The organism is Methylorubrum populi (assembly GCA_036946625.1).
Classification (GTDB): Bacteria; Pseudomonadota; Alphaproteobacteria; order Rhizobiales; family Beijerinckiaceae; genus Methylobacterium; species Methylobacterium populi_C.
In genome coordinates, this window is the sequence record JAQIIU010000003.1 from 225,501 (window position 1) to 339,911 (window position 114,411).

Annotated in this window: 98 protein-coding genes and 1 pseudogene (2 of these 99 running past the window's edge); 59 read left to right on the top strand and 40 right to left on the bottom strand. The window is 71.2% G+C overall.

Annotation, left to right across the window (positions count from 1 at the left end):
* The 5 genes in view from PGN25_12505 to PGN25_12525 are tightly spaced (at most 40 nt apart) and all read right to left on the bottom strand, a layout consistent with a single transcriptional unit that may run on beyond the window.
* A protein-coding gene (locus tag PGN25_12505) for a shikimate dehydrogenase (GenBank protein ID MEH3118374.1) crosses the window boundary here: on the bottom strand, positions 1-462 show its 5' portion. The gene continues 375 nt to the left of window position 1, outside the view; the window shows 462 of its 837 coding nt (coding positions 1-462); its start codon is at positions 460-462; its stop codon lies beyond the left edge, outside the window.
* Between the two features lie 40 nt (positions 463-502).
* Entirely contained in the window at positions 503-1,453 is a 951-nt protein-coding gene (locus PGN25_12510) for a cation diffusion facilitator family transporter (GenBank protein ID MEH3118375.1), read from the bottom strand.
* Positions 1,454-1,465: 12 nt separating this feature from the next.
* On the bottom strand, positions 1,466-2,080 hold the full coding sequence (locus tag PGN25_12515; GenBank protein ID MEH3118376.1) for a Maf family protein: 615 nt from the start codon (positions 2,078-2,080) through the stop codon (positions 1,466-1,468).
* Positions 2,081-2,095: 15 nt separating this feature from the next.
* On the bottom strand, positions 2,096-3,232 hold the full coding sequence (locus PGN25_12520) for a glycosyltransferase 61 family protein (protein MEH3118377.1): 1,137 nt from the start codon (positions 3,230-3,232) through the stop codon (positions 2,096-2,098).
* 11 nt (positions 3,233-3,243) lie between these two features.
* Positions 3,244-4,074 (bottom strand): kinase/pyrophosphorylase, encoded by an 831-nt coding sequence (locus tag PGN25_12525; protein ID MEH3118378.1) that lies wholly within the window; start codon positions 4,072-4,074, stop codon positions 3,244-3,246.
* 763 nt (positions 4,075-4,837) lie between these two features.
* Between PGN25_12525 and hemE the strand changes: the two genes are divergently transcribed.
* The 3 genes from hemE to PGN25_12540 all read left to right on the top strand — a co-directional run bounded on the left by hemE (position 4,838) and on the right by PGN25_12540 (position 6,816).
* Positions 4,838-5,908 (top strand): uroporphyrinogen decarboxylase, encoded by a 1,071-nt coding sequence (gene hemE, locus PGN25_12530; GenBank protein ID MEH3118379.1) that lies wholly within the window; start codon positions 4,838-4,840, stop codon positions 5,906-5,908.
* Positions 5,909-5,947: 39 nt separating this feature from the next.
* The gene (gene hemJ, locus PGN25_12535) at positions 5,948-6,388 is read left to right on the top strand and encodes a protoporphyrinogen oxidase HemJ (GenBank protein ID MEH3118380.1); all 441 of its coding nucleotides are present in this window, start codon (positions 5,948-5,950) and stop codon (positions 6,386-6,388) included.
* 86 nt (positions 6,389-6,474) lie between these two features.
* Positions 6,475-6,816 (top strand): hypothetical protein, encoded by a 342-nt coding sequence (locus PGN25_12540; GenBank protein MEH3118381.1) that lies wholly within the window; start codon positions 6,475-6,477, stop codon positions 6,814-6,816.
* 27 nt (positions 6,817-6,843) lie between these two features.
* Here the strand turns inward: PGN25_12540 and hisG are convergent, their stop codons facing one another.
* The 3 genes from hisG to PGN25_12555 all read right to left on the bottom strand — a co-directional run bounded on the left by hisG (position 6,844) and on the right by PGN25_12555 (position 9,734).
* Positions 6,844-7,821, bottom strand: coding sequence for an ATP phosphoribosyltransferase (gene hisG, locus PGN25_12545; GenBank protein ID MEH3118382.1), 978 nt, complete (start codon positions 7,819-7,821; stop codon positions 6,844-6,846).
* The gene (locus PGN25_12550; GenBank protein ID MEH3118383.1) at positions 7,818-8,996 is read right to left on the bottom strand and encodes an ATP phosphoribosyltransferase regulatory subunit; all 1,179 of its coding nucleotides are present in this window, start codon (positions 8,994-8,996) and stop codon (positions 7,818-7,820) included. The genes hisG and PGN25_12550 overlap by 4 nt, the downstream gene beginning before the upstream one ends.
* 486 nt (positions 8,997-9,482) lie before the next feature.
* Positions 9,483-9,734, bottom strand: a complete 252-nt coding sequence (locus PGN25_12555) for a hypothetical protein (protein MEH3118384.1) — start codon at positions 9,732-9,734, stop codon at positions 9,483-9,485.
* A 707-nt stretch (positions 9,735-10,441) separates the two neighbouring features.
* Between PGN25_12555 and PGN25_12560 the strand changes: the two genes are divergently transcribed.
* From PGN25_12560 to PGN25_12585, 6 genes are all read left to right on the top strand, one after another.
* A complete protein-coding gene (locus PGN25_12560; protein MEH3118385.1) occupies positions 10,442-11,821 on the top strand; it encodes an O-antigen ligase family protein in 1,380 nt (459 codons plus the stop codon).
* On the top strand, positions 11,818-15,174 hold the full coding sequence (locus PGN25_12565; GenBank protein ID MEH3118386.1) for a PAS domain-containing protein: 3,357 nt from the start codon (positions 11,818-11,820) through the stop codon (positions 15,172-15,174). Before PGN25_12560 ends, PGN25_12565 begins: the two co-directional genes overlap by 4 nt.
* A 96-nt stretch (positions 15,175-15,270) precedes the next feature.
* On the top strand, positions 15,271-15,771 hold the full coding sequence (locus tag PGN25_12570) for a DUF2384 domain-containing protein (protein MEH3118387.1): 501 nt from the start codon (positions 15,271-15,273) through the stop codon (positions 15,769-15,771).
* Entirely contained in the window at positions 15,768-16,265 is a 498-nt protein-coding gene (locus PGN25_12575) for an RES family NAD+ phosphorylase (protein MEH3118388.1), read from the top strand. The genes PGN25_12570 and PGN25_12575 overlap by 4 nt, the downstream gene beginning before the upstream one ends.
* A 100-nt stretch (positions 16,266-16,365) precedes the next feature.
* On the top strand, positions 16,366-17,814 hold the full coding sequence (locus PGN25_12580) for a YcjX family protein (protein MEH3118389.1): 1,449 nt from the start codon (positions 16,366-16,368) through the stop codon (positions 17,812-17,814).
* A complete protein-coding gene (locus tag PGN25_12585; protein ID MEH3118390.1) occupies positions 17,811-18,830 on the top strand; it encodes a TIGR01620 family protein in 1,020 nt (339 codons plus the stop codon). The genes PGN25_12580 and PGN25_12585 overlap by 4 nt, the downstream gene beginning before the upstream one ends.
* A gap of 117 nt (positions 18,831-18,947) precedes the next feature.
* Here the strand turns inward: PGN25_12585 and PGN25_12590 are convergent, their stop codons facing one another.
* The 7 genes from PGN25_12590 to PGN25_12620 form a co-directional block, all read right to left on the bottom strand.
* Positions 18,948-19,499 (bottom strand): alpha/beta fold hydrolase, encoded by a 552-nt coding sequence (locus PGN25_12590; protein ID MEH3118391.1) that lies wholly within the window; start codon positions 19,497-19,499, stop codon positions 18,948-18,950.
* Between the two features lie 137 nt (positions 19,500-19,636).
* Positions 19,637-20,905, bottom strand: coding sequence for a diaminopimelate decarboxylase (gene lysA, locus PGN25_12595; protein ID MEH3118392.1), 1,269 nt, complete (start codon positions 20,903-20,905; stop codon positions 19,637-19,639).
* 88 nt (positions 20,906-20,993) lie between these two features.
* Positions 20,994-21,335 (bottom strand): hypothetical protein, encoded by a 342-nt coding sequence (locus tag PGN25_12600; protein ID MEH3118393.1) that lies wholly within the window; start codon positions 21,333-21,335, stop codon positions 20,994-20,996.
* A 65-nt stretch (positions 21,336-21,400) separates the two neighbouring features.
* Entirely contained in the window at positions 21,401-21,679 is a 279-nt protein-coding gene (locus PGN25_12605) for a 3',5'-cyclic-nucleotide phosphodiesterase (GenBank protein MEH3118394.1), read from the bottom strand.
* A gap of 251 nt (positions 21,680-21,930) precedes the next feature.
* Positions 21,931-22,629, bottom strand: a complete 699-nt coding sequence (locus PGN25_12610) for a hypothetical protein (GenBank protein MEH3118395.1) — start codon at positions 22,627-22,629, stop codon at positions 21,931-21,933.
* Between the two features lie 382 nt (positions 22,630-23,011).
* A complete protein-coding gene (locus tag PGN25_12615; GenBank protein ID MEH3118396.1) occupies positions 23,012-23,617 on the bottom strand; it encodes a DUF1134 domain-containing protein in 606 nt (201 codons plus the stop codon).
* A 531-nt stretch (positions 23,618-24,148) separates the two neighbouring features.
* Positions 24,149-25,081 (bottom strand): 3'(2'),5'-bisphosphate nucleotidase CysQ, encoded by a 933-nt coding sequence (locus PGN25_12620; protein ID MEH3118397.1) that lies wholly within the window; start codon positions 25,079-25,081, stop codon positions 24,149-24,151.
* A gap of 320 nt (positions 25,082-25,401) precedes the next feature.
* Here PGN25_12620 and PGN25_12625 point away from each other — a divergent pair, with 320 nt between their 5' ends.
* From PGN25_12625 to PGN25_12675, 11 genes and pseudogenes are all read left to right on the top strand, one after another.
* Entirely contained in the window at positions 25,402-26,142 is a 741-nt protein-coding gene (locus PGN25_12625) for a histidine phosphotransferase family protein (protein ID MEH3118398.1), read from the top strand.
* A 193-nt stretch (positions 26,143-26,335) separates the two neighbouring features.
* The gene (locus tag PGN25_12630; protein ID MEH3118399.1) at positions 26,336-29,050 is read left to right on the top strand and encodes a hybrid sensor histidine kinase/response regulator; all 2,715 of its coding nucleotides are present in this window, start codon (positions 26,336-26,338) and stop codon (positions 29,048-29,050) included.
* A gap of 27 nt (positions 29,051-29,077) precedes the next feature.
* Positions 29,078-29,557 carry a chemotaxis protein CheW gene (locus PGN25_12635; protein ID MEH3118400.1) on the top strand — a complete coding sequence of 160 codons (480 nt, stop codon included), beginning with the start codon at positions 29,078-29,080 and terminating at the stop codon, positions 29,555-29,557.
* Between the two features lie 17 nt (positions 29,558-29,574).
* Positions 29,575-29,976: a response regulator gene (locus PGN25_12640; GenBank protein ID MEH3118401.1), complete on the top strand. Its 402-nt coding sequence runs from the start codon at positions 29,575-29,577 to the stop codon at positions 29,974-29,976.
* Between the two features lie 172 nt (positions 29,977-30,148).
* Positions 30,149-31,300: a chemotaxis response regulator protein-glutamate methylesterase gene (locus PGN25_12645; GenBank protein ID MEH3118402.1), complete on the top strand. Its 1,152-nt coding sequence runs from the start codon at positions 30,149-30,151 to the stop codon at positions 31,298-31,300.
* Positions 31,300-32,157 (top strand): protein-glutamate O-methyltransferase CheR, encoded by an 858-nt coding sequence (locus tag PGN25_12650; protein MEH3118403.1) that lies wholly within the window; start codon positions 31,300-31,302, stop codon positions 32,155-32,157. Before PGN25_12645 ends, PGN25_12650 begins: the two co-directional genes overlap by 1 nt.
* Before the next feature lie 435 nt (positions 32,158-32,592).
* Positions 32,593-33,324 carry a 5-oxoprolinase subunit PxpB gene (gene pxpB, locus PGN25_12655; GenBank protein ID MEH3118404.1) on the top strand — a complete coding sequence of 244 codons (732 nt, stop codon included), beginning with the start codon at positions 32,593-32,595 and terminating at the stop codon, positions 33,322-33,324.
* Positions 33,321-34,343: a biotin-dependent carboxyltransferase family protein gene (locus PGN25_12660; GenBank protein MEH3118405.1), complete on the top strand. Its 1,023-nt coding sequence runs from the start codon at positions 33,321-33,323 to the stop codon at positions 34,341-34,343. Before pxpB ends, PGN25_12660 begins: the two co-directional genes overlap by 4 nt.
* 45 nt (positions 34,344-34,388) lie before the next feature.
* Positions 34,389-35,469 (top strand): annotated as a pseudogene (locus PGN25_12665) (UV damage endonuclease UvsE).
* A gap of 365 nt (positions 35,470-35,834) precedes the next feature.
* Positions 35,835-38,495, top strand: a complete 2,661-nt coding sequence (locus PGN25_12670) for a TIGR02302 family protein (GenBank protein MEH3118406.1) — start codon at positions 35,835-35,837, stop codon at positions 38,493-38,495.
* 28 nt (positions 38,496-38,523) lie between these two features.
* Positions 38,524-38,709 (top strand): twin transmembrane helix small protein, encoded by a 186-nt coding sequence (locus PGN25_12675; protein MEH3118407.1) that lies wholly within the window; start codon positions 38,524-38,526, stop codon positions 38,707-38,709.
* A gap of 302 nt (positions 38,710-39,011) precedes the next feature.
* Here PGN25_12675 and PGN25_12680 read toward each other — a convergent pair whose 3' ends face one another.
* A complete protein-coding gene (locus PGN25_12680; protein ID MEH3118408.1) occupies positions 39,012-39,509 on the bottom strand; it encodes a lipocalin-like domain-containing protein in 498 nt (165 codons plus the stop codon).
* A 282-nt stretch (positions 39,510-39,791) separates the two neighbouring features.
* Between PGN25_12680 and PGN25_12685 the strand changes: the two genes are divergently transcribed.
* From PGN25_12685 to PGN25_12705, 5 genes are all read left to right on the top strand, one after another.
* Positions 39,792-40,430, top strand: a complete 639-nt coding sequence (locus PGN25_12685; protein ID MEH3118409.1) for an acyloxyacyl hydrolase — start codon at positions 39,792-39,794, stop codon at positions 40,428-40,430.
* Between the two features lie 210 nt (positions 40,431-40,640).
* Positions 40,641-41,213: a cob(I)yrinic acid a,c-diamide adenosyltransferase gene (locus PGN25_12690; protein MEH3118410.1), complete on the top strand. Its 573-nt coding sequence runs from the start codon at positions 40,641-40,643 to the stop codon at positions 41,211-41,213.
* Positions 41,214-41,387: 174 nt separating this feature from the next.
* Entirely contained in the window at positions 41,388-42,137 is a 750-nt protein-coding gene (locus PGN25_12695) for an electron transfer flavoprotein subunit beta/FixA family protein (GenBank protein MEH3118411.1), read from the top strand.
* Between the two features lie 71 nt (positions 42,138-42,208).
* Entirely contained in the window at positions 42,209-43,162 is a 954-nt protein-coding gene (locus PGN25_12700; GenBank protein ID MEH3118412.1) for an FAD-binding protein, read from the top strand.
* A 134-nt stretch (positions 43,163-43,296) separates the two neighbouring features.
* Positions 43,297-44,178: a 3-hydroxybutyryl-CoA dehydrogenase gene (locus PGN25_12705; protein ID MEH3118413.1), complete on the top strand. Its 882-nt coding sequence runs from the start codon at positions 43,297-43,299 to the stop codon at positions 44,176-44,178.
* Positions 44,179-44,281: 103 nt separating this feature from the next.
* On the opposite strand, the gene PGN25_12710 is transcribed toward PGN25_12705, so the two are convergent.
* Positions 44,282-44,560, bottom strand: a complete 279-nt coding sequence (locus tag PGN25_12710) for a hypothetical protein (protein ID MEH3118414.1) — start codon at positions 44,558-44,560, stop codon at positions 44,282-44,284.
* Positions 44,561-44,661: 101 nt separating this feature from the next.
* Positions 44,662-45,672 (bottom strand): NAD(P)H-quinone oxidoreductase, encoded by a 1,011-nt coding sequence (locus PGN25_12715; GenBank protein MEH3118415.1) that lies wholly within the window; start codon positions 45,670-45,672, stop codon positions 44,662-44,664.
* Positions 45,673-45,867: 195 nt separating this feature from the next.
* On the opposite strand from PGN25_12715, the gene PGN25_12720 reads away from it, so the two are divergent.
* Entirely contained in the window at positions 45,868-46,092 is a 225-nt protein-coding gene (locus PGN25_12720) for a hypothetical protein (GenBank protein MEH3118416.1), read from the top strand.
* A complete protein-coding gene (locus PGN25_12725; protein ID MEH3118417.1) occupies positions 46,089-46,313 on the top strand; it encodes a type II toxin-antitoxin system RelE/ParE family toxin in 225 nt (74 codons plus the stop codon). The genes PGN25_12720 and PGN25_12725 overlap by 4 nt, the downstream gene beginning before the upstream one ends.
* 236 nt (positions 46,314-46,549) lie before the next feature.
* Here PGN25_12725 and upp read toward each other — a convergent pair whose 3' ends face one another.
* The 3 genes from upp to PGN25_12740 all read right to left on the bottom strand — a co-directional run bounded on the left by upp (position 46,550) and on the right by PGN25_12740 (position 50,959).
* Positions 46,550-47,200 (bottom strand): uracil phosphoribosyltransferase, encoded by a 651-nt coding sequence (gene upp, locus PGN25_12730; protein MEH3118418.1) that lies wholly within the window; start codon positions 47,198-47,200, stop codon positions 46,550-46,552.
* Positions 47,201-47,296: 96 nt separating this feature from the next.
* Positions 47,297-49,390: a glycogen debranching protein GlgX gene (gene glgX, locus PGN25_12735; GenBank protein ID MEH3118419.1), complete on the bottom strand. Its 2,094-nt coding sequence runs from the start codon at positions 49,388-49,390 to the stop codon at positions 47,297-47,299.
* A gap of 147 nt (positions 49,391-49,537) precedes the next feature.
* Positions 49,538-50,959, bottom strand: coding sequence for a trehalose-6-phosphate synthase (locus tag PGN25_12740; GenBank protein ID MEH3118420.1), 1,422 nt, complete (start codon positions 50,957-50,959; stop codon positions 49,538-49,540).
* Positions 50,960-51,440: 481 nt separating this feature from the next.
* Here PGN25_12740 and PGN25_12745 point away from each other — a divergent pair, with 481 nt between their 5' ends.
* The 4 genes from PGN25_12745 to PGN25_12760 all read left to right on the top strand — a co-directional run bounded on the left by PGN25_12745 (position 51,441) and on the right by PGN25_12760 (position 53,587).
* Positions 51,441-51,920, top strand: a complete 480-nt coding sequence (locus tag PGN25_12745; protein MEH3118421.1) for a hypothetical protein — start codon at positions 51,441-51,443, stop codon at positions 51,918-51,920.
* 11 nt (positions 51,921-51,931) lie between these two features.
* Positions 51,932-52,351 (top strand): phage holin family protein, encoded by a 420-nt coding sequence (locus tag PGN25_12750; protein MEH3118422.1) that lies wholly within the window; start codon positions 51,932-51,934, stop codon positions 52,349-52,351.
* Positions 52,348-52,746, top strand: a complete 399-nt coding sequence (locus tag PGN25_12755; GenBank protein MEH3118423.1) for a DUF3618 domain-containing protein — start codon at positions 52,348-52,350, stop codon at positions 52,744-52,746. The genes PGN25_12750 and PGN25_12755 overlap by 4 nt, the downstream gene beginning before the upstream one ends.
* A 64-nt stretch (positions 52,747-52,810) precedes the next feature.
* Positions 52,811-53,587 (top strand): hypothetical protein, encoded by a 777-nt coding sequence (locus tag PGN25_12760; protein ID MEH3118424.1) that lies wholly within the window; start codon positions 52,811-52,813, stop codon positions 53,585-53,587.
* A gap of 221 nt (positions 53,588-53,808) precedes the next feature.
* Here the strand turns inward: PGN25_12760 and PGN25_12765 are convergent, their stop codons facing one another.
* The 3 genes from PGN25_12765 to PGN25_12775 form a co-directional block, all read right to left on the bottom strand.
* Entirely contained in the window at positions 53,809-54,459 is a 651-nt protein-coding gene (locus PGN25_12765) for a ribonuclease HII (GenBank protein ID MEH3118425.1), read from the bottom strand.
* 80 nt (positions 54,460-54,539) lie between these two features.
* Positions 54,540-55,604 carry a glycosyltransferase family 1 protein gene (locus PGN25_12770; protein ID MEH3118426.1) on the bottom strand — a complete coding sequence of 355 codons (1,065 nt, stop codon included), beginning with the start codon at positions 55,602-55,604 and terminating at the stop codon, positions 54,540-54,542.
* Positions 55,605-55,641: 37 nt separating this feature from the next.
* Positions 55,642-56,454, bottom strand: coding sequence for a UDP-2,3-diacylglucosamine diphosphatase (locus PGN25_12775; protein ID MEH3118427.1), 813 nt, complete (start codon positions 56,452-56,454; stop codon positions 55,642-55,644).
* Between the two features lie 640 nt (positions 56,455-57,094).
* On the opposite strand from PGN25_12775, the gene PGN25_12780 reads away from it, so the two are divergent.
* The 9 genes from PGN25_12780 to poxB all read left to right on the top strand — a co-directional run bounded on the left by PGN25_12780 (position 57,095) and on the right by poxB (position 70,153).
* On the top strand, positions 57,095-58,303 hold the full coding sequence (locus PGN25_12780; protein MEH3118428.1) for an aminotransferase class V-fold PLP-dependent enzyme: 1,209 nt from the start codon (positions 57,095-57,097) through the stop codon (positions 58,301-58,303).
* 235 nt (positions 58,304-58,538) lie between these two features.
* Positions 58,539-59,483: a D-2-hydroxyacid dehydrogenase gene (locus tag PGN25_12785; GenBank protein ID MEH3118429.1), complete on the top strand. Its 945-nt coding sequence runs from the start codon at positions 58,539-58,541 to the stop codon at positions 59,481-59,483.
* A gap of 269 nt (positions 59,484-59,752) precedes the next feature.
* Positions 59,753-60,619: an NADP-dependent methylenetetrahydromethanopterin/methylenetetrahydrofolate dehydrogenase gene (locus PGN25_12790; GenBank protein MEH3118430.1), complete on the top strand. Its 867-nt coding sequence runs from the start codon at positions 59,753-59,755 to the stop codon at positions 60,617-60,619.
* A gap of 45 nt (positions 60,620-60,664) precedes the next feature.
* A complete protein-coding gene (locus PGN25_12795) occupies positions 60,665-61,291 on the top strand; it encodes a cyclodeaminase/cyclohydrolase family protein (GenBank protein MEH3118431.1) in 627 nt (208 codons plus the stop codon).
* A gap of 456 nt (positions 61,292-61,747) precedes the next feature.
* Complete coding sequence (locus PGN25_12800) at positions 61,748-62,920, top strand: malate--CoA ligase subunit beta (GenBank protein ID MEH3118432.1); 1,173 nt, start codon at positions 61,748-61,750, stop codon at positions 62,918-62,920.
* Positions 62,921-62,941: 21 nt separating this feature from the next.
* A complete protein-coding gene (sucD, locus tag PGN25_12805) occupies positions 62,942-63,832 on the top strand; it encodes a succinate--CoA ligase subunit alpha (protein ID MEH3118433.1) in 891 nt (296 codons plus the stop codon).
* Between the two features lie 283 nt (positions 63,833-64,115).
* On the top strand, positions 64,116-66,884 hold the full coding sequence (locus PGN25_12810) for a phosphoenolpyruvate carboxylase (protein ID MEH3118434.1): 2,769 nt from the start codon (positions 64,116-64,118) through the stop codon (positions 66,882-66,884).
* 137 nt (positions 66,885-67,021) lie between these two features.
* Entirely contained in the window at positions 67,022-67,996 is a 975-nt protein-coding gene (locus PGN25_12815) for a CoA ester lyase (protein MEH3118435.1), read from the top strand.
* Positions 67,997-68,419: 423 nt separating this feature from the next.
* A complete protein-coding gene (poxB, locus tag PGN25_12820) occupies positions 68,420-70,153 on the top strand; it encodes a ubiquinone-dependent pyruvate dehydrogenase (protein MEH3118436.1) in 1,734 nt (577 codons plus the stop codon).
* A 385-nt stretch (positions 70,154-70,538) separates the two neighbouring features.
* Here poxB and PGN25_12825 read toward each other — a convergent pair whose 3' ends face one another.
* Positions 70,539-71,465, bottom strand: coding sequence for a lipid kinase (locus PGN25_12825; protein MEH3118437.1), 927 nt, complete (start codon positions 71,463-71,465; stop codon positions 70,539-70,541).
* 616 nt (positions 71,466-72,081) lie between these two features.
* Here PGN25_12825 and PGN25_12830 point away from each other — a divergent pair.
* Together PGN25_12830 and PGN25_12835 are read left to right on the top strand one after the other, a co-directional pair.
* On the top strand, positions 72,082-72,846 hold the full coding sequence (locus PGN25_12830) for a hypothetical protein (protein ID MEH3118438.1): 765 nt from the start codon (positions 72,082-72,084) through the stop codon (positions 72,844-72,846).
* A 139-nt stretch (positions 72,847-72,985) separates the two neighbouring features.
* Entirely contained in the window at positions 72,986-74,278 is a 1,293-nt protein-coding gene (locus tag PGN25_12835) for a hypothetical protein (GenBank protein MEH3118439.1), read from the top strand.
* Positions 74,279-74,313: 35 nt separating this feature from the next.
* Here the strand turns inward: PGN25_12835 and PGN25_12840 are convergent, their stop codons facing one another.
* From PGN25_12840 to PGN25_12860, 5 genes are all read right to left on the bottom strand, one after another.
* Positions 74,314-75,195: a phosphatase PAP2 family protein gene (locus PGN25_12840; protein ID MEH3118440.1), complete on the bottom strand. Its 882-nt coding sequence runs from the start codon at positions 75,193-75,195 to the stop codon at positions 74,314-74,316.
* Positions 75,196-75,641: 446 nt separating this feature from the next.
* Complete coding sequence (locus PGN25_12845; protein ID MEH3118441.1) at positions 75,642-76,499, bottom strand: alpha/beta hydrolase; 858 nt, start codon at positions 76,497-76,499, stop codon at positions 75,642-75,644.
* A gap of 20 nt (positions 76,500-76,519) precedes the next feature.
* On the bottom strand, positions 76,520-77,362 hold the full coding sequence (gene dapD, locus PGN25_12850; protein ID MEH3118442.1) for a 2,3,4,5-tetrahydropyridine-2,6-dicarboxylate N-succinyltransferase: 843 nt from the start codon (positions 77,360-77,362) through the stop codon (positions 76,520-76,522).
* A 63-nt stretch (positions 77,363-77,425) separates the two neighbouring features.
* The gene (locus PGN25_12855) at positions 77,426-77,893 is read right to left on the bottom strand and encodes a Crp/Fnr family transcriptional regulator (protein MEH3118443.1); all 468 of its coding nucleotides are present in this window, start codon (positions 77,891-77,893) and stop codon (positions 77,426-77,428) included.
* Between the two features lie 348 nt (positions 77,894-78,241).
* Complete coding sequence (locus PGN25_12860; GenBank protein MEH3118444.1) at positions 78,242-78,928, bottom strand: response regulator transcription factor; 687 nt, start codon at positions 78,926-78,928, stop codon at positions 78,242-78,244.
* A gap of 281 nt (positions 78,929-79,209) precedes the next feature.
* Here PGN25_12860 and PGN25_12865 point away from each other — a divergent pair, with 281 nt between their 5' ends.
* Positions 79,210-79,851, top strand: a complete 642-nt coding sequence (locus PGN25_12865; GenBank protein MEH3118445.1) for a L,D-transpeptidase family protein — start codon at positions 79,210-79,212, stop codon at positions 79,849-79,851.
* Positions 79,852-80,075: 224 nt separating this feature from the next.
* On the opposite strand, the gene PGN25_12870 is transcribed toward PGN25_12865, so the two are convergent.
* Positions 80,076-80,810 carry a YggS family pyridoxal phosphate-dependent enzyme gene (locus PGN25_12870; GenBank protein ID MEH3118446.1) on the bottom strand — a complete coding sequence of 245 codons (735 nt, stop codon included), beginning with the start codon at positions 80,808-80,810 and terminating at the stop codon, positions 80,076-80,078.
* Between the two features lie 111 nt (positions 80,811-80,921).
* Here PGN25_12870 and PGN25_12875 point away from each other — a divergent pair, with 111 nt between their 5' ends.
* The 7 genes from PGN25_12875 (at position 80,922) to PGN25_12905 (ending at position 91,167) form a co-directional block, all read left to right on the top strand.
* Entirely contained in the window at positions 80,922-81,989 is a 1,068-nt protein-coding gene (locus PGN25_12875) for a DUF1963 domain-containing protein (GenBank protein ID MEH3118447.1), read from the top strand.
* Positions 81,990-82,103: 114 nt separating this feature from the next.
* Positions 82,104-84,743 carry a leucine--tRNA ligase gene (gene leuS / locus PGN25_12880; GenBank protein ID MEH3118448.1) on the top strand — a complete coding sequence of 880 codons (2,640 nt, stop codon included), beginning with the start codon at positions 82,104-82,106 and terminating at the stop codon, positions 84,741-84,743.
* Between the two features lie 157 nt (positions 84,744-84,900).
* The gene (gene mnmE, locus PGN25_12885) at positions 84,901-86,235 is read left to right on the top strand and encodes a tRNA uridine-5-carboxymethylaminomethyl(34) synthesis GTPase MnmE (GenBank protein MEH3118449.1); all 1,335 of its coding nucleotides are present in this window, start codon (positions 84,901-84,903) and stop codon (positions 86,233-86,235) included.
* A gap of 327 nt (positions 86,236-86,562) precedes the next feature.
* Positions 86,563-88,437 carry a tRNA uridine-5-carboxymethylaminomethyl(34) synthesis enzyme MnmG gene (gene mnmG, locus PGN25_12890; protein ID MEH3118450.1) on the top strand — a complete coding sequence of 625 codons (1,875 nt, stop codon included), beginning with the start codon at positions 86,563-86,565 and terminating at the stop codon, positions 88,435-88,437.
* A gap of 292 nt (positions 88,438-88,729) precedes the next feature.
* Positions 88,730-89,365 carry a 16S rRNA (guanine(527)-N(7))-methyltransferase RsmG gene (rsmG, locus tag PGN25_12895; GenBank protein ID MEH3118451.1) on the top strand — a complete coding sequence of 212 codons (636 nt, stop codon included), beginning with the start codon at positions 88,730-88,732 and terminating at the stop codon, positions 89,363-89,365.
* Positions 89,362-90,237 carry a ParA family protein gene (locus PGN25_12900; protein ID MEH3118452.1) on the top strand — a complete coding sequence of 292 codons (876 nt, stop codon included), beginning with the start codon at positions 89,362-89,364 and terminating at the stop codon, positions 90,235-90,237. Before rsmG ends, PGN25_12900 begins: the two co-directional genes overlap by 4 nt.
* 33 nt (positions 90,238-90,270) lie before the next feature.
* Positions 90,271-91,167 (top strand): ParB/RepB/Spo0J family partition protein, encoded by an 897-nt coding sequence (locus PGN25_12905; protein ID MEH3118453.1) that lies wholly within the window; start codon positions 90,271-90,273, stop codon positions 91,165-91,167.
* Positions 91,168-91,205: 38 nt separating this feature from the next.
* On the opposite strand, the gene PGN25_12910 is transcribed toward PGN25_12905, so the two are convergent.
* From PGN25_12910 to lptE, 3 genes are all read right to left on the bottom strand, one after another.
* Positions 91,206-92,075 (bottom strand): intradiol ring-cleavage dioxygenase, encoded by an 870-nt coding sequence (locus PGN25_12910; GenBank protein MEH3118454.1) that lies wholly within the window; start codon positions 92,073-92,075, stop codon positions 91,206-91,208.
* Positions 92,076-92,321: 246 nt separating this feature from the next.
* Positions 92,322-93,353, bottom strand: coding sequence for a DNA polymerase III subunit delta (gene holA, locus PGN25_12915; GenBank protein ID MEH3118455.1), 1,032 nt, complete (start codon positions 93,351-93,353; stop codon positions 92,322-92,324).
* A 7-nt stretch (positions 93,354-93,360) separates the two neighbouring features.
* Complete coding sequence (gene lptE, locus PGN25_12920) at positions 93,361-93,915, bottom strand: LPS assembly lipoprotein LptE (GenBank protein ID MEH3118456.1); 555 nt, start codon at positions 93,913-93,915, stop codon at positions 93,361-93,363.
* 309 nt (positions 93,916-94,224) lie between these two features.
* Between lptE and PGN25_12925 the strand changes: the two genes are divergently transcribed.
* From PGN25_12925 to PGN25_12940, 4 genes are all read left to right on the top strand, one after another.
* On the top strand, positions 94,225-94,668 hold the full coding sequence (locus tag PGN25_12925) for a hypothetical protein (protein ID MEH3118457.1): 444 nt from the start codon (positions 94,225-94,227) through the stop codon (positions 94,666-94,668).
* A gap of 148 nt (positions 94,669-94,816) precedes the next feature.
* Complete coding sequence (locus tag PGN25_12930) at positions 94,817-95,929, top strand: DUF2125 domain-containing protein (protein MEH3118458.1); 1,113 nt, start codon at positions 94,817-94,819, stop codon at positions 95,927-95,929.
* 51 nt (positions 95,930-95,980) lie between these two features.
* Complete coding sequence (locus PGN25_12935) at positions 95,981-96,277, top strand: DUF6516 family protein (protein MEH3118459.1); 297 nt, start codon at positions 95,981-95,983, stop codon at positions 96,275-96,277.
* On the top strand, positions 96,264-96,623 hold the full coding sequence (locus PGN25_12940) for a hypothetical protein (protein MEH3118460.1): 360 nt from the start codon (positions 96,264-96,266) through the stop codon (positions 96,621-96,623). Before PGN25_12935 ends, PGN25_12940 begins: the two co-directional genes overlap by 14 nt.
* Positions 96,624-96,773: 150 nt before the next feature.
* Here PGN25_12940 and PGN25_12945 read toward each other — a convergent pair whose 3' ends face one another.
* The 6 genes from PGN25_12945 to ispG all read right to left on the bottom strand — a co-directional run bounded on the left by PGN25_12945 (position 96,774) and on the right by ispG (position 106,391).
* Positions 96,774-97,703 (bottom strand): glycosyltransferase family 2 protein, encoded by a 930-nt coding sequence (locus tag PGN25_12945; protein MEH3118461.1) that lies wholly within the window; start codon positions 97,701-97,703, stop codon positions 96,774-96,776.
* A 180-nt stretch (positions 97,704-97,883) separates the two neighbouring features.
* The gene (locus PGN25_12950) at positions 97,884-98,822 is read right to left on the bottom strand and encodes a prephenate/arogenate dehydrogenase family protein (GenBank protein MEH3118462.1); all 939 of its coding nucleotides are present in this window, start codon (positions 98,820-98,822) and stop codon (positions 97,884-97,886) included.
* A complete protein-coding gene (locus PGN25_12955) occupies positions 98,819-99,961 on the bottom strand; it encodes a histidinol-phosphate transaminase (protein MEH3118463.1) in 1,143 nt (380 codons plus the stop codon). The genes PGN25_12950 and PGN25_12955 overlap by 4 nt, the downstream gene beginning before the upstream one ends.
* Positions 99,962-100,413: 452 nt before the next feature.
* Positions 100,414-102,651: a TonB-dependent siderophore receptor gene (locus PGN25_12960; protein MEH3118464.1), complete on the bottom strand. Its 2,238-nt coding sequence runs from the start codon at positions 102,649-102,651 to the stop codon at positions 100,414-100,416.
* Between the two features lie 268 nt (positions 102,652-102,919).
* Complete coding sequence (locus PGN25_12965; protein ID MEH3118465.1) at positions 102,920-104,911, bottom strand: potassium transporter Kup; 1,992 nt, start codon at positions 104,909-104,911, stop codon at positions 102,920-102,922.
* A 160-nt stretch (positions 104,912-105,071) separates the two neighbouring features.
* Complete coding sequence (ispG, locus tag PGN25_12970; GenBank protein ID MEH3118466.1) at positions 105,072-106,391, bottom strand: flavodoxin-dependent (E)-4-hydroxy-3-methylbut-2-enyl-diphosphate synthase; 1,320 nt, start codon at positions 106,389-106,391, stop codon at positions 105,072-105,074.
* Between the two features lie 340 nt (positions 106,392-106,731).
* Here ispG and PGN25_12975 point away from each other — a divergent pair, with 340 nt between their 5' ends.
* The 5 genes from PGN25_12975 to PGN25_12995 all read left to right on the top strand — a co-directional run.
* Complete coding sequence (locus PGN25_12975; protein MEH3118467.1) at positions 106,732-107,895, top strand: patatin-like phospholipase family protein; 1,164 nt, start codon at positions 106,732-106,734, stop codon at positions 107,893-107,895.
* Between the two features lie 78 nt (positions 107,896-107,973).
* On the top strand, positions 107,974-109,002 hold the full coding sequence (locus tag PGN25_12980; GenBank protein ID MEH3118468.1) for a metalloregulator ArsR/SmtB family transcription factor: 1,029 nt from the start codon (positions 107,974-107,976) through the stop codon (positions 109,000-109,002).
* A gap of 44 nt (positions 109,003-109,046) precedes the next feature.
* Positions 109,047-109,967, top strand: a complete 921-nt coding sequence (gene metF / locus PGN25_12985) for a methylenetetrahydrofolate reductase [NAD(P)H] (protein MEH3118469.1) — start codon at positions 109,047-109,049, stop codon at positions 109,965-109,967.
* A gap of 429 nt (positions 109,968-110,396) precedes the next feature.
* Positions 110,397-114,149: a methionine synthase gene (gene metH / locus PGN25_12990; protein ID MEH3118470.1), complete on the top strand. Its 3,753-nt coding sequence runs from the start codon at positions 110,397-110,399 to the stop codon at positions 114,147-114,149.
* A gap of 129 nt (positions 114,150-114,278) precedes the next feature.
* Positions 114,279-114,411, top strand: partial view of a hypothetical protein gene (locus PGN25_12995; protein ID MEH3118471.1) — the 5' portion only. 80 nt of this gene lie beyond the right edge of the window; 133 of the gene's 213 nt are visible here — the first part of the coding sequence; it begins with the start codon at positions 114,279-114,281; its stop codon lies beyond the right edge, outside the window.

The following is a 114,411-nucleotide window of genomic DNA, read 5'->3' on the forward strand; positions in this document are numbered from 1 at the left end:
GCGGTTGGCGACGCGGACCCTCAGGCCCCGCTCCACCAGCCCGACGACGACGGCGCGGGCCGCCCCTCCCGCCCCGAGCACGAGCGCGGTCCCGCCGGTCCGCTCCGGCCAGCCGTGGCCGAGGCTCTGGTCGAGATGGGCGATGAAGCCCGGCGCGTCGGTGTTGTCGCCGCGCACCCGGGCGCCCTCGACGATCAGGGTGTTCACCGCCCCGATCCTCTTCGCCCGCTCCGTCAGGGTATCGGCCAGCCGGAAGGCGGCCTCCTTGTGCGGGATGGTGACGTTGCCTCCGGCAAAGCCCGAGGCGGGCAGCCCGCGGACGAACGCTTCGAAGGCGTCCGGCGCCACGTCGAGGCGCTCGTAAACGCCGGCGATGCCGTGCTCGGCGAGCCAGTGGCCGTGGATCAGCGGCGAGCGGGAATGCCGGATCGGATGGCCGACGACGAAGGCCTTGGCTGTCATGGAATCCTGCCGGCGGATGCGTCTGGGACGTCGAACGGGCTCACGCGACGCACCCCTTCGGCAGCGTGCAGACGGTCTGCCCCTCGATCTCGATCTGGAGGGTGGCGTGACCGATGCCGAAGCGCGCGCGCAACTCGTCCGCCGTCTCCTTCAGGAAGTGGCGGTCCGGGGCCTCGCCCGCCACGATCAGGTGGGCGGTGAGCGCCGGCTCGGTGGTGCTCATCGGCCAGATGTGCAGGTCGTGCAGGCCGCGCACGCCGGGGCGGGCGGCCAGACAGGCGCGCACCGCCTCCGGATCGATGCCCGGCGGCACCGCGGCGAGCGACATCGCCACGCTGTCGCGCAGCAGGCCCCAGGTCGCGGCGAGGATGAGCGCGGCGATGACGAGGCTGACCAGCGGGTCGATCCAGTCGAGGCCGGTGGCGAGGATGACGAGGCCGGCGAGCACGACGCCGGCCGAGACCGCCGTGTCGGCCAGCATGTGCAGGTAGGCGCCGCGGATGTTGATGTCGCCCCTCGCGCCCGAGGCGAACAGCCACGCGGTGAAGCCGTTGATGAGGATGCCGATGCCGGCCACCACCATCACCGTCGTGACGGCGACCGGGGCCGGTTCGAGGAACCGCTGGACCGCCTCGACGATGATGCCGCCGGTGGCGACCAGGAGCACCACCGCGTTGAACAGGGCGGCCAGGATCGAGGAGCCGCGCAGGCCGTAGGTGAAGCGGGCCGAGGGCGCCCGCTTGACCAGCACCGCGGCGATCCAGGCGGCGACGAGCCCGAGCACGTCGGAGAGGTTGTGGCCGGCATCGGCCACCAGCGCCATGGAGTTCGACAGCCAGCCGTAGAGCGCCTCGACGCCGACGAAGCCGAGGTTCAGCGCGATGCCGAGCGCGAAGGCCGGTCCGAAATCTTTCGGAGCGTGGACATGGCCGTGCGCATGGGAATGCCCGTGCCCCGCATGCTCGTGATCGTGGTGCCGGTCGTCTTGCATCGTCGCCCCGCCTCAGAAGGCCAGCAGGCCCATGCCCCGCAGCCGGGCGAGAAGCGGCGTCAGCGGCAGGCCGAGGATCGCGCTGTGGTCGCCCTCGATCCGCTCGAACAGGTGGATGCCCAGTCCTTCGAGCTGGTAGGCGCCGACCGAGCCCGTGACCGCCGCGCCCGCCAGCCGCAGATAGGCGCCGATCGCCGCCGCATCGAGGGGCCGCATCGTCAGCCGCGCGGACTCGACGAAAGTCTCGGCGATACCGCCGCGCAGGATCGCGACCGCCGAATGGAGCCGGTGGGTCCGGCCCTGGAGCCCGGCGAGGTGGGTCCGCGCGGCTTCGCTGTCGGCGGGCTTGTGGAACACGCGGCCCTCGCATGCGAGCACTTGGTCGGCGCCGATCACGACACGGCCGGGATGGCGGGCGGCCACCGCCTCTGCCTTGGCGCGGGCGAGGCGCAGCGCCAGTTCCGGGGGCGTCAGGCCACCGCTCCCGGCTTCGAGCGCGCGCTCGTCGATCCGCGCCGGCGCCGTCTCCACGGGAAGCCCCGCGCTCGCCAGGAGGTCGCGCCGGGTGGCACTCGCCGAGGCGAGGAGGAGCGGTTCGGGGGCGAGCCAGAGGGTGGAAGCGTTCACGCGAAAGAATGTCCTTCAGCGCAGGCCGCGCCAGTCGAGCCAGTCGAACAGGAAGTCGATATCCCGAGGCGCCACCGAGAAGAACCCCTCCTCCGAGCGGGCCGAGCCGACGACGTAGCCGCTCGCATGACCCAGGGCGTGGTCGAGGGAACCCTGCAGGAAGCCGAGTTCGAGCCCGTTGTCGCGCAGGGCGATCACGCTCGTGCCGTGGGCCGCGAACAGCGAGCCGTGCAGTCCCGAGCCGTACTCGCCGACGATCGTGCCGGCGGCGCGGAACAGGGCGACCTGTTCGAGGATGTCCAGCCGCTCGGGCCGGACACGCTCGAAGCCGCGGGCGAGCGCCCGCGCCTCGAACGCCGCCCGCTCGACCAGCGTGCGGCGGTTCCTGGTATCGGCATTGTCCGAGCGCGCGATCAGGATCTTTGCCGTCCCCCGCGCCTCGCTGCGGCGGCCGAACCGCCAGCGCGGGCGCGGCGCGGTGCGTTCGAGGACGCGCTCCAGGAGGAAACGGCGCGCCTGCCGCATCAGCGGCGAGGCACGGCTGACGAAGCGCAGGGCCGTCGGCACCAGCAGCCAGCGGCAGGCGACGCGATCCCGTGTTCGGTCGTAGACGACGAGGCGGTCCTCACCGACGCCGAGGAGGCCGAGCCAGACGCGCACGAAGCCCGGCGTGTCGGCGGGCAGGAGGTAGCGCAACCGCGCGATGTCGTGGCCGGCCCGGTCGAGCAGGAACAGCTTGGGCAGGAAATCGACCAGCCAGTGGCCGTACATCTGGTGGCCCATGCCGGTCAGCAGCACGACCGGATCCTCCACCGTCACCCGGCGCAGGCCCGGAAGGCGGGCGGCGACGGCGCGAAAATGCCCTTCGAAATTCGCGGGGAAGACGTTGAGCTGGGCGGCGTACTGGAACACGCCGTCGAGGAGGACGACGCCCTCTTCCGTCACCTCCGCCCCCGGCAGCTCATAGAGGCTCGTCCCGAGCACGGTGGTCTGCTCGTGATACGAGCGCAGCAGGTCGGGCGTGACCTGCCCGATCATCAGGTCGGGCGGGGGCACCCAGTCGCGATACGACAGGCTGAGATCGGTGCAGCGCCCGCGCCCGGCCTGGACCGTCTCGCGCAGGTCGGCCGCGGCGAAGTCCGCCTCGTTCATGGCGTGAGCCCTCAGGTCGCGATGAACTTGAGGCGGTGCTCGCGGTAGAGGTCGAGGATCGCGGCGGCCGTCTCCTCGATCGAGCGGCGGGTCACGTCGATGATCGGCCAGCGGTACTTGGCGCAGAGCCGGCGCGAGGCGGCGATCTCGTCGGCCACCGATTCCCGGTCGACGTAAGCAGAGTTGTCGTCGGCCTTGAGGCTGAGCAGCCGGTTCTGGCGGATCTGCACGATCCGCTCGGGGCTGGCGATCAGCCCGACGATCAGCGCCTTCCGCGCCCGGTCGAAGCTCGGCGGCAGCGGCATCGACGGCACCAGGGGCAGATTCGCGGTCTTGAGGCCGCGATTGGCGAGATAGATCGAGGTCGGCGTCTTCGAGGTGCGGCTGACGCCGACCAGCACCACGTCGGCCTCGTCGAGGTCGTCGGGCAGGTTGCCGTCGTCGTGGGCCAGCGTGAAGTTCATCGCGTCGATGCGCTTGAAGTACTCGGCGTTGAGCATGTGCTGGGCGCCCGGCCGTTCGGTCGAGGTCGCGCCGAGATAGGAGCGCAGCAGCGCGTGCACCGGCTGCAGCACGTTGAGCGTCGGCGAGCCGGTCTCGCGGCAGGCCTCCTCCAGGCGCTCGATCAGCTCGTGGCCGACGAGGGTGTAGAGCACGAGGCCCGGCGCCGCCCTGATCTCGGAGATCACCCGTTCGAGCTGCGCGCCCGAGCGCACCAGCGGGTAGACGTGCTCGATCGCCGAGATGCCCTCGTACTGCACCGCCGCCGCGCGCCCGACATTGATCAGGGTCTCGCCGGTGGAATCCGAGACGAGATGGAGATGGAAGTAGCTGCGGCTCATCGTCGGCCCGTCTCTGCCGTGACGCATCGATCCCGGGGGCGGCGTGGCCGCCCCGCCCGCGATGCATAGAGCATTTTCCTGCGCGAGGGGGATGCCGAATTGCCGTTCTTTCGGAGGCCGGTAATCGGGATCGCGTGAGGCGGGCTCGGCCACCGTCGCGCCACTGGATTGCTTCGCCTGACGGCTCGCAATGACGATGTGGGCCTTACTCCTCCGTCATTGCGAGGCGAAGCCGAAGCAATCCAGCAGCGCGACGTCGCTGGGAGAGGCGCGATCAATCCGCAAATTCGGTCGTATTTTCAGTTGGTTGCCGTGCGAGCGGCCCGCCTGTCCGCCGCTTTGTCCCCAACCCGCGCCCGGGGAGTCGACAAGTGGGGAAAAGCCGGCTCGGTCGGAGCGCGGTCGCGGGTTGTCCCGAAAACCGTCGACTCCTCCCTCAACACGGCGATCCTGCATGCAGGGCGGAGTCCCCGGAATGGGAGAATCCGGGACCGCGGCGGCGATCGGGGCACAGGGGCCCACGCAAGCCTCTGCCAAGCTTGGCCTATCGTGGAGATTAGAGCCAATCCGTTAAGAGGCGATTAACGCCGCGGCTGTGGGGAGGGCCTGTGGACGCGCTTGCGGCATCACGATCCAACGTCCAAGAGAAAAAACAGAGATTCTAGAATCCCTTTTTCCTTGAAGAGGGCCGGAGTGGGGATGGCGCGGTCGCGACCTCCTCGGCTCCCGGGCAAGGCGAGCGGGCAGGAAGCGGGTCGAGGGCATGGCGGAGGCAACGAAGGCGGACAGGCCGGTGCTGCGGGTGCTGTCGGGCGAGGCGATCGCGCCGCCCCCGGCCTGGATGATGCGCCAGGCCGGCCGCTACCTCCCGGAATACCGGGCGACCCGGGCGGAGGCCGGCTCCTTCCTCGACCTGTGCTACAATCCGGCCTTCGCCACCGAGGTGACGCTCCAGCCGATCCGCCGCTTCGGCTTCGAGGCCTCGATCCTGTTCTCCGACATCCTCGTGGTGCCGCACGCGCTCGGCCAGGACGTGCGCTTCGTCGAGGGCGAAGGCCCGCGCCTCGACGCGCTCGAAGGCAGGGCGCAGTTCGAGCGTCTTCGCGAGGCCGGCGACCCGGCCATCTTCTCGCATCTGGCGCCGGTCTTCGAGGCGGTGGAGCGCATCCGGGGCGCCCTGCCCCGTGAGACCACGCTCCTCGGCTTCTGCGGCGCGCCCTGGACCGTGGCGAGCTACATGATCGGCGGGCGCGGCACGCCGGGCCTCGCCCCGGCCCGGGCGCTCGCGGCCCGCGATCCGGCGTTCCTCGACGTGCTGCTCGACCGGCTGGTCACGGTCCAGACCGAGTACCTCGTGCGCCAGTTCCGCGCCGGTGCCGACGCGGTGCAGATCTTCGAGTCCCATGCCGGCGTGCTGCCGGATTCCGCCGACGGCGACGCGCTCGGGCGCTTCTCGCTCGGGCCGATCGCGCGGATGATCGAGGGCATCCGCGCGCAGGTGCCGGGCGCCAGGATCATCGTCTTCGCCCGCGGCTCCGGGCTCGAGGGACACGCCCGCGTCGTTCCCGAGACCGGCGCGGACGTTGTGGGCGTCGATTGGGGCGTCGATCTCGCGGCCCTGCGCGCCCGTGTGCCGGCGGGAACCGTCACCCAGGGCAATCTGCACCCCGAGACGCTGATCGAGGGCGGGCGGGCCCTGGACGCGGCCGTGGACGCCATCCTGGCGGCGACGGAAGGGCATCCGCACATCTTCAACCTCGGCCACGGCATCACGCCGCAGACGCCGGTCGCCCATGTCGAGCGGATGCTGGCCCGGCTCAGGGCCGGCCGCTGATCCTTCTCCCGCGTTGCGTCATCAGGAGTTCCTCAGCCGGTGCTCGACAGCCTGTACCCCTGGATCAAGGCCTTCCACGTCATCGCGGTGATCGCCTGGATGGCGGCGATGCTCTACCTGCCGCGCCTGTTCGTCTATCACGCCGCCCTGCCCGCCGGCTCGCGGGTGCAGTCCGAGACCTTCAAGGTCATGGAGCGGCGCCTGCTCAAGGCGATCATGACCCCGGCCATGATCGTCACCTGGCTTCTCGGGCTCTGGCTGGCGTGGCAGAGCGGGTTCTACGCGTCGCCCTGGCTCCAGGCGAAGTTCGCCCTGGTGGTGGCGATGAGCGGCGTGCACGGCTTCCTGGCCCGCACGGTCAAGGACTTCGCCGCCGACCGCAACACCCGCGGCCACCGCTTCTACCGGATCGTCAACGAGGTGCCGACGCTCTTGATGATCGGCGTCGTCATCCTCGCGATCGTGAAGCCCTGGAGCTGATTTTTTCGGCGGGTTCCCGGCACCGGGGCGGAGACGATCCGTTGGAAGGGCAAAGCGTGGCCGTTGCCCGCCAAGGAGCCTTGCCCATGCGTGTCCCGTTTCTCGCCCTCGCACTGAGCCTCGCCGCGGCGTCCCCGGCGGCGGCGGCGAGCTTTTCCTGCGCCAAGGCCGAGACGCCGGACGAGAGGACGGTCTGCGACACCCGCGCCCTCAACGACCTCGACGTCGAGATGGCGGTGCGCTTCGACATCCTCAAGGACCTGCTGCCGATGGGCAACCGCACCAAGATGCAGGAGGATCAGGAGGCCTGGCTCAAGGACCGCCGTGCCTGCGGCACCGACGTGGCCTGCCTGACGGCGGCCTACGAGGGCCGGCTCAAGGTGCTGCGGGGCGTGCTGTCGGAATTCGCCAAGCAGGGCGGGCAATAGCGCTGTCCGTCATCGCGATGACGTTGGCTACAACCGCGCCAGCAGCCGCTCCGCCAGCGGGTTTTCCGCCGCGAAGGCGTAGTCGACGCGCCGTACCGTCACCGCCCGCGCTCCGGCCCGCACCAGGGCGTCGGAGAGCTCGAACACCGCGTCCGCCGGACAGCGCATCACGATCTCGCCGTCGGTGCCGCGCGGGGCGCCGTAGGGCAGCTCGGCCTCGTGCAGGCCGGCGAGGGTGGCCAGATCGATCGCGCCGGATTCGGGCAGCCCCGCACGCACCTCGCGGGTGATGCGGGCGTGCTCCTCCGCCGCGATCCGGCCGAGCACGGTGCGCAGGGCCGCCCGCGCCGTCTCGCCCCAGGAGGCTTTCAGCGAGGCGACGAGGTTGGCCTCCGAGCGCAGCATCACCCCGTCGTCGAGCACCTTCAGCGCATTGGCCGCGAGCGTGGTGCCGGTGGTGGTGATGTCGACGACGATCTCGGCCGAGCCCGCCGCCGGTGCGCCCTCGGTCGCGCCCAGGCTCTCGACGATGCGGTAATCGGCGATGCCGGCCGCGGCGAAGAAGCGGCGGGTCAGGTTCACGTACTTGGTGGCGATGCGCATCCGCCGGCCCCGGCGCAGGCGCATCTCGCTCGCCACCTCGTCGAGATCGCTCATGGCGCGCACGTCGATCCAGGCCTGGGGCACGGCCACCACCACGCTGGCATGGCCGAAGCCCAGCGGCGTCAGCAATTCGACGCTGGAGCTTGGGTCGGGCAGCATCTCGCGGATCAGATCCTCGCCGGTCACGCCGAGATGGGCGGCGCCGCTGGCGAGCTGGCCGGCGATCTCGGAGGCCGAGAGGTAGCGTACCTCGACGCCGGGCAGGCCGGCCAGCGTGCCGCGATACTCGCGCCCGCCCGCCTTCTGCACGAACCTGAGGCCCGCCCGGGAGAAGAAGGCGCTCGCATTCTCCTGAAGCCGGCCCTTGGAGGGAACGGCGAGAACCAGGGGCGAATCGCTCACGCCGAAACTCCTTCCACGCTTCCTCGCACGCTTCCTTCCGCGCAGCGCGACAGCCAGAACGCGCAGCCGACCGCCGGCAGCGGCACCGGGCTGCCGAGCTGCTGCAGCAGGCCGTCGTAGCGCCCGCCGCCGACGAGGGTCGGCCCCCCAAGGGGACTTGTCCCGGCGCCCGTCACCTCGAAGATGAAGCCGGTATAGTAGTCGAGATTGCGCGCGAACCCGCCGCTGAAGCGGAAGCGCTCCACGGGCAGGCCGCGTGCGGCCATGAAGCCGGTGCGCTCCTCGAACAGGCCGAGTGCCGCCTCCAGCCCTTCGTGGTTCAGGCCGGCCTCCCGGGCGAGCGCCCGCACCGCGGCCGCCGCGGCATCGGGATCTCCGGCGACCGCGCAGTAGCGCTCGATCAGGTCGCGGTTCGTCGGGTTGAGGCCGGCGCCGCCTTGCGCCTGGGCCGAGGCCTTGGCGAGGAAGCGCTCGGCGATGGCCCCGGCGCTGCGCCCGCCGACCTGCGAGATGCCGGCGATCGACAGCACGTCCTCGACGAAGGCGCGCACGGCGCCCGCGTCCTGTCCCTGGATCGCGGCGAGCAGGCCGGCATGGCGATCCTCGGTCTGCGCGCCGTTGGCGACCTCGTCGAGGGAGCGCCCGGCGGCGATGGCCCGCAGGGTCCGGCGCTTGGCGACCGGCGGCACGTGCAGCGCGTCGAGGAAGGCGTGGGTCAGGCCCATATCGCCCAGCCGCACCGCGACGTCGCTGCGCCCGAGCAGATCGAGTCCTTCGAGGGCGAGCCCCAGCACCTCGGCATCCGCCGCCGGGGTGTCGGTGCGCCCGATCGATTCGATGCCGCCCTGGACGAATTCGTCGGGCTCGCCGGCCGCGACGCGGAAGACCGGCCCGAGATAGCTGTAATCGGCCGCCTCGCCGGGGCGCGTCGCCTGGTGCAGCCGGCAGACGGGGATGGTGAATTCCGGCCGCAGGCACAGTTCGGCCCCGGCCGCGTCCTGCGTCACGAAGATGCGCCGCCTGATGTCCTCGCCCGAGAGTTCGAGGAACGGCTCGACCGGCTGCAGCACGGGGGGCGAGGCGGGCACGTATCCGCAGGCGGAAAAATGCGCCGCCAGCCGCACATGGCGCACCGCCTCCGCCCCGCTCGGGCCGCCTGCCTCCGGTCTCGTCATCGGTGTCGGATCCAGCTTGATTTCGGCCCCCATAGCAATCGCCTGACTCGTTGGCGACCGTGCACGGGAATTTCCGGGAGGATCGGACTGCGTAAGGGCCCGCGGGGCGGGGCGATCGACGCCACACCGTCATCGCGAGCGGGATGCGAAGCGATCCGGTCGCGCGACCTTTCCGGAATAGGGGGCGCCCTGGATCGCTTCGCAGGACGGCTCGCAAGGACGGCCTGGGGCGAAACCCCGAAGCGATCAATCGGAAACGGTTTGAGCCGCCGCATCGGGAAGCCCGCACGAAAAAAGGGCCGCCCACCCGGGCGGCCCTTTCTCATGGTTCGCATGCGGTCGAGCGAAACGTCCCTGCCGTCACGGACCGAGCAGCAGGCTGGCCGTGCCGACCGCGGTGGTGGCGAGACCGGCGGCGAGCGCGCCGATCATCGCGTAGGAGAACACCTTCATCATCCGGATTCCTTAACCCTCCGCGCGGCCCGCTCAGCAGCGGGTGCCGCCGGCGGTCTGGCCGTACTGCTTGACCGGGAAGTTCTGCTGGTTGGCGTTGCCCTCGGCGGCCGAGTTCATCGGGCAGGCGTCGTGGAACGGGCCGTCGTGGACGCCGAGCGGAACGACCGAGCCGGTGACGACGGGCGCCGGATGGTGATAGGCTCCGCCGAAGGCGAGAGCGGAGGTGATCGGAGCAACGCCCAGGGCGAGAGCGGCAACGGCGGCGGCAATACGAGTCTTCAAGATGATCTCCATTCGTCCGATCCGGAAGACCCGGCATATCCGAGCCCCTTTCGTCTTCGATGAATTTGATATGGGAAGTCCTTGTCCGTCGTGACGTGTCGTTGCGCACGCAGCGTCGTGGCATGAAAGTGGACCCCGGCGCGAAAGACCCCGCGCTCCGATGTCGAGGGCGCTCGGTCCGGAGTAAAACGCGGCTGCCGCGTCGGACTTCGTCGGAAGACGGCACTCCAGGGCCACGGCTGCCGAGGATGCCAGGGCAGAGGCAGGACATGCGCCGCCTCGGATCGCTCTCAGAGCCTGTTTGACTGCGGTGATCCCATCTCGCCCCTCATCCTGAGGTGCCGCGTGAGCGGCCTCGAAGGGGGCTCCAGATCCCACGTGATTCCCGGAGCCCCCTTCGAGGCCTCCGCTGCGCTCCGGCACCTCAGGATGAGGGTTCAGGATGGGAGTAGGATCTTCCTCTCGCCTTGCCGTTGCCTGACGAAGACACGGCGGCCGGTCAAACAGGCTCTCTCACGTTTACTGATCGCGAGCGATCACGATCCGGGATTGCATCGATGACGGTGGTGTTCCGACCATTGGTCAAAACGAAACCTTTCGGTGGTTCGATGATGCCGATCAGGGACCGCAATCCCGCCCGAGGCCGCCCCGAGCGGTCTCGGCGGATGGCGTGCGCGGTCCCGGCGCGCGAGAGTTCGAGTTCGCCGATGCCCCCAATGACGGGCGCCCTCACCGGCGCGATCCCCGCCTCGTCGCGGTGGGAGGCGGGGGCCTGGGGCCGCGTGCCCGCCATCCGCGCCGTCCGCGGGCTGGCGAGCCTGCTGCACGCGGCCTTCATCTTCTTCGCCTGCTTCGCCTTCTCGGACACGTCGCCCTACGACCTCGTCGCCATCCCGACGATCCTGCTGTGGCTCGCGCTCGGCATCCGCCTGCATCGGGGGGCGGTGCCGCTCGTCGTCCTGCTCCTCGTCTATCTCGCCGCGATCGGGATCGCGCTGCTGCCCTATCTCGACGAGCCGCTGCCGGTGACCTGGACCGTGCAGCTCGCCTATCTCGTCGTGACGTGCGTCTTCTTCGCGATGCTCTACGCCGACGACACGAGGGCGCGCATGGAGATCGCGCTCAAGGCCTACACGGCGAGCTGCGTGCTCTCCGCCGCCCTCGGCGTCGTCGGCTACCTGCAACTGCTCGGCATCGAGGACCTGTTCTACCGCTACGGCCGCGCCTCCGGCACCTTCCAGGACCCGAACGTGTTCGGCTCCTTCCTGACGCTCGGCGCGCTCTACCTGATGCACGGCCTCCTGTCCGGCACGACCCGGCACCCGCTCCTGTCGCTCGCGAGCCTCGTCGTCGTCATGGCGGGCATCTTCCTGTCCTTCTCCCGCGGCTCGTGGGGCGGAACGGTGGTGGCGGGCGCGGTGATGGTCGCGGCGCTCCACACGTCGAGCCGCTCGCACGCCCTGCGGCGGCGGATCGTGGTCATCGGCCTCGTCACCGCCGGGCTCGGCGCCGTGGCGCTCGCCGGGCTGCTCTCCATCGACAGCGTCGCCGAGACCTTCCGGACCCGCGCCGCGGTCACGCAGGACTACGACGAGGGCGAGACCGGGCGCTTCGGCAACCAGATCCGCGGCATCGGCCTGCTGCTGGAGCGGCCCCTCGGCATGGGGCCCCTGCACTGGCGCCTGATCTTCAGGCTGGAGCCGCACAATTCCTACATCGGCAGCTTCGCCAACGGCGGCTGGCTCGCGGGGGCCACCTTCATCGCCCTCGTGGCCGCGACCTCCTTCGTCGGCTTCCGGCTGATGGCCCGGCCCTCGCCCTGCCGGGCGCATGCGCAGATCGTCTTCCCGGCGCTGCTGATGTTCTTCCTCCAGGCGATGCAGATCGACGTGGAGAAGTGGCGCCACGTCTACATGATGCTCGGGATGGTCTGGGCGCTGGAGGCGGCGCGCCTGCGCTGGACGGCGCGTTTGCCGCACCGCATCATAAAGGACTCGATCGTTGCGCCGGCGGCCGCGACGGGCGGGGCGGACAGAGGTATGGTCGGGGGCGGGCGCGAACCGTCCGGAGCGAAGGTGAGGCCGTGACCACGGGATCGGCGGGCGAGGCGGAACGCCTCGCGGCCCTGCGCGCCTTGCGGATTCTGGACAGCGATCCGGAGGGGCCGTTCGATGCCGTGTGCCGGACGGCGCAGCGCCTGTTCGGCGTCGCGACGGCCTACATCGCCCTGGTCGATGCCGAGCGGCAATGGCTGAAGGCCCGTGCCGGCGGCATGCCGGGGCAGACGCCGCGGGAGGGCTCGTTCTGCAACCTGACGATCGGGCAGGACGCGGTGCTCGTCGTCCCCGATGCCCGCCGCGACCCGCATTTCTCCGGGCTCGGGATCGTCGCCGGGCCGCCCCACGTCGCCTTCTACGCCGGCGCCCCCCTGATCCTGCGGCCGGGCCTGCGGCTCGGCTGCCTCTGCCTCGCCGATCCGCAGCCGCGCGCCTTCACCGACGCCGACGCGGCCGCCCTGCGCGACCTCGCCGAGATCGTCACGGCCCAGTTGCGCCTGCGCCGCGACAACCTCGCCCATGCCAGCGAGCGCGCGCTGCGGCAGATCCACGAGAGCACCATCCGGGCGCAGGGCGCCGAGATCGAGCGGCGCGCGGGCGCCAACTCGCTCCTCAGCATGGCCGAGCAGATCGCCGAGGCCGGCCATTGGCGCGTCAACCTCACCGACGACCATCCGATCTATTCCGAGAGCCTGCTGCGCATCGCCGGCCTCGATCCCGGGGCGCCGGTCGCGCGCCATCCGGCCTTCGCGCAGCTCTGCCACCCCGAGGATCGCGGGCGGGTCGAGGCGGTCATCGCCGCCGCGGTCGCGGACGGATGCGACTTCGACTTCGAGGCGAGGCTCGCGCGTCCCGACGGAACGCTGCGGGACGTCATCGTGCGCGGCACCTGCAAGAAGGACGAGGCGGGCCGGACGACCGGCCTGTTCGGCATCCTCATGGACGTGACCGACCGGCTGCGGATCCAGGCGGAGATGCACCGCGGCGAGCTGCGCTACCGCGGCCTCGCCGATGCCCTGCCGCTGCTGGTCTGGACCGTCGATCCGGGCAGCGGCAAGGCGACCTACGTCAACGCGCGCTTCGCGGATTACTACGGCCCGATCGGCGCCGCGCGGGTGCAGCGGCTCGCCCGCAACCATCCCGACGACGCCCCGGCGATGGAGGCGGCGTGGCAGGCGGCCCGGGCCAGCGGCCGGGGCTACGACGGCCAGTGGCGCCTGAAGGCGCGGGACGGTTCCTACCGCTGGCACAAGCTGTCGCTCACCCCGATCCCGGACGGCGCGGCCGCGGCGGACGTGACCGAGTGGATCGGCACCGCCCTCGACATCGACGAGATCGTCTCCGCGCGGCTCGCCGTGGAGGATGCGAGCCGCCTGCTCGGCATCGCCCTGGAGGGCGCGGAGGCCGGCACCTTCGACTGGAACCTGCGCACCGGCATCACCGTGCTCTCGCCGGAGAGCGTGCGCCTCTATGGGCTGGCCGAAACCGGCGGCCCGCGCGCCCTGTCCCCGACGGAATGGACCGCGACCATCCACCCCGACGACGTCGTCGAAACCTGGAACCGGATCCATCACGCGGTCGACACCCAGACCCGCTTCACCGCGGAGTACCGGGTCGGTCCGCGCTGGCTCTACACCAGCGGCCGCACCCTCTACGACCGCGACGGCCGGCCCTATCGCCTGCTCGGCCTGCATCTCGACGTCACCGAGCGCAAGGCGGCCGAGGCGGCCCTGCGCGCCGTCACCGCGGAGGCCCAGGCCGCCACGGCGGAAGCCGAGCGGGCGAGCGCGGCCAAGAGCGAGTTCCTCGCGGCCATGAGCCACGAGATCCGCACGCCCTTGAACGGCATCCTCGGCTACGCCGACCTGCTCCTCGACCGGCCCGACCACGATCCGGAGGACCGGCGCCGGCTGGAACTGATCCGCGTCTCGGGCGAGGCCCTGCTCACCGTCGTCAACGACGTCCTCGACGTCTCGAAGATCGAGGCCGGCCAGTTCGCCCTCGACCCCCTGCCCTTCGCGCTGGGCAAGCTGATCGACGACACGGTCGCGATCATGCGCGGCAGCGCCCTCAAGAGCGCGCTGAGCGTCGAGGCGCGGATCGACCCGCGCCTGCCCGCGACCGTGGTCGGCGACGCCAACCGCCTGCGGCAGGTGCTGTTCAACCTGCTCAACAACGCGGTCAAGTTCACCCCCGCCGGCTCCGTCACCCTGACCGTCCGCTGCGAGGGGCCCGTCCGGCTGGCCTCGGGCGAGGCGGCGGAGGCCCTGCGCTTCGAGGTCGCGGACACCGGCATCGGCATCGCGCCCTCGCAGCGGCACCGGCTGTTCAAGCCGTTCAGCCAGGTCGACGGCTCGATCAGCCGGCGCTTCGGCGGGTCGGGCCTGGGCCTCGCGATCTGCCACCACCTCGTCACCATGATGGACGGCGCCATCGGCGTGGAGAGCACCGAGGGGGCCGGCTCGACCTTCTGGGTCACCCTCGCCCTGCCGCGGGCCGCCGCCCCGCCCGCCGCCGAGGCGACCCTCGGGCCCCGTCGCCGGGCGGCGGAGACGGCACCGGCGCGAATCCTCCTCGTCGAGGACGTGCCGATCAACCAGACCCTGGCCCGCGCCGTGCTGGAGGCGCAGGGCTACCGGGTCGACGTGGCCGGCGACGGGGCCGAGGCGATCGCGGCCGTGGAGGCGGCCTACGGGCCGGCGGGCGGAGCCGACCCCTACGCCGTGGTGCTGATGGACGTGCAGATGCCGGGCATGGACGGCCTCGCCGCGACCCGCCGCATCCGGGCCATGGCGGGGCCGCCCGCCCGCCTGCCGATCGTGGCGATGACCGCCAACGTCCTCGACGGGCAGGTGCGGGAGCTGATCGCGGCGGGCATGGACGACCATGTCGGCAAGCCCTTCAAGCGCACCCAGCTCGGTGCCGTGATCGAGCGCTGGCGGGCCGTCGGCGCGGTGCGGGCGCGGGAGTTCGACGGTGCGGCCCCGGTGCCGCCGCCCTCCGCCAGGGCCGACGGGAGGATCGACGGGCGTTCCGCCGGAATGCCGTTGCTCGACCACGGCACCTTCTCCGCCGCGCAGGACACGATGGGCCGCGAGCACGTCCTGTCGCTGCTGTCTCTGCTGGAAGGGGAACTCGAAGCGCGCTTCCTCCCGGACGGGGCCGTTCCGGACCACGACGCGTTCGACGGAGAGCAGCTCGCCTACGACGCCCACGCCGTGGTCGCGGCCGCGGGCGCCCTCGGCTTCACCGGCCTCTCCGACCTGTGCCGGGAGATCGAGGCCGCCTGTCGCGACGGCGGCGACCTCGCGCCCCTGATCGACCGCCTCGCCGCCCTGCGCCGGGAGACGCTCGGGATGATCCGGGCGCTGCGGGTGGCGTGAGGCAAGTCCCCGATCGGAGCAAGTCCCCGATCGGTCGCGGAGGCCCTTGAAGCGTTGCTCGAACGAGCTATCATAACGCTACAAGGAGCAACCACGATGCCGAGCATGCAGTCCAGGGCGGTTCTCGAAACCTCGGCCGTACGGCGGAAGCGTCCGGCCGGCGCGCATCCATTCGCCTATCTCGATCTCTATCGCGCCTCGCCCTTCGACCGTATCGCGGTGATCAAGGCCGGCGTCCCGGCCCGGACGGTGAAGGGCTTCATCACCGAATTGCGCCTCGACCAGCAGGTGATGTTCGACGCCCTCAACCTGAAGACCGCCACGGTGAACAAGAAGGCGGCCCGGGACGAGCCCCTCTCGACCGAGGACAGCGAGCGGGTCGTGGGTCTCGCCAAGCTCGTCGGGCAACTCGAGGCGATGATCGAGGAGGCCGGCGAGGCGCAGGACTTCGACGCGCCGGGATGGCTGTCCCGGTGGCTGCGCGAGCCCCTGCCCGCCCTCGGCGGCGGTCGACCGCTCGACCTCCTCGACACGATGGAAGGCCAAGCTCTGGTCTCGCGCGCCCTCGCGCAGATCCAGAGCGGAGCCTATGCGTGAGCCGGCTGCTCTGGCGGATCGGAACCGACGCGAAGACTCACGCCGCCGACGACATGTCCGGTACGGGAGCCAAGCTCTCCGGCGGCCGGTGGAACGCGATCGGGGTCGCCCTGGTCTATGCGGCGGGCAGCCGCGCCCTCGCTTGTCTCGAAACCTTCGTCCACCTCAATGCCGGCGGCCTGCCGCTGAACCGCTATCTCGTCGAGATCGAGGTGCCGGACGATGTCTGGGCCGCGGCCGAGGCCGCGACGCCGGACACGCTGCCCGTCGGCTGGGACGCCGAGCCGGCGGGTCTCGTCAGCCTCGCCTTCGGCACGGACTGGGCGAACGGCAACCGCTCCGCGCTCCTGCTGGTCCCGTCCGTCATCGTGCCGGAGGAGCGGAACGCCCTCGTCAATCCCGGCCATCCCGACGCGGCGCGGATCAAGGCCCGGAAGGTCCGCACATGGCTGTACGATCCGCGCCTCGACCGCGATCGGATTCCATTCGCGTGAGAGAAGCCCTCCGCCCGCCATCGCCCGGCGCGTCTTGAGATCGCCGCCTCGCCGCGCCACCTGAAGCCCGCCCTCCTCCGACGCCGCGCCAGAGCCCGCCTTGCCGCCTCTCCTCGACTACGCCGCGCAAGCGGGTTCCGCGATCAAGGCCTTCGCGGAAGCCTCCAGCGACCTCCTGATCCAGCCGTCGCTGCGGCTGGGCGTCACCGGGCTCGCCCGCTCGGGCAAGACGGTGTTCACCACCGCGCTGATCCACCACCTCGTGGAGGGCCATGCGCTGCCCGCCTTCGAGCCGGCGCAAGGAGGGCGCCTGCGCCGGGCCCGGCTCGTGCCGCAGCCCGACGACGACGTGCCGCGCTTCCCCTTCGAGGAGAATCTTTCCGTGTTGACCGAGGCGCGGCGCTGGCCGGGCTCGACCGACCGGATCAGCCAGTTCCGCCTGGAGATCGCGTACGAGCGCGCCGGCGGCTGGCGCACGGGACCGGCCACGCTGATGCTCGACGTGGTGGACTATCCCGGCGAGTGGCTGCTCGACCTCGCCCTGGTCGATCAGAGCTACGTGGCGTGGTCGCGCGCGACCATCGCCGGCACCCGCCGGGCGGGGCGGGGCGAGATCGCCGCGCCCTGGCTCGCGCTGATGCAGGACCTCGATCCCGCCGCCCCCCTCGACGAGGTGGTGGCCGAGCGCGCCGCCAACGCCTTCAAGGCCTATCTCGGCGCGTTGCGCGCCGGCGCGGAATCGGTGGCGACCACGCCGCCGGGGCGCTTTCTGATGCCCGGCGACCTCGCCGGCTCGCCGATGCTGACCTTCGCCCCCCTCGACCGCCTGGAGGAGGGCCAGGTCCCCGGCAGCCTCGGCGCCCTGATGGAGCGGCGGTTCGAGGCCTACAAGTCCAAGGTGGTGGAGCCGTTCTTCCGCGAGCATTTCCAGCGGGTCGACCGGCAGATCGTGCTGGTCGACGTGCTCTCGGCGGTCGATTCCGGCCCGGCGGCGCTGGCCGAACTGGAGGAGGCGCTCGACGCGGTGCTGCTCGCTTTCCGGATCGGCCGCAACAGCCTGCTCTCGCGCTTCTTCGCGCCGCGGGCCGACCGGATCCTGTTCGCGGCCACCAAGGCCGACCACCTCCACCAGTCGAGCCACGACCGGCTCGACGCGCTGCTGCGCCTGCTGGTCTCGCGGGCGATGCGCCGCACCGAGGCGGCGGGCGCCCGGGTCGGCACCGTGGCGCTGGCCTCGGTGCGCGCCACCCGCGAGACCACGGTGCACGACGGCGGCGCGATCCTGCGCGCCGTGTCCGGCACGCCGGAGGCGGGCGAGCGGGTCGGCGAGGAGACCTTCGACGGCCTCTCCGAGGCCGCGGTGTTTCCCGGCGAACTGCCCGCCGATCCGCAGGCGGTGCTCGACGGTGCGATCCCGCCGGGCTCCTTCCGCTTTCCCCGCTTCCGCCCGCCGCCGGTGAAGCCCGACGCGCTGGGCCGGCCGGGCCACCTGCCGCAGATCCGGCTCGACCGGGCCATGCAGTTCCTGATCGGGGATCGGCTGACGTGACCAACCCGCAGCGCCCGCGCGCCTTCCGCATTCCCGCCGCCGACGCCCCCCCCGCGCCGGAGACCGCCGAGGCCCCGCCGCGGCCCGAGGTACGCCTCGTCGACGAGCCCTACGCGATCGTGGACGCCGCCGACGGCGTGGCGGTGCCGGTGGCGTCCAGGCGCCGGGCACCGTGGCTGTCGATCCTGCTCGGCGCGCTGGGCGGCCTCGTCGGCATCGCCGTCGGCCTCTCGATCGAGCGCCTGATCGCCGACCTGTTCGCCACCGCCCCCTGGCTCGGCTGGGTCGCGCTGGCGCTCCTCATCGTCGCGGGCGTCGCGCTCGCGGCCATCGTCGCCCGCGAGGCGCTCGGCGTCTGGCGCGAGCGCAGGATCGAGGCCCTGCGCGCGCGCGCGCTCGGCGCCCTCTCGACCCGCGACCACACCGCCGCGCAAGGCGTGGTGCGGGACTTGCGCGGCTTCTACGCCGACCGGCCGGCGCTCGCGGCCGCCATCCGCCGCCTCGACGCGGTGGGCGACGCGATCCTCGACGTGGACGACCGGCTGGCGCTGGCCGAGGGGTCGTTGCTCGCGCCCCTCGACCGGCAGGCCAGGGCGGCGATCGCCCAGGCCGCGAGCCAGGTCTCGGCGGTCACCGCGCTCAGCCCGCGGGCCATCGTCGACGTCGCCTTCGTGGTGTTCTCCGCCGCCCGGCTGCTGCGCCGGATCGCGGCGATCTACGGCGGACGCCCCGGCCTGCTCGGCTTCCTCCGGCTCGCCCGGGCGGCGCTCGCCCACCTCACCGTCACCGGCGGCATGGCGGTCGGCGAGGGCATGCTGCATCAGGTGCTCGGCCTCGGCCTCGCCGCCCGCGTCTCGGCCAAGCTGGGGGAAGGCGTGCTCAACGGCCTGATGACCGCCCGCTTCGGCCTCGCTGCGCTCGCCGTCTGCCGCCCCCTCCCCTTCGTCCGCGTGAGCCCGCCCACGGTCAACGACGTGGCGGGCCAGCTTTTTCGCAGCGGCGAGGACAAGGCGTAGCAGGCCCCGTCATTGCGAGGCTTCAGCCGAGGCGATCCGGTGCGCCGGCCACATCCGGAAAGGTCGCGCCGCCGGATCGCTTCGCTCACGCCCGCGACGACGGATGGCCGGAAACCGTCAGAGAGGCGCCAGGAAGCCCGCCAGCCGCATCAGACCCTCCGGCCAGGGCCCATGCCCGCTCGCGACGTTGATGTGTCCGGATTCGCCCGCATCCACCAGCGCCGCGCCCCAGGCATGGGCGTAGTCCTCCGCCCGCTCGTAGGTGCAGTGCGGGTCGGTGCGGCTCGCCACCAGCAGGGAGGGGAAGGGCAGCGGATCGCGCGGCACCGGCGCGAAGGCGCGGACGCTCTCGGGCAGGTCCGCCCCCGCCTCGATGTCGGGAAAGGCCACGAGCAGGGCGCCGCGCACGACGCCTTCGGGAAAGCGCGGCGCCGCCTCCACCGCCGCGACGACGCCGAGGCTGTGGGCGATGAGCACCACCGGCCGGCGCGCCGCCGCCACCGCCTCCACGACGCGGGCGCGCCACGCCTCCGGGTCGGGTCGGTGCCAATCGTCCTGCGCGACGATCCGCGCGGTCTTGAGCCGGGCCGCCCAGCGCGCCTGCCAATGCTCCTCCTCGGAGCCGGCGTAACCGGGCAGGATCAGGATGTCGCAATCGGCAGTCTTCATCGGATCAGTCGCTATCGAGCGGTCGGTATCGAGTGGGGGGGCCGCGTTCACGCAACGGGCGAGGCGCTCGCCGGCTCCGTCCGCCCCGCGCCCCCGTCGCCGGAAACGAGCCTTCCACGAGGGGACGGTGCCGATCCTCAGCCGAGCCAGTCCGGCAGGCGGTCGAGGCGGATCAGGTCGTCGTAGCTCGGGCGGGGCCGCACGACGGCTGAGCGGTCGCCGCTCACCAGCACCTCGGGCACGAGGCGGCGGCTGTTGTAGGTGCCGGCCTGGACCGCGCCGTAGGCGCCCGCGCTCATCACCGCGATCAGGTCGCCGGGGACGACCTCCGGCATCTCGCGCCCGAGGGCGAAGTAATCGCCGCTCTCGCAGACCGGGCCGACCACGTCCGCCGTCAGCCGGGGGGCATCGGGGGCGGGCTCGCGCAAGGGGCGCAGGGCGTGGAAGGCGTCGTAGAGCGTCGGGCGGATCAGATCGTTCATCGCCCCGTCGACGATGACGAAGGTCTTCTCCGCGGTCGGCTTCACGTAGATCACGCGGGTGACGAGGATGCCGGCATTGCCGGCGATCATCCGCCCGATCTCGAAGACGGGGCGCAGGCCCAGCGGCTTGAAATGCGGGCGCAGGATCCGCGCCAGCGCCGCCGGGTCGGGCGGGGGGGCGTCGTCGTCGCGGTAGGGGATGCCGAGCCCGCCGCCGAAATCGACGTGGTGCAGCCGGTGCCCGTCGGCGAGCAGGTCGCGGGCGAGTTCGCAGAGCAGGCGCGCGGCGGCGTCGAACGGGGTCAGGTCGGTGATCTGGCTGCCGATATGCGCGTCGACGCCGACGATCTCCAGGCCCGGCAGCCGGGCGGCCCCGGCATAGACCGCGCGGGCGCGGGAGATCGGGATGCCGAACTTGTTCCCGGACCGGCCGGTCGAGATCTTGGCATGCGTCAGCGCGTCGACGTCCGGGTTGACCCGGATCGAGACCGGCGCCCGCTGCCCGCGCGAGGCGGCGACCTCGGACAGGGCGGCGAGTTCGGGCTCGCTCTCGACGTTGAAGCAGAGGATGTTCGCGTCGAGCGCGGCGGCCATCTCCTCACGGGTCTTGCCGACGCCGGAGAACACGATGCGGCGGCCCGGCACGCCCGCCGCGAGCGCCCGGCGCAACTCGCCCTCGGAGACGATGTCCATACCCGCGCCCTGCCGGGCCAGGGTGGCGAGCACCGCCTGGTTCGCGTTCGCCTTCATGGCGAAGCACACCAGCGCCGCGTCCTCCGCGAAGGCCTGCGCGAAGACGCGGTAGTGCCGTTCCAGGGTGGCGGTGCTGTAGCAGTAGAACGGCGTGCCGACCGCCTCCGCCAGCGCCGCCAGATCGACGTCCTCGGCGTGGAGACGCCCGTCCCGGTAGTGGAAGTGGTGCATGTCGCAGAAAATCCGCTGGCCTCGCGCCGCGCCCGAATGGCCCGACGCGCGGTGCGCTGTCTACACCCGAGCGCGTCGGCGCGTGCCGCTACAGGATCGGGTCGAGGATGAAGGGTTCCTTCGGAACCTTGTAGCCGCGCCTGGCTCCGCGGGAGGTCGTGACCGGAACGCCGTCGCCGCCCGCGGGGATCGCCGAGGCGCTGAGTTCGTCGCCGGCCTGCACGGCGTCCGGATCGGGCGCCGCGCCGTGATCGACCGCCGAGACGGTGCTGCCCGGCAGGCTCCGCGCCGAGGCCGGGGCGCCGGGGCGCGTGCCGGGTGCGGTCTCGGACACGGCCGCGCCCGGCGGCTCCAGGCTGCCGCGCCGGCCGCAGCCCGTGCAGGCGAGGGCGAGGCCGAGCGAGATCAGGATCGAGAGGCGGGCGGGCATCGGTCTTTCCGGCATGGCGGCGGCGCGAGCTTAGCCGTTCCCGGCGGCCGGCGCGAGCGGCGGCCTCAGCCCTTCTTGTTGCCCCGCGAAGAATCCTTCGGCGGCGTGTAGGCGTCGATCGCCCGGCGGCAGTTCTCGGACAGCTTCGCCCAGTTGGTCTTGAAGCACTGGTCGGTGGCCGGATCGTCCGGATCGAGGTTGCCGCAATAGCTCAGGTAGTCGCCGGTGCAGTACTTCTTGAGCGTCTCGTTGCCGCGCTTCGTTTGCTGGGCCTGTGCCGGGGCGGCCAGCAGGGCGGTCGCGCCCGCGAGGGCCACGACGATGGGCGTCAGCTTCAAGGCCATGATGTTCGCTCGATCGCAATGCGTGGGAAATTGATCCGGGCGCGATGATGCCCCCGCATGTCCGAAACAAGGCCGGCCCGGGGCAAACGCAAGGTGGTTCGGTGCTTACGGGCTCGCGGGAGACGCCGCAAGGGACCGGGGCCGGACGGGCCGCGGCGGCGGGGCTGCCGGGTGCGTTTCGGCTCTTGCCGCGCCCCTTGCCGCGCCCTTTCCCGCGACCCTGGCCGCCGCCCTCGCCGTCCCTTGCGCCGTCAGCCTTCGGCGAGCGCGGGCGAACCGGTGGGGAAGGCGTCCGTGTGAGGCAGACGGTCGCGCCGGGCCAGGGCGTCGGCCACCTCGGCGATGCGGCGGCGCAGCTCGGCCGTGTCCGCGTCGCCGCGCGCGGCGAGGGAAGCCTGGGCTGCCGCCAGCTCCGCGCGCAAGCCGTCGCGTTCGATGCGCAGGGCCGCGGGCTCGCCCGCCTCACCCTCGGCGGCGGGGGCCGCCTCCCGGGCCTCGCCTTGCGCCCGGCGGGCGGCCTTGAGGTCGTCGAGGATCGCGCGGTGGGCCTCCTCCAGGGTCCGCAGGGTGGCGAGCCCCATCGCGCCCTCGGCCCGGGCCTGCGCCAGATCGCGGTCGAGCCCGGCGATCCGTTCCAGGGCGCGCGCCACCTCGGCCTCGCTCAGGAGCCGGGCGGCGACCGCCGCCTCGGCCTCCATGGTGCGGGTGCCGATGGCGGCCATGTCGGCGTGGCACCGGGCGGAGACGGCTTCCACCCTCCGCTCCAGCCGGCGCTGCGCGACGGCGAACTCCGCCCGCAGGTGGTCGCGCTCGGCCATGACCTCGGAGACGCTGACCGGAAGGGTCGCCTCGATCCGCCGCCGGGCGAGGCGGGCGGCGCGGGCGTTCACGGTCGGCAGGATCGTCAGGGCGCACAGGCTCGCCAGCAGGAAGCCGAGCCCGAAGATCATCACGGTCTCGATCACGCAGGGGCCCTCACGCCGCCTCGGCCGGCAGGTCCGGCCGCTGCGTCTTTTGCCCGTCTTGCCGGCGCCGAGGCAAGCGCTCCGTCTCGTCCCTGGCCTCAAGCGCCGGCGGCCGCCTCCGCGGCCTTGGAGCATCGTCCTGGATACCGGATCCAGGACGATGCTCCAGACTCTTGTTTTTGCATCGTCTTTTTCCGAAAGCCGGAGGCCGCCTTTCGGGACGACGCTCCAGGCTTTCGCTCCGCTCGACGCCTCGGCAAAAGCCGGGGCCCGCGCCGCGGGCGCTCTTCGCGCCTGACATCCGGCCCGATCGCTCTTCCGAGCGATGGCACCGGATCGCACCGTGCAGCGGCAGTCGGAAACGGAATCAGAACGGGTTCCAGGTCGGGCGGCCGGTGAACTTCAGATAGCCGACATTGATGCCGAGCCGGGCGCCGACGCCGGAGCGGATCGGCACCACGACGATGCCGCCGTCGGTCACCGCGGTCATGCCGAAGCCGCCGATGAAGTAGGCCGAGCCGTCCACGCCGCCGAAGCGGCGGTAGAGGTCGCGCACGGCGGGCAGGTTGTAGACGAGCATCATGGTGCGGGCGCCGTCGCCGCCGACGTCGAAGCCGAGCGTCGGGCCCTGCCAGTAGATCCGGCGCTGCCCGGCATTGCGGGTGTAGAGCGTGCCCTCGCCGTAGCGCAGGCCGCCGACGATGGCGCCCGAGGCCTCCTGGCCGAGGATGTAGCCGTTGGGCTCGCCCCAGCGCCGGGTCGCCTCCTCGACGGTGAGCGCGAGGCCGCGCGACACGCTGCCGAAGAAGCGGTGCCCGTTCTCGACCACCTCGGAGGCGCGGAACGAATCCGGACGGACGCCGTCGTTCTCGTAGGCCGGGGCGGGAACGGCGGCGGCCATCAGGCCCGCGGAGAGGCCGAGCAGGGCGGCGCGGCGGGTCGTGGCCCCGGTTCGGATGGGATCGTGCGGCATGTCGGTCTCCCTACCGGCGCCCCTGCCCGCCTCTTTCGCCCGGCCTGTGCGGGCGCTTCCCTCACCGGACGCGACAACGGAGCGAGGCCCGCAGGGAGCGCGCAGTCTCGCGACCGATCAAGTCAAGATTGGGTTAACGGGCGGTTAAGCGCGCCCCGCCCCGTGCCTCATACCAAGCGGTCCACGCTCCTCGGGTGGACTGCACATCTTCGGTCGGTCGGCCAAGCAGGTCCTCATACCGTTTCCGATCGATCGCTTCGGGTTTCGCCCCCCCTCCGTCCTCGCGAGCGGCCGCGAAGCGATCCAGGGCGCAGGCAGGTCCGGAAAGGGCGCGCCCTGGATCGCCACGGCTTCGCCTCGCGATGACGCAGGAGAGGCCGAACTCATCAACCGGATAGCGTATCATACCAAGCGGCGCCGATCCCGACCGATGGTCGGGATCGGCGCGTCCGGCGGATGACCGCCGCCCCCAAGCCGCATCCCTTGGCGCGGGGGCGACCGACGATGAGTGATCCTCATCGCCGGCTGGTATCAGGCGCCCGCCGCCGCATCCGGCGGGCAGGCGGCGTCCCCCGCGCGGCGCCGGTCGAAATACGATACGGCGCTCTGCTGCGGCAGGTCGAGCGCGTCGCGGTAGGCCGCCGAGGCGAGCGCCGCGAAGGGGCCGTTGCGGTAGAAGCGGGTATGGTGGCCGTAGGTGACGGTGTCGCCGCCGGGGCCGACGACGCGTCCGCCGGCCATGGTCAGCACGTGGTCGCCGGCCGCGGTGTCCCATTCCATGGTGGGGGCGCAGCGCACGTAGATGTCGGCCTCGCCCGCGGCGATCAGGCAGAACTTCAGCGCCGAGGAGGCGACCCGCCGCTCGCCGACCGGCAGGCGCTCCAGGCAGGCATCGGTGTCGCTGTCGCCGTGCAGGCGGCTGACCAGGGCGACGAGGCCGGCCGCCGGCGCCTTGCGCACCTCCACCGGATGGAAGCCGCCGGGCCGGCCCTCGCGGATCGGCGCCTCGCGGGCGCTCGTGCCCGCGGCCCAGACCCGGCCGAGGCTCGGCGCCGCCAGCGCCGCGGCGATCGGGCGCTCGCCCTCGACGAGGCAGATGTTGACGCAGTACTGCGCGTTGCCCGCCAGGAAGTCGCGGGTGCCGTCGAGGGGATCGACCAGGAAGAACAGGGGGGCCGGCCGCACGGTGCAGGAGGTCTCCTCCGCGATCACCGGAACGCCGGGGAAGGCGCGGGCCAGCGCGGCGACGATCAGTTCCTCGGAGCGCGTGTCGGCGAGGCTCGCGGGCGAGCCGTCCGGCTTGATCACGTGCGGGCAGTCGCCGCCGTGATAGCCCCGCAGGATGCGCCCGGCCTCGCAGGCGATTCCCGCAAGCTGCTCCGCGATGGCGTCGCGCATCGCTTCGGACACGGGGGCCGTGAGGAACGCCGGCGGGAGGGCCGGGGATGGGGCGGGGGCGGTCATCGGACTGTCATTCAATGATCGAGAGGGGCCTGTCGATCCAGGGGCCAAGCAAATCCGGTGCACGGGCCCCGCATCCGGCTGCGACGCCCGCTCCTCTGCGCGCCGGTTGCGGCGAATTCGGGACACCTGTGCCGTCGGCGGCGCGACCGACACCGAAGCGGAACGGACGCCGCGGCTTTCCAAAGCGGCCGCCGGTGACTATGCGCTAACCGCATCCGGTGTCCGCCGCGTCCGAGGAGGCGGGTCGACCCGTCCTCGACGCCTCGCGTCACCTCATCGATCGACATCATCCGGGAACGGAGCGCGCCATGAGCGGTAGTATGAGCGGTACCGGCAGCCTCACCCTCGACGCCCTCGATCTCTCGGCGCTGCTGTGCTCGCGCGTGTGCCACGACGTGATCAGCCCGATCGGCGCGATCGTGAACGGGCTCGAAGTGCTGGAGGACGACAACGATCCCTCCATGCGCGACTTCGCCCTCGAGCTGATCCGCAAGAGCGCGCGCACCGCCTCGGCCCGGGTGCAGTTCGCCCGCATCGCCTTCGGCGCGGCGGGCTCGGCCGGCGCCTCGATCGATCTGGCCGACGCCGAGAAGGTGTCGCGGGCGATGTTCGCCGACGAGAAGACCCAGATCGCTTGGAGCGCGCCGCAGGCCCTGTTCCCGAAGAACAAGGTCAAGCTCCTGCTCAACCTCGTGGTGATCGCCTCCGGCGCGATCCCCCGCGGCGGCGTGATCGACGTGGCGGTGACCGGCGGCGGCGACGCGCCGCGCTTCGTCCTGCGGGCCAAGGGCAGCCACGCGCGCATCCCGCCCCATGTCGAGGCGCTGATCGCCGGCACGCCCGAGGGCGGCAGCGTGGACGCCCACGGCATCCTGCCCTTCTATGCCGGCCTCGTCGCCCGCGCGGCGGCGATGGACGTGGCCTTCGCGATCGCGGGCGACGAGGTGACGGTCACCGCCGCCCCGACCGAGGCCGGCACCGGCCTGCCCGGCGCGCCCGCTCCCAGCGTCGAGGACGAGCGCCCCTCCGACAGCGCGCCGCCGGACACCCATCTCGCCTGAAACGCCGGCGGCAGCGCGCGATCGGGGCCGGGGAGAGATGAAAACCAGGTTCCGCGCCCTCTCCATCGAGCCGAACCGGCGGCGATCTCGCCGGACAATTGTGAATTTCGTCCCGCCCGCAACGCTTCACTAACTTTCCAGGGCGAGAGTGCTCGTCGCACGTCTCTTTCGTGCGCGTAGACGAGTACCTCCCATGGACGATCTGCTTCGCGAGTTTCTGGTCGAGAGCGCCGAGCATCTGGACACGGTCGATGCGGAGCTGGTCCGTTTCGAGCAGGATCCCAACAACCAGCCGATTCTGCGCAACATCTTCCGGCTCGTCCACACCATCAAGGGGACCTGCGGCTTCCTCGGGCTGCCGCGGCTGGAGGCTCTGGCGCACGCCGCCGAGACCCTGATGGGCCGCTTCCGCGACGGCTATCCCGTCAGCGGCGCCTCGGTGACCCTGATCCTGGCCACCCTCGACCGGCTCAAGGCGATCCTGGCCGATCTGGAGGCGACCGGCTCCGAACCCGCGGGCAGCGATTCCGACCTGATCGACGCGCTGGAGCGGATGGCCTCGGAGGAGGCACCCGCCGCGTCCGCCGCTCCCCCGCCCGCTCCGGCCGCGCCGCCGCCGGTGGAGCGGGAGCCGAAGCCCGGCGAGGTCTCGCTGGAGGAACTGGAGCGCGCCTTCCTGGAAGCGCCCGGCCCCGACGATGTTCCGGGCGCGCCCGAGTCCACCCCCATGAGCGCGCCCGTGACCGCGCCCGCCGCCCTCGCCGAGGCGCCCGAACCCGCCGAGCCCCGCGCCGCGGCTCCCTCCGCGCCCGCCGAGGGCGGCGAAGGGGCGGTCGCCAAGGTGCAGACGATCCGCGTGAACGTCGACACCATCGAGCACCTGATGACGATGGTCTCGGAACTGGTGCTGACCCGCAACCAGCTCCTCGAGATCGCCCGCCGTCACGAGGATTCCGGCTACAAGGTCCCGCTCCAGCGCCTCAGCCACGTCACCGCCGAGCTGCAGGAAGGCGTCATGAAGACGCGCATGCAGCCGATCGGCAACGCGTGGCAGAAGCTGCCCCGCGTGGTGCGCGACCTCTCGGCCGAACTCGGCAAGGGCATCGACCTCGTGATGTCGGGCGCCGAGACCGAGCTCGACCGCCAGGTGCTCGACGTCATCAAGGACCCGCTCACCCACATGGTGCGCAACTCGGCCGACCACGGCATCGAGGCCACCAACGAGCGCCTGAAGGCCGGCAAGCCGGCCCGCGGCTCGATCCGCCTGTCCGCCTATCACGAGGGCGGCACGATCACGATCGAGATCGCCGACGACGGCAAGGGCCTCGACCTCGCCGCGATCCGCAAGAAGGCGATCGAGCGCAACCTCGCCCCGGCGGCGGACGTCGAGCGGATGACCGACGCGCAGGTCGCGAAGTTCATCTTCCACGCCGGCTTCTCCACCGCCAAGGCGGTGACCTCGGTCTCCGGCCGCGGCGTCGGCATGGATGTCGTCAAGACCAACATCGAGACCATCGGCGGCGTGGTCGACATCGCGACCGAGCTCGGCCGCGGCACCACCTTCACCATCAAGATCCCGCTGACGCTGGCCATCGTCTCGGCGCTGATCGTCAAGGCGGGCGAGCAGCGCTACGCGGTGCCGCAGATCGCGGTGCTGGAACTGGTCCGGGTCGATCCGAAGAACGACAACAAGAGCACCAATTCGATCGAGCGCATCCACGGCGCGCCGGTGCTGCGCCTGCGCGAGCGGCTCCTGCCGATCGTCACCCTCGACGGGCTGATGCGCGGGCAGGCGACGATCGAGGCGGGCGAGATCGTCGAGTCGGGCTTCGTGGTGGTGGCCCAGGTCGGCCGGCAGCGCTTCGGCGTGCTCGTGGACGAGGTCTTCCACACGGAGGAGATCGTCGTGAAGCCGATGTCGTCGAAGCTGCGGCACATCCCGCTCTTTGCCGGCAACACGATCCTCGGCGACGGCGCCGTGGTGCTGATCGTCGATCCCAACGGCGTGGCCAAGCTGGTCGGCCAGAGCGCGCAGTCCGGCGCGGCGGCGGAGAGCGAGGCCGAGGAGGCGGAGGTCGGCGACGCCAAGGCGACGCTCCTGGTGTTCAAGGGCGGCGCGGGCGGCTTCAAGGCGGTGCCGCTCTCCCTCGTCACCCGGCTCGAAGAGATCGACGCCTCCAAGATCGAGCATCTCGGCGGGCGCCCGCTGATCCAGTACCGCGGCCGCCTGATGCCGCTGGTGCCGGCCGATCCCGGAATCGCGATCCGCTCCGAGGGCAGTCAGGCGCTGGTGGTGTTCTCCGACGGCGACCGGGCGATGGGCCTCGTCGTGGACGAGATCGTCGACATCGTCGAGGAGCGCCTCGACATCGAGATCAGCACCGACCGCTCCGACCTGATCGGCTCGGCGGTGCTGCGGGGTCGCGCCACCGACATCATCAACATCGCCCACTTCCTGCCGCTCGCCTACGACGACTGGGCGCGCGGTCCGCGCAAGACGACGGTCAAGGCGCCCTCGCTGCTGCTCGTGGACGACTCGGCCTTCTTCCGCGACATGCTCACCCCGGTGCTCAAGGCGGCGGGCTACGCCGTCACGGTCGCGGCCTCCGCCGACGAGGCGCTGGCTGCCCTGAAGGGCCATGCGGGCATCGACCTCGTGGTCAGCGACCTCGACATGCCCGGCCGCAGCGGCTTCGACCTCGTCGCCGCCATGCGCGGCGCGGGGGGGCGGCTGGCCGAGATGCCGGTGATCGCGCTCACCGGCACGGTCGCGGCCGACGCCATCGAGCAGGCGCGGCGCCTCGCGATCAGCGACCTCGTCGCCAAGTTCGACCGCAGCGGCCTGCTCGCCGCGCTGGCCGAGGTCGGCGAGGCCGGCGAGGCCGCCCTCGCCCGCGCCGCCGCCTGAGACCCGAACGGACAAGGAGACGCCGCCATGCAGGCCGCCAACGGCAACGCCGTTCCCACCGACACCACCGACTACGTCACCGTCTTCGTCGGCGAGACCATGTTCGGGCTCACCATCGACCGGGTGCACGACGTGTTCGTGCCCGCCGGCATCACCCCGGTGCCGCTGGCGCCCAGGGAGATCGTCGGCCTCCTGAACCTGCGCGGACGGGTCGTCACCGCCCTGTGCCTGCGCCGCCGGCTCGGCATGCCCGGCCGCGAGACGGGAGCGGCCGAGATGGCCATCGGCCTGGAACAGGCGGGCGAGACCTTCGCGCTCATCGTCGACGGCGTCGGCGAGGTCCTGAAGCTCGGCGCCGACACGCAGGAGCCGGTGCCGATCAACCTCGACGCCCGCTGGCGCGACATCTCGCTCGGCGTCCACCGCCTCGACGGGCGCCTGCTGGTCATCCTCGACGTCGATGCGCTGCTCGCCTTCGGCGACATCCGCGAGGCCAAGGTGGCCTGACCGTGAGGGACGCGCCCATGAACACCGGTTCGGCCAAGACCGCCCTGATCGTCGACGACTCGGCGGTGATCCGCAAGGTCGCCCGCCGCATCCTGGAGACCCTCGACTTCGGCGTCCGCGACGCCGAGGACGGGCGGACGGCCCTGGCGATATGCGCGGAGGCGATGCCCTCGGTGATCCTGCTCGACTGGAACATGCCCAACATGGACGGCTACGAGGTGCTGCGGCAGGTGCGGCAGTCCCCTCTCGGCGACCGGCCCAAGATTCTGTTCTGCACCACCGAGAACGACATCGGCGCCATCGCCCGGGCCCTGCGCGCGGGCGCCGACGAGTACATCATGAAGCCCTTCGACCGGGAGATCATGATGGCCAAGCTCGATCAGGTCGGCTTCCCGGTCCGGTCCTCCGAGGTGGCCTGAACCGATCCCGGCGGCCGGAGCGTCGTCCCGAAGGGGGGCTGCCGGCTTTCGGAAAGAAAGACGATGCAAGATCGAAAACCCGGAGCATGGCCCTGGATCCGGTATCCGGGACGAGGCTCTGGGGGCCTGCGGGATCCGAACCCCTCATTCTCTCCCTGGTAGCGAGTCCCCCATGTCGGCATTCCCGGCCGTCGCCCACGCCCCGGCGGCGCGCAGCCCCGTCAAGGTGCTGGTCGCCGACGATTCGGCGGTGGTGCGCGGGCTCGTCTCGCGCTGGCTCGGCGAGGCCGGCCACGAGGTGGTCGCCACCGCCCCCAACGGCCGCGCCGCCGTGGAGGCGCTCGCCCGCTGCGCCCCCGACGTGGTGCTGCTCGACATCGAGATGCCGGAACTCGACGGCATCCAGGCCCTGCCGCTGATGCTGGCGCGCCAGCCGGGGCTTCAGGTCGTGATGATGTCGACGCTGACCCAGCGCAACGCCGACGTCTCGCTGCGCTGCCTCTCGCTCGGCGCGGTCGACTACATCCCGAAGCCCGAGAGCAACCGCGGCGTCACCACCTCCGACGGGTTCCGCAACGACCTGATCGAGCGCATCCGGGTGTTCGGCGCGGCCCGCGCCCGGCGCCGGCCGGCGCCGAGTCCGGTCGGAGCCCCCTCCTCCGCGCCCCCCGCCGCGGCGCCGGCCGTCTCGCGCCTGTCGGGCGCGGTGACGCTGCGGCCGAAGCCCCGCACCGTGGCCGCGCCGCGCGCCCTGCTGATCGGCTCCTCCACCGGCGGGCCGCGGGCGGTCGGCGAGGTGCTGGAGAAGATCGGCGCGGCCACGCTCCGGCGCCTGCCGGTGCTGATCGTACAGCACATGCCGCCGGTCTTCACCGCGGTGTTCGCCGAGCATCTCGGCGCCCGGGTCGGCCTGCCGGCGGCCGAGGGCAAGGCCGACGAGCGGGTGCTGCCGGGCCGCATCTACGTCGCCCCGGGCGGGCGCCACATGCGGCTCGCGGGTTCCCCCGTCGATCCGGTGATCCGCCTCGACGACGGCCCGCCGGTGAATTTCTGCCGCCCGGCGGTGGACGTGATGTTCCTCGACGCCGCCGCCCTCTACGGCGGGGCGACGCTCAGCGTCATCCTCACCGGCATGGGCGCGGACGGCACCGCCGGCGCCCGGGCCCTGGTCGAGGCCGGAGGCACCCTGCTCGCCCAGGACGAGGCGACGAGCACGGTCTGGGGCATGCCCGGAAGCGTGGCCAAGGCGGGCCTGTGCCACGCCGTCCTGCCGCTGCCCGAGATCGGCCCGGCCCTGCGCAGCGCGATCGCGGAGCGGGCCTGATGACCGAGGCGGATTTCGCGTTCCTGCGCGACTACCTCAGGAAGCGCTCGGGGCTCAGCCTCGGCGCGGAGAAGCGCTACCTCATCGACAGCCGGCTCACCCCCGTCTGCCGCCGCTTCGGAGTCGGCACCCTGGCCGACCTCGTCGGCGCCCTGCGGCTGTCGCGGGAAGGCCCGCTGGAGCGGGCGGTGGTCGAGGCGATGACCACCAACGAGACGTTCTTCTTCCGCGACCGGGTGCCCTTCGACCTGTTCCGCGACGTGCTGCTGCCGAAGGCCATCGCCGCCCGCGCCGCGCAGCGGCGCCTGCGGATCTGGTCGGCGGCGGCCTCGACCGGCCAGGAACCCTACTCGCTCGCCATGATGCTCCACGAGGCCGCGGCGCAGCTCGCCGGCTGGCAGGTGGAGATCGTCGGCACCGACCTCTCGACCGAGGTGCTGGAGAAGGCCCGCCTCGGCCTCTACAGCCATTTCGAGGTGCAGCGCGGCCTGCCCGTCCAGCTCCTCGTCAAGCACTTCACCCAGGTCGGCGAGCAGTGGCGGATCAAGCCGGCGCTGGCGGACATGGTGAGCTACAGGCCGCTCAACCTGCTCAACCCGTTCGAGCATCTCGGCCAGTTCGACATCATCTACTGCCGCAACGTGCTGATCTACTTCGACGCGCCGACCAAGACCGACGTGCTGGAGCGGATCGCCAAGGCGCTCGCCCCCGACGGGGCCGTTCTGCTCGGCGCCGCCGAGACGGTGATCGGCCTCACCGAGGCGCTGGTGCCCGATCCCCAGCACCGCGGCCTCTACCGGCAGGCCGCCGCCGCCGGGCGCGCGGCCGTGCCCCACCGTCTCGCCGCGGGGTTCTAAATAGAAACTCGCCATCTGAGCGAGCACAGGGTCACGCATATGCCCGCCGTGGTTTCATTCGCCAGGAGCCGCGCAGCCGGTGGCAACTGATACCGTTTCCGGTTGATGACTTCGGCCTGTCCTGCGTCATTGCGAGGCGAAGCCGTGGCGATCCAGGGCGCGTCCTTTCCGGACCTGTCGCGCCCTGGATCGCTTCGCTGCCGCTCGCGATGACGGAGGATGGCCGAACCCGAGGCGATCAAGCGGAAACGGTATGATACCAGTCGGCGATGAGGATCACGCATCGTCGGTCGCCCCCGCGCCAAGGGATGCGGCTTGGGGGCGGCGGCCATCCGCCGGATGCGCCGATCCCGATTATCGGTCGAGATCGGCGCCGCTTGGTATGAAGCGCGAGCCGCCTCGCGGCCGGTCGCCGGATCGGCTAGCCTACGGCTCATGACGCACGACGCGCCGCGGCTGCTGCCCTGCGGGGACACGGCCTTCACCATCGAGTTCGGCGCGGGGATCGACGCCGACGCCGACGTCGGCGCCCGCGTCCTGGCCCTCGACGCGGCGCTGGCGCAACGCGCCCTGCCCGGCCTGCGCGAGACGGTGCCGACCTACCGCTCGCTCACCGTGCATCTCGATCCCGTCCGCGTCGACCCGGCCGAGCTCGGCCGCCTCGTGCTGGCGCTGGCGGGGGAACCGCGCGACGCCGTCCCGTCCGAGCGCCTGTGGCGGATTCCCGTGGTGTATGGCGGTGAATTCGGCCTCGACCTGGAGGCGGTCGCCGCCCACCACGGCCTCGCGCCGCAGGCGGTGATCGAGCGCCACAGCGCGCCCGAGTACCGGGTGGCGATGATCGGCTTCCTGCCGGGCTACGCCTATCTCGAAGGCCTCGATCCCGGGCTCGCCCTGTCGCGGCGCCCGAGCCCGCGCCCGGTGACGCCGGCCGGCACGATCTCCATCGGCGGCGCCCAGGCGCTGGTGGCGAGCCTCGCCGCCCCGAGCGGCTGGCACCTCCTCGGACGCACGCCCGAACGGACGTTCGTGCCGGAGCGCGAGCCCGTCTTCCTGCTCCGGCCCGGCGACCGGGTGCGCTTCGTGCCGACCCCGGCCGAGCGCTGGGAGGCGCTCGCCGCCGCGGCGGAGGCCGGCGAGCGGATCGCGGAGTTGAGCGAGGGATGAGCGCCCGCCTCCTCCTCACGCGCCTGACCGGCGCGGCCTCGCTTCAGGACGGCGGCCGGCACGGCTACCTGCGCTTCGGCCTCTCGGCCTCGGGGCCGATGGACCCGCTCGCCTTCACGGCTGCCAACCGGCTCGTCGGCAACGCCCCCGATGCGGCGGCGATCGAACTGGGGCTCGCCGGGGCGTGCCTGCGGGCCGAGGGCGGCGCGGTGCGCCTCGCCCTCGCCGGCGCGCCGAGCGGGCTGCACCGCGACGGCGAGCCGATCGCCTCCCACCGCTCCTTCGTCCTGCGGGAGGGCTCGGAGCTGACGGTCGAGCGGCCCCGCGCGGGTGTGTTCGCCTATCTCGCCGCCGCCGGCGGCTTCCCCGTCCGCCCCGTGATGGGCAGCCGCGCCCTGCACCAGCGCGCCGGGCTCGGCGGCCTCGACGGCCGCCCCCTGTCCGAGGGCGACCGCCTGCCCCTCGGTCCGGTCCCGCCCGCGGGCGAGGCGGAACGCGGCCTCGACGCGATCCCCCTGGAGCGCGACGCCCCGATCCGCGTCGTCCTCGGCCCCCAGGACGACCTGTTTTCGGAGGCCGGCCGCGCGACCTTCCTCTCGCGGGAATTCACCGTCTCGAACCGGGCCGACCGGATGGGCTACCAGCTCGACGGGCCGGAGATCGTCCACGGCCCGGGCGGCTTCAACATCGTCTCCGACGCCACCGTGGCCGGCTCGGTGCAGGTGCCGGGCTCGGGGCGGCCGATCGTCCTGCTCGCCGACCGGCAGACCACCGGCGGCTACCCGAAGATCGCCACCGTGATCTCCGCCGACCTGCGGCGGCTCGCGCAGCGCCGCCCCGGCGAGGGCCTGCGCTTCGCGGCGGTCGATCTCGCCGCCGCCACCCGCCTCGCCCGCGAGCGCGCGGCGGCGCTCGCGGGCCTCGCCTCCGGCCTGAGGCCGGTCGAGAGCGAGGCCGAGCGGCTGATGGCCGCCAACCTCGCGGGCGCGGCGGTGGACGCGCTGAGGGCGGAGGATTGATCCGTTTCGGTGGGGCCGAAACCGGCCCCGACGCGTTGTCGGCCCATGCCTCGCGTCCCAGACCGATCCGAACCGCCCCGTCTCGGCTTCTGCTGCACCTTCATCCCCGACCCGGACCCGGCGCACAGAACCCTGAAGGCGGCCAAGGACGCGGCCAAGCCGATGAATCTCGGCACGGTCACCATGGCGCATCTGGAGCGCCTCGGGCCGGCCGCGCGCGTCGGGAAGCTCGAAGGGGTCGTGCGCCACAACCTCGCGGCCCTGGAGCGCCAGATCGCCTGGGTCTCGGCCCGGACGCCGCTGGAGCGGCTCCTGCGCATGGCGAGTTCGGTGCTGCCCGGCTACACCCACCCGGTGGCGCGGCCGCTCTACGCCGAGCCCGCGATGCGCGACCTGATCGCGGCCGGGCTCGCGCGCATCGGCGAGCGGGCGCGGGCGGGGGCCGTGCGGCTCAGCATGCATCCCGGTCCGTTCTGCATCATCGCCTCGCGCAACCCGAACGCGCAGAAGAACGGCATCGCCGAACTCGAGTACCATGCCGAGGTGATGGCGATGCTGGGCTACGGCTCCGGCTGGCACCCGCACGGCGCCCACGTGAACATCCATGTCGGCGGGCGCGAACCCGGCATCGAGGGTTTTTTCCGCGAACCTGCCGCTGATCTCGGAGACGGCGCGCAACCTGCTCACCGTCGAGAACGACGAGTCGCTGTTCGGCCTCGATGCGGTGCTGCGGCTCGGCGACCGGGTGCCGGTGGTGCTCGACCTGCACCACCACTGGGTCGAGAGCCGCGGCGAATACATCGAGCCCGACGATCCGCGCGTCCGGGCGGTGATCGCCTCCTGGCGCGGGGTGCGGCCGGTGAGCCATGTCAGCGTCTCGCGCGAGAGCCTCCTGCCCGGCCACGACACGACCGCCCTGCCGGACTACGCCGCACTCTCGGGCGAGGGGCATTCCTGGCGCGATCTCGCCGCGCATTCCGACCTGATGTGGAACGAGGCGGTCAACGCCCTGGTCGCCCGCCACCTCGCCTGGAGCGACTTCGAGATCGAGGCCAAGGGCAAGAACCAGGCGAGCGTGCCGCTGGCCGCCCGGATCGGGCGCGACATCGCCCTGGCCGCCGCCTGACCCCGCTTCGGCTCCCCCGTCATCGCGAGGCTCGGCGCAAGCGATCCAGGGCGGAAGTCCTGTCCGGAGAGGCCGCACCGCCGGATGGCTTCGCCTGACGGCTCGCAACGACGGTGTGGATCATCCTCTCCGTCATTGCGAGGCTCGACGCAAGCAATCCAGCACCGCGACGCAAAGCCGGTCGAGACGTTCGAGCGCTCCGACACCATGGGCCGGCAGGATCGCGCCGCGGGCGATGACGGCGCCCGCCCACCCTCGGCTGGGCGGATTTGACCCGGCGGACGGCGCCCGGCACCATGCTAGCTTCCTCATTCGTGCGCGGGGCGCCTTTCGCCCGGCGCCCGCGGGAGCCGCGACCGGACACGATGAGCGAGGCCGAACGGACGAACGCCGCCAGCGGGGATCGACAGGGCGAGGCGCGCCGCCGCCTCGACCGGCTGGTGGAGCGGGCGCGGGCCGCGGGCCTGTGGGAGCGGGCCTGGCCGGTGCTGTGGCGGGGCCTCGGCGTCGGGCTCGCCTTCCTCGCCGCCTCCTGGCTCGGGCTGTGGCTCGACCTCCCGCCGCTCTGGCGCATGGCCGGGCTCGGCCTGTTCGCCGCTCTCCTCGTCCTCGCCCTGTGGCCGGCTCTGCGCCTGCGTGCGTTGAGCCGCCGCGAGGCCCTGATCCGGATCGACCGCGAGGCCGCCCGCGGCGGCGGACCCGCCCACGATCCGGCCTCGGCGGTCGAGGACACCCTCGCCGTCGGCCAGACCGACCCGGCCACCCGTGCCCTGTGGGCCCTGCACCAGTCCCGCGCCGCCGCCGCCGTCGCGCGGCTGAAGGCCGGGCGCCCGCGGCCGGACATGCCCGGCCACGATCCGCTGGCCCTGCGCGCCGGCCTCCTCGTCGCGGCTCTGGCGGCGCTGTTCGTGGCCGGACCGGAATGGCGCGGGCGGATCGCCGCCGCCTTCGACGGGCGCGAGCCGCCGGCCGCCGCCCCGAGCTTCCGCGTCGACGGCTGGATCGACCCGCCGATCTACACCCGCGTCCCGCCGCTGATCGTGACGATGTCCGGCAGCGCCAGGGACGCGGTGCAGCGCCTGCGCGCGCCGGTCAACTCGACGCTGATCGTGCGCATCGCCGGCCAGGGCGAGGCGGAATTGACTCCGAACGCCGCCCTGGTGCCGGTGACCCGGGACGAGAAGACCGTCTCGCCGCGGCCCACCCTTCCGGGGGCGGAGGCCCGCGCCGGCCTGCGGGAGGAGCGCTTCCGGCTCGCGGGCGGCACCGCCGAACTCGGCATCGCCGCCTCCGCTTCCGAGCCGCAGCGCCTCGTGATCGAGACGATCCCCGACCGGCCGCCGGAGGTGCGCCGGGTCGGCGCGCTGGAGGTCAACGGACGCGGCACCTTCAACCTGACCTACCGCGCCAAGGACGATTACGGCATCGCCTCCGCCGAGGGGCTGGTCGAACCGGTCAAGCCCGGCCGTTCGCTCGTGCCGGTGCCGAAGATCGGGCTCGCGCTGCCTGCCGACGCCACCGGCGACACCGACACCAGGACGCTGGTCGATCTCACCGACAATCCCTGGTCCGGCGCGCAGGTGAGGCTGACGCTCGTGGTGCGCGACGAGGCCGGGCAGGAGGGCCGCACCGAGCCCGCCGGGATCGTGCTGCCGGCCCGGCCCTTCAGCCAGCCGCTCGCCCGGGCCCTGGCCGAGGAGCGCCGCCGCCTCGTGACCGCGCCGGACGAGGACCGCGCCCGGGTCCAGACGGCGCTCGACGCCCTGCGGATCGCGCCGGAGCGCTTCACGCCGCAGCCCGCGGTCTTCCTCGGGCTCACCACCGCGGCCAACCGCCTGCGCGCGGCCCAATCGGACGAGGATCTGATCGGCGTCGCCGACCTCCTGTGGGAGATGGCCCTCAAGATCGAGGACGGCGACCTGTCGGATGCCGAGAAGGCCCTGCGCGCCGCCCAGGACCGCCTCAAGGAGGCGATCGAGCGCAACGCGCCGGACGAGGAGATCAGGCAACTCACCCAGGACCTGAAACAGGCCCTCGACACGTTCATGAAGGAGTTCGCCCAGCGCGCGAAGCCGCAGAACCGCCAGCAGCCATCCGAGCGGCGGCAGGGCAGCCGGACCGTCACGCCCGACGATCTGGAGAAGATGATCAAGGACATGCAGGAGGCGATGCAGCGCGGCGACACGGCGGAGGCCCAGCGCCTGCTCGACCAGCTCCGCAACGTGCTGGAAAACCTCCAGAGCGCCGAGAACGGCCGGAAGTCCGACGACGGCATGGCCGAGATGAACCGGCAGCTCGACGCGCTCGACAAGATGTCCCGCGAGCAGCAGGACCTGCGCGACGAGACCTACAAGGAGGGTCAGCAGGGCCAGCGCCCCGGCCCGCGCCAGCGCCCGCAGAACGGCCAGCAGCAGGGCCAGCAGGGCCAGCAGGGACAGCGACAGCAGGGCCAGGATGGGGAAGGACGGCAGGGCCAGGGAATCCAGGGCCAGGGAATCCAGGGGCAGGGCGGGGAACAGGGCCGGAGCATGGGCCAGCGCCAGCAGGGCCTGCGCGAGCAGTTGCAGGACCTGAAGGACCGGATGAAGCAGCAGGGCCTTCAGGGCGAGGAAGGCCTGGCCGATGCCGAGGACGCCATGCGCGAGGCCGAGGAGGCGCTCGGCCGCGGCCGCAACGGCGACGCCGTGGACGCGCAGGGGCGCGCCCTGGAGGGGCTGAAGCGCGGCGCCGAGGGCATGCAGAGGCAGATGCAGCAGATGGCCGAAGGCGAGGGCCGGCAGGAGGGCCAGCAGGAGGGCCGGTCCCCCGGCCGTCAGGGCCGCTCGGGCTCCTCCGACGACGACCCGCTCGGCCGCCCGACCCGGGGGCGCGACCTCTCGAACGGCAACGTGCGGGTGCCCAGCGCCGACGAATCCGCCGTGCAGCGCGCCCGCCGGATCATGGAGGAGCTGCGGCGCAAGCTCGGCGACCCCTCGCGCCCGCAGGAGGAACTCGACTATTTCGAGCGCCTGCTGCGCCGGAACTGACGCCGCCCTTCCACGGGATCACCGATCCATGTCCGCCGACCACCTCGTCCTCCTCGCCTGCGTCGCCGTGGCCGGCGTTCTGCTCTTCGGCCTCGTCAACATGATGCGGGGCGGCAGCGCCAACCTCTCGCAGACGCTGATGCGGCTGCGCGTGCTGCTGCAGTTCATCGCGATCCTGATCATCATGGGCGTGGTGTGGTGGCGGGCGGCCTGACGGCCGCCGCCCCTTCTCATACCAAGCTGCAGGGAAGCCGACCGATGGTCGGCTTCCCTGCGTCCGGCGGACGCCCGCCGCCGCGCCTTCGCGCGGGTAACAAGCGATGAGGCGGGATCATCGCCGGTTGGTATCATACGGTTTTTCGCTTGATCGCTTCGGGTTTGGCCCCCCACCGTCCTCGCGAGCGGCCGCGAAGCGATCCAGGGCGCGGGCATGTCCGGAAAGGTCGCGCCCTGGATTGCTTGCGCCGAGCCTCGCAAGGACGCAGGACAGGCCGAAGTCATCGACCGGAGGGCGTATCACTCCTTCGCCCGCTCGAAGGTGACGATGCTGCGGGTCTCGCCCCGGTCGGCCCAGTTCGGCATCACCCGCCAGGGGGTCAGCACCCGCAGGCGCTCGCCGTCGAGCCGGAACGTCCGGGTCTGCTTCGAGCCGACCCATTTCGGATCCCAGGCCACGTCGAGGTCGGCGATCCACTTGTCGCCGTCGAGGCGGAACGTGCCGGTATAGGAGACGAGGGTCTCGAGGAGATGGGCGCGCTGGGCGTCGTCCCTGGCGGGGGTGCGGCCCTCGCCGGTGAGCACGAAGAACACGCGCTTTTCCGGGGTGAAGTAGGCGTAGCCGGTCGGGTTCTCGCCCATCACCGGCAGCTTCTCGCCGTCCTTGCGGACTTCGACCTCGTACGAGACCAGCTTCCACAGGCCGCTCAGCCGGGCGTCGTCCTCCGCCCGGGCCGCCGCCGGCGCCAGTCCGGCCGCCATGGTCACGGCCGCCATCATCCCCATCGTCGCCCGCATGTCGCATCCCTGGTCCGACAGGCTCCGTCCGAGAGCCTTTGACCGAACGCCGGGCGGCGGCGTCCGATGCATCGTTCCTTGCATCGCTGGCATGGCATCGCTGGCATGACGGCGCCGCCCGATGGCCGTTCCGCAACCGACGCAGCGGAGGCGGGCCGTGCGTCAGGTGTGGCGTCGGCGCCCCACCGGAGCGGCAAAAGCGCGGGCGCCGGATGAATCCGCGGGCTGCGCCCGGGGCGGCGTGATATTCGAGGCGGGTTGAAACGGACGGATCGACCGCCGATGAAGTCACCCCTTGCCCGGATTCTCGTCGGCGCCCTCGCCGCCTCGGCCGTCACGGCCGGGCAGGCCGCCGATCTCGGCGGCGCCCGGACTCCCGCGCCGCTGCCCTACGCCGCCCCCGTCCAGCCCTACTCCATCGTCTCCGAGGTCCGCATCGGCGGCTCGGTGCAGGATCCCGGCAGCGCCGAGGGCAAGCTGCCCGGCTTCAGCACCGCGAACGTCAACGGCGAGATCCTGTTCGCCAAGCCGCTCGTCAGCGCCGACCCGTTCTGGCAGGCCTTCGTGCCGCGTCCCACGGTCGGCGGCAGCTACAACACCGGCGGCCGCACCAGCTACGCCTATATCGGCGCCACCTGGACCGTCGACCTGTTCCCCGAAACCCTCGACCGCCGCGTGTTCCTCGAAGGCTTCTTCGGCGGCGCCGCGCATAACGGCTATACCGGCCTGAAGGCGAACGCGCCCTACGGCTTCAACGCCCTCGGCTGCTCGCCGCTGTTCCGCGAGGCGGCCGCCCTCGGCTTCCGCCTCACCGAGCACTGGAGCGTCATGGCGACCGTCGAGCACATGTCGAATGCCGGCCTGTGCGGCGACAACCGCGGCCTGACCAATTTCGGCGGCAAGATCGGCTACACGTTCTGACCTGACCCGCCGACCTTTTTACGGCTTGCAAAGACCCGCCGCGCGCGAAACATCGCCGGGCGGGTTTTCGTTTGCGGATTTATCCTTTGCCTTCGCGGCATCGGCCCGAGACACGGAGCCTCGTCCCGAAAGCCGGCAACCCCCGTTCGGGACGAGGCTCATGGATGCCGGCTTGCGCGAAAGGCCGGCCGCGAGAGGGAGGCGTTCGCCGTGGTCAAGCTCAACCGCATCTATACCCGCACCGGAGACCGGGGCACGACCGGGCTCGCCAACGGCGAGCGCCGCTCCAAGGCCGACCTGCGGGTCGAGGCCTACGGCACGGTCGACGAGACCAATGCCTGCATCGGGCTCGCCCGCCTCCACGCCGAGCCCGCCCTCGACGCGATGCTGGCGCGCATCCAGAACGACCTGTTCGATCTCGGCGCCGATCTCGCCACGCCGCCGAGCGACACGCCGCTCGGCTACGAGCCCCTGCGGATCGTCGCCGCCCAGGTGCAGCGCCTGGAGGCGGAAATCGACGCGCTCAACGCGGACATCCCGCCGCTCAGGTCCTTCGTGCTGCCCGGCGGCTCGGCCGCGGCCGCCGCGCTCCATCTCGCCCGCACCGTCTGCCGCCGCGCCGAACGCTCGGTGGTGTCGCTGTCGGGCATCGAGAGCGAGGCGATCTCGGGCGAGGCGCTGCAATACCTCAACCGCCTGTCGGACTTCCTGTTCGTGGCCTCCCGCGCGGCCAACCGGAACGGCGCCGACGACGTGCTCTGGGTGCCGGGCCAGAACCGCTGAGCGGGATGGGGCGGCCTCCCGATCCGTTGTCGATCGAGTTGCGTTGACAAGCGGGAAATCGCCTCGTTACGGTCCCGCCGCCCTGACAATCCCATCGAGTGCCGTCGAGCGGGTTCCGAAGCCGTCCCTCAAGTGACGCCGGGAGCTTCGCAGGCGCGGAGGAAAGCGACTGCCATGAAGGTTTTGGTGCCGGTGAAGCGGGTCGTCGACTACAACGTGAAGATCCGGGTCAAGGCGGACGGTTCGGGCGTGGAACTGGCCAACGTCAAGATGTCGATGAACCCGTTCGACGAGATCGCCGTCGAGGAGGCGATCCGGCTGAAGGAGAAGGGCCGGGTCTCCGAGATCGTCGCGGTCTCGATCGGCCCGCAAGCCGCGCAGGAGACGCTGCGCACCGCCCTCGCCATGGGGGCCGACCGGGCCGTGCTGATCAAGACCGACGTCGCGTGCGAGCCGCTGGCCGTGGCCAAGCTGCTCAAGGCCGTGGTCGAACGGGAAGGCCCCGGCCTCGTCATCCTCGGCAAGCAGGCCATCGACGACGATTCGAACCAGACCGGCCAGATGCTGGCCGCGCTGCTGGGCTGGCCGCAGGGCACCTTCGCCTTCAGGCTCGCATTCGGCGAGGGCGGCATCGACGTGACCCGCGAGGTCGACGGCGGCCTCCAGACCGTCGCGCTCAGGCTGCCGGCCATCGTCACCACGGACCTGCGCCTCAACGAGCCGCGCTACGCCTCGCTGCCCAACATCATGAAGGCCAAGAAGAAGCCGCTGGAGGAGCTGAGCCCCGAGACCCTCGGCATCGACGTCACGCCGAAGCTGACCGTGCTCAGGGTCGCCGAGCCGCCGGGCCGGCAGGCGGGCGTGAAGGTCGCCTCCGCCGCCGCGCTCGTGCAGAAGCTCAAGGTCGAAGCCGGCGTGCTCTGATCCTCGGGCCGCGCCGCTCCCGGCCCCGGTCGAGCGGCGTCCCTCCCCCCTCGTTCCCGAAGGTTTCGCCGATGACCACGCTCCTCTACGCCGAGCACGCCCACGGGCAGATCAAGGACGGCACGCTGAAGGCGCTGACCGCGGCCCGGGCCCTGGGCCAGCCGGTCCACGCCCTGGTGCTCGGCTCCGGTTCGAAGGCGGCGGCCGAGGCCGCGGCCGCGCTCGACGGCGTCGAGACGGTTCTGAACGCCGAGGACGCGGCCTACGACCACGACCTCGCCGAACCCGCCGCCGCGCTGATCGCGGCGATCGCGGACGGCTACGACGCGATCGTGGCCGCGGCCACGACCACGGGCAAGAACACGCTGCCGCGGGTGGCCGCCTTGCTCGACGTGGCGCAGATCTCCGACATCATCAAGGTGGTGGCGCCCGACACCTTCGAGCGGCCGATCTACGCCGGCAACGCGATCCAGACGGTGCGGGCGGGCGCGGGCAAGCGGGTGATCACCGTGCGCACCGCCGCCTTCACGGCGGCGCAGGCGGGCGGCGCGGCCGCCCCGGTCGAGGCGGTCTCGGCCGCGGCGCCCGACGCGCTCGGCGCCGCCTACAAGTCGGAAGACATCGCCCGGTCCGACCGGCCGGAGCTGGCCTCGGCCAAGTTCGTCGTCTCCGGCGGCCGCTCGCTCGGCTCGGCGGAGCAGTTCAAGGCGCTGATCGAGCCGCTGGCGGACGCCCTCGGCGCGGCGGTGGGCGCCTCGCGCGCCGCGGTGGACGCGGGCTACGCCCCGAACGACTGGCAGGTCGGCCAGACCGGCAAGGTGGTGGCGCCCGACCTCTACGTGGCGGTGGGCATCTCCGGGGCGATCCAGCACCTGGCCGGCATGAAGGACGCCAAGGTGATCGTGGCGATCAACAAGGACGAGGACGCCCCGATCTTCCAGGTCGCCGATTACGGCCTCGTCGGCGACCTGTTCCAGGTCGTGCCGGAGCTGCAGGCCGAGATCGCCAAGGTCAAGGACCGGTAGGAGTCCGGCGGCGACGCGTCGAACCGGCCCGGCCGGCCTGCGGCTGGGAACCGGTTTGACGCATTTGTTGCAGTGCCGCATTCTAGGGGTGCGGTTTTGAGGACGATGCCGCAACAGTGGGACGCGATACGGTTATGGGCATCGAGATCAAGACGGTCGGCATCATCGGTGCCGGCCAGATGGGGAACGGCATCGCGCATGTCTGCGCGGCGTCGGGCCTCGCCGTCCGTCTGAACGACCGCGATCCGGCGCGGATCGAGGCCGGCCTCGCGCAGATCGACGCGAACCTCGCGCGGCAGGTCCAGAAGGGCGCCTTGAGCGAGGAGCAGCGCCGCGACGCCTTCGAGCGCATCGCGGTCGCGCGCAGCTTCGACGATCTCGGCCCCTGCGACCTCGTGATCGAGGCGGCCACCGAGGACGAGGCGACCAAGCGCAAGATCTTCCAGACGCTCTGCGCCTCGCTCAAGCCCGACGCCCTGCTGGCGACCAACACCTCGTCGATCTCGATCACCCGGCTCGCGGCCGCGACCGACCGGCCGGACCGGTTCATCGGCATCCACTTCATGAACCCGGTGCCGGTGATGCAGCTCGTCGAGCTGATCCGCGGCATCGCCACCGAGGATCCGACCTACGAGTCGGCCAAGGCCTTCATCGGCAAGCTCGGCAAGACCTCGACCATGTCGGAGGATTTTCCGGCCTTCATCGTCAACCGCATCCTGCTGCCGATGATCAACGAGGCGATCTACACGCTCTACGAGGGCGTGGGTTCGGTCGAGTCGATCGACACGGCGATGCGGCTGGGCGCGAACCACCCGATGGGCCCGCTGCAGCTCGCCGACTTCATCGGCCTCGATACCTGCCTGTCGGTGATGCAGGTGCTGTACGAGGGGCTGGCCGATTCGAAGTACCGGCCCTGCCCGCTGCTGGTGAAGTACGTCGAGGCCGGCTGGCTCGGCCGCAAGTCCAAGCGCGGCTTCTACGACTACCGCGGCGAGACGCCGATCCCGACCCGCTGAGACCGGCGCCGCGCGATGGCGGCGCGTTTCCTCGGTCAACCGACGACATGAAAAGGCCTTCCGGGCGTTCATCCCGGAAGGCCTTTTTCGCGCTCCGTGAACCTTACTGCGCCGACTTCTGCGCCGGCTGCGGATAGGCCGGGTTCTCGGTCGGCACGCCGGCGCTGTTGGAGGACGGGGCCTTGTTGACGGAACCCGTCGTCATCTCGCGGGCCGATTCCTGGCTCTTGCCGGCGTAGTCCGAGGTCGTCTCCGCCCGGTTCCAGCTCAGGAGGCCGACCGTGGCGACGGCCAGAAGGACGAGGCTCGCCACCAGCACGTAGAGGACCGGCTTGCCCTTGGCGCCCTGGCGGGCATCGGTCTGGTTCTCGATCTGGGCCATGAATCCCTCTCTTCCGCCCGGTCGGGGGCGGCGTCGTCAGCCTCGGATATGGTTCGCCAACGCCGGTCAGGCTTGGAGAGTTCCTGGGGCGAGCCGCACCGTCAGCGGCCGGTGACGAGCAGGATCTTGCCGGCGTGGCTGCTCGTCTCCATCAGCTCGTGCGCCCTGCGCGCCTCCTCCAGGGGGAAGGTGGCGTGGACGACGGGGCGGATCCGGCCCGCCTCCACGAGCGGCCAGACATCGCGCCTCAACCCCTCGGCGATGGCCGCCTTCGCCTCCTTGGCCTGGGCCCGGAGCGTCGCCCCGGTGACCGTCAGGCGCTTGAGCATGATCGGCGTGAGCGTGAGGTTCTCGGTCTTGTAGCCCTGCATGAAGGCGATCTGGACGAGGCGGCCCTCCACCGCCAGCGAGGCGATGTTCCTCGGGAGGTAGGGGGCGCCCACCATGTCGAGGATCACGTCGACGCCCCGGCCGTCGGTGAGCCGCTTCACCTCTTCGGCGAAATCGGCCTCGCGGTAGTTGATGGCGGCATCCGCCCCCAGCGCCTCGCAGAACCGGCACTTCTCGGCCGAGCCGGCGGTGGTGAGGACGCGGGCGCCGTGCTGCTTGGCGATCTGGATCGCGGTGGTGCCGATGCCGCTCGACCCGCCGTGGACGAGGAAGGTCTCGCCCTTCTGCAGGCGCCCCCGCTGGATCACCGTGGAATAGACGGTGAAGGCGGTCTCGGGCAGGCCGGCGGCCTCCACCAGCGAGAGCGGTCCCGGCTTCCTCAGCACCTGCCCGACCTCGGCCGCCGCGAACTCGGCATAGCCGCCGCTGATGACCAGCGCGCAGACCTCGTCGCCGACGGACAGACCCGTCACGCCCTCGCCGAGGGCGGCGATGCGGCCGGCGATCTCGAGACCCGGAATCTCGGTCGCGCCCTTGGGCGGCGGGTAGCTGCCCTGGCGCTGCATGATGTCGGGCCGGTTGACGCCCGCCGCGACCACCTCGACCAGCACCTGACCGGCTCCGGGCTCGGGCAGCGGCACGGTCTCGACCGCGATCACCTCCGGGCCGCCCGCGCCGGCGAAGCGGATCTGGCGCATGGTCTCGGGCAGGGTCTGGGACATCGGGCCTCCTCGGGGCTCGCGCGGCGGGGTTGGTCGCTCGCATGCTCGGGTCAGATGGCGCACGGGACGGGGCGCGTCGAGCCGTGTTAGTGTCTCTCACAAAACTCCCGCTGCGCTGTCGCGCCCGGAGTGAGCGCGGACGGTGATCGGGAGTTTTGTGAGGCACTCTTACGCTCGGACGCTGAAGGTGACCTCATGACGAAGCTGCTCGAACAGGCCGTCGAAGCCGTCCGCCGGCTCCCCGCTGCCGATCAGGACACGATTGCCGAGGCCATGCTCGGCCTCGCACGGGTCGGCTCGGCGGAGGACATCGATCCCGAGCATCTTGAAGATGTGCTGGCCGGGCTTGCCGAGATCGAGAGAGGTGAACTGGCTTCTCCCGAACAGATCGAGGCCGCCTTCCGCAGCTTCGAGCGATGAAGCTCGAAGTCTCCCGGCGTGCAACCCGGCGCCTGCGCGAGATCGCCGACTCCATTCATCGAGAAAACCCCTCGGCTGCCCTCCATGTGCAGAGGACGATCCGGGACGCATTTGCGCTCCTGGCGACGTATCCGGACGCGGGGCGCATCGTGCGGCCGAAGGTGCGCCGCTTCGTCGTGCCGAGGCTTCCGTATCTGATCTATTACACCGTTTCCGATTGATCGCTTCGGGTTTGGCTACCCTCCGTCATCGCGAGCGGCCGCGAAGCGATCCAGGGCGCGACCTGTCCGGACAGGTCGCGCCCTGGATCGCCACGGCTTCGCCTCGCGATGACGCAGGAGAGGCCGAGGTCATCAACCGGATGTCGTATTATACCGTCGATGAGACGGCCGGCGCCGTCATCATCGTCACGATCCGTCACGCTGCCCAGCGCCGGCAGGACTGAAGTGCGGAAGAGTCAGCGCGTGCCGTACATCCGGTCGCCGGCATCGCCGAGGCCCGGGACGATGTAGCCGTGGTCGTTGAGGTGGCTGTCGATCGCCGCGGTCCAGACCGGCACGTCCGGGTGCGCCGCCTGGAAGCGGGCGATGCCCTCGGGCGCGGCGAGCAGGCAGACGAAGCGGAGATCCTTCGCGCCCCGGCTCTTGAGCCGCTCCACCGCCGCGACCGCGGAATTGGCGGTGGCGAGCATGGGGTCGAGCACCAGCACCGTGCGGTCGGCGAGATCCGACGGGCTCTTGAAGTAGTACTCGACCGCCTGGAGCGTGTCGGGGTCGCGGTAGAGCCCGACATGGGCGACGCGGGCCGAGGGCATCAGCGAGAGCATGCCGTCGAGGAAGCCGACGCCGGCCCGCAGGATCGGGGCGAGCACGAGCTTCTTGCCGGCGATCCGGCGCCCCTCCATGGGCTGAAGCGGCGTCTCGATGGTGACCGGTTCGAGCGGCAGGTCGCGGGTCACCTCGTAGGCGAGCAGCATGCCGATCTCGTTGAGGAGTTCGCGGAACCCCTTCGTCGAGCGCTCGCCGTCGCGCATCATCGTCAGCTTGTGCTGGACGAGGGGATGATCGACCACCGTCACCCGCGCCGCGCCGCCGCTCCCCGCCTGCATCGATCCCGTTCCCATGCCTGTCGCGATCCGGGGCGCACGATGCCACGGGGGGCGGAGGAAGCCGAGACGCGCGGGACGTTTTCCCGGGCGAACCGCTCAATCGAGAACGGGGGCCGCCTTCAGCACCAGAACCGCCCGCTCGGGCAGCTCGACGGTGCCGCCGGCCCGGACCGGGGGGCGCGTTCCGTCGGGGACGGCGCCGGTGTCCAGGGTGGTGTCGAAGACCGGGCGCCAGGGGCCGCCGAGTTCGGGCGGCAGGGCGAAGGGGCAGGGCTCGGGCGCCGCGTTCATGAGGATCAGGACGCGCTCCGAACCCTCGATGTCGTTGCCCATCTGCATGCCGAAGGCGCGGCGCTCGCCGTCGGCCCAGGCGGCGCCGTCCATCTCGGTGCCGTCGGGGGAGAGCCAGTGCACGTCCTTCAGGGCGGTCTCGCCGACCCGGCTGCCGATCAGGAAGTGGCGCCGCCGCAGGGAGCGGCAGGCGCGGCGCAGGGCGGCGAGGTTTCCCACGAACGCGCTCAAGGCCGGGTCGGGATCGGTCTCCCAATCCATCCAGCTCAGGGCGTTGTCCTGGCAGTAGGCGTTGTTGTTGCCGCCCTGCGTGCGCGAGCGCTCGTCGCCCATCAGCAGCATCGGCACGCCCTGGGCGAAGAACACGCAGGCCAGCATGTTGCGCTTCTGGCGGGCGCGTACGCCCAGGATCTCCGGATCGTCGGTCGGGCCCTCGACGCCGTAATGGGCCGAGAGGTTGTGGCCGTGGCCGTCGCGGTTCTCCTCGCCGTTGGCCGCGTTGTGCCTCTCTTCGTAGGCCACCACGTCGGCCAGGGTGAAGCCGTCGTGGGAGGCGACGAAGTTGACGCTCGCCAAGGGCGAGCGGCCGGATGGAACAAAGATCTCGCGCGAGCCCGAGAGGCCCTGCGTGAGCTTGGCGAGCGTGCCCGCGTCGCCGCGCCAGAAGCCGCGGAGATGGTCGCGGAACCGGTCGTTCCACTCGCTCCAGCCGGTGGGATAGCCGCCGAGCTGGTAGCCGCCCATGCCGATGTCCCAGGGCTCGGCGATGAGTTTGACGCGGGAGAGGACCGGATCCTGCTGCACCGCCTGGAAGAAGGCGGCCCGGGGGGTGAAGTCGTGGGGGGCGCGGCCGAGGCTCGTGGCGAGGTCGAAGCGGAAGCCCGCCACGCCGTAGACGGCGACCCAGTGGCGCAAGGAGTCGAGCACCATGCGCATCACCCGCGGATGGGCGACGTTCAGGGTGTTGCCGCAGCCGGTGCAGTCGATGTTGCGGCGCAGGTTGTCGGGTTCGAGCTTGTAGTAGCTCGCGTTGTCGATGCCGCGGAAGGAGAGCGTCGGCCCGAGATGGTCGCCCTCGGCGGTATGGTTGTAGACCACGTCGAGCAGGGTCTCGATGCCGGCCGCCGCGAGTTCGCGGATGGCGAAGCGCAGGCCGCTGGCGTCGCCCTCGCCGAAGTAGCGCGGCTCGGGGGCGAAGTGGTTGTAGGGCTGGTAGCCCCAGAAATTGACGAGCCCCCGCTCCACGAGGAAGCGGTCGTCGGCAAACGCCTGGATCGGCAGGAGTTCGAGGGCGGTGACGCCGAGCTTCAGGAGGTGCTCGATGATCGCCGGATGGGCGAGTCCGAGATAGGTGCCGCGTTCGGGCGGCGAGAGGGCCGGATGCGTCCGGGTCAGCGCCTTGACGTGGGCCTCGTAGATCACCGTCTCGTGCAGCGGCCGGGGCGTGGGCAGGGCGATCGCGTCGGGCGTGTCGGGCCGCGTCACCACGCCGCGGGGCAGGAACGGCGCGCTGTCGCGGCGGTCGATCTGGTCCTCGCGGACGCCGCCGCGGCGGTGGCTGTAGAGCGCGTCGTGCCAGCGGATGCGCCCCGCGATCTCCCGCGCGTAGGGGTCGAGAACGAGCTTGGCCGGGTTGAACCGGTGTCCCGCTGCCGGGTCCCAGGGGCCGAACACGCGGTAGCCGTATTGCTGGCCCGGCAGCAGGCCGTGCAGGTAGCCGTGGAAGACGTCGTCGGTCCGGCAGGGCAGGCGGATCGTGCGCGATTCGTGGCGCGCGCCGGGCTCGAACAGGCAGAGGTCGACCCGGGTCGCGTGCTGCGAGAAGAGGGCGAAGTTGACGCCGCGGCCGTCGAAATGCGCGCCGAGCGGCGTCGGCAGGCCCTCCTCGATGACGATCATTCCGGTCCTTCGTGAAGCGGGACCCGTTCCGTTCAGGGCCCCGTCGAAGGCATTCTCCCACCCACGACCCCATCCTGAGGTCGTGGGTGGGAGAATGCCGCGATCGATTCCGAGACACGCGACCGATTCGCCGCCCGGGCGAAAAAACTACTCCGCCGCCGCCGCCGCGGTCGGCGGCTCGCGCTCGACGGTGCGGAAGGTCTCCAGCTCCGCCATGTAGTTGCGCGCCCACCAATCCACGTCCTCGCGCAGCATGCGCTCGGCCATCGGCTTCCAGCGCTCCAGGCGCTCGCCCCGGGGCATGTAGAGCGCCTGCCGGATCGCCTCGGCGACCTCGAAGCGGTCGTAGGGATTGACGAGGAGCGCCTCGGGCAACTGCCGGGCGGCGCCCGCGAACTTCGAGAGCACGAGGACGCCGGGATCCTCCTCGCTCTGCGCGACGACGTATTCCTTGGCCACCAGGTTCATGCCGTCGCGCATCGGCGTGACGAGGCCGACCCGGGCCGCCCGGTAGAGGCCGGCCAGCACGGGGCGGGGATAGGCCTTGGTGACGTACTGGATCGGCGTCCAGGCCGGCTCGCCGAGCATGCCGTTGATGTCGCCGACCTTCTCGTTCACCGCGCGGGCGAGCTGCTCGTATTCCGGCACCTCGCTGCGGGATTTCGGGGTGATCTGGATGTAGACGACGTTGCCGCGCTGGTCGGGGTTCGAGGCGAAGAAGCGGTCCACCGCCTCCATCCGCTCGGGCACGCCCTTCGAGTAGTCGAGCCGGTCGACGCCGATCAGCAGCTTGCGGGTGCGCAGGCCCGCCATGGTCTCGCGCACCACCTTGTTGGAGCCGGCCTTGTCGGCGGCGTCCTTGAAGCCGGCCACGTCGATGCCGATCGGGAAGCTGCGGATCTTCGTGCGCCGCCCGTCCACCATCATCGAGCCGCCGCCGAGCGGGATCGCCCGCATCGTGTCGATGAAGTTGCGCGACAGGTTCTGCACGTCCGAATCGGTCTGGAGGCCGATCAGGTCGTAATCGGCCATGGCGCGCAGCAATGCGCCGCTGGCGGGCAGGGTGTTGAACACGTCGGCCGCCGGCCACGGGATGTGGTGGAAGTACCCGATCGGGTTGGCGATGCCCTGGCCGCGCAATTCGCTCGCCAGCGGCAGCAGGTGGTAGTCGTGCACCCAGATCAGGTCGTCGGGCTCGACCATCTTGGCGAGCGCCTGGGCGAAGGCCTGGTTGACGCGCTGGTAGCCGGCATAGTCCGAGCGGGAATAGGTCCCCAGCCCGATGCGGTAGTGCATGATCGGCCAGAGCGCCCGGTTGGCGAAGCCCGCGTAGTACTCGCGGTGGTCCTGGGGCGAGAGGTCGAGGACGGCGTACTGGATCGGCCCGCGGTCGATCAGTTCGGGCTCGGGGCTCGGATTGTCGCGGATGTTGCCGCTCCAGCCGAACCACAACCCTTCGTAGGAGGAGAACGCCTCCTTGACCGCGACGGCGAGTCCCCCTGCGGAGACCGCATCCTTGCCCTCGGCGGGCACGGCGACACGGTTGGAGACAATGATCAGACGTGCCACGAACCCGGCTCCGGTCCTCGCTGGGGCCGGCACGCGGGGCGCGCCGGCCTAAGGGTCTTGCGTCCGTGGGAAAACGCGCGGAAGCGGAGCGCGATCCGTCGGGCGGCAGCCAAGCGCATCGCACCCTGCGGGTCAAGCGGGCGGGCCGGCGATGCCACCGTTGTCCTGCCCTGCATCCGCCCGGCCGGCTCCAAGTCTCTCACCTCATCTCCCCGCGTCCCTCGCAGTGCAGCAGAGCCGCCGCCACCATGCAAGGGCCGAGCTGAACGGGCGCTGACATCCGGCCCCGGATGAGCACGGCCGCCGCGCGGGGCGAGCGGCGCGGGCGAGCGGACGGAGCGTCTCCCGGCTTCTCCGACCCTCGCTCCGGCCCTCGACGAGCGGAACCCCGCGACGCGGCCAACGGTTCTTCGGCCGAGTTCACCGATGATCGATGCGCCCCGCGCGCCTCTCTCGCAGCGTCCCATCCGGAGTCGACCCCATGACAGCTTCCGCGTCCCCAGATCCCGTCGGCGGCCCCGGGCCGGCCGAGACCAAGGCCGATCTGGAGGATCTGCGCCACGACGTGGAGGACACGGCGAGTCTCGCGGCCGAGCGCGGCAAGGGCTTCGCGGCGGCCGCGCGCCGGCACGCCCTCTCCTACGTCGACGACCGCAAGGGCGAGGCGGCCCGCTCCGTCTCCGACCTCGCCAGGTCCCTGCGCGATTCCGGCAGGACCTTCGACGACCGCCCCAACATCCGCGCCTTCTTCGACAGCGCCGCGGAAGGGCTCGACGATTTCGCCGGCTCGATCGAGCGGCGCAGCCTCGACGCCATCTATCACGAGGCGGAAGCCTTCGCCCGCCGCTCTCCGGTGACGGTCGCGGTGGCGACCTTCGCGGCCGGCTTCCTGCTGTCGCGCTTCGTCAAGGCGTCGGGCCCGACCGAGGCCGACCGGTTCGACGACGGCTACCGGGCCTGAGGGGACGCGCCATGGCAAACCCCGATCCTTCCCCTCCGCCCTCCCCTCCGCCCTCCTCGATCCAATCGCTCGTCGCCGACGCCCTGCGCGAGGCGAGCGAACTGGCCGGCAAGGAGATCGCCCTCTTCCGCACGGAGATGACGAACAACGTCCGCTCGCTGTTCATCGGGCTGGCGATGATGGTGCTCGCGGCGGTGTTCGCGATCACGGCGATGCTGGTGCTGATCGGCGCGCTGGTGAAGTTCGTGGCGACGCTGGTGGGCTCGGAATGGCTCGCGGCGCTCATCGTCGGCGGCGGCATGCTGTTCGTCGCGGTGCTTCTCGGCGTCATCGGCGCCCGGGCGATGGCCCTGTCCAACCTCGCCCCGACCCGGACCTCGCGTCAGGTCCGGCAGGATGCCCGCGCGCTGACGGAAAGGGTTTCGGGATGAGCGAATCGATCTCGGATCTCGAGAAGGACATCGAGCAGAGCCGTGCCCGGCTCGACGAGACCATCGACCGGATCCAGGGCCGGCTGAACGCGTCGAGCCTCGTCGACGAGATGCTCGGCTCGGCCCGGCGCACGCCCTACAGCGGCGTCTACGACGACGCCCTGCTGGCGGTGCGGCGCAATCCGCTGCCGGTGCTGCTGATCGCGGCGGGCGTCGGCCTGCTGCTCAACGGCATGCGCACGGCGCGCCGCCCGACCACCCGCGCCGTGGTGCCGGTGGAAGCCAGACCCGTGACCGTCACGGGCGCCGACCGCACCTACGACCCCGACGCCCCCGGCGGGCGCCCCGCCCACGACCTGCCGCCCGAGCGGCAGGTCCGTCCCTCACAGGCCTGACCCCCGCAAGCGGCCGCGCGCCGAGCCCCGCGCCGACGGCGCGCCTCAGGAAACGGAGCCCATCATGAGCCAAGGTCCGAACCATCAAGGCCCGACCGCGCCGCCGGTCGGCGCGCCGGCGGAGACGCTGCCCGAGACCATCGCCGCCCGCTCCGGCATGCCCCGCGAGGCCGGCGTCGAGCCCAGCCTGCACGACGTTGCTGACCGGATGGCCGACCGGACGGCCGACCGGGCGACGGCGCCGGGGCGCGACGCCAATGCCCGTCTCCAGGCCGGCCTGGAGGATACGGCGGAACAGGCGAGCGAAGGCGCGCGCACCCTGCGCGACCAAGCCTCGGACCGGGCTTCCGAGCTTCGGGACCGGATGAGCGACGCGGCGGATTCCGCCCGCGCCCAGGCCGGCGAGGCCTACGAGGAGGCCCGCTCCTGGGCCGGCGACCGGTACGACACGCACCGCCGGCGCGCCTCCGACCTCGCCGACCGCGGCTACCGCCGCCTGCACGAGGGCCGCACCGCCACGGAGCGGTTCGTCTCCGAGAATCCGCTTCTCGTCGGGGTGGTCGGCCTCGCCGCCGGCCTGCTGCTCGGGGCGCTCCTGCCGCGGACCCGCCAGGAGGACCGAGCGCTCGGCCCCTACGCCGACGACCTGCGCGACCAGGGCATCCGCTACGCCCGCGACCTGACCCATCGCGGCCGCGCCTTCGTCGAGACCGCCCTCGATCCGGAAAACCTCGACGCCGCGGTCAAGCGCGCCGGCGCGCAAGGAGCCCGGCAGGGCGGCCCGGCGACCGGCTCCGCTCCGGGCTACGACGCGGACGAGCGGACGGCGCACCGCCTCTGACAGTCCGACGATGCCGGCTGCCGGCGCGGCTTCACGCGTCCGGCCGGCTCCGAACCCGGGTCGACGCTCCGACGGACCCGCCCCGGTCCCTCGCCGCCGTCAGGTCGTGGCGGCGACGCCGCATCCGAAAAGCCCAAAGGCGTGACACCGGAATTCCCTCCTCGCATTCGACGGGGAGAGGGCGACCGGCCGCGCTCGACGCGATCGAGCGGAGAGCCGCTTCACGCGACCGAACCGGCCCCGGCCGCCTGAAACCGTCCCGTGAAACTCAGCCGATGGTGCGGGCTGCGGCCCTTCGCGCTCAAGCCGGCGAGGTGGGCCGCGGTGCCGTAGCCGGCGTTGCGCTCCCAGGCATAGGCCGGGTGGCGCGGGGCGAGCCGGCGCATGATCCCGTCGCGAAAGGTCTTGGCGACGATGGAGGCGGCGGCGATCTGCGGCACGAGCCGGTCGCCGCCGACCACCGCGCGACAGGGCAGGGCGAGACCGGGAATCGCGTCGCGCCCGTCGACCAGCACGGTCGCGTCGAGCCCCAGGCCCGTGACCGCCCGGCGCATGGCGTCGAGGGTCGCGGCCCGCACGTTCACCCGGTCGACCAGCGCCCGCGAGCCCGCCGCGAGCGAGACCCGCGCATGCGCCCGGATCAGCGGCGTCAGCGCCTCGCGCGTGGCGCGATCGAGGCGCTTGCTGTCGTCGAGCCGGGCCAGCACCTCGGGGGGGAAAGCGAGGGGATCGAACCAGACGGCCGCCACCATCACCGGCCCGCACAGGGCGCCGCGCCCGACCTCGTCGCAGCCGATCGCGGCCGGATAGGTCGCGGCGCGAGCCGGGTCGAAGGGGCGCGCGGCCTGGACGGGTTTCGAGCGAAGGGTCATGGCGCGAACCCTCGCATTCCCGCCGCCCCGGGTCACCCCGATCGGCGGGGGCGTCCAAAAGAATCGGCCCGCAATAGGAATCAGCCCGGGCGCGCCAGCACCGCACCGCCCGGGCGCCGGGCGGTGCGGTGCATCGGCCCCAGTGCGTGGGCCTGGGCGATGTTGTCGTAGAACTGGCGTGCGCTCTCGGCCCAGGTGTAGCGCAGCGCCTCCGCCCGGCAGCGCGCCCGCGGAACCTGAAGCGCGGCGAGCGCCGCCGCGCGCAGATCCATGTCGAGGGCGCCGGCGCCGGTGCCGCCGATCACGTCGAGGGGGCCGGTGACGGGGAAGGCCGCGACCGGCAGGCCGGAGGCCAGGGCTTCGAGCAGCACGATGCCGAAGGTGTCGGTCAGGCTCGGAAACACGAAGGCGTCGGCGCTGGCATAGACCCGCGCCAGCGCCTCGCCGGTCATCGCGCCGAGGAAATGCGCGTCCGGCGCCAGCGCCTGGAGCCGGGCCCGGTCCGGCCCGCCGCCGACCACGACCTTGGAGCCCGGCAGGTCGAGGGAGAGGAAGGCGGCGAGGTTTTTTTCCACCGCCAGCCGCCCCACCGAGAGGAAGATCGGCCGGGGCAGGCCGGAGAGGGCGTCCTCCTCGCGCGGGCGGAACAGGTCGGTGTCGACGCCCCGGGTCCAGCGCATCAGCCGGGTGAAGCCGCGCCCCGTCAGTTCCCGTTCCAGCGAGGGCGTGCTGACCATGGTGCCGCTCGCCGCCGCGTGGAAGCGGCGCAGCCACGCGTAGCTCCAGGCCTCCGGCACCGGCGCCCGGGCGGCGAGGTATTCGGGAAAGCGGGTGTGGTAGCTCGTGGTGAAGGCGTGGCCGAGCGACAGGCAGGCGGCGCGCACGGCGTGGCCGATCGGCCCCTCGGTGGCGATGTGCACATGGGTCGGCGCGAGCCGCTTCCAGCGCTCCAGCACCCGGCCGCGGGTGGCCAGCGAGAGCCGGATCTCGGAATAGCCCGGCATCGGCAGGGACGCGAAATCGGCCGGCGTCAGCATCCGCGGCTCGACGCCGAGCCCGGCGGCGGCCTCGGCCATGCGCTCGACGGAGCGCACCACGCCGTTGACCTGCGGGTGCCACGCATCGGTGGCGAGCAGCAGCCTCATGGGGATTTCCGTATGGGGATTTACCGTGAACTCGGCCTCAGGCGACGGCGCGGCGGATTTCGGGCTCGTAGGCCTCCGCCGCGCGGCGTTCGCGCAGCATGGCGGGGTAGTGCAGCACCTCCATGCGGCCGTCGTAATGCTCGACGATGCCGGTGCAGGATTCCACCCAGTCGCCGGTGTTGAGGTAGGTCAGCCCCTCGACCTCGCGGTGGGCGGCGTGGTGGATATGGCCGCAGATGACGCCGTCCGCTCCCTGGCGCCGGGCTTCCGTGGCGAGGAAGGCCTCGAACTGGCCGATGAAGTTGACCGCGTTCTTCACCTTCAGCTTCGCCCAGGCCGAGAGCGACCAGTAGGCGAGACCGAGGCGGCGGCGCACCCGGTTGACCACGGTGTTGACGGTGAGCGCCGAGGTGTAGGCCCAGTCGCCCAGATGGGCGAGCCACTTGGAATGGCGCACCACCATGTCGAACTGGTCGCCGTGGATCACGAGATAGCGCTTGCCGTCGGCCGCGACGTGGACCCGGCTGTCGGCGATCTCGATGCCGCCGAAGGTCATGCCGATATAGTCGCGCAGGAACTCGTCGTGGTTGCCGGGCACGTAGACGACGTGGGCGCCCTTGCGCACCTTGCGCAGCAGCTTCTGCACCACGTCGTTGTGCGCCTGAGGCCAGTACCAGCCCGAGCGGAGCTGCCAGCCGTCGACGATGTCGCCGACGAGGTAGATCGTGTCGGCATCGACCTCGCGCAGGAAATCGAGCAGCAGGGCCGCCTGGCATCCCTTGGTGCCGAGATGGAGATCGGACAGGAACAGCGTCCGAACGCGGATGGTCGATTCCGGATCCTGTGACACGGGCGCCTCCGGCTCCTCACAACCGCATCGCGACGGGGAAGAGCCAAATCGCATTCCGATCTCAGTTTGATGACGGCGACGGGAACCATCCTGCCGCCCGTCTGCGCCGGACGGCGCACGTCAGCCCCCGGACAGCCGCCTGCCGCAGGGGGTGCCTGCGGGCCGTGCATGCGAAAATCTTTTTGTTTTTCAATTCAGTTTTTTCCGTTTTCCATTCCCCGGCCGGGGAGGCATAACGGCGGCCAAGGTCTTTTTGCCGCGTGCGCCTCTCCGTGCGCGGCAGCGTCCGGCAGAGGCGCGGAACGGCCGGGCACGGATGGGAGCGCTGGACAATCGGCGGAAGCGCGCTTGAAGGCCGCGCGAAGCTGACGCATCGAGGGTTCGATCCTCTGGAGGCGACCGGCGTGGCTGCACGCGCCGCGACGCGGGCGGCGCCACGGCCGTTTCGCCGCTCCGGGACGGTTCAACGATCCGACATCGCGATGGTATGGTCCCGGCCGGCGGGAGGCCGTCTCGCGCGCGGGCGGCTGAGGTCTCGAGGACGTTTCACGGCGGGCGCCCGCCCGCCATCAGGATCGGGTGGGATCGCGGCCGCGAAGGGCCGGCCCGCCCGCAACGACGTAGACTGGAGGAACCTTTCATGGCGGCAACGAGACGTCCGGGACGCAACCACCTGTTCGTTCCCGGCCCGACCAACATCCCGGACCGGGTGATGCGCGCCATGATGGTGCAGTCCGAGGATCACCGCTCGGTCGATTTCCCCGCGCTGACGAAGCCGCTGTTCGAGGACACCAAGCGGGTGTTCGGCTCGACCGACGGCACGATCTTCCTGTTCCCGGCCTCCGGCACCGGCATCTGGGAATCGGCGCTGACCAACACCCTCGCCCGCGGCGACAAGGTCCTGGCCGCCCGCTTCGGCCAGTTCAGCCACCTCTGGATCGACATGGCCCAGCGCCTCGGCCTCGACGTGATCGTCCAGGAGGAGGAGTGGGGCACCGGCGCCAAGCCCGAGAAGATCGAGGAGGCCCTGCGCGCCGACAAGGACCGCGAGATCAAGGCCGTCATGGTGGTCCACAACGAGACCGCCACCGGCGTGACCTCGAACATCGGCGCCGTGCGCAAGGCGATCGACGCCGCCGGCCACCCGGCCCTGCTGTTCGTCGACGGCGTGTCCTCGATCGGCTCGCTGCCGTTCAAGATGGACGAGTGGAAGGTCGACTGCGCCATCGCCGGCTCGCAAAAAGGTCTGATGCTGCCCGCCGGCCTCGGCGTGATCTGCGTCAGCCCCAAGGCGCTCAAGGCGGCGGAAGGCCAGTCCGGCCGCAACGACCGGCTCGCCCGCGTCTACCTCGACTGGGAAGACCACAAGAAGCAGAACCCGGCCGGCTACTTCCCCTACACCCCGCCGCTGCCGCTGCTCTACGGCCTGCGCGAGGCGCTCGCCTGCCTGTTCGAGGAGGGGCTGGAGAACGTCTACCACCGCCACGCCGTGCTCGGCGAGGCGACCCGCCAGGCGGTCGCGGCCTGGGGCCTGAAGACCTGCGCCAAGTCGCCGGAATGGAACTCCGACACCGTCACCGCCATCCTGGTGCCCGAGGGTGTGGACGCGGCCAAGATCATCAGGCACGCCTTCGTGCGCTACAACCTCGCGCTCGGCGCCGGCCTGTCCCAGGTCGCGGGCAAGGTGTTCCGCATCGGCCATGTCGGCGACCTGAACGAACTCTCGCTGCTCGGCGCCATCGCCGGTGCCGAGATGTCGCTCATCGACAACGGCGTGAACGTGACGCCGGGCTCGGGCGTGGCCGCCGCCGCCAGCTACCTGCGCGAGCACCCCCTCTCGAAGTCCTGATTTTTTGGGCCGCGGCGCCGGTTCCAACGGCGCCGCTTCCGCTCAATATAAGAACGGCGCCCCGCGGAACGTCCGGCTTGCCGGCCCGTCTCGCGGGAGACGCGTCAAAGCAGGTTGAGGAAACGGGGCCGGCGTGAAGTGCCTCGCAAAACTCCCGGTCACGGACCGTTCTCGCTGCGGCGAGCGTTTTGCGAGAGACACGATCGCCCGCCGGTCGATCCGGAAGGGGTCCAGAATGACAAGGAAAGTCGTCTTCCTCGATCGCGAGTCGCTCGACGCGACGGTGCGCGAATTCAGCTTCCCGCACGCGTACGAGGAATACGAGTCGACCTGGACGCCGGAGGAGACCGTCGAGCGCCTTCGGGGCGCCGAGATCGCGATCATCAACAAGGTGCCGATGCGCGCCGACACGCTGAAACGGCTTCCCGACCTGAAGCTGATCGCGGTGGCCGCCACGGGCACGGACGTCGTCGACAAGGCCGCCGCCAAGGCGCAGGGGGTCACGGTCGTCAACATCCGCAACTACGCCTTCAACACGGTCCCCGAGCACGTCGTGGGCCTGATGTTCGCGCTGCGCCGGGCGATCGTCCCTTACGCCAATTCCGTGCGCCGGGGGGATTGGAACAAGTCGACCCAGTTCTGCTACTTCGACTACCCGATCCACGACATCGCCGGCTCGACGCTCGGCATCATCGGCTACGGGGCGCTCGGCAAGTCGATCGCCAAGCGGGCCGAGGCGCTCGGCATGACGGTGCTGGCCTACGACGTGTTCCCGCAGGACGGGCTCGTCGATCTCGACACGATCCTCACCCGGTCCGACGTCATCACGCTCCACGTGCCGCTCACCCCCGACACCCGCAACATGATCGGGGCCGACGAGCTCAGGAAGATGAAGCGCTCGGCGATCCTCATCAACACGGCCCGCGGCGGGCTCGTGGACGAGGCGGCCCTCCTCCAGGCGCTCAAGGACGGCACCATCGGCGGCGCCGGCTTCGACGTGGTGGCCCAGGAGCCGCCGAAGGACGGCAACATCCTGTGCGAGGCCGACCTGCCGAACCTGATCGTCACCCCGCACGTGGCCTGGGCGAGCAAGGAGGCGATGCAGATCCTCGCCGACCAGCTCGTGGACAACATCGAGGCGTACGTGGCGGGCAAGCCGCAGAACGTCGTCGAGGCGTAGACCCTTCGGGTCTCCCACCCATACGCCTCATCCTGAGGTGCCGCGAAGCGGCCTCGAAGGATCCTCCAGATCCCGCGGCGATCCCTGGAGCACCCTTCGAGGCCTCCGCTTCGCGAAGGCACCTCAGGATGAGGGAGAGGGTGGGATCATCCGGGTGAACGAAGTTTCGACGGCCGTCGCCGCGGCGACAGGCGCCAAGCCACCCCCAAGCCACCCCTATGAAGCGGTCGTGCTCTCATCCGCGCGGCCAGCCAACAGCCAGAGGCGAAATGACCAAGAAGCTTCTCTTCCTGTTCGACACCGATGCGGTTCCGAGCGTGTTCGACACGGTCGTCGGCTACGACGGCGGCGCCGACCACATCACCGGCTACGGCGACGTGACGACGGACAACGTGGGCGCGCTGGTGGACGGCACGATCTACACCCGCGGCGGCTCGGAGAAGAAGTCGACCGCGATCTTCGTCGGCGGCGGCGACATGGCCGCGGGCGAGGCGGTGTTCGAGGCGGTCAAGAAGCGCTTCTTCGGTCCCTTCCGCGTCTCGACCATGCTCGATTCGAACGGCTCCAACACCACGGCCGCGGCGGGCGTCGCCCTCGTCGTCAAGGCGGCCGGCGGTTCGGTCCAGGGCAAGAAGGCGGTCGTGCTCGCCGGCACCGGCCCGGTCGGCATGCGCTCGGCGGCGCTGCTCGCCAAGGAGGGCGCCGAGGTGATCCTCGCCGCCCGCCAGCTCGACCGGGCGCAAGGGGCGGCGGATGCCGTGAACAAGCGCTTCGGCGTCAACGTGACGGCCGCCGCCACGCCGGACGAAGCGTCCCGCGTCGCCATCGTCAAGGGCCGGAACCTGATCTTCTCGGCCGGTGCCATCGGCATCGAGCTGCTTCCCGAATCCGGATGGAAGGACGAGGCGAGCGTCGAGATCGTGGCCGACTACAACGCCCAGCCCCCGCTCGGCTTCGGCGGCATCGACGCCATGGACAAGGCGCGTGAGCGCCACGGCAAGAAAGCGTTCGGTGCCCTCGGCATCGGCGGCCTGAAGCTCAAGCTGCACCGCGCCTGCATCGCCAAGCTGTTCGAATCGACCGAAGGCGTGTTCGACGCCGAGGAGATCTACGCGCTCGCCAAGGACATGGCCTGACGGCGCGTCGCCCACTTCAAACAAGAACTGCGAGGGGAGGGACCCATGGCCGCGAACGAGACGATCGAAACATTCCTCGACGGTCTGGCGAGCTCGGCGCCCACCCCCGGCGGCGGCGGTGCCGCCGCGATTTCCGGCGCCATGGGCGCGGCACTGGTGTCGATGGTGTGCAACCTCACCATCGGCAAGAAGAAGTACGCCGAGGTCGAGGCCGACCTGAGGCAGGTGCTGGAGAAGTCGGAAGGCCTGCGCAGGACGCTGACCGGCATGATCGCCGACGACGTGGAAGCATTCGACGCGGTGATGGGCGCCTACGGGCTGCCGAAGGACACCGACGAGGAGAAGGCCGCCCGCGCCCGGAAGATCCAGGAAGCGCTCAAGACGGCGACCGACGTGCCGCTCGCCTGCTGCCGCGTCTGCCGCGCGGTGATCGATCTGGCCGAGATCGTCGCCGAGAAGGGCAATCTCAACGTGATCTCGGATGCCGGCGTCGCGGTGCTCTCGGCCTATGCCGGTCTGCGCTCGGCCGCACTCAACGTCTACGTCAACGCCAAGGGCCTGGACGACCGCGCCTTCGCCGAGGAGCGGCTGAAGGAACTGGAGACCCTGCTGGGCGAGGCCGGCACGCTCAACGAGCGCGTCTACGAGACCGTGAAGGCCAAGGTGAACTGAGGCGTTCGGGCGGAACGCTGCGCGTCCCCGCCGTCATCGCGAGCGCATGCGAAGCGAGCCAGGGGCGCGACCTGTCCGGACAGGGCGGCGTGCTGGATTGCTTCGGCTTCGCCTCGCAAGGACGGAGAGCGAATCGCCTCCGTCCAACCCTGAACCTCATCCTGAGGTGCCGCGAAGCGGCCTCGAAGGATCCTCCGGCAGCCGCGCGATTTCTGGAGGATCCTTCGAGGCCTACGCTGCGCTCCGGCACCTCAGGATGAGGTGAGGGTTGGGACGAACGTCGCCGTGATCCGTGCCCGCGCCGAGCGATCCGCAGTTTGGAAGCCCGCTAAGTCTCTGGGCGGCAAGCAAACTGAAGCCAAAAACAAGAAAAAATTGAGAGCCGACCCGCTTCCCGAAAAGTAATTTTTCCGCGAAGGTCGGCCCAACAAGAACGGAAACGCGAAGGAGGTCTCGATGGACGTTCACGAGTATCAGGCCAAGGAGCTGCTCGCGAGCTTCGGGGTCGCCGTCCCGAAGGGCGCCGTGGCCTTCAGCCCGGACCAGGCGGTCTACGCCGCGACCGAACTCGGCGGCTCGTTCTGGGCGGTGAAGGCTCAGATCCACGCCGGCGCCCGCGGCAAGGCGGGCGGGATCAAGCTCTGCCGCACCTACAACGAAGTGCGCGACGCCGCCCGCGACCTGCTGGGAAAACGCCTCGTGACGCTCCAGACCGGGCCGGACGGCAAGCCGGTGCAGCGGGTCTACGTCGAGACCGCCGACCCGTTCGAGCGCGAACTCTATCTCGGCTACGTGCTGGACCGGAAGGCCGAACGCGTGCGCGTCATCGCCAGCCAGCGCGGCGGCATGGACATCGAGGAGATCGCCGCCAAGGAGCCGGAGGCGCTGATCCAGGTGGTGGTCGAGCCGGCGGTCGGCCTGCAGCAGTTCCAGGCCCGCGAGATCGCCTTCCAATTGGGCCTCAACATCAAGCAGGTCTCGGCGGCGGTGAAGACCATCATGAACGCCTACCGGGCGTTCCGCGACTGCGACGGCACCATGCTGGAGATCAACCCCCTCGTCGTCACCAAGGACGACCGGGTGCTGGCGCTCGACGCCAAGATGTCCTTCGACGACAACGCCCTGTTCCGCCGCCGCAACATCGCCGACATGCACGACCCGTCGCAAGGCGATCCCCGCGAGGCCCAGGCCGCCGAGCACAACCTCAGCTATATCGGGCTGGAGGGCGAGATCGGCTGCATCGTCAACGGCGCCGGGCTCGCCATGGCGACCATGGACATGATCAAGCACGCGGGCGGCGAGCCGGCGAATTTCCTGGACGTGGGCGGCGGTGCCAGCCCGGACCGCGTGGCGACGGCCTTCCGCCTCGTCCTCTCGGACCGCAACGTGAAGGCGATCCTCGTCAACATCTTCGCCGGCATCAACCGCTGCGACTGGGTCGCGGAGGGCGTGGTGAAGGCCGCGCGCGAGGTGAGGATCGACGTGCCGCTGGTGGTGCGGCTCGCCGGCACGAACGTCGCGGAGGGCCAGAGGATCCTGGCCGAGAGCGGGCTCGACCTCATCACCGCCGACACCCTGACGGACGCCGCGCGCAAGGCCGTCGAGGCCTGCCACGGCGCCCGGCACTGACGAAGGAGAAGGAATCACGCCATGAGCATTCTCATCGACGAGAAGACCCCGATCCTCGTCCAGGGCATCACCGGCGACAAGGGCACCTTCCACGCGCGTGAAATGATCGCCTACGGCTCGAACGTCGTCGGCGGCGTCACGCCCGGCAAGGGCGGCAAGACCCATTGCGGCGTGCCGGTGTTCGACACCGTCAAGGAGGCGGTCGCCGCCACCGGCGCCACCACCTCGATCACCTTCGTGGCGCCCCCCTTCGCGGCGGACGCGATCATGGAGGCGGCCGATGCCGGCCTGAAGCTCGTCTGCTCGATCACCGACGGCATCCCCGCCCAGGACATGATGCGGGTGAAGCGCTACCTGCGGCGCTACCCCAAGGACAAGCGCACCATGGTGGTGGGCCCGAACTGCGCCGGCATCGTCTCGCCCGGCAAGTCGATGCTCGGCATCATGCCCGGCCACATCTACCTGCCCGGCAAGGTCGGCGTGATCTCGCGCTCGGGGACGCTCGGCTACGAGGCGGCGGCGCAGATGAAGGAACTCGGGATCGGCATCTCGACCTCCGTCGGCATCGGCGGCGACCCGATCAACGGCTCCTCCTTCCTCGACCATCTCGCCCTGTTCGAGGAGGATCCGGAGACGGAGGCCGTGCTGATGATCGGCGAGATCGGCGGCCCGCAGGAGGCCGAGGCCTCGGCCTGGATCGAGGAGAACTTTTCGAAGCCCGTGATCGGGTTCGTCGCGGGCCTCACCGCCCCGAAGGGCCGCCGCATGGGGCACGCCGGCGCGATCATCTCGGCGACCGGCGACAGCGCCGCGGAGAAGGCCGAGATCATGGAGTCCTACGGCCTGACCGTCGCGCCCGATCCGGGCTCCTTCGGCCGCACCGTGGCGGACGTTCTCGCCCGCGCGGCCTGAGGCGGTCAGGGGCGGTCAGGGGCGCTGTTCCCGTCCAACCCCTCACCCTGAGGTGCCGCGAAGCGGCCTCGAAGGGTCCTCCAGAGCGCGGGCGATTTCTGGACGATCCTTCGAGGCCACCGCTTCGCGCCGGCACCTCGGGATGAGGGTGAGGTTGGGAAAGACCAGTTCGAGGTCTCCGCTCCGGCCTACCAGCGGAAGACACCCCGTCGATCTGAAGTGATCTGCTCTCCCGCAGCCCGCCCGCTGGACTCTCAAAAAAACCTCGCCGAGGGGGATCTTTATGACCAAGACGCTGCACGCCCGGCCGTCAGCCGCGACCGACTCGACCTTCGCGCCGCCGGTCATCACCGGCACGGCCACCGAGGACGCCCTCGACATCCTGTTCCACGCCCTGCTCGACGTGGCCCGCCGCCACGATCCCGAGCTGGAGGACGTGCTGCACGGGCGCGCCGACATCTCGGCCTTCACGCCGGAGATGCTGGCCCGCGCGCTCCAGGTGCAGGGCATCTGGTTCCAGCTCGTCTCGATCGCCGAGCAGAACGCGGCCATGCGCCGCCGCCGCCACGTCGAGCGCGACCAGGGCCGCGCGGCGCTGAACGGCTCCTTCGCCAAGGTGCTGGCGGAAGCCTCCGCCCGCGGCATCGGGGCGCAGCGGATCCACGCGCTGCTGAAAGACCTGCGCATCCGCCCGACCATCACCGCGCACCCGACCGAGGGCAAGCGGGTGACGGTGCTGGAGAAGCTGCGCCGCATCTACCTCGTCCTGCGCGAACTGGAGCTGCCGCGCTGGACCGAGCGCGAGCGCAACGGCCTGATGAACGAGCTGCGCGACCAGATCGAGCTGATCTGGATGACGGGCGAACTGCATCTGGAGAAGGCCACCGTCGAGCGCGAGGTCGCCTGGGGCCTGCACTTCTTCGACGAGACCCTGTTCGAGATGCTGCCCGAGGTGATGGTCTCGCTCGAAGAGAGCCTCGCCCAGTACTACCCGGACGAGACCTTCGAGGTGCCGCCCTTCTTCCAATTCGGAAGCTGGATCGGCGGCGACCGCGACGGCAACCCCTACGTCACCGCGAGCGTCACCCGCGAGACGCTCCAGCGCAACGCGCTGGCGTCCTTGCGCCGCTACCGCGACGGCATCACCCATCTCGGCCGCGTGCTCTCGATCACCGAGCGCTCGCTACCGGTGCCGGAAGGCTTCCGTCAGGAACTCGCGCATCTTCTGGCCGAGTCCGGCGACGGGCGGGCGATCGCCGGCCGCAACCCGGGCGAGGCCTACCGCCAGTTCCTCACCTGCGTCCTGCGCAAGCTCGAAGCCACCATCGCCCGCAACAAGGGCGCCCGCTCGGTCGGTCCCGACTATCCGAGCGCGGACGGGCTCATCAACGACCTGCGCACCCTGGAGAAGGGGCTCGCCGACGCCAGGTGCGGCGCGCTCGCCACCGACATCGTGCGGCCCGTACGGCGGATGGTCGAGATCTTCCGCTTCTCGACCGTGCGGCTCGATCTGCGCGAGAACTCGACCCGCACCACGAAGACGCTGCACGCGCTGTGGCGCTTGCGCAACGGCGACCGCGAGCCGCCGGAACTCGACACGCCGGCCTGGAAGGACTGGCTGCTCACCGAGCTCGCCCGGCCGCGCACGCCTGAGACCGCGTTCGAGGATTTCGCCGACCGTCTGCCCGACGACGCGCGGGAGACGCTCTCGACCTTCGCGCTCGTCGGCGAGATGCGCGACACCCTCGACCGCGAGGCCTTCGGCGCCTTCGTCCTGTCGATGACGCGTTCCACCGTCGACGTGCTCGGCGCCTACCTGCTCGCCAAGGAGGCCGGCCTCTTCCTCGACGCGACGGGCACGGAAATCTGCCCGCTGCCGATCGTGCCGCTGTTCGAGACGATCGACGACCTGCGCGCCGCGCCGACCATCATGAAGGAGCTGCTCGGCATCCCGGTGGTGCGGCGCTCCACCCGCTGGCAGGGCGGGGTGCAGGAGGTGATGATCGGCTATTCCGACTCGAACAAGGACGGCGGCTTCATCGCCTCGAACTGGGAGCTGTACAAGGCCCAAAGCCGGCTGACCGTGCTCGGCAACCATCTCGGCGTGCCGATCGCCTTCTTCCACGGCCGCGGCGGCTCGGTGAGCCGCGGCGGCGTGCCGACCCATCGCGGGATCAGTGCCCAGCCGCCGGGCTCGATCCAGGGCCGCTTCCGCATCACCGAGCAGGGCGAGGTCGTCTCGTTCAAATACGCCAACCGCGGCACCGCCGCCTACCAGATGGAGCTGCTCGCGGCCTCCGTCTTCGAGCACGCCCTGCTCTCGGAAGGCAACGGCAACGGCTCGCGCGCCGAACTCGACGACGCCCTGGAGGCGCTCTCGGGCGCCTCGCGGGCGGCCTACGTCAACCTGCTCCAGGCCGACGGCCTCGTCGATTACTTCCAGGCGGCGAGCCCGCTCGACGAGATCGCGCTGCTCAACATCGGCTCGCGCCCGGCCCGGCGCTTCGGCGCCAAGTCGCTCTCGGACCTGCGGGCGATCCCCTGGGTGTTCGCGTGGTCGCAGAACCGGCACGTCGTCACCGGCTGGTACGGCGTCGGCTCGGGGCTCAAAAGCTTCATCGACGTGCGCGGCGAACCCGGCGAGGCGCTGCTGAAGCGCCTGTTCCGGGACTGCCGGGTGTTCCGCCTGATCCTCGACGAGGTCGAGAAGACGCTGATGATGGTCGATCTCGGAATCGCCCGCGACTATGCCGGCCTGGTCGAGGACGAGGGCATCCGCTCGCGCATCTTCGCGATGATCGAGGCGGAGTACGCGCTGACGCGGGAGATGGTGGCGCGGGTCTCGGGCGACGGCGAACTGGCGCAGCGCTTCCCGCAGTTCCGCGAGCGGCTCCAGGGGCGGCTGCCGACCATCAACCAAGTCAGCCGCGAGCAGGTCGAATTGCTGCGCCGCTACCGCAGCGAGCCCGACGAGGACGAGCGCGAGGCGGTGAAGTCCGCCCTGCTCCTGTCGATCAATTGCATCGCCGTCGGCTTCGGCTCGACTGGATAATGCATACGGTCTCGACGACGTGTTCCGGGTCCGGCTGGACGGCCGGCCCGGACGCGCGCGATAGAAGCGCGGCACCCACAGTGAGAAAAGTGACCGCGCACACGGACACGACGGTCTCGAAGAACGGAGGATCCCCGATGAGCTTCACCCTGATCCAGCAGGCGACGCCCCGTCTGCACCGCTCGGAACTCGCGGTTCCCGGCTCCAACCCGACCTTCATGGAGAAGTCGGCCGCCTCCAAGGCCGACGTGATCTTCCTCGACCTCGAGGACGCGGTCGCACCCGACGACAAGGAGCAGGCCCGCAAGAACATCATCCAGGCGCTCAACGACCTGGATTGGGGCAACAAGACCATGATGATCCGCATCAACGGTCTCGACACCCACTACATGTACCGCGACGTGGTCGATATCGTCGAAGCTTGTCCGCGGTTGGACATGATCCTGATCCCCAAGGTCGGCGTGCCGGCCGACGTCTACGCCATCGACGTGCTGACGACGCAGATCGAGCAGGCCAAGAAGCGCGAGAAGAAGATCGGCTTCGAGGTGCTGATCGAGACCGCGCTGGGCATGGCCAATGTCGAGGCGATCGCCACCGCCTCCAAGCGCCTGGAGGCGATGTCCTTCGGCGTGGCCGACTACGCCGCCTCCACCCGCGCCCGCTCCACCGTGATCGGCGGCGTCAACGCCGATTACAGCGTGCTGACCGACAAGGACGAGGCCGGCAATCGCGAGACCCACTGGCAGGACCCGTGGCTGTTCGCCCAGAACCGCATGCTGGTGGCCTGCCGCGCCTACGGCCTGCGCCCGATCGACGGCCCGTTCGGCGACTTCTCCGATCCGGACGGCTACACGTCGGCCGCCCGCCGCTGCGCCGCGCTCGGCTTCGAGGGCAAGTGGGCGATCCACCCCTCGCAGATCGAACTGGCCAACGAGGTGTTCACCCCGTCCGAGGGCGAGGTCACCAAGGCCCGCCGCATCCTGGAGGCCATGGAAGAGGCGGCCAAGGCCGGCCGCGGCGCCGTCTCCCTCGACGGCCGCCTGATCGACATCGCCTCGATCCGCATGGCGGAGGCGCTGATCCAGAAGGCCGACGCGATGAGCGCGAAGTAGGTTTTTCCGAAACGGCGACCGAGGATGGCCGGGTTCGCCCGGCCGTTTTCCTTTCGGGAACGATCGTCTTCGCCGTGAGGGAGCCATGGGCCGCCGCGCTTCCGGACCGCTTCGGCTTCGCCTCGCGATGACGGAGGGACGACCGCGCCGCCATGGCGCGCCGTCCGGCGAAGGCGATCCGGGACCCGCGAAGGTCACCGGGCGGACTTGCGCGGCCCGCCGCCGACCGCCCCGAGCGAAGACGACCCTCGCCCGGGCAACCCCGCCGATCCTGACGAACGGATCATTTTGCCGGCCATCCCGATCCCGGCATGAGAGATTGTGCCGTCATCGCAAAATCTTCCGCTTCCGCGAACCATCGCAGGCCTGTCACGTTGGCCCGCCGTCACCGCCCTGCGGGGCGGCCCCGTTCGGAGACGGCGCATGGCAACCCGCAACGTATCGGATCTCGTGGTCGAGACGCTCCAGCAGGCGGGCGTGCGGCGCGTCTACGGCCTCGTCGGCGACAGCCTGAACGGCATCACCGAGGCGATCCGCAGCCGCGGCGTGATCGACTGGGTGCATGTCCGCCACGAGGAGGTCGCCGCCTTCGCCGCCGCGGGCGAGGCGCAGGTCACCGGCGAACTCGCCGTCTGCGCCGGCTCCTGCGGACCGGGCAACCTCCATCTCATCAACGGCCTGTTCGACGCCCACCGCACCCGCACGCCGGTGCTGGCGATCGCCGCCCACATCCCGTCGAGCGAGATCGGCCTCGACTACTTCCAGGCGACGCGGCCCGAGGCGCTTTTTCGCGATTGCAGCCATTTCTGCGAGCTGGTCTCGGACCCGGAGCAGTTGCCCAACGTGCTGGAGGTCGCGATCCGTACGGCGGTGGGTCAGCGCGGCGTCGCCGTGGTGGTCATCCCCGGCACCGTGGCGCTCAGGGAAGCCCCCCGGCGCGCCCTTGCCGCGCCCGCGACGCTGCGCCCGCGCGCACCCGTCGCCGTGCCGCCGGCCGACGAACTCGACCGGCTGGCCGACCTTCTCAACACCTCCAGGAACATCACGCTGATGTGCGGGCGCGGCTGCGCCGGGGCGCACGCGCCGCTGATGCGGCTGGCGGACACGCTCAAGAGCCCGATCGTCCACGCGCTCGGCGGCAAGGAGCATGTGGAGCACGACAATCCCTACGATGTCGGCATGACCGGCCTGATCGGCTTTTCCTCGGGCTATGCGGCGATGGAGGCCTGCGAGACCCTGCTGCTGCTCGGCACCGACTTCCCCTACCGCCAGTTCTATCCCGAGCACGCGCGAATCGCGCAGGTCGATCTGCGCCCGGAGAATCTGGGCAAGCGCTGCCGGCTCGACCTCGGCCTCGTCGGCGACGTCGCCGCGACCATCGAGGCTTTGCTGCCGCGGCTGACCGGCAACGACAGCGCGCGGCACCTGGAAGCCTGCCTCAAGCACTACGCCAAGGCGCGCGAAGGCCTCGACGACCTCGCCACCGGCAAGGCCGGCCGCCGGCCGATCCACCCGCAATACCTCACCCGCCTGCTGAGCGAGGCGGCGCACGACGACGCGGTGTTCACCGCCGATGTCGGCACGCCGACGGTCTGGGCGGCGCGCTACCTCGCCATGAGCGCCGGGCGGCGCCTGATCGGCTCCTGGGCGCACGGCTCGATGGCCAACGCCCTACCCCACGCCATCGGCATCCAGGCGGCGAGCCCGGGGCGGCAGGTGATCTCGCTCTCGGGCGACGGCGGTTTCGCCATGCTGATGGGCGACATCCTCACCCTGACGCAGGAGAAGCTGCCGGTGAAGGTGGTCGTCTACAACAACGGCACGCTCGGCTTCGTCGAGCTCGAGATGAAGGCCGCGGGCTATCTCGAGACCGGCGTCGCGCTGGAAAACCCGGACTTCGCCGCCATGGCCCGCGCCATCGGCATCCATGCCCGCCGGGTCGAGGATCCGGGCGATCTGGAGGGCGCGATCCGGGACGTGCTGTCCCATCCCGGCCCCGCCCTGCTCGACGTGGTGACGAACCGCCAGGAACTGGCGATGCCGCCGAAGCTCCAGGCCGAGCAGGTGAAGGGCTTCAGCCTCTACGCGCTCCAGGCGGTGATGAACGGGCGGGGCGATGCGATCCTCGATCTGGCCAAGACCAACCTGATCCGCTGAGACCGTTTCCGATCGATCGCTTCGGGTTTCGCCCCTCTTCCGTCATCGCGAGCGGCCGCGAAGCGATCCAGGGCGCGACAGGTCCGGAAAGGGCGCGCCCTGGATGGCTTGCGCCGAGCCTCGCAATGACGGAGGAGAGGCCGAACTCATCGACCGGAGTCGTATGATACCGTTTCCGCTTGATCGCCTCGGGTTTGGCCACCCTCCGTCATCGCGAGCGGCCGCGAAGCGATCCAGGGCGTGACCTGTCCGGAAAGGTCGCGCCCTGGATCGCCACGGCTTCGCCTCGCGATGACGCAGGAGAGGCCGAAGTCATCAACCGGATGTCGTATGAGCCCCCCCGCTCGCGGTTTTCACGGGAAAACTGCCGCGCTCCAGGCCGGTTCTAGAAGGGCAGGGGGAAGCGGATCGTCGCGCCCGGCGCCGCGTTCGGCGGCGCCAGCACCCGCACGACCTTCGGCACCACCTTGAAATGCGCCGGCGTCCAGGTGGTGAGTTCGCCGTCGGTGTTGACCGCCCGCGGCTTGCGGGTCGTCAGCACCAGTTCCGTGGTCTCGAAGGCGCGCACGTCCGCCGCCTTGCCGTGGGTGCCCCGGCGCAGGGCCGGAAGCAGCGCGATCAGCCGCCACCAATGGGCGACCTCCAGGCTGTAGAAATCGAGCCGCCCGTCATCGACGGTGGCGTCCTCCTGCACGGTCATGCCGCCGCCGTAATGGCGCCCGTTGCCGACCGAGGCCTGGATGGTGGTCACCTTCTCGGTGCGGCCGTCATGCTCGATCGTCACCGTGAAGGGGCGCGCGCGGCGCAGCAGGCGGAAGGCGGCGATGGCGTAGCCCACCGTCCCCCAGGCCTTCTTGGCCTCCGCCGTCAGCTCGCCGGCGAGATCGGCCGAGAAGCCGACGCTCGCCACGTTGAAGTAGTAGTGCCCGTTGACCCAGCCGAGATCGATCGCCTTCTCCGGCGCGGTCGGGATCAGCCGGGCGGCGGCTTCCGGTTCGAGGGGCAGGCCGAGGGAGCGCGCGAGATCGTTGGCGGTGCCGAGCGGCAGGATGCCGAAGGGCAGGCCCGTCTCGACCAGGGCGGGCGCCGCCGCGTTCATGGTGCCGTCGCCGCCGCCGAGGATCACGAGGTCGACCGTCTCGGCATGGCGCCCGATCACCGCCTTGCAATCGTGGCTGCCTTCGGGCTCGACGAGGTCGAGGCCGCCCTCGCGCAGGGCCCGGCGGATCGCGTCCAGCGGCGCGCCGCCGCTGCGGGCCCTGCCGTTGACGAGGAGGAGCGCGCGGCGCCTGCCGTCGGGGGCTGCGCTCAAGAAACCGCTCCGCGCGCATCCGGACGGGGCAAAGGCGGCAGTTCGGGCAACGGGATGGCCGGCAAGGGGCAGTCCTCGCACGCTTTCCGCGCCGCGTTCGCGCAAAGCCTGTGAAGGATCCGACATCACGGCCGACGCCTCGGCCGTCAGAGGGGCCCGGACCCGTCTCCGGCGATCCTCCCGCGCCCCGCCGCGGGAGCGCTCCGCCCGGTGCGAGGAAAGTGCGGACCGGGCGAGGACAGCCACGCTCAAGGTGGGCCCTTCCACCCCGATGGCAAGGGCCGCGGCGGCGCGGCCGATCACGGACGGCCGCAAACCGGGACAGCGGGGGTAACCGGCCATCCGGGCCCGGCGGGCGGTCGCACGGGCACCGGACTCGGTGTAGGGGACTTGTCCGGCGTCGGAAAAGCGTGGAACCGTAGCGGTATCGCCGCGCGTTCCGTTGCCGCCGACCGCCCCTCGCGGAACGCCCGCTGCCGTACGCATCCGAGGCCGGAGCCGAGGGCCGTCGGGCGGTCCGCGAAGCACCTTCAGGCCCGCTCGCCCGATCGGTCTCGTCATGCGCCCCGTCCTGCTTCTGCCGCTCCTCCTTTCCTCCGGTTGCTTGGCTGGTTGCTTGGCCGGTGCGGCCCTGGCCCAGCAGGGATCGAACTGGATCGATCCGCCGGCGAAGTCCGGCGCTTCGGCGGCCGGAGGCGAGCGAGCCAAGGGCCCGGCGAAGCCGTCAACGAAGGCTGCCGCCAAGCCCACCCGCCCCGAGGCCGAGTCGGAAGCCAGCTCGCGGCGGGAGACGCACCGCCACGACCGCGCCCGGGCCGCCGAGATGCGCCGCGCCCGCCGGGCCGCGATCCGCGAGCGGGCACGCGAACACGCCCATGCCCGGACTTATGTCCGGACTTATGCCGATGCCGCGCGGATCGATCGCCCTGCCCCGCCGCCGGCGGCGAGCCCGGCCCGGGCCGAGCCGGATCGGCGCTTCTCCGGCTGGGCCGTCGCGGCGCGGCGCCTGAGCCTCGACTATCTCGACAGCGTGTCGGCCCCCAGCGGCACGGCCCTGGCCGCCGCCCCGCACTTCTACGGCAGCCGGGTCCGTTTCCACGGGCGCACGATGTCGATCGGCGCGCTGATGGCCGAGAAGCGGCGGTTCGTGCGGCGCTGGCCCGAGCGGCGCTACGAGCCGCAGGGTGAGCCGAAGGTCGCCTGCGACGGGCCGAGCGCCACCTGCCTCGTGCGGGTCGTCCACGACTTCACGGCGGTCAGCCCGGCCCGCGGCGCCCGCTCGCGCGGCATCGCCGAACTCACGCTCACCGTGGACTTTTCGAGCGGTCAGCCGGTCATCGTCGCCGAGTCGAGCCGCGTCCTCAGCCGGGCGGGTGCCTGACGCGGCCTCTCGGCACGAGCCGGTGCCGGGTTGAGCGGTCGCATCGACCGGATGCGCCGGCCGCTCCATGCTGTAGAAGGGATGAAGGGGCGCCGCCGTGGCGCGCCCTGGGGACGGTCGAGAACAGGGCATCGCGCGCGTGAAGGGATCGGCAAAGGCCGCAGGCCGGAGCAAGGACGAGACGGCCGCGCCGGCGGAGGCGCCGGTCTCCGAGGACGACCGCCGCATCCGCGCGCTGATCCTGGCCGAACTCGACCGGCGCGGGGTGCGGCCGGTGGCGCGCCGCACGCTGGCGCTGATCGCGGAGGGCTTCGTCGAGCCCGCCGACGGCGTGCCGGGCTACCGGATCGTCGACCGGACGGGCACGGTGCGCCTGCGGGGCGAAGCCGAGGGGGCGGGCGTCCCGCTGACGCTGCACGATCTCGTCGAGGAGCTTCGCGAACGGCACGCGCCGCTGTTCCTGCCCCCCGCTCCCGAGCCGGAACCGGAGCCCGCCCGCGACACCATCGCCGACGTGCGGGCCGCGGGTGCCCGCTTCGTGGAGACGCAATCGGCCCTGGCGCGCTCGCTGGCGAACACCTCGGCCGAGCGCAGCCGGGCCTTGGCCAGCGCCGCGAGCGAGACCGTGGAGGACTGGCGCAGCCGGCTCGCCGCGCGCCTGAAGGCCCGCCCCCGCCCCGCGCCGGACGGCACGGCGCCGGTCCCCCCCGCGCCTGGCCCGGGCGCGGCGGAACGCCTCTCCGAGGCGCGCGCCCGCCTCGGAGAGGGGTGGCGGCGCGTGGCCGGCGGCCTCCAGCCCCGGCGGACGGCGACGCGATTGCGCGACCTCGCGGAGGATGCGCTGGCCGTCGGCAGCCGCCGCCCGGTCGCGCTGATGGCGCTCGGTGCCTTGGCCGGTGCCGGCCTCGTGGCCGCGCTGTCCCTCGGCGGGGGCGACACGGAGACATCCAGGCCGCCCGCCCGGTCCTCCGCCGAGACCCAGGCGCCGCAGACGGCGCCGGCCTCGGACCGGGCCTCCTCCGAGGAGGCCGCGCCCGATGCGCCGCCCGCCGACATGCCGGGCACGAACGCGGACGCCGAGCGGCAGAGCGAGCCGGAACCGCCGCGCAAGAGCGCCAACGCCATCGTCGGCGTGCCGGAGGTGATCGACACCGCGACGCTGCGGGTGGGCGGAAAGGTCGTGCGGCTGTTCGGGGTCGAATGGGTTCGGGGCGGTCAGGCGGACGAATTGAGCAAGTACCTGCGGAAGCGCTCGGTGACCTGCCAGCCCGCGCCCGGCAGCAGCGCGCATATCTGCACCGTGGAGGGGCGTGACCTCTCGGAAGTCGTGCTGTTCAACGGCGGCGGCCGCGCTTCGGCCGAGGCCACGCCCGACCTCGTCGCGGCCGAGGACCATGCCCGCAGCGAGCGGCTCGGCGTCTGGAAGCGCTGAGGCGCGGCGTTCCGCGTCCCGCCGGTCGTCTCCCGTCAGAGCAGGGGCTGGCGCGCGGCGGCCTCCTCGCGGGCGCAGAGGGCGGGATCGGGTTGCGTCCCCTCCCCATCGAGCGCACGTTTCAGGTCGGCCCGGGCACGCTCCAGATCGGCGCGGAAGCCGGGATCGGCGAGCAGCACCGCCACGACCGCCGCGGCGCCGGTGCGGGCCGCCTCGACGTCGCTGAGCCAGTGGACGCCGCAGACGACCCGGCTCTCGCCGTAGAGCCGGCTGCGCACGAGGAACCGGGTCGCCTTCTCCGGCATCAGGCTCGCCATGATCAGCCCGTAGGCCCAGCCCTGCCCCGAATGGCCGGACGGGTAGCTGAAGCTGTCGGCGAGTTCGGGGGTGCGGGCGACGCAGATCGGCGCATCGTTGCCGACGAAGGGGCGCAGGCGGCGATAGCGGCGCTTGGCCGTGCGGGTGGCCCGGGCGATGTCGACGCGGGCGCGGTCGAGGAGGCGCATCAGGTCGGTCACGCGCGCCTGATCGATGCGCCGGCCCAGCACGCAGGCGTAATCCTCGAGAAGCGCGGCGCCGCCATCGGCCACGTCGTTCGTGGCGAGCGCCCAACGCGGGCTGCCCCGATAGGCCCGGGTGGCGTTGTAGGCCGCCCGGTCCGCGGCTTCCGCCGCCGAGTGCCCGGCCGGCGGCGGCGGCAGGATCGCCACGAGGTTCGGCGTGGCCTCCTCGCTCAGGTAGCCCTTGTCGCTCAGGTAGCCCTTGGGGGCGGCGGTGCCGAGCCTGTCCCGTTCGAGCGAGGGCGCGGATTTTTCCGGACCGGACGGCGGCGCCGGCTCGGCCCGAAGCGGCGCGGCGGCGAGCGTCAGCATCAGGAGGGCGGCGAGGCGAACCGGCGCGCGGATCGGGCGGGACATCGGAAGGAAGCTTTCGGAAGGCCGGGGCGTAGGATCGGGAGCGGAACGGCCCGGGGACTTCGCGATCAGTCTCGAACCGACGCTCCCGGTCTGTCTAGGAGGGACCTGCGACAGGCGCGTCACAGTCCGCGCCCACCGTCATCTGAAGCGATCGCGGAGAGCCGAAGCCGGTTCATACCGTTTCCGATTGATCGCTTCGGGTTTCGCCCCCCTCCGTCATCGCGAGCGGCCGCGAAGCGATCCAGGGCGCGACCTGTCCGGACAGGTCGCGCCCTGGATCGCCACGGCTTCGCCTCGCGATGACGCAGGAGAGGCCGAAGTCATCAACCGGATGGCGTATCATACGACATCCGATGGATCCCTTCGGGATGGCGGATGTCGGCTTCGCTCGAGCGCCGCGCGGGCTTGCCGAGACGGTGGCCGCTTTCATCGGGCGGAAAACCGTATCAGGCGGCGCGAATCGCTGCGGCGACGGCCTGCGGATATTCCTCGTGCGCGCCCAGCGCCCCCGGCACCCGCGCCGTCGCGACGCGGCCGGTCGCGACCAGCGCATCCATCTCGGCGCCGGAGCGGCGGGGCGCCCGCTCCGGGCGCAGCACCTGCACCGGCGGCAGGCCGTCGCCGAACAGCGCCAGGAACGCCTCCCGCGACTCCGACGGGTCGAGCCCGCCGGTGACGAAGGCCGCCGTGCCGAACCGCCCTCCCCGCTGGCGCGTGATCCGGTGCTTGGCGGCGATCAGGGCGGGCGTGACATGCGCGGGCTCGGCGTAGACGTGGGCCCGCATCATCCGGCCGATGATCGGCGGGCTGATGTTGATGCGATAGAGCGCCTCGCCGACGAGCGGCAGTTCGACCGCCCGGCGGATCCGCCCGAACCACGCGGCGCGCGCCGCCCCCAGGGCCGTCGGCAGCGGCCCGCGCCAGGTCGGCGCCACCAGAACCAGCCGCTCGAAGGCGCCCGGACGGCGGCGGGCGGCGGCCGCGAGATAGGTCGCGGCGTGGCCCGCCGCGACGCCGAGGGCGTAGGGCCCCGGCGCGGCGCGCAGCAGCACGTCGAGGAAGGCGTGCAGGTTTGCGGGGTTCAGCGGCAGCCGCGCCCGGTCATGCGCGCCGAAGCCCGGCCAATCCGGCACGAGGCAGCGATAGGCTCCCCCGAGCTCGCGGGCGAGCGGCAGCATCTCCTCGCGGGCGGAGATCGAGGACAGGGCCGGCAGGAGCAGGGCCGTCGCCCCGGCCCCGACCACGGCGCAGGGCGTCGGGACGCGGCGGCCCGCCACCGTCAGGTCGAGGGTCTCGGCGGCCATCCGCGTGCCGGCCGCGTTCGTCAGGTCCGCAGCAGCTCGTTGATGCCGGTCTTGGCGCGCGTGCCCGCATCGACGCGCTTGACGATCACGGCGCAGTAGAGGCCGGGGCCGGGGGTGCCGTCGGGCAGCGGCTTGCCGGGCGTCGTCCCCGAGACCACCACGGAATACGGGGGCACCCGGCCGTAAAAGGTCTCGCCGGTGGTGCGGTCGATGATGCGGGTCGAGGCGCCGATGTAGACGCCCATCGACAGGACCGAGCCCTCGCCGACGATCACGCCCTCGGCGACCTCGGCGCGGGCGCCGATGAAGCAGTCGTCCTCGATGATGACCGGGTTGGCCTGGAGCGGCTCCAGCACGCCGGCGATGCCGGCACCGCCCGAGATGTGGCAGTGCCTGCCCACCTGGGCGCAGGAGCCGATCGTCACCCAGGTATCGACCATGGTGCCCTCGCCGACATGGGCGCCGAGATTGATGAAGCTCGGCATCAGCACCGCGCCCGGGGCGATGTAGGCGCCGCGGCGCACGAAGCAGCCCGGCACGGCGCGGAAGCCCGCGGCGCGGAACTCGCCCTCGCCCCAGCCGGAGAATTTCGAGGGCACCTTGTCCCACCACGCCGAGGAGCCCGGGCCGCCCTCGATCGGCACCATGTCGTTGAGGCGGAAGGAGAGCAGCACCGCTTTCTTGAGCCACTGGTTGACGTGCCAGGACTCGTTTTCCTTCTCGGCGACGCGGGCACGCCCGGAATCGAGCAGGTTCAGCGCCTCGTCCACCGCCTCGCGCACGGCGCCGGTGGTCGCGGTCGAGATGCCGGCGCGCTCCTCCCAGGCGGCTTCGATGGTCTGTTCGAGATCGGCGTAGGGCATCGGGGCTTTCCGGACGGTTCGGGCGCGAAAGGTGGTCGTGCTTACAAAAGCCGCCCGGCCCTGTCACCGTTTGCGTGGGGAGAGGCGGTCGAGACGGTCCCGCACGCCGGTCAGGCCCCGCACGAGGCCGAGCAGTTCCTCGGCCATGCCGCCGTGGATGGCGGCGGCCGCGTCGGGAAACTCGCGCAGGACGCGGCTCATCACGGAGGGCGTGACCCGCATCACCTCGGCGGGCTCGGTCGCGCGGGCATCCGCCGGCCGCTCGACGGGTCGGAACAGGGCGTTGCGCCCGATCACCCCGGAGCGGGACACGGTGACCGGCGCCTCGCCCGCCCGGCGGGCGTCGAGCGCGATGGTGCCGGACATCACGACGTAGCCGCCATCGGACGGCTCGCCGCGGGCGAACAGCCGATCGCCCGGTTCGAGCAGGCGCCGTTCGCCGGCAAAGCACAGCAGGCGCAGCGCGTCGCGCGGGAACTGCTCGAACACCGGCGCCGCGGCGAGGATCGCGATGTCGTCGTCGAGCCCCAACGCCTGTCCGCCCCTCGGCCGCGATGTTTTCTTCACACGCGCGCATCGTCCCGGAAATCAGCCCCGGGACGATGCGCGTTTCTTGTCGTTATACCAAGTTGCAGGGAATCCGACCGATGGTCGTCTTCCCTGCGTCCGGCGGACGCCCGCCGCCGCGCCTTCGCGCGGGCAACCGGCGCTGAGCCGGGATCATCGCCGGTCGGTATTACATCGTCTTTTCCGAAAGCCGGAAATCACCTTTCGGGACGATGCGCTCACGGCCAAGGCTTAGCCGATGCGGCGACCGCGCGATACGCCGATCCGGGCGGGGCTGTGGGAGACCGTGGATACGCTACGAGTCCGGAAGGCCTACGGCAGGAGCTTGTAGCCGCCGCCCTCGGTGACGAGGATCGCCGCGACCGCCGGGTTCGGCTCGATCTTCTGTCTCAGGCGATAGATATGCGTTTCGAGCGTGTGGGTGGTGACGTGGGCGTTGTAGCCCCACACCTCGGCGAGCAGCGTGTCGCGCCCCACCACCTCGCGGCCGGCCCGGTAGAGGTAGCGCAGGATCGCCGTCTCCTTCTCGGTCAGCTTCAGCTTGGAGCCGCGCTCGCCCACCAGCAGCTTGGCGCCCGGGCGGAAGGTGTAGGGGCCGATGCGGAAGACCGCGTCCTCGCTCGCCTCGTGCTGGCGCAACTGCACCCGGATGCGGGCGAGCAGCACGGCGAACTTGAACGGCTTGACCACGTAGTCGTTGGCGCCCGATTCGAGGCCCTCGACCATGTCGTCGTCGGATTCCTGCGCGGTCAGCATGACGATCGGGCCGCGATAGCCGTTGCGGCGCAGGGTCCGCACCGCCTCGCGCCCGTCCATGTCGGGCAGGCCGAGATCCATCACGATCAGATCGACCGGCTCCCGTCCCACACGGGCCAGCGCCCCGGCGGCCGTCGCCTCGCCGACGACGGAAAACTCGTCGTAGGCGTCGATCTGCTCCGTCAATGCCTCGCGCAGGGCGTCGTCGTCGTCGCAGACGAGGAGGCAATAGGGGTTGGACATCGACGCAGCGGCTCTCGACAGGATTTCCGGCCGCCTCGCACTTCGCACGAAGACCAGGCAGGCAGCCGAGACGATTTCATGACGGCACGCCGATCCGAAGAGGCATATTGCCCGTTGGCTGGCCGCGGACGGACCCCTCACGGCTCCGCCTGGCGACGAACCTAGTTCGTTTCACGCGCCGGGACATCCGGATTGCGCGCTTATGCAGAATTTTCGCCATGTTCCACGCTTCTCTGCCGCGACACGGCGTCAGACCGGGTGGAAAGCGGGATGAACCGGCAATGCGACGCCTTCAGGTTGCGAAACCGGGAGCAACAGGTTGCGGCAAGAGCGCGCAGGGTAACAGCGGGCAGGGCAAGAGCGCGCAGGGCAGGAGCGGACAAGGGAGGCGGCCGACCACGCTCGGTGTCCTGCGCGTCCACCCTCTGCCGGGCGACCCGACCCGCGGCACGCTGATCGCGGGCGCGGCCGTGATCCCCTGCGCCCTCGGGCGCTCCGGCGTCACGGCGCGCAAGCGCGAGGGGGACGGGGCCTCGCCGCGGGGCGTGTTCCGCCTGCGCGGCGGCTTCTACCGGCCCGATCACTTCCCCGTCCGCCCCGTCAGCCCCCTGCCCTTGCGGGCGACGCGGCCCCACGACGGATGGTGCGATGCGCCCCAGGATCGCCGCTACAACCGGCCGATCCGGCTGCCGAGCACGGCGGCGAGCGCCGAGGGGCTGTGGCGCGACGACGGGCTCTACAACCTCGTGATCGACCTCGACTACAACCGCGGCCCGATCCGCCCGGGACGCGGCTCGGCGATCTTCCTGCACATCGCCCGCCCCGGCTACCGGCCGACGGAAGGCTGCGTCGCCCTCAAGCCCGCCGATCTCTTGCGGCTGATGCGCCGCCTCGGTCCGCGCACGCGGATAGCGATCGGCTGAGGAATGCAAATCCGGCCGATGACTTCGGCCTGTCCTGCGTCCTTGCGAGGCGAAGCCGTGGCGATCCAGGGCGCGACCTTTCCGGACCTGTCGCGCCCTGGATCGCTTCGCGGCCGCTCGCGATGACGGAGGGTGACGAACCCCCGAAGCGATCGATCGGAAACGGGAGAAGACCTCGCATGACGGGCCGGCGCGGGCGCGGCTCTCATGCCGACGACGCCCTTCTACTTCCGGGCCCGCCGCCCGAAGATCGCCGTGCCGACGCGGACATGGGTGGCGCCCATCTGGATCGCCGCCGGGTAGTCGGCGCTCATGCCCATCGACAGGATCGGCAGGCCGTGCCGCTCGGCGATCCGGGCCAGCAGGGCGAAGTGGGGGGAGGGCGGATCCTCGGCCGGCGGGATGCACATCAGGCCGTGGACGGCGAGGCCGTGGGTCTCGCGGCATTCGGAGAGCAGCACGTCGACCTGATCGGGCGGGACGCCCGCCTTCTGCGCCTCGTTGCCGGTATTGACCTGGATCAGGAGCTTGGGAACCCGGCCCGTCCGCTCGATCTCCTTGGCGAGCGCGGCGGCGAGCGAGAGCCGGTCGAGGGAATGGATCACGTCGAACAGCTCGACCGCCTCGCGTGCCTTGTTCGATTGGAGCGGGCCGACGAGGTGCAGCTCGACATCCGGGAAGCGCTGCCGCAGCGCCGGCCACTTGGCCTTCGATTCCTGCACGTAGTTCTCGCCGAAGATCCGCTGCCCGGCCTCCAGTGCCGGCCGGATGCCCTCCGCGGGCACCGTCTTCGAGATGGCGACGAGATGGACGCTTTCGGGTTCGCGCTCGCTGTCCTCCGCCGCCCGGCGGATGCCCGCACGCACCTCCGCCAGCCCGGCGGCGACATCGGCCTCGCCGACCGGGGGCTTCGCGTCGAGGCCTCGGCTCCGATCCGCAGTCTGGTCTTGATCCGTCATGGGTCCTCCTTGCGGCCGCGCCGCCGGGACTTCAAGGGTGGCCCTTCGCCTTTCCATCCCTCGCCCCGGCGATATGCTGGCCGCTCCCCTCGAACGGAGAAGCCCCGCCCGATGTTCGACACGCCCGCCGACGCCCAGGTCCAGCTCGCGCAGCATTTCTCCCGCCCGCAGGTCGAGACGATCGTCGAGGCGCTGGTGCCGACGCTGGTGTTCCGGCCGCGACCGAAGGGCGAGGGAAGGCTCGGCGGCACCCGGATCGGCGGCACGCCGGACCTGCCGCCGGGACTGGCATGGCCGCGCCGGGCCAAGCCCGCCGATGTCGAGGCCATCGCCAAGCGCGGCAATGCGGATGCCGGCGCGGAGATGCGGCGGCACTTCCGCACGGAACTGCCCTACGCCTTCTTCGCCCAGGTCGATCTCGCGGAAGCGAGAGGGCAGGCGAAGGAACGAGGCAATCCCGCCGCCGACCTGCCGGGGCACGGGCGCCTCCTGTTCTTCTACGACCTCCTCGCCGGCCCCTGGGACAACGGCACCGGATCGACCCGGATGATCTGGGACGAGAGCCCGCGCGACGGCCTCGCCGCGCAGCCGATGCCGCCCGACCTCGCGGCGGCGGCGGACGCGCACCGGACGGAGATCGCGACGGTGAACCGGCCGTTCAAGCGGCCGGTCCCGAAACCCGATTCCGGCACGCCCTACGGCGGCCCGGCCCGGCCGATGAGCCTGCACGCCTCCTTGCGCCCGCCGGCGGTCGAGAGCCTGGAGGCCGAGGCGAACATGGCCCTGAAGGCGGCGCTCGCCTCGGATGCGGAGGGTGAGGGCAGTTTTCGCGACACCTATCGGGACCTCTTCGCGCGGGCGTTCGACTCCTACTACGGCGCGGCCAATGCCGGGCGGCGCAACCAACTCCTCGGCTCGCCGCTGCCCGAGCAGGGCGACCCGCGCTTCGAGGCGGAGGTCGCGACCCGCTTCGGCGTTCAGCATCCGGCCCGGGAGACGGTCGAGGCGCGTCGCGCCGAGATCGAGGCTGCGATGCCGGCCTGGCGCCTGCTGCTCCAGATCGACGTCGGCGACTTCCTTCAGGAGAACGGGGAGGGCACGGTCTACTTCCTGATCCGCGCCGCCGATCTCGCCGAGCGCCGCTTCGACCGGGTGGTCGCGGTCTATCAGCAGACCTGAACCGCCGCGATCGTTGACCCGCGACGGGCCGGATATGCTAGGTGCCGGGCTCCGGCGCCCGCGACGCCCCCCGCGCGCGGCCCGCCCCCTTCTTCGCTGATCCCGGCGCCCGAGATGACCGACTCCGCACAGCCCTTCCCGACGGCGCAAGAGTGCCACCAAGAGCGCCATCAAGAGCGCTACAACGCCAAGGATGCCGAGCCGCGCTGGCAGCAGGCCTGGAACGAGGCGCGCCTGTTCGAGACGAGGAACGACGACCCGCGCCCGAAATACTATGTCCTCGAGATGTTCCCCTACCCGTCGGGGCGCATCCATATCGGCCATGTGCGCAACTACGCCATGGGCGACGTGGTGGCCCGGTACAAGCGCGCGAGGGGGCACAACGTGCTTCATCCCATGGGCTGGGACGCCTTCGGCCTGCCGGCCGAGAACGCGGCCATGGAGCGCAAGGTCAACCCGCGGGACTGGACCTACGCCAACATCGCGACCATGCGCGGACAGTTGCAGAGCATGGGCCTGTCGCTCGACTGGAACCGCGAGATCGCGACCTGCGATCCCGACTACTACAAGCACCAGCAGCGCATGTTCCTCGATTTCCTCGCCAAGGGGCTCGTCACCCGCCGCACGGCCAAGGTGAACTGGGATCCGGTCGATCACACCGTGCTCGCCAACGAGCAGGTCATCGACGGCCGCGGCTGGCGCTCGGGCGCCCTGGTCGAGCAGCGCGAACTGACCCAGTGGTTCTTCAGGATCACCGACTTCGCCCAGGATCTGCACGACGCCCTCGACGGGCTGGAGCGCTGGCCCGAAAAAGTCCGGCTGATGCAGCGCAACTGGATCGGCCGCTCGGAGGGGCTGGAGGTGCGCTTCGCGCTTGCCGCGCCCTTCGCCGGCACCGAAACGGTGACCGTCTACACGACGCGGCCCGACACCCTGTTCGGCGCCAAGTTCCTGGCGATCTCCGTCGATCATCCCCTGGCCAGGGCGCTGGCCGAGTCCGGTCCGCGGGCGGCGGAGCTGCAGGGCTTCGCCGAGGAATGCCGTCGCATCGGTACGGCGCAGGAGGCGATCGACACGGCGGAGAAGCTTGGGCACGACACCGGGCTCACCGTGCGCCATCCGCTCGATCCCGCCTGGGAACTGCCGGTCTACGTCGCGAACTTCGTGCTGATGGAGTACGGCACCGGCGCCGTGTTCGGCTGCCCGGCCCACGACCAGCGCGACCTCGACTTCGCCAACAAGTACGGGCTCGGCAACACGCCCGTGGTCTGCCCCGAAGGGCAGAACCCCGAAAGCTTGGTCATCACCGACACCGCCTATGACGGCGACGGCCGGATGATCCATTCGCGCTTCCTCGACGGCATGACGACGGACGAGGCTTTTCGGAGTGTCGCCGACCGCCTGGAGGCCGAGGTGCTGGACGGCGCCCCCGTCGGCCGCCGCAAGGTGCAGTTCCGCCTGCGCGACTGGGGCGTCTCGCGCCAGCGCTACTGGGGCTGCCCGATCCCGATCATCCATTGCGAGGCCTGCGGACCGGTGCCCGTGCCGGTGGACGACCTGCCGGTCAAGCTGCCCGACGAGGTTTCCTTCGATCAGCCCGGCAACCCGTTGGAGCGGGATCAGGCGTGGCGGCAGGTGCCGTGCCCGCGCTGCGGCGCGGCGGCCCGGCGCGAGACCGACACCATGGACACCTTCGTCGATTCGTCCTGGTACTACGCCCGCTTCACCGCCCCCTGGCTCGCGGACGCCCCGACCGACCGCAGGACCGTCGATCGCTGGCTCCCCGTCGATCAGTATATCGGCGGCGTCGAGCACGCGATCCTGCACCTGCTCTATTCCCGCTTCTTCATGCGGGCGATGCGCGAGACCGGCTGGTCGGGCGTGTCGGAGCCCTTCGCCGGCCTGTTCACGCAAGGGATGGTCGTCCACGAGACCTACAGGGACCCCGCCGGCGCCTGGGTGCCGCCGGCCGAGGTCCGCTTCGAGACCCAGGGCGGGGAGCGCCGGGCTTTTCACGTGAAAACCGGCGAGCCGATCGAGATTGGCCCGACCGAGAAGATGTCGAAGTCGAAGAAGAACGTGGTCGATCCCGACGACATCATCGCCAGCTACGGCGCCGACACCGCCCGCTGGTTCATGCTCTCCGACTCGCCGCCCGAGCGCGACGTGATCTGGACGGAAGAAGGCGTGCAGGGCGCCGCCCGCTTCGTCCAGCGCGTCTGGCGGCTCGTCCACGCCGCCGCCGCCGCGAGCGGGCAGGGTGGGAACGCCGATGCGCCTCTGCGCAAGGCCGCCCACAAGGCGCTGGCCGCGGTCGGCGAGGATATCGAGAGGCTGCGCTTCAACCGCTGCGTCGCCCACATCTACACGCTCGCCAACGCCCTCGACGAGGGCCTGCGCGGGGACGCCTCACCGGCTGCGGCGGGGGAGGCGGCGCGCATCCTCGTCCAGCTCGTCGCGCCGATGATGCCGCATCTGGCCGAGGAATGCTGGCGCCTGCTCGGCGGGGAGGGGCTCGTCGCCGAGGCCTCCTGGCCGCAGGCCGATCAAGCGCTGCTGGTCGAGGACGAGATCACCCTGCCCGTCCAGATCAACGGCAAGAAGCGCGCGGACGTGACGGTGCCGCGGGACGCCGACGCCAAGGCGGTGGAGGCGGCGACGCTGGCCCTGGAACCGGTGCAGCGGGCGCTCGAAGGCCGCGCTCCGCGCAAGGTCATCGTCGTGCCGGGGCGGATCGTCAACCTCGTGGTATGATACCACCCGGCGATGATCCCGGCTCATCGTCGGTCGCCCGCGCGAAGGCGCGGCGGCGGGCGTTCGCTGGACGCAGGCAAGGACGCAGGCAAGACGGCCATCGGTCGGCTTCCAGGCACTTGGTATGACGGCGCCGCGCGCCGGGACTCGATCGACCATGAGCCGCGCCCTGCCCGACCGCGACGACACCATCTTCGCCCCGGCGAGCGGCTTCGGCCGCGCCGCGGTGGCGGTGGTGCGGGTCAGCGGTCCGGCGGCCGGTGCCGTCCTCGACGCCCTGGCCGGTGGCCGCCCGGAGCCGCGCCGGCTGTCGCTGCGGCATCTGCGCGACCCCGAATCCGGGATCGTGCTCGATCGGGCGCTGGTCGCGTGGCTGCCGGGTCCGGCCACCGCGACCGGTGAGGACATGAGCGAGCTGCACCTGCACGGCGGCCCGGCGGTGCGCGCGGCGGTGCTGCTGGCGCTCGGGCGCGTGCCGGGCTGCCGGCCGGCGGAGGCCGGCGCCTTCAGCCGCCGGGCCTTCCTCAACGGCCGGATCGACCTCACCGAAGCGGAAGGGATCGCCGACCTCATCGACGCCGAGACCGAGGCGCAGCGCGTCCAGGCCCTGCGCCAACTCGACGGTGCCCTCGGCCGGCAGGTCGCGGCGTGGCGCGCGACCGGGATCGACCTGCTGGCCGGTGCCGAAGCCGCCCTCGATTTCTCCGACGAAGGCGACGTGGACGAGGCCGGCCTCGACGCGGCCCTGGCCGGCCGCGCCGCGGCGCTGCACGACGCGATCCGGGCCGCCCTCGCCGACGGGCGCCGGGGGGAGCGGCTGCGCGACGGGTTCTGCGTGGTGCTGGCCGGTGCGCCCAATGCCGGCAAATCGACCCTGCTCAACGCGCTGAGCGGGCGCGAGGCGGCCATCGTCTCGGACGTGCCCGGTACGACCCGCGACGCCATCGAGGTGCGCTGCGATCTCGGCGGCCTGCCGGTGGTGCTGGTCGACACCGCCGGCCTGCGCGAGGCGCAGGACGCGGTCGAGGCCGAGGGGGTGCGCCGGACGCGGGGCCGCCTGCAGAGCGCCGACCTCGTGCTCCATCTCGTTCCCATCGGCGCAGATCCCGACGCCGCCATCGCCGCGGATGGTCCCGTCCTGCTCGTGCGCACCAAGGCCGATCTCGCCGCGGCGGATTCGGACGGGGATGCGCTCTTCATCTCCGCCGTCACCGGAGCCGGACTCGACGCCCTGCTCGACGCGATCCAGGCCGCCGCCGCGACCGCGCTCGGGCGCGGCGATGCCCTCGTCACCCGGGAGCGCCATCGCGCGGCACTGACCCGGGCGGCGGACCATCTCGCGCGGGTGGGCGCCGCGCCGACCGGCTTCCCGCCGGAACTGGCCGCCGAGGACCTGCGGCTCGCCGTGCGCGCCCTCGGCGAAGTCGGCGGCCATGTCGGGGTCGAGGAGATGCTGGACCGCCTGTTTTCCGGCTTCTGCATCGGAAAATGATCGATCGGAGCCACGGCCGCGTCAGCCGCCCTCTCCCGCAGCGGCCATCGCGGGCACGACGCCATCGCGGGATCGGCCAGGGCCATCGCTCGAAGCCGCCCGAGCGGCTTCGCGGCGCCAAGGGACACGACCAAGAGCGCCGCGCGGAGCGGGCTTCTCAGGACCCTGGTCCTGAGAAGCTTCGAGCGGAGCGAAAGCCTGAGCCCGCGGAGGCGGGCGCCGGCGACTGAGGCCGGCCAGGAAAACCAGGGTCATCGCTTCAAGCGATGGCCCTGGGATCGGGCAGCCGCGTTGACCGCGCCGTCACAGGCCGCATAAGCACGTGCCATGCACGCGCACCTTACAAGCTACGACGTCATCGTCGTCGGCGGCGGCCATGCCGGCGTCGAGGCGGCCGCGGCGGCGGCGCGGATCGGCGCCCGCACGGCGCTCGTCACCCACCGGGCCGCCACCATCGGCGCGATGTCCTGCAATCCGGCCATCGGCGGTCTCGGCAAGGGCCACCTCGTGCGCGAGGTCGACGCCCTCGACGGGCTGATGGGGCGCGTCGCGGACGAAGCCGGCATCCAGTTCCGCCTGCTCAACCGCCGCAAGGGGCCGGCCGTGCGCGGACCCCGCACCCAGGCCGACCGGGCGCTCTACGCCCGCGCCATGCAGCGCGCCGTCGCCGAGACCGCCGGGCTCACCGTGATCGAAGGGGAGGCGGACGACCTGATCGTCGCGGGTGGCCGCGTCGCGGGCGCGGTTCTCGCCGACGGCCGGCGGCTGGGCGCGGCCGCGGTCGTCATGACCACGGGCACCTTCCTGCGTGGCCTGATCCATGTCGGCGAGCGCCGGATCCCCGCCGGCCGCGTCGGGGAGGGGCCGGCGGTCGGGCTCGCGCGGACGCTGGACCGGCACGGCTTCCGCCTCGGCCGGCTCAAGACCGGCACGCCGCCGCGTCTCGACGGACGCACCATCGACTGGGCCGCCCTGGAGATGCAGCACGCGGACGAGGATCCGGTGCCGTTCTCGACGCTGACTGAGCGGATCACCACGCCGCAGATCGCCTGCGGCATCACCCGCACCACGCAGGCGGTCCACGACCTGATCCGGGCCAACCTCCAGCGCTCGCCGATGTATTCGGGCGGCATCAGCAGCCGCGGGCCGCGCTACTGCCCCTCGATCGAGGACAAGGTGGTGCGCTTCGGCGACCGCGAGGGCCATCAGATCTTCCTGGAGCCGGAAGGTCTCGACGACCCCACCGTCTACCCGAACGGCATCTCCACGGCCCTGCCCGAAGAAGTCCAGGCGCGCATCGTCGCCGCGATTCCGGGGCTGGCGCGCACCCGCATCCTCCGCCCGGGCTACGCCATCGAGTACGATTACGTCGATCCGCGCGAACTCGACGCGACGCTCCAGGCCAAGCGGCTGCCCGGCCTGTTCCTGGCGGGCCAGATCAACGGCACCACCGGTTACGAGGAGGCGGCGGGGCAGGGGCTCGTGGCCGGCCTCAACGCGGCGCGGCAGGCGGGCGGCTCGGACCTCGCGATGTTCGACCGGGCCGAGTCCTATCTCGGCGTGATGATCGACGATCTCGTCACGCACGGGGTGAGCGAGCCCTACCGGATGTTCACCTCGCGCTCGGAATACCGGCTGAGCCTGCGCGTCGACAACGCCGACGAGCGGCTGACTCCGCGCGGCGCGGCCCTCGGCTGCGTCGGCTCGATCCGTGCAACGCGTTTCGCGGCATCCCAGGCCGCCCTCGCCGAAGCGCGCGCGCGCCTCGACACTCTCAGCCTGACACCGAACGAGGCCGCGGCTCACGGGCTCGCCCTCAATCGGGACGGGCTGCGCCGTTCGGCCTTTCAGCTCCTGTCCTACCCGGAGATCGGCTGGGCGCGTCTCGCAGCGATCTGGCCCGAACTTTCGCCCGTATCGCCGCGCGTCGCCGAACGCCTGCGGACGGACGCGACCTACGCGGTCTATCTCGACCGGCAGCAGGCCGACATCGCCGCCTTCCGCCGCGACGAAGCGGTGCACCTACCGACGTCCCTCGACTACGGCACCATCGCCGGCCTCTCCAACGAGATGCGGCTCAAGCTCGACGGCGTCCGGCCGGCGACCCTCGGGCAGGCGGCCCGGATCGAGGGCGTGACGCCCGCCGCGCTGACCCTCCTCGCGGCGCACGCCCGGCGCGGTCGCGTCCAGGCGACGGCGTGACGATGCCGGGTGTGACGATACCGGGTGTCCTGGATCGGCCGGGGAAGGAGACGGTTGGTGTCGCGCGGCCGGATTGCATCGCTTGGCGGCCTGTCATGACCGTGTGGGCGATTCGCGCCCGTCGTTGCGAGGCTTCAGCCGAGGCAATCCGGCAACGCGACGGTGCCCAGCCTGACCTCCAGTCCTCCGCATGCGCCGGAGGCATCCCGAAGCATGGGCGGGCCAGGATCGTGACGCTGCCGAAAGCGGCTGCGGCGCTGGCGAATCCCGATCCCCGGACACTGCGCGTGGCATGAGCACTCACCAGCGCGACCGCGTGCTCGATGAGCACAATGTTTCACGTGAAACAGCCGCCTCGCTCGATCTCTACGTGTCCCAGCTCACGCGCTGGCAGTCCGTGAAGAACCTCGTCGGACCGGCCACCCTTTCGGAGGTCTGGCACCGCCACGTCGCCGATGCGCTTCAGCTCCTCGCGCTCGCGCCCCAGGCGATCCGCTGGGCCGATCTCGGTTCGGGGGCCGGCATTCCCGGACTCATCCTCGCCATCGCCGGCCGGGACCGGCCCGGCTTCCATGTCGCCCTGGTCGAGAGCAACGCGCGCAAATGCGCCTTCCTCACGGAGACCGCCCGCGTCACGGGCGCATCGGTCACCGTGCACAATGCCCGGATCGAGAGCGTCGTCGGCAGCCTTGCCGGCAGCGAGATCGTCTGTGCCCGGGCGCTGGCGCCGCTCGCCCAGCTCCTGGCCTGGACCGAGCCTCTGTTGACAACGGGCACCACCGGCCTGTTTCCGAAGGGGCGTGATGCAGCCGCGGAATTGACCGAGGCCGAGGATGCGTGGACATTCACCCGCGACCTGATTCCGAGCCGCACCGACTCGCAGGCACGGATCGTGCGCGTCACGTCGCTTTCCCGCGTGGACCCATGACCGAACTTCCAAAGGCCGAACTCCCAAAGGCCGATCTTGCGAAGGCCCATGCGGCCCAGGCCAAACCGCTCCGCGTGCTCGCCCTCGCCAACCAGAAGGGCGGCGTCGGCAAGACCACCACGGCGATCAATCTCGGCACGGCGCTCGCCGCCATCGGCGAACAGGTGCTGGTGATCGACCTCGATCCTCAGGGCAACGCCTCGACCGGGCTCGGCATCGACCGCCGCCGCCGCAAGGTCTCGACCTACCACGTGATGGCGGGCGAGGCGCCGCTGGCGGACGCGATCACGCCGACCGCGGTGCCGCGCCTGTCGGTGGCGCCCTCGACCATGGACCTTCTCGGTCTCGAACTGGAACTGGCGAGCGCCTCCGACCGGGCCCATCGCCTGCGCAACATCCTGCGCGACCTCGCGATACCGGAGGGCATCGAGCCGATCAGCTACGTGCTGATCGATTGTCCGCCCTCGCTCAACCTCCTCACCATCAACGCGCTCGCCGCGGCCGATGCGGTGATGGTGCCGCTGCAATGCGAGTTCTTCGCCCTGGAAGGCTTGAGCCAGTTGCTGCGCACCGTCGAGCAGGTGCGGGGCGCCCTGAACCCCAAGCTGCAGATCCAGGGCGTCGTGCTGACCATGTACGACCCGCGCAACAACCTCTCGACCCAGGTGGTCGCGGACGTGCGCGGCTTCATGGGCGACAAGGTCTACGAGACGATGATTCCGCGCAACGTGCGTGTCTCGGAGGCCCCCTCGCACGGCAAGCCGGTCCTGCTCTACGACCTGAAATGCGCCGGCTCGCAGGCCTACCTGCGCCTCGCCTCGGAAGTGATCCAGCGCGAGGGCCGGGCCCCGCCGCCCGCCGCAGCCGCCTGAGTGATTCAAGGGTACGGAGTTTTAATCGTGGCGATGGCGGATGATGCGGCGCGGCCGCGGCTCGGGCGCGGCCTTGCGGCGCTGATCGGCGACTTTTCCGACGATGCCCCGGAGGACGCCACCCGCGCCTCCGACCGGCCCCAGCGCAAGGTGGCGGTCGAGTTCCTGCGGCCGAACCCGCGCAACCCCCGCCGCCGGTTCTCCGAACCGGAACTCGACGAGTTGGCCGCCTCGATCCGCCAGCGCGGCGTGATCCAGCCGATCGTCGTGCGTGCCCTGCCGGGCGTGCCGGGCACGTTCGAGATCGTGGCCGGCGAGCGGCGCTGGCGGGCGGCGCAGCGCGCGGGCCTCAACGAGGTGCCGGTGGTGATCGTCGAGATCGACGACCGCACCTCCCTCGAATACGCGATTCTGGAGAACGTCCAGCGCACCGACCTCAACGCGATCGAGGAGGCGGCGGGCTACGAGCGATTGATGGGCGAGTTCCGGTACACGCAGGCCGAACTGGCCGAGCTGCTCGGCAAGAGCCGCAGCCACCTCGCCAACACCCTGCGCCTGCTCCAGCTTCCGCCGACGATCCAGGATCGCGTCACCGCCGGCGAGATCACGGCCGGCCATGCCCGCGCGCTGCTCTCCGTGCGCGATGCGGAAGCGGTGGCGCGCCGCATCGTCGCCGAGGGACTGTCGGTGCGCGAGGTCGAGGCCCTGGCCGCCGCGGAGGCGCCGCAGGACGAGACGCCGCGTCCGGGCCGGCCGCGGCGTTCCGCGGAGGCTGACGCGTCCCTGCGCTCCCTGGAAGAAGTGCTCGGCCGGGCGCTCGGCTACCGCGTGGCGGTGAAGGGCAAGGCGAGCGGGGAGGGCGAGATCCGCATCCGCTACGCCAGCGCGGAGGAGCGCGACGCGCTCTGCCGCAAGCTCGGCGGGGCCTGAGCGGCCTCACCCTCGCACGAACACGTCGAGCTCCGCGCTCAGGGGCGCCGGGACAGGCCCGGCACCAGGGCGGCGAGCCGGTCCTTCAGGGCGAGCCGCGGCGGCCCGAAACCGGGCGGCGGCGGCCCCTGTGGCGGACCTCCCGGTGGCGGCCGCTCGGGGCGGCCGGAGGGCGTGCGCGCCCGGTCGGTCAGTTCCGCCACGTCGGCACCGCGGTCGACGCCGATGACGAGGCTCGCGACGTAGCGGTCGCGCTCTTCCTTCACGGAACAGAAGGCGCGCCGCTGCGGGTCCTCCTCGCCGGCGATGCCGTCGTTGGCGTTGACGACGAGGCGCTCCGCCTTGCGCCCGCCATAGGCCGGGACCTGCGTGTAGAGGAATTCGTTCAGGGCGTCGGGGAAGTAGATCTGGCCGGTCAGCACCGTGCGCCGGTCGAGGAAGACCTTGACGTGGACGTGGGTCGCCCGGCCGGCGTACCAGCCCGGGTAGATCGTCTCGAACGCGGCCCATCCGCTCGCATCGGTGGACTGGGTGCCGCGCAGAAACGTCTGGTCGCCGGTGTCGATGGCGCGGGAATCGCCCTGGCCCGGATAGCCCGAGTAGAGCCCCTGCGCGTCGCAGTGCCAGACATCGACCCGTGCGCCCTCGACCGGGGTGCAGGGCCCGGCCTCGATCACCCGCAGGCGCAGCCTCAGGGGGACACCGGGCCGCCCCTCGGTGATGTCGGCGCGCACGAGGCGCGGATCGGTGTAGAACGGCCCCTCGATCGCCTGCGGCGTCAGCAGGCAGGCGCTCTCGTCGGACGCGTCCGACGCTGCGGGAGCCGCCGCAGCCCGGCGCTGCCCCGCGAGGAGCCCGGCGGTGCCGAGGCCCAGGGCCGCGAGCAGCCCGCGACGCGAACGCGTCATATCCGGCATGGTCCTTCTCACGCTGATGCTCCGTGAAGTCGCGATACGCCGGGAGGATGTCCCGATTGTTTCTCGTCTCATACCGTTTCCGATTGATCGCTTCGGGTTTCGCCCCCCCTCCGTCCTCGCGAGCGGCCGCGAAGCGATCCAGGGCGCGACAGGTCCGGAAAGGGCGCGCCCTGGATCGCCACGGCTTCGCCTCGCGATTGACGCAGGAGAGGCCGAAGTCATCAACCGGATGGCGTATCAGCCCCGGCGCCGCGACGCCTCGATGGCGATCCGCAGGAACACGCCCTGCGCCTGGGCGTGGGCGAGATCGGGCTCGGAGCGGCGGCAGGCCAGCACCGCGTCCTGGAGCCAGGCCACCGCCTGGTGCAGGCCCGGCGCCGACCAGCGGGCGAGCTGTGTCTCGGCCGAGGCCTTGCGGCGGAAATGCAGGCCGCGCCAGTTGGCCACGAGCTGGCCGGCGCTGCCCCGCGGATCGTCGAGCCGCAGCGCGAGCAGGGTGAGGGCGTGGCGCAAGCCCGCGCCGAGCATCGCGGACGGGTCCATGCCCTCGTGGCGGAAGCGGCGGTACGCGCGCTCGGCCTCGCCCGCGCGGCCGGCGAAGGCCGCATCGATCAGCGCGTTGAGCACGCTCGCGCCGACATCGCTGACGATGGCCTCCACGTCGTCCACGCCGACGCTGCCCTGGCCGCGGGCGTAGAGGGCGAGCTTGCCGATCTCGGAGAGGCTCGCCCGCCGGTCGCTGCCGAGGCTGCCCGTCAGCAGGTCGCGGGCGTCCCGGTCGATGCGCAGGCCGTCCTCCTGCAGCGTGCGCTCGATCAGGTCGGCGAGGGTGCGCTCGTCGTCGGGGTAGCAGGGCAGGGCGAGCGCGCGCGGCGAGCCCTCGCAGAGCGTGCGCAAGGGGGCCGAGCGGCCGAGATCGCCCGCCTCCACCACGATGCGCGCACCCTCGGCCGGGGCCTTCAGCACGGCATCGACGGCGGGCGCGTAGTTGCGGCTGCCGGAGCGCACCCAGATCGTACGGCTGCCGCCGAACAGGCCGACCGTGCCGGCTTCGTCCACGAGGCGGCCGGGATCGGAGGCGAGCCCGTCGCCGTCGATCCGGATCAGGACGAAGGGATCGTCGGGGTCGGCCACCAGGCCCTTCACCAGCCGCGACGCCCGGTCGGCGACGAGACCGGTATCGGGCCCGTAGATCAGCACCACCGCGATGCGCGGATCGGGGCCGCGCCGGATCAGGCCCTCGACGTCGCCGGGCTTGACCGCCGTCATGCCGCCGTCAGGGGTTCGGCTTGACGGTGAGGACGGAGGCGATCCGCGTCTTGATCTGGTCGGCCAGCACCTTGGCGAGACGGATCTCGGCGTCGCGCGCCGCGCGCAGGGAGGCGAAGCGCTGGATCGAGCGGTCGTAGGTCGCGGTCCCCGTGGCGACGCCCTCGGTGAGGATGCGGCGCCCGTCCACGCTTTCGAGCGAGAACTTCACCGTGCCGACGATGGTCCCGGCCTCGGCCCGCGCCGTGGTCGAGGAGACGATCGGCGTCTGGACCTGCTCGCTGCCCTGCATCTTCAGCCGATAGCGCTTCGGCACGGCCGGCTGGCCGGACCCGTCGAGATCGAAGATCAGCTCGCTGCGCAGGTAATGCCCGAGCCGCTCCTGATCCTGGGCCATGGTGACGTCGTCGACCTGGATCGCCGCGAGCAGCCCCTGCATCGACTCGCCGGAGGCGGTCGGCCCGTAGAGCGGGCGGAAACAGGCGCCGAGATTCAGCGCCAAGCCGGCGGCGAGCGCGAGCCGCGCGATTCGAACTGCCGGCCCGTTGGTCGCCACACCCATCGAAAGCCCCAAGGCTGCTCCCCGCCGCGTCACGTCGATCCCGTCCGACACGCATCGCTCCGGACCGATGCGCGGCGTAAGGCTTCGCTTGTACGGCAGCCGCCGCGCCCGGTCACCCTGCCCGATCCATGCTTTACGGTTGCTGTGCGGCAGGACGATGGTCGGCATTCCGAATCGGGACGCCGGCGGAAGCGGGAACGCGTCGTCGCTTGTGGAACCGGGCGGCGCTTCTCATCTTCTCCCGATCCCGGAACCCGTTCCGAACCCGCGCCTTGACGGCGATCGCACGAGCGTCGTAGAACAGAACAAATGGCGAACAAACGAGCCCTGTCCTGGTCGGTCGCGCTCCGCGACCTGAAGGACGATCGATCCCGGAGATCGGACGTGCGCGAGGAGCGTCTTCGAACCATGGCGGGCCTGCGCGGCACCGCCGCCCCGTCCCTGAGCGCGTGGCGCGGTCGCTCCGGCCGCCGCTACGTCGTCGGGGTGCACGACCTCGCCGAGCCGGAACTCGCCGAGGTCGACGAGGCGGTGGTGATCGCGGTGCGCCGCGACGACGCCGGCATCGCTCAGGCCGTCTCCATCGCCGCGACCGGCAAGAGCCCGCGCGAGCGTCCGCAGCGCAACTGGGTGGCCCGTGCCCGCCGGCAGGGCGCGACGGAGATGCACGTCCACCGCCTCGCCGAGGGCGAGGAGGAACGTCGCGCCGTCGTCGACGATCTCGCCGCCGATGCGGAGCGGGCGAGCGCCTGAGGTCCCGCCGGACTGCCCGGCCCCGGCTCCTGACGGCTCTCCGGCCCGTGACAGGCGGAGGGCGGGCGGAGCCCTTGCCTTGCGCCGCCCCGGTCTCCAAACACGGGGCGCCCGGCCGCTCCCGCCGGGCCGCGCAGGAACGAGGCCGATGGCGCAGACACCCGAACCGATCCCCGGCGGACCGGCCCCGCGGCCGCGCAGGCGGATCGGCCTGTTCCTTCCCTACGCGCTGCTCGCCGCCCTGGTCCTGGCCTGGACCGCTGCGTGGTTCTTCATCCGCGGCAAGGTCGAGGGCGAGATGGACGGGTGGCTCGCCCGCGAGGCCCGGGCCGGGCGGCAATGGACCTGCGCCGACCGCTCGATCACCGGCTTTCCCTTCCGCCTCGAACTGCGCTGCGCCTCCGTGCGCTTCGTCCGCTCGGACAGCACCTTCACCCTCGGGCCGATCACCGCCGTGGTGCAGGTCTACGATCCGCGCCACGCCGTTCTCGAAGCCGCGGGACCGTTCCACGTCGAGCAGGGCGACCTGACCGGCGACGTGACCTGGACCGCGCTGGAGGCGAGCTTCCACGCCGCCTCGAACGGCTTCAGCCGCGCCTCTCTCGTCGTCGACGGGCCGAAGGGCACGGTGCTCTCGCCCGATCCCGGCCCGGTCGAATTCGCGGCCCGGCACCTCGAACTGCATGCCCGGCCCACGCCCGGCCGCTTCGAGAGCGACGGGGCCGTCGATGTCAGCCTGCGGCTCGCCAGGGCCGCCGTGCCGCGCCTCGACGCGCTGGCCGGCAGCGCCGACCCGGCCGATGTCGATCTCGACGCCACGATCGAACACGCCGCGGTCCTGCGCACCGGCACGGTCGCGCGGGAACTCGAAAAATGGCGCCGGGCCGAGGGCCGCCTCGACGTGACCCGCGTCTCCATCGCCAAGGGCGAGCGGCGGCTCCAGGCCAAGGGCGAGGTCGGCCTCGACGCCGAGCATCGCCCCGAGGGACGCTTCGACATCCGCACGGCCGGGCTCGAATCCCTGGTCGGTCAGGTGATGGGCCAGCGCTTCGGCTCGGACAAGGGCGCGCTGATCGGCAACCTCGTCGGCCAGTTCCTCGGCGGGCTGCGCAAGCGCGAGGGGGCCGCCGGCGAGGCCCAGGCCGCCGAGCCGGACGGCCCCAACGGCCTCAAGCCGCTGCCGACGCTGCGCCTCGGCGACGGCCGGCTGATGCTCGGCCCCTTCGCCGTGCCGAACGTGGTGCTGCCGGCGCTGTACTGATCGCTCTCCGACAAGGCTTGACGCCGGCAGATGTTGGCACAACATGCCAACATGCGAGCGACGCTCATCATCCGTCGCCGCGTCGTTTTCGGAGATCGGGATTTCGCCGAACTGGTGGTTTGGCGCGTGCCCGAACCGGTGCCGCCGACGACTCACGGCTTCAAGTACCGCCTCGTCTACATCGTGGAGGGGCTGCGCGTGATCGGCTTCGACAACGAGCGCGGCAAGGGGGATCGCCGGCACGACGCGGAGGGGGAAACGCCGTACCGTTTCCGTGGTGTCGACCCATTGCTCGGCGATTTCGTCGCCGCCGTCGAAGCCTGGAGGAGGGATCATGGCAAGGACTGAGATCGAGGTCGGCCGGGATCTGCGCGAGGCGGCAGCGGAGGTCGCCGAAGCCTGGAAAGCGGCGGCGACCGATCGGCCCATCCCGGTGACGGACCGGATTCTGTTTCAGGATTGGAGCGCCCTCTGCTCGGTCCTGACACCGAAGCGCTACGAACTCCTGCGCCATCTCCGGCGCTCGCCCGAGAGCGGTGTCCGCGCCCTGGCACGGGCACTCGGCCGGGATGTCAAGCGCGTGCACGCGGACGTGGCGGCGTTGGCGAAGCTCGGCCTCGTCACGCGGGCGGATGACGGCCGCCTGTCGAGCGAGGTGGACGAGATCGCATCGACGATCCGCATCGCCGCATAGAGCCTCGTCCCGAAAGGTGGCTGCCGGCTTGTCCGAAAAGACGATGCAACATCGAAAACCGAGAGCCTCGTCTGGATCCGATATCCAGGACGAGGCTCCAGACCGAGGCGCGGCGGGATTCCGCCCGCCGAGCGACGATCTTCGATCCGCCTACCAGGGCCGCGGCGCCCCGAAAATCCTGCGCCGCACGAAGCGCCCCGCCGCCTCCGCCCGCGGCCGGTGCAGGTGAATCAGCCGCCAGCGCCGGTGCTCCCGCGGCGTGACCGGCCGCGCCAGTTCCGGGACGGCGGCGTAGCGGGACCGCAGCCGCGCGGCCTCCTGCGGCGCGACGTTCTCGGCATGGGCCAGGAGATGGCGCATCGCGTCGAGCGTCGGTCCGATCCAGCCCTCCGTCCGGGGGCAGGGCTCGGTCTCCGTGGCGGCACCGGGCACGGGGCGGGGATAGCGGTTGATCCGGATCTCCCCGTGGCGCAGGCCGAGGATGGCCTCGGGCCGCTGCGGGTCCGGCTCGGCCGGGCCGAAGTCGCTCATCAGCCGCTCGCCCTGCAGCAGTTCCGCCCCATGCGCGTCGCGGATCGTCGCGACGGCGCCCTGCCGGTAGACCGACCGGACGACCCGGTTCTCCGCGCGGTCCGACCCTGCGAGGGCGCGGGGGAAGCGGCGCAGGACGAGACCGGGATCGGGCTCCACCGGATGCCCGGTGTCGAACACGCGCCGGTTGACCGCTACCGCGCCGGCATGGGGCGGGATGCGGGCGAGCCAGCCGTCCAGCATGCGGCCGGGGGCCGGCATCAGGAACTCGTCGGTGTCGAGAATGGCGGCGAAGCGGAACAGCCGCGCCCGCGAGGCCAGGAAATGGTCGTAGGCCGCATGACGCGGCGTGCAGTCGAGCCGGGTCGGACAGGGCAGGGTGGTGACGCCGAGGCCCTCGTGGAGCTTCAGGACCGCGGCCGCCTCGGCGTCGATGCCGTTGTCGTAGACCACGACGTGACGCACGCCGACCGCCCGGTGGAAGGCGAGCCACTCGAACAGGCCCGGCACCGCGCCCTCGCAGACCGTGACGATGGCGAATGTCCGCATGCCGTCGCTCTCTCCTCAAAGCATCGTCCCGAAAGGTGGTTGCCGGCTTTCGGAAAAAGACGATGCGAAATCAAAAACCGAGAGCATCGTCCCGAAAGGCGGCCTCCGGCTTGTCTGAAAAGACGATGCACAATCGAAAACCGAGAGCATCGCCCTGGATCCGATATCCAGGGCGATGCGCTAGCCCTGCTTCGCCGCGGGCAAGGCCGCGCCGCGGGCGCGGCCGAAATCCGGCTCGGCCGTCTCCTGGCCCATGGCGACGATGCCGCGGCGGATCGCCCGGGTGCGGGTGAACAGCTCGTACAGGGCCTCGCCGTCGCCCCAGCGGATCGCCCGCGACAGGGCCGAGAGGTCCTCGTTGAAGCGCCCGAGCATCTCCAGCACCGCGTCGCGGTTGGTCAGGAAGATGTCGCGCCACATGGTCGGGTCGGAGGCCGCGATCCGGGTGAAATCGCGAAAACCGCCGGCGGAGAACTTGATCACCTCCGACTGCGTGACCTCTTCGAGGTCGGCGGCCGTGCCGACGATGTTGTAGGCGATCAGGTGCGGCACGTGGCTGGTGATGGCGAGCACGAGGTCGTGGTGCTCCGGCGTCATCGTCTCGACGATGGCGCCCAGGCCCTGCCACAGGCCCTGCACCCGCTCGACCACCGCGGCGTCCGCCCCGTCCGGCGGGGTGAGGATGCACCAGCGGTTCGAGAACAGGGTGGCGAAGCCCGAATCCGGCCCGGAATACTCGGTCCCCGCCACCGGATGGGCCGGCACGAACGGATTCCTTCGAGACAGGTGCGGCGTGACGGCCGCCACCACCGCCGCCTTGACCGAGCCGACATCGGAGACGACGGCGCCGGGCTTCAGGTGCGGTGCGATCTCGGCCGCCACCGCGCCGATGGCGCCGACCGGCACGCACAGGATCACGAGATCGGCCCCCGCCGCCGCGGACATCGCGGTGCCGGCCTCCTCGGCCAGCCCCAGCGCCTTCACCCGCTCGATCACGCCCGCGTCGCGGTCGATCGCCACGACCGCGCGGGCAAGCCCGTAGGTCCGCGCCCCGCGGGCGATCGAGGAGCCGATCAGGCCGAGGCCGACGATGGCGAGGCGCTCCACCCCCATGGTCACGAACGCCGATCCCCCAGGAAGGCGGTCAGCGCATCGACGAAGGCACGGTTGGCCTCCTCGCTGCCGACGCTCACCCGCAGGGCGTTGGGCAGGCCGTAGGAGGAGACGCGGCGCACGATCACGCCGGAGCGGGTCAGGTGTGCGTCGGCCTCCGCCGCCGTGCGGCCGGGCTCCTCCGAAAAGTGCACGAGCAGGAAGTTGCCGACGCTCGGCGTCGCGGTGAGCCCCAGCGTCTCGACCGCGCGGGTGAGCCAGGCGAGCCACGCGTCGTTGTGGGCCGCCGCCGCCGCGACATGGGCCTCGTCGGCGATCGCCGCCGCGCCCGCCGCGATCGCCGCGGCCGACAGGTTGAACGGCCCGCGGATGCGGTTGAGCGCATCGACCACCGCCTCCGGCCCGACCATCCAGCCGATGCGCTGCGCCGCCAGCCCGTGGATCTTCGAGAAGGTGCGCGTCATCACGACGTTCGGCGCGTCGAGCGCCAGTTCGAGGCCGGCGGTGTAGTCGTCGGCGCGCACGTACTCGGCATAGGCCCCGTCGAGCACGAGGAGCACGTTGCCGGGCAGGCCGGCCTGCAGGCGTCGCACCGCCTCGAACGGCAGGTAGGTGCCGGTCGGGTTGTTGGGGTTGGCGAGGTAGACGATGCGGGTGCGCGGCGTCACCGCGGCGAGGATCGCGTCGACATCCGCCGTCAGGTCCGTCTCCGGCGCCACCACCGGCGTGCCGCCCGCGGTCAGGATCGCGATGCGGTACACGAGGAAGCCGTGCGTGCAGTGGATGCCCTCGTCCCCGGGCCCGACGAAGGCGAGCGCCAGCAGGGTCAGCAATTCGTCCGAGCCGGCGCCGCAGACGATGCGGGCGGGGTCGAGGCCGTAGCGGGCGCCGATCGCGGTGCGCAGCCGCGTCGCGTTGCCGTCCGGGTAGAGCGCGAGGGTGGCGGCCTCCGCGCGCACCGCCTCGATCGCCCGCGGGCTCGGCCCCAGCGGCGTCTCGTTGGAGGAGAGCTTGTGGATCTTCGCCACGCCCGGCGCGGCGCTCTTGCCGGGCACGTAGGCCTCGATGGCGAGCACGCCGGGACGGGGCTGAGGGCCCAGGGAAGGGCGGGGCGCGGGATCGGTTGCGGGATTGATTTCGGACATGGGCCAGGGCCAGCGGCAGGAGCGGACGACGAACGTGTCGGTCGTCCCTCTACAGCATTTCGCGCGGACGGGGAGCCGCCATCGCAGGGCCATCGCTCGAAGCCGCTCTGAGCGGGCTTCTCAGGACCATGGTCCTGGGAAGCTTCGAGCGAAGCGAAAGCCTGATACCGTTTCCGATTGATCGCTTCGGGTTTGGCCCCCCTCCGTCATCGCGAGCGGCCGCGAAGCGATCCAGGGCGCGACAGATCCGGAAAGGCCGCGCCCTGGTTTGCCACGGCTTCGCCTCGCAAGGACGCAGGACAGGCCGAACTCATCAACCGGATATCGTATGAGCCCGCGGAGGCGGGCGCCGGCGACTGAGGCTGGCCAAGAAAACCAGAGGGCCATCGCTTCAAGCGATGGCCCTGCCGCTCAGGCGGCCAGGGCCGTCCGGAAACGGGCCCCGCGGCGGTTCACCACTTGTAGCTCACGCTCGCCAGCACGCGGCGGGCCTCGCCGTAGAAGCACTCGTTGGCCGAGATGCACGAGGAGACGAAGCGGCGGTCGCCGATGTTGGTGGCGTTGATCGCCGCGCGCCAGTTGTCCCAGGTGTAGTGGATCTGCGCGTCGAACAGCACGTATTCCGGCACCGTCAGGGTGTTGGCCACGTCCGCGAACGAGCGCCCGACGTAGCGGACGCCGCCGCCGAAGCCGAAGCCGCGCCAGTCGCCGGTCGGGATGGTGTAGTCGGCGAAGACCGAGGCCAGCACCTCCGGGATGCGGGTCGGCGTGCGTCCGACCTGATCGGCCTCGCCCTTGATGGTCTGAAGGTCGTAGGCGGTGAAGGCGCCGACGAGGTTCAGACCCTGCGCGAGGTTGGCGACGGCCTGGACCTCGACGCCGCGCGAGCGCACCTCGCCGAGCGGCGCGCTGAAGAAGGTGCCGGGCACCGGCTGCAGCACGTTCTGGCGAACGAGGTCGAAGGCGGCCGCCGTCAGGAAGAAGCCGTAGCCGACGGGCTCGAACTTGACGCCGACTTCGACCTGCTCGCCGTATTCGGGCGCGAAGCTGCGGCCGTTGGCGTCCGAGCCGATCTGCGGCTGGAACGAGGTCGAGTAGCTGACGTAGGGCGCGAGTCCCTCGACGAAGTTGTAGATGAGGGCGGCACGGCCGCTGAAGGCCTCGTCGCTGCGGCGGCTGCTGTTGGTCGGGGTGAGCCGGTCGCGCACCACGTTGTCGGCGAAGTCCTGGCGGCCGCCGAGCACCAGGGTCAGGCGGTCGGTGAGCTTGATCTGGTCCTGCGCGTAGAGGCCGAGTTGCTGGAAGGTGTCGGCGTTGACCAGATAGGGCGCCGGGCGGCCGCTGATCTGGCCGTAGACGGGGTTGAGGAGGCTCAGCCCCGGAACGGCATAGAAGATCGGGAAGTTCGTGTTCTGGTTGTCGTGCAGGTCGTAGCGCTTGTAGTCGAGGCCGATCAGCAGATCGTGGGCGAAGATGCCGTCGAAGAAGCGGGCCTCGGCCTGGTTGTCGACCTGGAAGATCCCGACCTTCGAACTGGTCAGGAACTGGTAGCGGTTCAGCGTGGTCTCCGTCGCGGCGTCGACGTAGCCGGTCTGGTTCAGGTACGAGTTCTGGAAGGCGTCGCTGAACGAGTAGCGAAGGTTCTGCCGGAAGGTCCAGGTGTCGTCGATGGCGTGCTCGAACTCGTAGCCCGCGAACGCCTGCTCGCGCTGGAAGGTGTTGATCGCCGGATCGCCGACGTTGAGCGAGCGGGGGATGCGCAGGCCGCTGAGGTTCGGCCGCACGGTGCCGGAATAGGGCAGGAAGTTCGCCGTGACGGCGGTCGAGTCGCGTTGGTAGCTGGTCAGGAAGGTGAGCGAGGTGCCGGCGTCGGGACGATAGGTCAGGGCCGGGGCGATGTAGGCGCGGTCGTCGGGCGCGTTGTCCACCTGGGTGCCGCCCTGCCGGCCGAAGCCGGTGAGGCGATAGAACCAGTGGCCCGAATCGTCGGCCGGGCCGCCGATGTCGAAGGCGCCGTAGACCTGCCCGAACGAGCCGCCGCCGACCTCGACATAGCCGAAGGGCTGGGTCGTGGGCCGCTTGGTGATCTGGTTGATGATGCCGCCGGGGTTGCCCGCGCCGAACAGCACCGCGGCCGGCCCGCGCAGCACCTCGATCCGCTCGAGGCCGAAGGTCTCGACCTTGAAGGTGCCGAAGCCGTAGTTCAGCACCTGAAGCCCGTCGCGGTAGATGCCGTAATCGCTGGCGATGAAGCCGCGCAGGGTGAAGTAGTCGACGCGGGTGTCGGCGCCGAAGGTGCCGGAATAGACGCCGGCCGTGTACTGCGTCGCCTGGGTGAGGGTCTGGGCCTTCTGCGCGTCGATCTGCTCGCGGCCGACCACGGTGATCGATTGCGGGGTCTCGATCAGCGGCGTGTTGGTCTTGGTCGCCGTGGCCGAGCGGGTGGCGACGTAGCCCGGCACCGGGCCGCGCGGATCCTCGGGCGCCACGCGCCCGTCCGGGCCGCGTTGGGCGGAGAGTCCCCCGCCGGTGGCGCCCGCGCCCCGGCCGCTGCCCTCGACCGACAGCTCCTCCAGGCGCGCCGTCGCCTGCTGCGCCGCGGCGCCGACCGTGAGGGCGACCAGCGAGGCGCCTGCCAGGGCGATCGTCCGCAGGGCGCGGACGCCGACGTGAGTGTGAACCGACCCCATCACCTTCGACCCCTCTCCAGCACAGCCGAAGGCCTCCGCAAGAACACGCGGAACCGGGCCGGTCGGTTGGAATTATGCTAAACTGTTGTTGTTGCTTGCTTTTCGCAACATCAGGGGTACGGGCCTCGGCCTGGAGGCGCAAGAGAGTGGCGCGCAAATCACCGGCCCTGTAGCCGGCAGGCCACAGGATTGCGCGCAACCTTTCGTTGCCGTGCGAGCGTGCCGTGCGACCGCTCGGCGGCCGTGGCGGGGGCGGAGCGAGCCCGCGCTACACCGTGACCTGCGTGCCGACCTCGACGACGCGGCCGGTCGGGATCTGGAAGAAGTCCGTGGCGTCGTTGGCGTTCTTGGCCAGCGTGATGAAGATCCGGTCCTGCCACAGCGGCATGCCGGAATGGGCGGCCGGGCGGATCGAGCGGCGCGACAGGAAGAACGAGGTCGACATGATGTCGAACTTGAAGCCCTCGCGCTTGAGGAGCGCCAGGGTGCGGGGGATGTTGGGCGTCTCCATGTAGCCGAAGCGCATCACCACCCGGTAGAAGCCGAAGCCGACGGGCTCGATGCGCACCCGCTCTCCCTGCGTCGCGCGGGGCCGGTCCATGGTCTCGACGGTGAGCACCACGTTCTTCTCGTGGATCACCTTGTTGTGCTTCATGTTGTGCAGGAGGGCGGCCGGGGCGATCCCGGGATCGCTGGTGAGGAACACCGCGGTGCCCTTCACCCGCTGGTAGGAGGTGCTCTTCTCCAGCATGCCGACGAGTTCGATCAGCGGCACGTCGGTCTTGCGGGTCTTGTTGAACAGGATGGTGACGCCCCGCACCCAGGTCCGCATCATCAGCATCAGGCCGCCGGCCAGCATCAGCGGCACGTAGCCGCCCTCGTGCAGCTTCAAGAGGTTCGAGAGCAGGAACAGGGATTCGAGCACGATGAAGGGCATGATCACCGCCGCCGAGACGAGCGGGGAGAGGCGCGCCACCTTCCACAGCACCACGTAGGCCATGCTGGCGGTGAGCAGCATCGTGCCCGTCACGGCGATGCCGTAGGCCGAGGCGAGCGCCGAGGAGGAGCGGAAGGTCACCGCCAGGATCACGACGCCGAGGCCCAGCAGGGTGTTGATCTGCGGCAGGTAGATCTGGCCCGAATGCGCCTCGGAGGTGTGGCGGATCTCCATGCGCGGCAGCATGCCGAGCTGGATCGCCTGCCGCGACAGGGAGAAGGCACCGGTGATGACCGCCTGGCTCGCGGTGACGGTGGCCAGAGTCGCCAGCAGCACCATGGGGATCAGGCCCCATTCCGGCACGAGCTGGTAGAACGGGTCCGTGGTCTCGGGCTTGGCCAGCACGAGGGCGGTCTGGCCGAGATAGTTCAGGACGAGGCAGGGCGCGACGAGGCCGAGCCACGCCACCTGGATCGGGCGGCGGCCGAAATGGCCGAGATCGGCGAAAAGGGCCTCCGCACCGGTCACCGCCAGGAACACCGCGCCCAGCGCCACCAGCGCGCCGGTGCCGTGGCCGAGCAGGTAATGCACCGCGTACCAGGGATTGAAGGCGGCGAGCACGCCCGGATTGCCGGCGATGTGGGGCAGGGCGGCGGCGGCCATCGCCAGGAACCACACCACCATGGCCGGCCCGAAGAAGGTCGCCACCCGCGCCGTTCCGTGGCTCTGGACCGCGAACAGGCCGAGGATGATCGCCACCGTGATCGGCAGCACGTAGTCGTCGAAGGCCGGGGTGACGAGCTTCAGGCCCTCCACCGCCGAGAGCACCGAGATCGCCGGGGTGATGACGGAATCGCCGTAGAACAGCGAGGCGCCGAGCAGGCCGAGCATGAACACGATCTTGGAGCCGCCGAGCGCGTGGCGGGCCTGGGCCATCAGCGAGAGGATGCCGCCCTCGCCGTTGTTGTCCATGCGCAGCAGGATCGCGACGTACTTGATCGTCACGATCAACAGGAGCGCCCAGACGATCAGCGACGCGGTGCCGATCACCTCCTCGGCCAGCAGGATGCCGTCGCTGCGCGAGGGACCAAGCGCCTCGCGGAAGGCGTAGAGCGGGCTCGTGCCGATATCGCCGTAGACCACGCCGACGGAGCCGATCGTCAGCGCCCAGAAGCCGGCCTTGGCGTGCCCCTCGGCGTCGGACGCATCGGCGCCCGCCGGGGCCGTGAGCGGACCGCCCTCGCCGGGGGCCGGCCCGTCCGCGGCGGGAGCGGCCGGCAGGCCCGGGCCGGCGGCGCTTGAGGGGCTGGCAGGCTGGGTCATCGGGCAGGCTTGCCTGGGCTCGCGCGTCGTCCGGCCGGATGTGCCGGAGGCGCATGAAGGAAATGCGTCGGTGGTGGAGCGGGCAGCCCGTCCCGAAACGGCAAAGACGGCCGCCCCCATCCACCGCACGGGTGTCGGAGGCGGCCGTCTCGGGGAAAACTCACTCGGCGGCGTCGCGCTTGCCCTGGCCGAAGCGGCGCTCGATGTAGTCGATCACGATCGTCTCGAAATCCTTGGCGAGCGTCGCCCCGCGCAGGGTCATCGCCTTCTTGCCGTCGATGAAGACCGGCGCGCTCGGGCTCTCTCCGGTGCCGGGCAGCGAGATGCCGATATCGGCGTGCTTCGACTCGCCGGGCCCGTTGACGATGCAGCCCATCACCGCGACGTTGAGGCCCTCCACGCCCGGATAGGTCTTCTTCCACTCCGGCATCGAGGTGGTGATCCAGTTCTGGATGTCGCGGGCCAGTTCCTGGAAGGTGGTCGAGGTCGTCCGGCCGCAGCCCGGGCAGGCCGCGACCAGCGGCACGAAGGTGCGAAACCCCATGGTCTGCAGCAGTTCCTGCGCCGCCTTGACCTCCAGGGTGCGGTCGCCGCCGGGCTCCGGCGTCAGTGAGTAGCGGATCGTGTCGCCGATGCCTTGCTGCAACAGCACGCCGATGGCGGCGGAGGCCGCGACGATGCCCTTCGAGCCCATGCCGGCCTCGGTCAGGCCGAGATGGATCGCGTAGTCGGAGCGGCGCGCCACCTCGCGGTAGACCGCGATCAGATCCTGCACCGCCGAGACCTTCGCGGACAGGATGATGCGCTCCTTCGGCAGGCCGAGCGACACCGCCCGGTCGGCCGACGTCAGCGCCGACTGCACCATCGCCTCGCGCATCACCGCCCGCGCGTCGATCGGGGCGGGCGAGCGGGCGTTCTCGTCCATCAGGTGGGTGAGCAGCTCGCCGTCGAGCGAGCCCCAGTTCGCGCCGATGCGGACGGTCTTGCCGTACTTGATCGCCTGCTCGACGATGGTCGAGAATTGGGTGTCCTTCTTCTCCTTGAAGCCGACATTGCCCGGGTTGATCCGGTACTTGGCCAGCGCCTCGGCGCAGGCCGGATGGTCGGACAGGAGCTTGTGGCCGATATAGTGGAAGTCGCCCACCAGCGGCACGTGCACGCCGATGCGGTCGAGGCGCTCGCGGATCTTCGGCACCGCGGCGGCGGCCTCGTCGCGGTCGACGGTGATGCGCACCAGCTCCGAGCCGACGCGGGCGAGCTGGGCGACCTGGGCCACGGTGGCGTCGATGTCGGCCGTGTCGGTGTTGGTCATCGACTGAACGACGATCGGGGCGCCGCCGCCGACGGTGATCGCGCCTTCGCCCTCGCCGACCTGCACGCCGACGGTGCGGTGGCGCGGTGCCGGCCCGGCGATCTCCGGCCCCGTCCTGTTCGGGCTCCGGGCTTCGAGCGGGTTTGCCAGGGCGTCGGGAGCTTCCATGACTTCCATCGTGCCTTCGCGGGTCAACTGTCGTCCGCGCGTGCCGGCCTTCGGTGTCCCGCAGGCGCGGGGGCGATCCTATCCGAACCCGGCGCGATCCGCGACCTGGAGATCGTCTCTTATCCGCCGCGCCCGCGCGGACGAATGCGCGGCATGTCTCGCGACAAGGCCGCTTCCATGTCGCATCCGGCTCGAGATGTCGAGCCGGATGCGAGGATGCCGACACGGCCACGCTGCGTTATCACATATGGCCGTTCCGGCCCGCGGGGCAAAGAACCGCACGGCCTTTTTATCGCATCGCACTATCTATGGGTGCGTCGCAACAACCGCGCGAGGCACGATGGACAGGATCGCCCCGGATCAGGCCGCCGGAACCGGTCGGACCGAAACGTCCCATGAGGACGCCCACGATGACGACGCCCACAATCCGGCGACCGCGGTGCCGGACCCGATCGCCGATTCGACGCATGTCGGGAACGGCTTCCGGGGATTGGCCGGGCCGCGGGCGGAGAAGGCGGTGTCGCTGGCGCTCCAGGGCGGCGGCTCGCACGGCGCCTTCACCTGGGGCGTGCTCGATGCGCTGATCGAGGACGGGCGCGTCGCCTTCGAGGCGGTGACCGGGGCGAGCGCGGGGGCGATGAACGCCGTCGTCCTCGTGGACGGCTGGCTCGCGGGCGGCCCCGACGGGGCGCGGGAGGCGCTCGAAAGGTTCTGGCGCGAGGCGAGCCTCGATGCCGACCTGAAGCCCGTCCAGCAGAGCTGGATCGACGGCCTGTTCCATGTCTGGAAGGGCAACCCGTTCGTCGAAGCGTGGCTGAAGGTGTTCGATCCCGGCCCCTACACGGCCAATCCGCTCAACATCAATCCCCTGCGCGGCGCGCTGGAGCGCACGGTCGATTTCGACCGCCTGCGCCGGGCCGAGACCGCCAGCGTGTTCGTCTCCGCCACCAACGTCTGGACCGGCAAGCTCGCCGTGTTCGAGCGCGAGCGCCTGACCGCCGACCACCTGATGGCCTCGGCCTGCCTGCCGACCGTGTTCCAGGCGGTCGAGATCGACGGCGTGCCCTACTGGGACGGCGGCTATCTCGGCAACCCGGCCCTCTACCCGCTGCACGGGGCGAGCACCCGCGATGTCCTCTTGGTGCAGATCAACCCGGTGGAGCGCCGCGCGACGCCGCGCTCGCCCCGCGACATCCAGAACCGGCTCAACGAGATCACCTTCAACGCCAACCTGATGCGGGAACTGCGCGCCATCGACTTCGTGCACGGCCTGATCGAGGAAGGCGGGCAGGCGGTGCCCGGCCTGGAGCGGGTCTTCCTCCACCGCATCGACGGCACCGATCTGCTGGACGACTACGCCGCCTCCTCGCGGCTCGACGCCCGCTGGCGGGTCATCGAGCGGCTGCGCGACAAGGGCCGCGCCGCGGCCAAGGCCTGGCTCGACGAGGGTTACGCGGAGGTCGGCCTGCGCTGCACCCTCGACCTGAAGAAGGCCTACCAGTAGCGGCTCGCCGACAGGGGCCGAGCCGGTGAGCCGCAAAACCTCTTGCAACCGGCCCGCTACGCACATAAAGATATCTTTATGTCTAGCGAGAGCGGCCCCAAGAACAGCGCCGGCCCCGTTCCGGTGCCCTTCGCCGAGGCGCTCGCCGTGTTGCGGGCGGCGGCGGAGGAGACGCGGCTGCGCATCCTCGCCCTGCTCGCCGAGGGCGAGTTGTCGGTCTCCGACCTCACCGACATCCTCGGCCAGTCGCAGCCGCGCATCTCGCGCCACCTCAAGCTCCTGGCCGAATCGGGTCTGATCGAGCGTCACCGCGAGGGCGCCTGGGCGTTCTTCCGCCTGCGCGAGGCGGCCGTCGGCTTCGTCGAGCCGCTGATCGCCGCGCTGGAACGCGCCGCCCCGCCGCTGTCCGAGGACCGGGCCCGGCTCGATTCGGTGCGGGCCCAGCGCGCCGAAGCGGCGCAAACCTTCTTCGCCCGGCTCGCCCCGAAATGGGACGGGCTGCGCTCCCTGCACGTGCCCGAGGCCGCCGTCGAGGCGGCGGTGCTCGACGTGCTCGGCGACCGGCCGGTGCGCCACGTGGTCGATCTCGGCACCGGCACCGGCAAGATGCTCGGCCTGCTGGCGCCGCTGGCCGGCCGCGCCACCGGGCTCGATTCGAGCCACGCCATGCTCTCGGTGGCGCGGGCGAACCTCGAACGGCTCGGCCTGTCGCGGGTGGACTTGCGCCAGGGCGATCTCCACGCGCCGCCCTTCGGCCGCGCCGGCTTCGATCTCGTCGTGCTGCATCAGGTCCTGCACTATCTCGACGACCCGGCTCGCGCCTTGCGCGAGGCGGCCCGCCTCGTCGCACCGGGCGGGCGGCTGCTCGTCGTCGATTTCGCGCCGCACGCGCTCGAACAGTTGCGCGAGAGCCAAGCCCATCGCCGCCTCGGCTTCGCCGCCGATCAGGTCGCGGGCTGGCTGGTCCAGGCGGGTCTGGGCGATGTCGAGAGCCGCGACCTCGCACCCGAGGACGGCACCGAACTGCCGCTGACCGTCACGCTCTGGCTGGCGCACGACGCCTGCGCCGGAATCGAGACGGCCGCCCCCGAACGCGCCGTGGCCTGAGCCGCGGCCCCGCACGACACGACTTCAAAGAGAAGGGACGACAGATGCCCAGCGCTTCCCGGCACCGCGCCAGCCGCGACGGCTTTCGCCCGATCCGCGTCTCGATCGAGTTCTTCCCGCCCAAGACCGAGGAGATGGAAAGGATCCTCTGGTCCTCGATCGAGCGCCTCGCGCCGCTCCAGCCGAAATTCGTCTCGGTGACCTACGGTGCCGGCGGCTCCACCCGCGAGCGCACCCACAACACCGTGGCGCGCATGGTGCGCGAGACCGGCCTCAAGCCCGCCGCCCACCTCACCTGCGTGAACGCCACGCGCGACGAGATCGATTCCGTCGTGCAGTCCTACTGGGACGCGGGCGTGCGCCACATCGTGGCGCTGCGCGGCGACCCGGCCGAGGGCGTCGGCCACACCTACCGGCCCCATCCCGGCGGTTACGCCACGACGGCCGACCTCGTGGCCGGCATCAAGCGGGTCGGCGACTTCAAGGTCTCGGTCTCGGCCTATCCCGAGAAGCACCCCGAGGCCGCCTCGCTCGACGCCGACATCGACGCCCTGAAGGCGAAGGTCGATGCGGGCGCCGATCAGGCGATCACCCAGTTCTTCTTCGACAACGAGATCTACCTGCGCTACCGCGACAAGGTGCGCGCGGCCGGCATCGACATCCCGATCCTGCCCGGCATCCTGCCGGTGCAGAACTTCAAGCAGGCGGCCAACTTCGCCCGCCGCACCGGCGCCTCGGTGCCCTACTGGCTCGCCGCCCGCTTCGAGGGCCTGGACAGCGACGTGGAGACGCGCCGGCTGGTCGCGGCGGCCGTCGCCGCCGAGCAGGTGCTCGACCTCGTCGACGAGGGGGTGGAGGACTTCCACTTCTACTCGATGAACCGCTCCGACCTCGTCTACGCCATCTGCCATCTCCTGGGCCTGCGCTCGCAGGCGCCGGCGAAGGCGGCGGCGAAGGCGGCCTGAGCCCAGACCTCATTTGGCGACAGAGATCCTGGCTAAACACCTCATCCTGAGGTGCCGCGAAGCGGCCTCGAAGGATACTCCAGGAGACGCGCGGGATCTGGAAGATCCTTCGAGGCCTCCGCTTCGCTACGGCACCTCAGGATGAGGGCGAGGATGGGACGTTTCTGTCAAACGGATGCTCGCGGGAAGCACAGCATCCTGCCTCTGCTCCGCGCGATTCGCGGTGAGGCACGAATGACAATGTTGGACCCCGATCGACACGATGCCCTGATCGGAGCCCAGCTTGAAGCGCTCAGGAACCAGCCGACCTTTTGGCATGATGCTGCCCGGGGTGAGCAGGTTCTGAAGCGCTTGGCCGATCTCGAATCAACACCCTGACTTCCTCCTCGGATCGGGCCATACCCGCGCCGAACGATCGAGAAAGCTGACATGACCGACTTCCCCCCCGTCGACGGCACCGAGATCGAGCGCACGCTGCGCCAGCGCGCCTCGGAAAAGATCCTCGTCCTCGACGGGGCGATGGGCACGGTGATCCAGCGCCTGAAATTCACGGAAGAGGATTTTCGCGGGGACCGCTTCAGGGATCACGGGCACGACCAGAAGGGCAACAACGACCTTTTGATCCTCACACAGCCCGACGCGATCCGGCAGATCCACCTCGACTACTTCCTCGCCGGCGCCGATGTCTGCGAGACCAACACGTTCTCCGGCACCACGATCGCCCAGGCCGATTACGGCATGGAATCGATCATCCACGAGCTGAACGCGCAAGGCGCCCGCCTCGCCCGCGAGGCGGCCAAGCTCGCGCAGGAAAAAGACGGCCGCCGCCGGTTCGTGGCCGGCGCCATCGGCCCGACCAACCGCACGCTGTCGATCTCCCCGGACGTGAACAATCCCGGCTACCGCGCCGTCACCTTCGATCAGGTCCGCCAAGCCTATGTCGAGCAGGTGCGCGGCCTGATCGACGGCGGCGCCGAGCTGATCCTGATCGAGACGATTTTCGATACCTTGAACGCCAAGGCGGCCATCGCCGCCGCGTGGCAGGTTTTTGAAGAGACCGGTATCCGGCTGCCGATCCAGATCTCCGGCACCATCACCGATCTCTCCGGCCGCACCCTGTCGGGCCAGACGCCCGCCGCCTTCTGGAATTCACTCCGCCATTCGAGCCCGCTGACCTTCGGCCTCAACTGCGCCCTCGGCGCCAGGGAAATGCGCGGGCACATCGCCGAATTGTCGCGCATCTGCGACACGCTGGTCTGCGCCTATCCCAATGCCGGCCTGCCCAACGAGTTCGGCCTCTACGACGAGAGCCCGGAGGCGATGGGCAAGCTGGTGGGCGCGTTCGCCGAGAGCGGCCTCGTCAACATGGTCGGCGGCTGCTGCGGCACCACGCCGGACCATATCCGCGCCATCGCGGAGGCCGTCGCCGACAAGAAGCCGCGCGCGATCCCCGAGATCCCGCGCCTGATGCGCCTGTCGGGCCTCGAGCCCTTCGTGCTGACCGAAGAAATTCCGTTCGTGAACGTGGGTGAGCGCACCAACGTCACCGGCTCGGCCAAGTTCAGGAAGCTCATCACCAACGGCGACTACGCCGCCGCGCTCGACGTCGCCCGCGATCAGGTCGCGGCGGGGGCCCAGGTCATCGACGTCAACATGGACGAGGGCCTGCTCGACTCCCGGAAGGCGATGGTCGAGTTCCTCAACCTCGTCGCCGCCGAGCCGGACATCGCCCGGGTGCCGGTGATGGTCGATTCCTCGAAGTTCGAGGTGATCGAGGCCGGCCTGAAGTGCCTCCAGGGCAAGCCGATCGTGAACTCGATCTCCATGAAGGAGGGCGAGGAGACGTTCATCGAAACCGCAAGAATCTGCCGCTCCTACGGCGCGGCGGTGGTCGTGATGGCCTTCGACGAGCAGGGGCAGGCCGACAGCTACGAGCGCAAGGTCGAGATCTGCACCAAGGCCTACAGGATCCTGACCGAGCAGGTCGGCTTCCCGCCGGAAGACATCGTCTTCGACCCGAACATCTTTGCCGTCGCCACGGGTATCGAGGAGCACGACCCCTACGGCGTCGCGTTCATCGAAGCCACGCGAACAATCCGGAAAACCCTGCCGCACGCCCACGTCTCGGGCGGCGTCTCGAACCTGTCCTTCGCCTTCCGCGGCAACGAGCCGGTGCGCGAGGCGATGCACGCGGTCTTCCTGTACCACTGCATCGCCGCCGGCATGGACATGGGCATCGTCAATGCCGGCCAGCTTGGCGTTTACGACGAGATCCCGGCGGAGCTGCGCGAATTGTGCGAGGACGTCGTGCTCAACCGGCGCTCGGATTCCACCGAGCGCCTGCTGGAGGCGGCCGAGCGGTTCAAGACGGGCGCGTCGGCCCAGGCCAGGACCGCCGACCTGTCCTGGCGCGAGGCCCCGGTCGAGAAGCGCATCGAGCACGCGCTGGTCAACGGCATCACCGAGTACATCGTCGCCGACACCGAGGAGGCGCGCGGACAAGCCGAACGCCCGCTCCACGTCATCGAGGGCCCGCTGATGGCCGGCATGAACGTGGTCGGCGACCTGTTCGGCTCAGGAAAGATGTTCCTGCCGCAGGTGGTGAAGTCGGCCCGGGTGATGAAGCAGGCGGTGGCCTATCTCGAACCCTTCATGGAGGAGGAGAAGCGGGCGGGCGGCGGCGACGGCAAGCGCCAGGCCGCCGGCAAGGTGCTGATGGCCACCGTGAAGGGCGACGTGCACGACATCGGCAAGAACATCGTCGGCGTGGTTCTCGCCTGCAACAACTACGAGATCATCGATCTCGGCGTGATGGTGCCGGCCGCCAGGATCCTCGAGACGGCGAAGAAGGAGCAGGTCGACATCGTCGGCCTGTCGGGGCTGATCACGCCCTCCCTCGACGAGATGGTCCACGTCGCCTCCGAGATGGAGCGCGAGGGGATGGAGATGCCGCTGCTCATCGGCGGCGCCACCACGAGCCGCGTCCACACCGCGGTGAAGATCCACCCGGCCTACGAGAAGGGTCAGGCGGTCTACGTCACCGATGCGAGCCGCGCCGTCGGCGTGGTGTCGAGCCTGATCTCCAAGGAGACCCGCGGCGCCACGATCGAGCGGGTGCGGGCCGAGTACGCCAAGGTCGCCGACGCGCACCGTCGCTCCGAGGCCGACAAGCAGCGGCTGCCGCTCGCCAAGGCGCGGGCGAACGCCTTCAAGGTCGACTGGTCTGGCTACGCTCCGAAGAAGCCGAGCTTCACCGGAACCCGCGTTTACGGCTCCTACGAGGTGGCGGACCTCGTCCCCTACATCGACTGGACCCCGTTCCTCCAGACCTACGAGTTCAAGGGCCGCTTCCCCGCGATCCTCGACGATCCCGAGCAGGGCCCGGCGGCGCGCGCCCTGTTCGAGGACGCGCAAGGAATGCTCAAGCGGATCGTGGAGGAGCGCTGGTTCAACCCGAAGGCGGTGATCGGCTTCTGGCCGGCCAACGGCGTCGGCGACGACATCGTGCTCTACGCCGGCGAGAGCAGATCCGAAAGACTCGCGACCTTCCACGGCCTGCGCCAGCAACTGTCGAAGCGTGACGGGCGTGCGAACACCTGCATCTCCGATTTCGTGGCTCCCGCCGAGACGGGCATCGCCGATTACGTCGGCGCCTTCGTGGTGACGGCGGGCCTCGAAGAGGTGCGCATCGCCGAGCGCTTCGAGCGGGCGAACGACGATTACCGCTCGATCCTGGTCAAGGCGCTCGCCGACCGCATCGCCGAGGCCTTCGCCGAGCGGATGCACGAGCGCGTCCGCAAGGAGTTCTGGGGATATGCCCCGGACGAAAGCTTCACCGCGGACGACCTCGTCCACGAGAAGTACGACGGCATCCGGCCCGCGCCGGGCTACCCGGCCCAGCCCGACCACACCGAAAAGGTCACGCTGTTCGATCTCCTCAAGGCCGAGAGCCGGATCGGCGTGCGGCTCACCGAGTCCTACGCCATGTGGCCGGGTTCCTCGGTCTCGGGGATCTATCTCGCCCACCCGGACGCGCATTATTTCGGCGTCGCCAAGGTGGAGCGCGATCAGGTCGAGGATTACGCCCTGCGCAAGGGGATGGATGTCGCCGCGGTCGAGCGCTGGCTCGGGCCGATCCTCAACTACGACCCGGCCCGCACTCTCAAGGCGGCGGCCGAATAGGACACACTCGGCGCGGGATCGCACACCGCCGCTCCCGCGCCGCCACTTTTCCCTTGCCCGAGGGCGGCGGGGCGCGGCACGCCGTTCGTCCGATCCGCGGGGACGCCCCGCCTTCGACAGGAAGCTCCGATGCGCTCCACGCTCCTCCTCGCCGCCGCGGCCCTGGCCGTCGGACTGTCCGCCTGCAACAGCACGGATTCCGGCGGTCCCGGCCTGGCCTCGTCCTTCGATACCAGCAACTATCGCAGTTCCAGCGACACCA

Excerpts from the sequence above, each read along its gene's own strand:
- PGN25_12640 (MEH3118401.1), top strand. The coding sequence starts at position 29,575 with ATGAACACCGGTTCGGCCAAGACCGCCCTGATCGTCGACGACTCGGCG.
- PGN25_12680 (MEH3118408.1), bottom strand. The coding sequence starts at position 39,509 with ATGCGGGCGACGATGGGGATGATGGCGGCCGTGACCATGGCGGCCGGA.
- PGN25_12945 (MEH3118461.1), bottom strand. The coding sequence starts at position 97,703 with ATGCGGACATTCGCCATCGTCACGGTCTGCGAGGGCGCGGTGCCGGGC.
- holA (MEH3118455.1), bottom strand. The coding sequence starts at position 93,353 with ATGACGGCGGTCAAGCCCGGCGACGTCGAGGGCCTGATCCGGCGCGGC.
- mnmE (MEH3118449.1), top strand. The coding sequence starts at position 84,901 with ATGAGCCGCGCCCTGCCCGACCGCGACGACACCATCTTCGCCCCGGCG.
- PGN25_12750 (MEH3118422.1), top strand. The coding sequence starts at position 51,932 with ATGGCAAACCCCGATCCTTCCCCTCCGCCCTCCCCTCCGCCCTCCTCG.
- glgX (MEH3118419.1), bottom strand. The coding sequence starts at position 49,390 with ATGATCGTCATCGAGGAGGGCCTGCCGACGCCGCTCGGCGCGCATTTC.
- PGN25_12620 (MEH3118397.1), bottom strand. The coding sequence starts at position 25,081 with ATGACCGCCCCCGCCCCATCCCCGGCCCTCCCGCCGGCGTTCCTCACG.
- PGN25_12670 (MEH3118406.1), top strand. The coding sequence starts at position 35,835 with ATGAGCGAGGCCGAACGGACGAACGCCGCCAGCGGGGATCGACAGGGC.
- PGN25_12940 (MEH3118460.1), top strand. The coding sequence starts at position 96,264 with ATGGCAAGGACTGAGATCGAGGTCGGCCGGGATCTGCGCGAGGCGGCA.
- PGN25_12720 (MEH3118416.1), top strand. The coding sequence starts at position 45,868 with ATGACGAAGCTGCTCGAACAGGCCGTCGAAGCCGTCCGCCGGCTCCCC.
- PGN25_12810 (MEH3118434.1), top strand. The coding sequence starts at position 64,116 with ATGACCAAGACGCTGCACGCCCGGCCGTCAGCCGCGACCGACTCGACC.
- PGN25_12845 (MEH3118441.1), bottom strand. The coding sequence starts at position 76,499 with ATGGCCGCCGAGACCCTCGACCTGACGGTGGCGGGCCGCCGCGTCCCG.
- PGN25_12965 (MEH3118465.1), bottom strand. The coding sequence starts at position 104,911 with ATGACCCAGCCTGCCAGCCCCTCAAGCGCCGCCGGCCCGGGCCTGCCG.
- PGN25_12590 (MEH3118391.1), bottom strand. The coding sequence starts at position 19,499 with ATGAAGACTGCCGATTGCGACATCCTGATCCTGCCCGGTTACGCCGGC.
- PGN25_12865 (MEH3118445.1), top strand. The coding sequence starts at position 79,210 with ATGCGACGCCTTCAGGTTGCGAAACCGGGAGCAACAGGTTGCGGCAAG.
- PGN25_12900 (MEH3118452.1), top strand. The coding sequence starts at position 89,362 with ATGACCGAACTTCCAAAGGCCGAACTCCCAAAGGCCGATCTTGCGAAG.
- PGN25_12695 (MEH3118411.1), top strand. The coding sequence starts at position 41,388 with ATGAAGGTTTTGGTGCCGGTGAAGCGGGTCGTCGACTACAACGTGAAG.
- PGN25_12780 (MEH3118428.1), top strand. The coding sequence starts at position 57,095 with ATGGCGGCAACGAGACGTCCGGGACGCAACCACCTGTTCGTTCCCGGC.
- PGN25_12840 (MEH3118440.1), bottom strand. The coding sequence starts at position 75,195 with ATGTCCCGCCCGATCCGCGCGCCGGTTCGCCTCGCCGCCCTCCTGATG.
- PGN25_12800 (MEH3118432.1), top strand. The coding sequence starts at position 61,748 with ATGGACGTTCACGAGTATCAGGCCAAGGAGCTGCTCGCGAGCTTCGGG.
- PGN25_12650 (MEH3118403.1), top strand. The coding sequence starts at position 31,300 with ATGACCGAGGCGGATTTCGCGTTCCTGCGCGACTACCTCAGGAAGCGC.
- PGN25_12615 (MEH3118396.1), bottom strand. The coding sequence starts at position 23,617 with ATGCCGCACGATCCCATCCGAACCGGGGCCACGACCCGCCGCGCCGCC.
- PGN25_12910 (MEH3118454.1), bottom strand. The coding sequence starts at position 92,075 with ATGACGCGTTCGCGTCGCGGGCTGCTCGCGGCCCTGGGCCTCGGCACC.
- PGN25_12980 (MEH3118468.1), top strand. The coding sequence starts at position 107,974 with ATGTCTAGCGAGAGCGGCCCCAAGAACAGCGCCGGCCCCGTTCCGGTG.
- PGN25_12510 (MEH3118375.1), bottom strand. The coding sequence starts at position 1,453 with ATGCAAGACGACCGGCACCACGATCACGAGCATGCGGGGCACGGGCAT.
- PGN25_12955 (MEH3118463.1), bottom strand. The coding sequence starts at position 99,961 with ATGTCCGAAATCAATCCCGCAACCGATCCCGCGCCCCGCCCTTCCCTG.
- PGN25_12860 (MEH3118444.1), bottom strand. The coding sequence starts at position 78,928 with ATGTCCAACCCCTATTGCCTCCTCGTCTGCGACGACGACGACGCCCTG.
- PGN25_12715 (MEH3118415.1), bottom strand. The coding sequence starts at position 45,672 with ATGTCCCAGACCCTGCCCGAGACCATGCGCCAGATCCGCTTCGCCGGC.
- PGN25_12755 (MEH3118423.1), top strand. The coding sequence starts at position 52,348 with ATGAGCGAATCGATCTCGGATCTCGAGAAGGACATCGAGCAGAGCCGT.
- PGN25_12765 (MEH3118425.1), bottom strand. The coding sequence starts at position 54,459 with ATGACCCTTCGCTCGAAACCCGTCCAGGCCGCGCGCCCCTTCGACCCG.
- PGN25_12630 (MEH3118399.1), top strand. The coding sequence starts at position 26,336 with ATGGACGATCTGCTTCGCGAGTTTCTGGTCGAGAGCGCCGAGCATCTG.
- PGN25_12725 (MEH3118417.1), top strand. The coding sequence starts at position 46,089 with ATGAAGCTCGAAGTCTCCCGGCGTGCAACCCGGCGCCTGCGCGAGATC.
- hemE (MEH3118379.1), top strand. The coding sequence starts at position 4,838 with ATGGCGGAGGCAACGAAGGCGGACAGGCCGGTGCTGCGGGTGCTGTCG.
- metF (MEH3118469.1), top strand. The coding sequence starts at position 109,047 with ATGCCCAGCGCTTCCCGGCACCGCGCCAGCCGCGACGGCTTTCGCCCG.
- pxpB (MEH3118404.1), top strand. The coding sequence starts at position 32,593 with ATGACGCACGACGCGCCGCGGCTGCTGCCCTGCGGGGACACGGCCTTC.
- PGN25_12960 (MEH3118464.1), bottom strand. The coding sequence starts at position 102,651 with ATGGGGTCGGTTCACACTCACGTCGGCGTCCGCGCCCTGCGGACGATC.
- PGN25_12790 (MEH3118430.1), top strand. The coding sequence starts at position 59,753 with ATGACCAAGAAGCTTCTCTTCCTGTTCGACACCGATGCGGTTCCGAGC.
- PGN25_12795 (MEH3118431.1), top strand. The coding sequence starts at position 60,665 with ATGGCCGCGAACGAGACGATCGAAACATTCCTCGACGGTCTGGCGAGC.
- leuS (MEH3118448.1), top strand. The coding sequence starts at position 82,104 with ATGACCGACTCCGCACAGCCCTTCCCGACGGCGCAAGAGTGCCACCAA.
- dapD (MEH3118442.1), bottom strand. The coding sequence starts at position 77,362 with ATGCCCTACGCCGATCTCGAACAGACCATCGAAGCCGCCTGGGAGGAG.
- PGN25_12550 (MEH3118383.1), bottom strand. The coding sequence starts at position 8,996 with ATGACGAGACCGGAGGCAGGCGGCCCGAGCGGGGCGGAGGCGGTGCGC.
- PGN25_12660 (MEH3118405.1), top strand. The coding sequence starts at position 33,321 with ATGAGCGCCCGCCTCCTCCTCACGCGCCTGACCGGCGCGGCCTCGCTT.
- PGN25_12930 (MEH3118458.1), top strand. The coding sequence starts at position 94,817 with ATGGCGCAGACACCCGAACCGATCCCCGGCGGACCGGCCCCGCGGCCG.
- PGN25_12710 (MEH3118414.1), bottom strand. The coding sequence starts at position 44,560 with ATGGCCCAGATCGAGAACCAGACCGATGCCCGCCAGGGCGCCAAGGGC.
- ispG (MEH3118466.1), bottom strand. The coding sequence starts at position 106,391 with ATGGAAGCTCCCGACGCCCTGGCAAACCCGCTCGAAGCCCGGAGCCCG.
- PGN25_12770 (MEH3118426.1), bottom strand. The coding sequence starts at position 55,604 with ATGAGGCTGCTGCTCGCCACCGATGCGTGGCACCCGCAGGTCAACGGC.
- lysA (MEH3118392.1), bottom strand. The coding sequence starts at position 20,905 with ATGCACCACTTCCACTACCGGGACGGGCGTCTCCACGCCGAGGACGTC.
- PGN25_12610 (MEH3118395.1), bottom strand. The coding sequence starts at position 22,629 with ATGATCTTCGGGCTCGGCTTCCTGCTGGCGAGCCTGTGCGCCCTGACG.
- PGN25_12570 (MEH3118387.1), top strand. The coding sequence starts at position 15,271 with ATGCCGAGCATGCAGTCCAGGGCGGTTCTCGAAACCTCGGCCGTACGG.
- PGN25_12785 (MEH3118429.1), top strand. The coding sequence starts at position 58,539 with ATGACAAGGAAAGTCGTCTTCCTCGATCGCGAGTCGCTCGACGCGACG.
- PGN25_12815 (MEH3118435.1), top strand. The coding sequence starts at position 67,022 with ATGAGCTTCACCCTGATCCAGCAGGCGACGCCCCGTCTGCACCGCTCG.
- upp (MEH3118418.1), bottom strand. The coding sequence starts at position 47,200 with ATGCAGGCGGGGAGCGGCGGCGCGGCGCGGGTGACGGTGGTCGATCAT.
- PGN25_12525 (MEH3118378.1), bottom strand. The coding sequence starts at position 4,074 with ATGAGCCGCAGCTACTTCCATCTCCATCTCGTCTCGGATTCCACCGGC.
- PGN25_12975 (MEH3118467.1), top strand. The coding sequence starts at position 106,732 with ATGGACAGGATCGCCCCGGATCAGGCCGCCGGAACCGGTCGGACCGAA.
- PGN25_12870 (MEH3118446.1), bottom strand. The coding sequence starts at position 80,810 with ATGACGGATCAAGACCAGACTGCGGATCGGAGCCGAGGCCTCGACGCG.
- PGN25_12705 (MEH3118413.1), top strand. The coding sequence starts at position 43,297 with ATGGGCATCGAGATCAAGACGGTCGGCATCATCGGTGCCGGCCAGATG.
- PGN25_12520 (MEH3118377.1), bottom strand. The coding sequence starts at position 3,232 with ATGAACGAGGCGGACTTCGCCGCGGCCGACCTGCGCGAGACGGTCCAG.
- PGN25_12560 (MEH3118385.1), top strand. The coding sequence starts at position 10,442 with ATGCCCCCAATGACGGGCGCCCTCACCGGCGCGATCCCCGCCTCGTCG.
- PGN25_12700 (MEH3118412.1), top strand. The coding sequence starts at position 42,209 with ATGACCACGCTCCTCTACGCCGAGCACGCCCACGGGCAGATCAAGGAC.
- PGN25_12760 (MEH3118424.1), top strand. The coding sequence starts at position 52,811 with ATGAGCCAAGGTCCGAACCATCAAGGCCCGACCGCGCCGCCGGTCGGC.
- sucD (MEH3118433.1), top strand. The coding sequence starts at position 62,942 with ATGAGCATTCTCATCGACGAGAAGACCCCGATCCTCGTCCAGGGCATC.
- rsmG (MEH3118451.1), top strand. The coding sequence starts at position 88,730 with ATGAGCACTCACCAGCGCGACCGCGTGCTCGATGAGCACAATGTTTCA.
- PGN25_12685 (MEH3118409.1), top strand. The coding sequence starts at position 39,792 with ATGAAGTCACCCCTTGCCCGGATTCTCGTCGGCGCCCTCGCCGCCTCG.
- PGN25_12540 (MEH3118381.1), top strand. The coding sequence starts at position 6,475 with ATGCGTGTCCCGTTTCTCGCCCTCGCACTGAGCCTCGCCGCGGCGTCC.
- mnmG (MEH3118450.1), top strand. The coding sequence starts at position 86,563 with ATGCACGCGCACCTTACAAGCTACGACGTCATCGTCGTCGGCGGCGGC.
- PGN25_12645 (MEH3118402.1), top strand. The coding sequence starts at position 30,149 with ATGTCGGCATTCCCGGCCGTCGCCCACGCCCCGGCGGCGCGCAGCCCC.
- PGN25_12675 (MEH3118407.1), top strand. The coding sequence starts at position 38,524 with ATGTCCGCCGACCACCTCGTCCTCCTCGCCTGCGTCGCCGTGGCCGGC.
- PGN25_12745 (MEH3118421.1), top strand. The coding sequence starts at position 51,441 with ATGACAGCTTCCGCGTCCCCAGATCCCGTCGGCGGCCCCGGGCCGGCC.
- PGN25_12935 (MEH3118459.1), top strand. The coding sequence starts at position 95,981 with ATGCGAGCGACGCTCATCATCCGTCGCCGCGTCGTTTTCGGAGATCGG.
- PGN25_12905 (MEH3118453.1), top strand. The coding sequence starts at position 90,271 with ATGGCGGATGATGCGGCGCGGCCGCGGCTCGGGCGCGGCCTTGCGGCG.
- PGN25_12635 (MEH3118400.1), top strand. The coding sequence starts at position 29,078 with ATGCAGGCCGCCAACGGCAACGCCGTTCCCACCGACACCACCGACTAC.
- PGN25_12875 (MEH3118447.1), top strand. The coding sequence starts at position 80,922 with ATGTTCGACACGCCCGCCGACGCCCAGGTCCAGCTCGCGCAGCATTTC.
- PGN25_12625 (MEH3118398.1), top strand. The coding sequence starts at position 25,402 with ATGAGCGGTACCGGCAGCCTCACCCTCGACGCCCTCGATCTCTCGGCG.
- PGN25_12925 (MEH3118457.1), top strand. The coding sequence starts at position 94,225 with ATGGCGAACAAACGAGCCCTGTCCTGGTCGGTCGCGCTCCGCGACCTG.
- lptE (MEH3118456.1), bottom strand. The coding sequence starts at position 93,915 with ATGGGTGTGGCGACCAACGGGCCGGCAGTTCGAATCGCGCGGCTCGCG.
- metH (MEH3118470.1), top strand. The coding sequence starts at position 110,397 with ATGACCGACTTCCCCCCCGTCGACGGCACCGAGATCGAGCGCACGCTG.
- PGN25_12600 (MEH3118393.1), bottom strand. The coding sequence starts at position 21,335 with ATGCCCGCCCGCCTCTCGATCCTGATCTCGCTCGGCCTCGCCCTCGCC.
- poxB (MEH3118436.1), top strand. The coding sequence starts at position 68,420 with ATGGCAACCCGCAACGTATCGGATCTCGTGGTCGAGACGCTCCAGCAG.
- PGN25_12605 (MEH3118394.1), bottom strand. The coding sequence starts at position 21,679 with ATGGCCTTGAAGCTGACGCCCATCGTCGTGGCCCTCGCGGGCGCGACC.